This is a genomic window from Fibrobacter sp. UWB3, from assembly GCF_002210405.1.
Classification (GTDB): domain Bacteria; phylum Fibrobacterota; class Fibrobacteria; order Fibrobacterales; family Fibrobacteraceae; genus Fibrobacter.
Genome location: NZ_MWQJ01000010.1, coordinates 57672 through 148207, shown reverse-complemented (window position 1 = coordinate 148207; position 90536 = coordinate 57672). Strand labels below are relative to the sequence as shown.

At 48.2% G+C, this 90536-nt stretch carries 63 protein-coding genes (1 of these 63 only partly in view); 46 read left to right on the top strand and 17 right to left on the bottom strand.

Annotation, left to right across the window (positions count from 1 at the left end):
* The first annotated feature begins 605 nt into the window (after window positions 1-605).
* From B7991_RS11855 to B7991_RS11810, 10 genes are all read left to right on the top strand, one after another.
* Entirely contained in the window at window positions 606-4952 is a 4347-nt protein-coding gene (locus tag B7991_RS11855; RefSeq protein WP_088631017.1) for a fibro-slime domain-containing protein, read from the top strand.
* Between the two features lie 197 nt (window positions 4953-5149).
* Entirely contained in the window at window positions 5150-9412 is a 4263-nt protein-coding gene (locus B7991_RS11850; RefSeq protein ID WP_088631016.1) for a fibro-slime domain-containing protein, read from the top strand.
* A gap of 284 nt (window positions 9413-9696) precedes the next feature.
* Window positions 9697-10836: a hypothetical protein gene (locus tag B7991_RS11845; protein WP_097020775.1), complete on the top strand. Its 1140-nt coding sequence runs from the start codon at window positions 9697-9699 to the stop codon at window positions 10834-10836.
* A gap of 70 nt (window positions 10837-10906) precedes the next feature.
* Window positions 10907-12793 (top strand): ABC-F family ATP-binding cassette domain-containing protein, encoded by a 1887-nt coding sequence (locus tag B7991_RS11840; protein WP_254917960.1) that lies wholly within the window; start codon window positions 10907-10909, stop codon window positions 12791-12793.
* A 469-nt stretch (window positions 12794-13262) separates the two neighbouring features.
* Complete coding sequence (locus B7991_RS11835; RefSeq protein WP_159462301.1) at window positions 13263-16286, top strand: carbohydrate binding domain-containing protein; 3024 nt, start codon at window positions 13263-13265, stop codon at window positions 16284-16286.
* Between the two features lie 9 nt (window positions 16287-16295).
* Complete coding sequence (locus B7991_RS11830; protein ID WP_088631013.1) at window positions 16296-18161, top strand: hypothetical protein; 1866 nt, start codon at window positions 16296-16298, stop codon at window positions 18159-18161.
* Between the two features lie 10 nt (window positions 18162-18171).
* On the top strand, window positions 18172-19593 hold the full coding sequence (locus tag B7991_RS11825; RefSeq protein ID WP_088631012.1) for an SUMF1/EgtB/PvdO family nonheme iron enzyme: 1422 nt from the start codon (window positions 18172-18174) through the stop codon (window positions 19591-19593).
* A 104-nt stretch (window positions 19594-19697) separates the two neighbouring features.
* On the top strand, window positions 19698-20933 hold the full coding sequence (locus B7991_RS11820) for a hypothetical protein (protein WP_088631011.1): 1236 nt from the start codon (window positions 19698-19700) through the stop codon (window positions 20931-20933).
* Window positions 20934-21025: 92 nt separating this feature from the next.
* The gene (locus tag B7991_RS11815) at window positions 21026-21946 is read left to right on the top strand and encodes a fibrobacter succinogenes major paralogous domain-containing protein (RefSeq protein WP_141099875.1); all 921 of its coding nucleotides are present in this window, start codon (window positions 21026-21028) and stop codon (window positions 21944-21946) included.
* A 60-nt stretch (window positions 21947-22006) separates the two neighbouring features.
* Complete coding sequence (locus tag B7991_RS11810) at window positions 22007-22924, top strand: hypothetical protein (RefSeq protein WP_217898062.1); 918 nt, start codon at window positions 22007-22009, stop codon at window positions 22922-22924.
* Between the two features lies 1 nt (window position 22925).
* On the opposite strand, the gene B7991_RS11805 is transcribed toward B7991_RS11810, so the two are convergent.
* From B7991_RS11805 to aroC, 4 genes are all read right to left on the bottom strand, one after another.
* A complete protein-coding gene (locus B7991_RS11805; protein WP_088631008.1) occupies window positions 22926-23876 on the bottom strand; it encodes a hypothetical protein in 951 nt (316 codons plus the stop codon).
* A gap of 14 nt (window positions 23877-23890) precedes the next feature.
* Window positions 23891-25435, bottom strand: a complete 1545-nt coding sequence (locus B7991_RS11800; RefSeq protein ID WP_088631007.1) for a hypothetical protein — start codon at window positions 25433-25435, stop codon at window positions 23891-23893.
* Between the two features lie 63 nt (window positions 25436-25498).
* Window positions 25499-26377 carry a tetraacyldisaccharide 4'-kinase gene (locus B7991_RS11795; RefSeq protein WP_088631006.1) on the bottom strand — a complete coding sequence of 293 codons (879 nt, stop codon included), beginning with the start codon at window positions 26375-26377 and terminating at the stop codon, window positions 25499-25501.
* A gap of 69 nt (window positions 26378-26446) precedes the next feature.
* Complete coding sequence (aroC, locus tag B7991_RS11790) at window positions 26447-27529, bottom strand: chorismate synthase (protein ID WP_088631005.1); 1083 nt, start codon at window positions 27527-27529, stop codon at window positions 26447-26449.
* Between the two features lie 104 nt (window positions 27530-27633).
* Between aroC and B7991_RS11785 the strand changes: the two genes are divergently transcribed.
* From B7991_RS11785 to B7991_RS11775, 3 genes are all read left to right on the top strand, one after another.
* Complete coding sequence (locus B7991_RS11785) at window positions 27634-28215, top strand: hypothetical protein (protein ID WP_088631004.1); 582 nt, start codon at window positions 27634-27636, stop codon at window positions 28213-28215.
* A gap of 219 nt (window positions 28216-28434) precedes the next feature.
* The gene (locus B7991_RS11780) at window positions 28435-28992 is read left to right on the top strand and encodes an NADH peroxidase (RefSeq protein WP_014546175.1); all 558 of its coding nucleotides are present in this window, start codon (window positions 28435-28437) and stop codon (window positions 28990-28992) included.
* 83 nt (window positions 28993-29075) lie between these two features.
* Window positions 29076-29522: a Fur family transcriptional regulator gene (locus B7991_RS11775; RefSeq protein WP_088631003.1), complete on the top strand. Its 447-nt coding sequence runs from the start codon at window positions 29076-29078 to the stop codon at window positions 29520-29522.
* Here the strand turns inward: B7991_RS11775 and B7991_RS11770 are convergent.
* From B7991_RS11770 to B7991_RS11760, 3 genes are all read right to left on the bottom strand, one after another.
* The gene (locus tag B7991_RS11770; RefSeq protein ID WP_088631002.1) at window positions 29519-30178 is read right to left on the bottom strand and encodes a TrkA family potassium uptake protein; all 660 of its coding nucleotides are present in this window, start codon (window positions 30176-30178) and stop codon (window positions 29519-29521) included. The two genes, B7991_RS11775 and B7991_RS11770, sit on opposite strands and share 4 nt — an antisense overlap.
* A gap of 20 nt (window positions 30179-30198) precedes the next feature.
* Window positions 30199-31602, bottom strand: a complete 1404-nt coding sequence (locus B7991_RS11765; RefSeq protein ID WP_088631001.1) for a TrkH family potassium uptake protein — start codon at window positions 31600-31602, stop codon at window positions 30199-30201.
* A gap of 96 nt (window positions 31603-31698) precedes the next feature.
* Window positions 31699-32601 (bottom strand): FISUMP domain-containing protein, encoded by a 903-nt coding sequence (locus B7991_RS11760; RefSeq protein WP_088631000.1) that lies wholly within the window; start codon window positions 32599-32601, stop codon window positions 31699-31701.
* 69 nt (window positions 32602-32670) lie between these two features.
* On the opposite strand from B7991_RS11760, the gene B7991_RS11755 reads away from it, so the two are divergent.
* Window positions 32671-33063, top strand: coding sequence for an NADH-quinone oxidoreductase subunit A (locus tag B7991_RS11755; protein ID WP_088630999.1), 393 nt, complete (start codon window positions 32671-32673; stop codon window positions 33061-33063).
* Window positions 33064-33206: 143 nt separating this feature from the next.
* On the opposite strand, the gene B7991_RS11750 is transcribed toward B7991_RS11755, so the two are convergent.
* Complete coding sequence (locus B7991_RS11750; protein ID WP_088630998.1) at window positions 33207-34298, bottom strand: hypothetical protein; 1092 nt, start codon at window positions 34296-34298, stop codon at window positions 33207-33209.
* A 96-nt stretch (window positions 34299-34394) separates the two neighbouring features.
* On the opposite strand from B7991_RS11750, the gene B7991_RS11745 reads away from it, so the two are divergent.
* Together B7991_RS11745 and B7991_RS11740 are read left to right on the top strand one after the other, a co-directional pair.
* Window positions 34395-36251 (top strand): ATP-binding cassette domain-containing protein, encoded by a 1857-nt coding sequence (locus B7991_RS11745; RefSeq protein WP_088630997.1) that lies wholly within the window; start codon window positions 34395-34397, stop codon window positions 36249-36251.
* A gap of 92 nt (window positions 36252-36343) precedes the next feature.
* Window positions 36344-39442 (top strand): Ig-like domain-containing protein, encoded by a 3099-nt coding sequence (locus B7991_RS11740; RefSeq protein ID WP_088630996.1) that lies wholly within the window; start codon window positions 36344-36346, stop codon window positions 39440-39442.
* 242 nt (window positions 39443-39684) lie between these two features.
* Here B7991_RS11740 and B7991_RS11735 read toward each other — a convergent pair whose 3' ends face one another.
* On the bottom strand, window positions 39685-40866 hold the full coding sequence (locus B7991_RS11735; RefSeq protein WP_088630995.1) for an acetate/propionate family kinase: 1182 nt from the start codon (window positions 40864-40866) through the stop codon (window positions 39685-39687).
* A gap of 102 nt (window positions 40867-40968) precedes the next feature.
* On the opposite strand from B7991_RS11735, the gene B7991_RS11730 reads away from it, so the two are divergent.
* From B7991_RS11730 to B7991_RS11720, 3 genes are all read left to right on the top strand, one after another.
* On the top strand, window positions 40969-41514 hold the full coding sequence (locus B7991_RS11730) for a phosphatase PAP2 family protein (protein ID WP_088630994.1): 546 nt from the start codon (window positions 40969-40971) through the stop codon (window positions 41512-41514).
* 121 nt (window positions 41515-41635) lie between these two features.
* Window positions 41636-42313, top strand: a complete 678-nt coding sequence (locus tag B7991_RS11725) for a histidine phosphatase family protein (protein ID WP_088630993.1) — start codon at window positions 41636-41638, stop codon at window positions 42311-42313.
* A gap of 34 nt (window positions 42314-42347) precedes the next feature.
* Complete coding sequence (locus tag B7991_RS11720; protein WP_088630992.1) at window positions 42348-43334, top strand: SIR2 family protein; 987 nt, start codon at window positions 42348-42350, stop codon at window positions 43332-43334.
* A 26-nt stretch (window positions 43335-43360) separates the two neighbouring features.
* Here the strand turns inward: B7991_RS11720 and B7991_RS11715 are convergent, their stop codons facing one another.
* The 3 genes from B7991_RS11715 to B7991_RS11705 form a co-directional block, all read right to left on the bottom strand.
* Window positions 43361-44296: a hypothetical protein gene (locus tag B7991_RS11715; protein ID WP_254917957.1), complete on the bottom strand. Its 936-nt coding sequence runs from the start codon at window positions 44294-44296 to the stop codon at window positions 43361-43363.
* A gap of 187 nt (window positions 44297-44483) precedes the next feature.
* Entirely contained in the window at window positions 44484-45323 is an 840-nt protein-coding gene (gene folD / locus B7991_RS11710; protein ID WP_088630990.1) for a bifunctional methylenetetrahydrofolate dehydrogenase/methenyltetrahydrofolate cyclohydrolase FolD, read from the bottom strand.
* A 300-nt stretch (window positions 45324-45623) separates the two neighbouring features.
* Window positions 45624-45872, bottom strand: coding sequence for a hypothetical protein (locus B7991_RS11705; protein ID WP_088630989.1), 249 nt, complete (start codon window positions 45870-45872; stop codon window positions 45624-45626).
* A gap of 172 nt (window positions 45873-46044) precedes the next feature.
* Here B7991_RS11705 and B7991_RS11700 point away from each other — a divergent pair, with 172 nt between their 5' ends.
* From B7991_RS11700 to B7991_RS11645, 12 genes are all read left to right on the top strand, one after another.
* Complete coding sequence (locus tag B7991_RS11700; RefSeq protein ID WP_088630988.1) at window positions 46045-46851, top strand: FKBP-type peptidyl-prolyl cis-trans isomerase; 807 nt, start codon at window positions 46045-46047, stop codon at window positions 46849-46851.
* Window positions 46852-46952: 101 nt separating this feature from the next.
* Complete coding sequence (gene argA / locus B7991_RS11695; RefSeq protein ID WP_088630987.1) at window positions 46953-48311, top strand: amino-acid N-acetyltransferase; 1359 nt, start codon at window positions 46953-46955, stop codon at window positions 48309-48311.
* Between the two features lie 113 nt (window positions 48312-48424).
* Window positions 48425-50119, top strand: coding sequence for a hypothetical protein (locus tag B7991_RS11690; protein WP_141099874.1), 1695 nt, complete (start codon window positions 48425-48427; stop codon window positions 50117-50119).
* An 8-nt stretch (window positions 50120-50127) separates the two neighbouring features.
* Complete coding sequence (locus B7991_RS11685) at window positions 50128-51921, top strand: hypothetical protein (RefSeq protein WP_088630985.1); 1794 nt, start codon at window positions 50128-50130, stop codon at window positions 51919-51921.
* A gap of 1 nt (window position 51922) precedes the next feature.
* Window positions 51923-53533: a hypothetical protein gene (locus B7991_RS11680; RefSeq protein WP_088630984.1), complete on the top strand. Its 1611-nt coding sequence runs from the start codon at window positions 51923-51925 to the stop codon at window positions 53531-53533.
* A 2-nt stretch (window positions 53534-53535) separates the two neighbouring features.
* Complete coding sequence (locus tag B7991_RS11675) at window positions 53536-54126, top strand: nitroreductase (RefSeq protein WP_088630983.1); 591 nt, start codon at window positions 53536-53538, stop codon at window positions 54124-54126.
* A 44-nt stretch (window positions 54127-54170) separates the two neighbouring features.
* Complete coding sequence (locus tag B7991_RS11670; protein WP_088630982.1) at window positions 54171-56741, top strand: InlB B-repeat-containing protein; 2571 nt, start codon at window positions 54171-54173, stop codon at window positions 56739-56741.
* A gap of 20 nt (window positions 56742-56761) precedes the next feature.
* A complete protein-coding gene (gene folE / locus B7991_RS11665) occupies window positions 56762-57331 on the top strand; it encodes a GTP cyclohydrolase I FolE (protein ID WP_088630981.1) in 570 nt (189 codons plus the stop codon).
* 124 nt (window positions 57332-57455) lie between these two features.
* Window positions 57456-58637 carry an esterase gene (locus tag B7991_RS11660; RefSeq protein ID WP_088630980.1) on the top strand — a complete coding sequence of 394 codons (1182 nt, stop codon included), beginning with the start codon at window positions 57456-57458 and terminating at the stop codon, window positions 58635-58637.
* Window positions 58638-58949: 312 nt separating this feature from the next.
* The gene (locus tag B7991_RS11655; protein WP_088630979.1) at window positions 58950-60269 is read left to right on the top strand and encodes an esterase; all 1320 of its coding nucleotides are present in this window, start codon (window positions 58950-58952) and stop codon (window positions 60267-60269) included.
* A gap of 219 nt (window positions 60270-60488) precedes the next feature.
* On the top strand, window positions 60489-61721 hold the full coding sequence (gene glgA / locus B7991_RS11650) for a glycogen synthase (protein WP_088630978.1): 1233 nt from the start codon (window positions 60489-60491) through the stop codon (window positions 61719-61721).
* Between the two features lie 166 nt (window positions 61722-61887).
* The gene (locus tag B7991_RS11645) at window positions 61888-62442 is read left to right on the top strand and encodes a hypothetical protein (protein ID WP_217898061.1); all 555 of its coding nucleotides are present in this window, start codon (window positions 61888-61890) and stop codon (window positions 62440-62442) included.
* Between the two features lie 127 nt (window positions 62443-62569).
* Here the strand turns inward: B7991_RS11645 and B7991_RS11640 are convergent, their stop codons facing one another.
* On the bottom strand, window positions 62570-64471 hold the full coding sequence (locus B7991_RS11640) for a thioredoxin family protein (protein WP_254917956.1): 1902 nt from the start codon (window positions 64469-64471) through the stop codon (window positions 62570-62572).
* A 48-nt stretch (window positions 64472-64519) separates the two neighbouring features.
* Here B7991_RS11640 and B7991_RS11635 point away from each other — a divergent pair, with 48 nt between their 5' ends.
* Genes B7991_RS11635 through B7991_RS11620 form a run of 4 tightly spaced genes read left to right on the top strand, consistent with a single transcriptional unit; the run spans window position 64520 to window position 69187 of the window.
* Entirely contained in the window at window positions 64520-65137 is a 618-nt protein-coding gene (locus tag B7991_RS11635) for an RNA polymerase sigma factor (RefSeq protein WP_254917962.1), read from the top strand.
* A gap of 29 nt (window positions 65138-65166) precedes the next feature.
* On the top strand, window positions 65167-67479 hold the full coding sequence (locus B7991_RS11630; RefSeq protein WP_088630975.1) for a two-component regulator propeller domain-containing protein: 2313 nt from the start codon (window positions 65167-65169) through the stop codon (window positions 67477-67479).
* 20 nt (window positions 67480-67499) lie between these two features.
* Window positions 67500-67862: a hypothetical protein gene (locus tag B7991_RS11625; protein ID WP_088630974.1), complete on the top strand. Its 363-nt coding sequence runs from the start codon at window positions 67500-67502 to the stop codon at window positions 67860-67862.
* Window positions 67862-69187: a CCA tRNA nucleotidyltransferase gene (locus B7991_RS11620; RefSeq protein ID WP_088630973.1), complete on the top strand. Its 1326-nt coding sequence runs from the start codon at window positions 67862-67864 to the stop codon at window positions 69185-69187. Before B7991_RS11625 ends, B7991_RS11620 begins: the two co-directional genes overlap by 1 nt.
* 48 nt (window positions 69188-69235) lie before the next feature.
* Here the strand turns inward: B7991_RS11620 and B7991_RS11615 are convergent, their stop codons facing one another.
* Window positions 69236-70339, bottom strand: a complete 1104-nt coding sequence (locus B7991_RS11615; protein WP_088630972.1) for a glycosyltransferase — start codon at window positions 70337-70339, stop codon at window positions 69236-69238.
* A 34-nt stretch (window positions 70340-70373) separates the two neighbouring features.
* Here B7991_RS11615 and lpxA point away from each other — a divergent pair, with 34 nt between their 5' ends.
* Window positions 70374-71141 carry an acyl-ACP--UDP-N-acetylglucosamine O-acyltransferase gene (lpxA, locus tag B7991_RS11610; protein WP_088630971.1) on the top strand — a complete coding sequence of 256 codons (768 nt, stop codon included), beginning with the start codon at window positions 70374-70376 and terminating at the stop codon, window positions 71139-71141.
* Between the two features lie 32 nt (window positions 71142-71173).
* Here lpxA and B7991_RS11605 read toward each other — a convergent pair whose 3' ends face one another.
* Window positions 71174-72328, bottom strand: coding sequence for a glycoside hydrolase family 5 protein (locus B7991_RS11605; RefSeq protein ID WP_088630970.1), 1155 nt, complete (start codon window positions 72326-72328; stop codon window positions 71174-71176).
* 329 nt (window positions 72329-72657) lie between these two features.
* Here B7991_RS11605 and B7991_RS11600 point away from each other — a divergent pair, with 329 nt between their 5' ends.
* From B7991_RS11600 to B7991_RS11570, 7 genes are all read left to right on the top strand, one after another.
* The gene (locus tag B7991_RS11600; RefSeq protein WP_235002985.1) at window positions 72658-73401 is read left to right on the top strand and encodes a carbohydrate binding domain-containing protein; all 744 of its coding nucleotides are present in this window, start codon (window positions 72658-72660) and stop codon (window positions 73399-73401) included.
* A 9-nt stretch (window positions 73402-73410) separates the two neighbouring features.
* Window positions 73411-75666, top strand: a complete 2256-nt coding sequence (locus B7991_RS11595) for a hypothetical protein (protein WP_088630968.1) — start codon at window positions 73411-73413, stop codon at window positions 75664-75666.
* Window positions 75667-75693: 27 nt separating this feature from the next.
* A complete protein-coding gene (locus B7991_RS11590) occupies window positions 75694-78039 on the top strand; it encodes a hypothetical protein (protein ID WP_254917955.1) in 2346 nt (781 codons plus the stop codon).
* Between the two features lie 15 nt (window positions 78040-78054).
* On the top strand, window positions 78055-80232 hold the full coding sequence (locus tag B7991_RS11585) for a hypothetical protein (RefSeq protein WP_088630967.1): 2178 nt from the start codon (window positions 78055-78057) through the stop codon (window positions 80230-80232).
* Between the two features lie 11 nt (window positions 80233-80243).
* Entirely contained in the window at window positions 80244-80945 is a 702-nt protein-coding gene (locus B7991_RS11580; protein WP_088630966.1) for a hypothetical protein, read from the top strand.
* Window positions 80946-80961: 16 nt separating this feature from the next.
* Window positions 80962-82014 (top strand): glycoside hydrolase family 18 protein, encoded by a 1053-nt coding sequence (locus tag B7991_RS11575; protein ID WP_088630965.1) that lies wholly within the window; start codon window positions 80962-80964, stop codon window positions 82012-82014.
* A gap of 293 nt (window positions 82015-82307) precedes the next feature.
* Window positions 82308-84068: a glycoside hydrolase family 9 protein gene (locus B7991_RS11570; protein WP_088630964.1), complete on the top strand. Its 1761-nt coding sequence runs from the start codon at window positions 82308-82310 to the stop codon at window positions 84066-84068.
* A gap of 67 nt (window positions 84069-84135) precedes the next feature.
* Here B7991_RS11570 and B7991_RS11565 read toward each other — a convergent pair whose 3' ends face one another.
* The gene (locus B7991_RS11565) at window positions 84136-85731 is read right to left on the bottom strand and encodes a chorismate-binding protein (protein WP_088630963.1); all 1596 of its coding nucleotides are present in this window, start codon (window positions 85729-85731) and stop codon (window positions 84136-84138) included.
* Window positions 85732-86205: 474 nt separating this feature from the next.
* Between B7991_RS11565 and B7991_RS11560 the strand changes: the two genes are divergently transcribed.
* A complete protein-coding gene (locus B7991_RS11560; RefSeq protein WP_088630962.1) occupies window positions 86206-87690 on the top strand; it encodes a clostripain-related cysteine peptidase in 1485 nt (494 codons plus the stop codon).
* A gap of 182 nt (window positions 87691-87872) precedes the next feature.
* Here the strand turns inward: B7991_RS11560 and rpe are convergent, their stop codons facing one another.
* A complete protein-coding gene (gene rpe / locus B7991_RS11555; protein ID WP_088630961.1) occupies window positions 87873-88526 on the bottom strand; it encodes a ribulose-phosphate 3-epimerase in 654 nt (217 codons plus the stop codon).
* 69 nt (window positions 88527-88595) lie between these two features.
* Between rpe and B7991_RS11550 the strand changes: the two genes are divergently transcribed.
* On the top strand, window positions 88596-89084 hold the full coding sequence (locus B7991_RS11550) for a glycogen-binding domain-containing protein (RefSeq protein WP_088630960.1): 489 nt from the start codon (window positions 88596-88598) through the stop codon (window positions 89082-89084).
* Window positions 89085-89307: 223 nt separating this feature from the next.
* Window positions 89308-90536 carry the 5' portion of a diaminopimelate decarboxylase gene (lysA, locus tag B7991_RS11545; protein ID WP_073425305.1) on the top strand. The gene runs 31 nt beyond the window's last position, so only the first 1229 of its 1260 coding nucleotides appear in the window; the start codon lies at window positions 89308-89310; its stop codon lies beyond the right edge, outside the window.

Here is a 90536-nt window from a genome sequence, read left to right as displayed (position 1 = left end):
CGCTGGATTCACGCCCCGCCTGACGCAACACGTCGGGCGGGGCTTTTTCTTTTTTGTGCCGCCCGCCACTTCCACGAATCAGCGCTGGCGCGCTGTCATGCCGGACTTGCTCTGTCATTCCCCTAACGTGGCCTGACTTGTTCGCCTCGGATATAGAAACATGCAAGCATGTTTCTGCATCACTCGGCTCCGTTGTCATTCCCCTAACGGGGCTTGACAGCTGCGGCTCGGCAATAAGAATGAGTATACTCATTCTTGCTGCACTCGCCTTGCGTGTCATTCCCGCCCCCGAGCGGGAATCCCCTGCCCGTGCCGGATTTGTGTAGGGAAGTCTCGTTTAAAACGTTTTATACCTTGTCTAAAATGGCCTTTTTAAAGTTGATGGATTAATTTGTATTAATTCTACTTCAAATACTTTGTCTGCACTATTTGGGTGCGAATCGTTCTTTTTTCGGGGGCTTTCTTCACGTTTTTTGGGAATGTCGATTTCTATACATAATTTTGGTTCAAAAGAATTCTTTTTTTTTTAATATTTTTGTTTTTTTACAAAAAAATAGTGTAAATTTAAACTTACGGGTGTGGAATAACTAAAAGGTGAGTGTTGTATGAGACACCTGTATTTGGCTTTTTGTATTTTGGGCGCTGCTGCGTCTTCGGCTTTTGCTAGTTTGACTGTTCACTTGCAGTCTCCTTTTGGCGTTGCCGCTACTACTTATTCTCCTCACGTTGTTGAGAATGCTTCGGAACCGGTTGTTGGAGCCACTTCTTCTACTTTAATGAAGAGTGAGAGCGACAATTGGTATTCTTATACGTTCAAAAAATCCCTTTCTGATTTTAAGGGTACTGAGACGCTTAGCTTTAAGGGATGTACCGATGATGCTAAGGCAACTTGTGTTGCTTGGCCTCAGGGCACTGATATTAATATTTATGATCTTTTTGAGGGCAGTTCCGAAGTCTGGATTTATACAGATGAGGAGACTGGAGATTATACGAAGTCCTTTGCGGCTCCGGGTTCCAAGATTGTTTGGTTCAAGAGCCCGTGGGGTAACAAGGCCCTCCCTCAGATGGTGTTTGCTGAAGATACCATCGTGATGCATTTTTCTGAGGACGAGACGAAGTGCGGCTGGTTCTATGGCGCAATCTCGCCTGAAATGTTAGAAGGCCGCGTGCTCCAGATGGCTTATTTTACGCGTTTCAAGGCTCCCTGGTTAACGATTCCTGAAAGTAAGAATGCAATGATCGACTTGAGCACTGCGCTTTCGAAGAAGGATACTATATATGTTGATGGGACAGAAGCTGTTCCTTCTGCTGGCATCAAGATGGGGAAGGTCGGCGAATGCTTCGACAAGAGCCGTACATTGCATATCTATAATCCGTGGCGTAATAACAGCGTTTATCGTGAAAAAACGATTTATTTGAGCATTGATGGTGTTCGCGCAGATTCTGTTCTCGAAGATGGAAAGAATGTTGCGGGCCCTGCACAGACCGGGCTTGCTTTTGACAAGGATTATAAGTACTGGCTCTCTTTAAGTTTCTCGGATTCTATTGTGTCTTCTGCTGCATGGAAGTCTGAAGATGCCAAGGTGCAGATTACTCGTAGTTTCGATGAAAATATTTTAATTCATTACTTTAGTGAAAAGAATCGCCCGGTTGCAAGCGACTTGTTCCCGTCTGGTGTTTATGAGACATGGTTCTTTACCAGCTCTACTATGGAAGATCTTGATTTTTCGTATGCACCGCTTGAACGTAAGGTCGTCCGCTTGTTGAGCCCGTGGAAAAATACGCCGACTTCTTTCATTGTCGATGCGAACAACGATGTCGTGAGAATGTCTACGTTCTCGAAGGATACCTGCGGCTGGTTCGAAGGTACGTATTACAAGCATGCCCCGGATTGGAAGGTCTATTTCAAGCAGAGTTTTGGTCTTGAAAAGTATGCTATGGAAGGCGTTGTCAAGGCTAGTGATGATATTGAAGGCTTGATTAACCTGGACTCCTTGATGAGTGAACACGATACGGCGTGGGTCTATCCGCGTGATAGGAGCTATAGTAGCCCGGAGGCTTCTGCGAAATATCCCAACAAGCTTGGTGAATGCCCGAGCATGAAAATTTCTGCAAGGCTTATAGACTGGGCTGGCGAAACTTATCATGATAGTATAGACATTGACTTTGGTCATACACAGGGGGGGAATGCTTACACAAAGGTTGGCAACGATAGTACTTGCCAAGCTGAAATTGTAAAGGGTATGGTGCAGAGTTCACTTGTGAATGGTTATCCTGCTCGTGTTGATTCTTTGAGTTATCCATGGAGTCAGTGTGCTGCTGGTCATGAAATTGATAAGTGGTTTATTCCACAATTTATCCAGCTGGATCCGACAACAGGTGATTCTCTTTTCAATTCAGTTTGTAAAGATATTGAACTCCAGCTTGACGATGAAGGATTCTGGTATGCTGATTATACGAACGAATCGGGTGATTGCAATGATTCTGTAAGCCCAGGATTCTTCCCATTAGATGATTTTAAATATCTTGATGAAGCGCAGACGGTAAAGAATCCCAAATACGACAGCAATGTTGTGTGGTATGTTAGGTGGGCTGGCGAAAAAGATTGGAAACTTGATACCTGCAAGCACAACTATAGCTTTGCGATGTCGGTTTCTGCGAGCTTCAAGTATGTAAAGGGTCAGTACTTTGAGTTCCGTGGCGACGATGATGTGTGGGTGTTTATTAACAATAAGCTTGTCGTGGATATTGGCGGTATTCATGAAAAGGTGGAAGGTGCAGTCAACCTTGATACGATTGGCCAGGGTGACCCGAAAAACAAGCTCGTTGAAGGACGTGAATATCCGTTCCATATCTTCTATGCCGAACGTAATGCGACGGGTTCCAACTTCAAGATGCGAACCTCCATCAACTTGCAGAAGCAGAACACGTACCTCCCGATTGTCAAGGAAAACTCCAAGAGCAATATCACGGGTATCCTTAAGCTGAAGATGGATTCCAAGGCTGTTAGTTGCGATCCGCGTACAACATCTGCGGCAGATACGAGCGATGCTCCGTCTATCTTCTACCTTGCAGGTAGCAACCTCTCTGAAACCAAGGAATTGAGTGTCGGTATTAATTTTGCCGGTGGTATCGTTATCAATGCGGATAAGGCTGGCTTTGAAATCAATATCGATGAAATTGTGAAGCAGCGTTCGTTGAAACCGGGAACGTACACCTTGTACTACTTCCTCGAAGAAGACATGTCTTTGAACGATTCTTACGAATTCACAGTGCCTAAATACCCGATGCCGGAGATTGCGTTTGTTGACGTGTTCAGTGAAAAGTCTGGAGACAAGTTGACCGCATTTGACCCGAAGAACAAGAATCTGAAGGGCGAAACGATTGTGGTTGGCGAAAATGACACGTTGATGACTCATGTCCGCTATCCGGAAATCAAGTACATCGAGGTCATGGTGACCTATATGGGCAATATTTGCGAAGACTGCAATGTTATGCTGGACTTGGTTCCGAGCGACAGGAACATGCTCTTCTACGATGAGACTGAACAGCAGAAGAACACTGTGATAACGGATGACAAGGGCATTGCCCGCTTCTATGTGATTGGCAATGCCCCGATGACTGGCGCTTCGTTTAGCGTTGTCGGTGTTAGCGGTGTCCAGAACCAGCTCAAGTGGGAAAATATCAACTTCAAGGATCCTGAAATTCCTTTGGCCAAGACCGGCGAAATTTACGACCGCAATGGCGACGGTGTTCCGGACAGTATCTACGTTCCGTTTGAATTCAATGCCTTTAAGAAGCATGAGCTGGATTCCATTGCCTGGAATTTTGGCAGCAAGGACTGGCGTGAATTCTCCATGGATAAAATTTCGGATTTCGTCAAGAACGATTCGACCGTTATCATTACGGCTGACAGCTTGATTGATTCCGTGTTGACGGGTGCATCAAAGGGCATTATCGAAGGAAACTTCCTCTACCAATACATTTATGAAGACGATGCGACGATTTCGACGCAGATGTCCGATGTGATGGTGACGAAGATTCAGGAAAGAATCGGTGCAATCATGCTCGAAAAGCCGATGCTCAAGATTATGTCGGATAATGTGGTCAAGGTGACGATCAAGCTTTCTGAAGCCTGCAATTCCAGTGGACTTGGAAATACCAGGTTTATTGAACTGAAAGACAAGAACGACGAGATTGTCGATCCGGCAACATACAAGATTCTTTCGTATGATCCTTCGGGCGAAAGCGACTACTATGACCTTGTGTTCCAGAAGTCTACTGAATATATCATTCCTGAAGTTGGCTTCAAGATCCGCTTGTTGCCGGGTGTATTGCCGGATAAGCTCGGGAATACGCCGCACAAGAACAACCCGTGGCGCAGAATCGAAGGTGAACAGCCGCTCGAAACTGAACGTCCGAAGGTCGTGACGGTCAATCCGGGCATGTTTGAAGATAATCCGTGGCCGGGCGATACCAATGACGTGATTGCGGTCCGTGTGGATCCGGAACTCACTTTGAAGGAAGTTATCCAGGAAACGGGCTTGCCGGGCGTGTTGGTGAAGTTCCAGCTGAACGACTACGCTACGACACTGTTGCTGAGCAAGGCTGACAGTGCAACTAGGGATGAAATCTTGAGCAAGGTCAAGGTCCGCTGGGATATCGAATTCTTCTCTAGCCTGGGTCAGTACGTGAACTGGGTCAAGGGTGAATTCGCATGTAACGACAAGAGCGTCTATGGTACGGACTGTATCCAGAATGCCGGCAACATGTTCTTCGAATGGGATGCCATGAGTGACAAGGGCCGCATGGTTGGAACGGGCGTGTATATCGCGAAGTTCAAGTTCAAGATTTTCTCGGATACGGAAATCGTTGGCAAGGGCGAAGAGACGTTCACGTTCGGTATCCGCCGCAACGAGAAATACAAGCACGGAACAAAAAAGATCAAATAGTTTTGTACGAGAAGGCGAAGCCCGACTGTCATCCCGGACTCGTTCCGGGACGGGCATGACTGCTTCTTGTTGTAATGTTAACCCCGCCTCGAGCGGGGTTTTTCTTTTTTTACTTTTTTTTCCTTATTGCATTTTGATTTTTGAATAATTGAATATATCTTTTAGCTAAAGTGTGGGCAAAATTAAGAGGGTGTTGAATGAAACACTGTTGTTTGGGTATTTTTGCTTCATTGTCTTTAGCAGCCACTGCATGGGCAGACCTGACGGTGCATTTACAGTCGCCTTTCCGCAATGATGCAACTGCTTCAGAATATATTCCGCATGTTGTCGGTAGCGTAACGGAGTACAATCCGGGTTTTGGTGATTTGTCCAAGACCATGATGAAGAGCGAAGGCGACAACTGGTATTCGTATACATGGACGGGCAAGACGATTGCCGATTTCCAGGAATGGCAAGACTTTGAATTCAAGGCATGCCCCAATACGGACGACTATAACTACAATAATAACGCTTGCGTTTCGTGGAAGGAAGGCGGAAAGCCCAGGATTACATCGTTCTTTGGTTCTGAAACGGAAATCTGGCTTTATACGGATGTGACGGACATGTCCTACAAAAAGTCGTTCATGGCTCCGGGTTCCAAGATTGTTTGGTTCAAGAGCCCGTGGGGCAACAAGGCTCTCCCCCAGATGATTTTTGGTGCGGATTCCGTGCTGATGCGCTTTAGTGAAGATGACAAGACGAAGTGTGGCTGGTTCTATGGTGCTTTGACACCAGACAAGATGGCGGCGAACGCAATCAAGGTTGCCCATTTTATCCGCTATAAGGCTCCGTGGTATGCAGTGCCGGCGTCTAAGGATTCGCTTATTGATCTTGGTTCGCTTTTGTCGCTGAATGATACGGTTTATGTGGATGGAACTGCATCAAGCCCTACTGCATCTGCTGAAATCGGGACTCCAGGTGAATGCTTTGACCCGACTCGACGTTTGCATGTTTACCACCCGTGGCGTACGAACACGACATTCCGTGATAGCGCTTTCTATATCAAAATTGATAATAACATCTTGAATACGCCGACGCCGTTGAGCGATGAAGGCGAATATAAGTATTGGCGCCATATTGATTTTGCGGATACGGTTGTGGAGTCTTCGCAGTGGAATTCTCAAATGTCGCATGTGCAGATTCTGCGTGGCAGCAACGAATGGCCGCAACATCCTTATTTCCCGGAAGCGTCGCGCCCGCTTGCAAGTGAGTTTTTCCCGACTGGAATTTATGAAGTCTGGTTCTATACGTCAGTTTCGCTTGGAACGATGGACTTTGCTTATTATCCGCCGGAGCCCAAGGTCATTCGCCTGAAGAGCCCGTGGGACAATACTTCACCGTCGCTGGTTGTGGAATCTATGGGCGAGGTTGTCAAGATGGCTCCGCTTGCAGATACGTGTGGCTGGTATAGCGGTACGTACTACAAGCATGTCGATGATTGGCGTGTTTACTTTAGACAGACTTTTGGTATGGAGCGTTACGGTGGCAAGGGTGTTGTCGCGGAAAAGGACGAGCTCGATTCCCTGATTTCGCTGGATTCTTCCTTGGCGTCGCGTGACACGGTCTGGGTTTATCCGAACCCGAAGCAGCGCTATGAGCCGAACGATACGACGGTATATCCGGGCATTCTTGGCATTTGCCCGTCGCTCAAGATTTCGGCACTTGTTGTGGACTGGGCCGGTGAAGGCTTCCATGACAGTATTGACGTGGACTTTGGTAACATCTGGTCTGGTAACCCCTATACGACGGTCCTCTTTAATGGAGAGGAATATTCGAACTGCAAGGCGGAACATTCGGCAACGTACGATGGCGTCGCTCTTGGCATGGTCCAGGATACGCTCGTGAATGGCCTGCCTGCACGTGTCGATTCCTTGAGTTACCCTTGGAGCGAATGCTCAGCGGCTCATGAAATCGAGAAGTGGTTTGTGCCGCAGGTGGTGGCGGCGGATGCGGCTGGAAAGGAATACACAAATGCTGTTTGCCGTGACATTGACCTTGTGCTGGACGAAGAAGGGTTCTGGCTTGCAGATATTTCGGAGAATAATGAAGATGGCGGGTTCTTTCCGATTGACAATCTGGAATTCTTGGATTCGGCAAAGACGGTGCGCAACCCGAAATTTGACTGGGATGAACAGCTGACCAAGAACGGTAAAAAGCACAACTATAGCTTTGCCATGAAGATTTCTGCCCAGTTCAAGTACATCAAGGGCCAGTATTTTGAATTCCGCGGTGACGATGACGTGTGGGTCTTTATCAATAACCGCCTCGTCGTGGATATCGGTGGTTGCCATAATCCGGTAGAACGTGCTGTGGATTTGGATACGCTTGGACTTATTGAAGGCCGTGAATACCCATTCCATATTTTCTTCTCGGAACGCAATGCCAATGGTTCGAACTTCAAGATGCGTACGTCGATCAACTTGCAGACGCAAAAGACGTATTACCCGGTAGAAGAAAAGACGACGGATGGAACAATCAAGTACAACATTTTGCAGCTGTTGATGGATGAGTCGATCAGTTGCGATGTCTCTAGCACGACGAAGATTGATACGATGCCTGCTCAGTCCTCGTTTGTCTTGTTTGGCGATGACGAGAGAATCCCGTCGACGGGTATGGAGCTTTTGCCGGGAACGATTGAAGGTATCAACATCGATGCCAACATGGCTGGCTTTGTAATCGATACGGTGGAAATTGTACGCAAGCGTTCCTTGGCTCCGGGATCTTACATGTTGCAGTTCTTCTTGGCTAGTGATATGAGCCAGTCTAGCTCTGTCTACTTTACGGTGCCTGCGTACCCGCTCCCGGATATTGCTTTTATCGACGTGTTTAACGGTCCGGAAGCCTACAAGGCGTTTGATCCGACGGGCATTAGCTTGCGCGGCCTTCCGTTTGATGGATCAGCTTATGATACTCTCTTGACGCATGTGGCTTACCCGGATACGGTGCCTTTACAGGTGGGCGTGTACTACATGACGAAACTTTGTACGGACTGCTTTGCCGTTTTGGACTTGAAGACTTCATTCCCGATTTCTTTCTTGGATGAAAAGAAGCAGCGCGTGAATAAGCTGATTACCGATTCTACGGGTGTCATCAGGTTCTATGTGGTTGGCGATTCCTCGGTGACGAACGCTAGCTTTGAAGTTTCTGGAAGCGGAGTCGCGAATGTGATTTCGTGGGGCAACATCCACTTCAAGGAACCGCCTGTGCCGTTTGCAAGTCTTGGCGAAGCGTTTGACCGCAATGGTGATGGTGTGCTGGATAGTATTTCTGTTGTGTTCAACAAGCCGTTTGGCGAAACTATCCCGGATACGATTGCCTGGACGTTTGGTAGCGACGACTGGCATATGGTTGCCTCTGTGCCGAGCGTTACGGCGTTGATGCAGGGCGAACAGAGCCTCTCTATTTATGCCGACAGTTTGCTGAATGTGGCATTTACTGGTGGCTCCAAGGAACTTTATCAGGGGTCCTTCAGGTACCATTATACGTACATGGATAAGGAAACCGGACAGATGACGCAGCTCAGCTTGGATGGGCTTGCCATTGAAGACCGCATTGGCGCCATTCTTTTGGAAAAGCCCATTGTGAAGCCGATTTCTGCTACGGTGAACAAGCTGACGGTCTATATCAGCGAGGCCACGCAGGCGAACTTGCTCAATGGAATGGCGTTCCTTGAATTCAAGGACAAGGCCGGTGAATTGATAGACCCGTCGCTTTTTGCGGTGCTTTCTGTTTCGCCGACGAGGACAAGCAATTACTATGATGTGCTGTACCAGAAGACATCGGATAACGTTGTTCTCCCGGATGTGGGCTTCATGGTGCGCCTTGTTCCTGGTGTCTTGCAGGACTTGAACGGCAATGTGCCGCATGTGAACAATCCGTGGCGTCGAATTGAAGGTGAACAGCGCGTAGGCGTGGAAACTCCGGGCGTTGTCTCTGTGGATCCGATGAACTGGACTCCGGAAAAATGGCCTTACCAGGCGGATGTCGCTCCGGTCCGTGTCGATGTGTCTAAGAAGCTGGACGATGTCATTGCCGAAAGAGGGCTCCCGGGCGAACTGATTACGTTTGACTTGAGCGAAGTCGCGAAGACGCTCCTTTTGAATTCGGATGAACCTAGAGAAACGGTACTTGCAAAGGCGAAGATTAAGTGGGAAGTGGAATACTTCTCGACGCTTGGGCAGTTTGTCAATGTGCAGAATGGCTCTGTTGCCTGCAATGACAAGGCTGTGTTCGGCACGGACTGTGTCGATAATCCGGGTAACGTGTTCTTGATGTGGGATGCCCATACCGCTAAGGGACGCTGGGTTGGTACGGGTGTCTATATCGCGAAACTCAAGTTCAAGATTTTCCAGGGCGACAAGGTTGTCGGAAAGTCCGATGAAACCTTTACTTTGGGTATTCGCCGTCACGGCAAAAAATAACCACAACTTATCAACAGCTTAAGAATAGGCCTCGCGGAAAGTAACTCTTTGAAACTTAACGGGTTACACGCGGGGTTTTCTTTATGCCTGAATTTTATTTACAAAGGGTGTTGATAGATGTTGAAAGTCTATTGGAAATTTGAAGTTTTTTGTAGTAATTTCGTGATAATTTGTTGCCAAACGTATCTTTTTTATTTACATTGTCCAAAAAATTGCGCATTTCTGGCAAATGTGGGTTCGCCAGGAATGTCGTTTGTCATTTGGAACCCGTAAGGTTGAATGGAATGAAACTGATTCTCAAGACTCTTGCCGCAGGACTTTTCGCCTTCTCGATGGCGAATGCTCAGGATGATGTCCCTGCCGATGCCGCTTTGGCCCCTGCTTCTGACAAGCCGACGATGGCTAGAAGCGAACTCCCGGTGGGCGCCGATATTTCGAACCGTTACCTCGAACGCGTTTTCTACCATTGGAAGGACAACAAGGAAAAGGGCATCATCAAGGTGTTTATCCACACGGATGAACTTGCCGAAGAACGCGAACCGGACGTGTTGAACTACGACGTGCTTTATAGGGATGCCGACAGCAATGTCGTGTTCTGGAAGGACCATGTTGCAAAGTGCGTCAAGTGCTTTGGTAAGCCGGTTGTCGATGGCCCAACCCCGAATACTCCGAAGGCTCTCGTGTATGACTGGGATCCGAAGAAGATTGACGATACCACCAAGACGATGCTCGAAGGCGAATTGCCGGCTGAAGTCTACATGATCACGAAGGACAACGATATCAGAAATCTCAAGTCCCGCTGGATTGGCCCGTCTGACAAGGAACAGGGTGAAAGCGAATTCGTGCGCGCTTACCGCTTTGGCTCCATCATGAAGTATAACGACAAGAACGCTTTTGCGATGGCTTTCGTTTACAAGAAGGGCGGCAAGTTCTTCTATGTGCCGGAAGGATACGGCTATATCGACCAGGGTGTTTACAAGGGCGTCGCTTTCCCGGAAAAGTTCTACGAAGTTGAAGTGACTGACTTCAAGGAAATCGTGGGCAAGTCTCCGATCGAAGAAGTCCAGGATGCTATCAAGCGTGGCCCGACTCCGGTCAAGATGGCTGATCTCCCGAAGCAGACCTGGAAGGGGCCGAAGATTGAAAAGGAACTCAAGGCTCTCGTGAAGGGTTACAAGATCAAGAAGCTCATCATCACGAGCGACTCTTGGGAATACCGCAGAAACTTCTTCGGCTTTGTCCTTTACAGATGGGTCGGATTTGACATTGTCTATGACGGCAAGAACAAGGACGGCAAGAAGGCTACCATGTACAAGTCTGGCTTTATTGCAAAGCAGATGAGCAATGGCAGCGGCTTTGATAAGAAATTGATCATGACGGGTTCTCCGGTTTCTTGGAACCGCGAAGTTCTCGACTGGAAGTAATCTCTGGTCGCCTGATTTTAGGAGCGGCTCCCATTAGCGTGGGGGTCGCTTTTTTTTTATCTTTGATTTCGTGATTCAAATTCAGAACGTCTCTAAGTCTTTTGGCATGCAGGTCCTTTTGGACGGTGCTAGCATGCTTGTTGCCGACCATGAACGCGTCGGTCTTGTTGGTCGCAACGGTTGCGGCAAATCGACCCTTTTCAAGATGATTCTCGGGCAGGAATGTCTCGATGGCGGTAACATCGACATCCCGAAGGGCTATACGATTGGCTATTTGCAGCAGCACATCAAGTTCACGCACCCGACGGTACACGAAGAGGCGTGCAGCGTGCTCAAGGTGAATGAGGACGGCTGGCTCGAAGAACACAAGGTCGAGGCGATTCTTTTTGGTCTTGGCTTTGACGAAGAGAGTATGCAGAAGGACCCGATGCTTTTGTCGGGCGGTTTCCAGATCCGTCTGAATTTGGCGAAGGTCTTGGCGTCGGAACCGGACATGCTTTTGCTTGACGAACCGACGAACTATTTGGACATTGTTTCCATGCGCTGGCTCAGCCGCTTTTTGCGCGCATGGAAGGGCGAAGTGCTTTTGATTACGCATGACCACCACTTTATGGACGAGGTCTGCACGCACACGGTGGGGATTCACCGCCACAAGATGCGCAAGGTCAAGGGAACGGTCGAAAAGTTGCGCGAGACGATTGCCGAAGAAGAAGAAGTGGCAATGCGCACGCAAGAAAACGAGCAGCGCAAAAAGGAGCAGCTCGAAAAGGTTATTGAACGCTTCCGCTACAAGGCGGCAAAGGCTGCGATGGTGCAGTCAAAGATCAAGGCTGCAGCAAAGCTTGCGACGGGTGAACGCCTCACGCACGAACGCAACCTGGATTTCAATTTCAAGAACGCGGAATTCCCGGGCAAGCGCATGCTCCAGATTCATGGGCTCTCTTTTGCGTACAAGAACGAAAACGGCTACGGTCCGGAGCTGATTTCGGACCTCGAGTTGGAAGTGTTCAAGGGTGACCGCATTGCGATTATCGGCCCAAACGGTCGTGGTAAAACGACGCTCTTGAACTTGATTGCGAAAGAATTTGAACCGACCCAGGGTACAATCAATTACAACCCGAACCTCAAGATAAATTACTTTGGACAGACGAACATCAACCGCCTGAATCTTGAAAATACGGTCGAAGAAGAAATTGCATCGGCGATTGCGGATGTGTCGCAGAAGAGCCGTGCGCGTAGCCTTGCTGGCGTGATGATGTTCAGCGGCGACACCGCCATGAAGAAGGTCAAGGTGCTTTCGGGTGGCGAACGCAGCCGTGTGCTGTTAGGCAAGATTTTGGCGAACGAAAGCAATATGCTTTTGCTTGACGAACCGACGAACCACTTGGACATGGAAAGCATCGAGAGCTTGATTGATGCGCTTGAAGATTACGATGGCACCGCACTTGTCGTGACGCATGACGAAGAACTGCTGCACGCTTTTGCGACGCGCCTCATCGTCTTCGACGGTGGTAAGTGCCGTATCTTCGAAGGCATTTATGCGGACTTCCTTGAGAAGGTTGGCTGGGCTTCTGAAAAGAAGCCGGGCGGCTCGAACTCTGCAAACATCAAGGTCTCGAATATCGACGTCACGGACGACAAGCCTGTGAGTTCGACGCCGCGCTCCAAGGAAGACCGCAGGGCGCGAGCAGACTACATTGCCGAACGCAGCAAGGTCATTAAGCCGCTCGAAAAAGAGACCGCGCGCCTCGAAGCTGAAATTGCGAAGGCAGAAGCTCTCGGCGGCGAACTTGAAGCAAAGCTTGTGGCCGCCTCGGAATCTGGCGACGGCAATGCGATTACGTCCATTGCAAAAGACATGGACGAAAACAAGAAGCTGACCGAAGAACTTTACGCCGCCTGGGAAAAGGCGAGTGCCGAACTCGAAGCTGCGAAAGACAAGTATAAATTAGACTAGTCAATAGTCTTTAGTCATTAGTTTGGTAGAAGGGAGATGCCCGATCAAGTCGGGCATGACAATGCTATGACAGTTTCGTCATTGCGAGGAACGAAGTGACGCGGCAATCTAGTTAAGTCTACTCCACGCGTTTGCGCGGGGTAAGCGTCATCCCGTTGCTACGGTAGTATTGAATGTCCGTAAGGACTTGGCCCACCCAATAATGCTTTTGAGTTTTTTTGTTTTGAATTTTAATAACGTTTGCTAAAATGAATTTGTTTTTGATAGTTTGAATGGAAATTTGCTAGAAATTTAATTGTTATATTTTGTAAAAATAAGTTTGTAATAAATGATTTCTTGTTGACAAGATAAAATAATGTTATTATTTTATGATGTTATTAATTTGTAATGTTAAAATGAGGTTTATGAAATGAAATTGTGTGTGTTGCAATTTTCTAAATGTTGTAAATCAATTCTTAGGAATTTGATAATGCTGATGGTCTTGACGGCGATGACGAAATCTTTTGCCGTTGATTTCCCGTATTCCGAATGGTCCCTTGCTATGTATGAAGGGGCTTATGCTACTATTAGCGGTGGGACAGTCTCTGTTTCCTATGGTGGCTATGATTATTGGCATGTTCAATTGACTCGTAGAAATATTGAATTGCAAGACGGTAAGACTTATGAGCTGAAATTCTTTTTGCAGGGCGTTGGAGAAAGGAAAAATACCGAAATTCGAATTGGTAGAGATGGCGCTCCATATGATGCTTTCGCTGAATTTGGTGAAATTGCAGCAACAGTTAATGGTCGTGTTATAACCAAAACATTTAAAATGGAGTCTGGTAACGTTGATGATGCGCGGCTTGAGTTTAATCTAGGAAAGGGATCCGGCACGGTTTATTTTTCTGACGTCAGTTTAACTTGCCTTGATTGCGGCTCCAATCCTCAAAATACTATAGGAAGTGATCTTGCTGTAGGTTTCAATGATATTTTGGATTATACTGTTATAGCCGATGAAGTTGATTTTCGCCCTTATTCCATGGCTTTAGGGGATATCTTTGGAGCGAAACTTCTGTTGGGCGCAGATTCGAAAATTTATGGAAATGTAGATGCGTCGAATGAATGCGCATTGTACGAAAGAGCTTATATGGAGGGAGATTTGCAATATGGCAATCCCTGTATGGAACAGAATTATGTTGTTGTTTCGTCGAAGAAAAAGACTTCTTTGGTGAAACCGGTTGTTGCTCTTCCCGAATTTTCCGCTGGTGTAGAGCCGATTTCCGTTAATTTGGATGAATCTGTGATTCTTCCTCCAGGAAATTATGGAACGTTTTATGCCAATGCGAGATCAAAGGTGTCATTTTCGTCTGGATCCTATACCTTCCAGAGCTTTTTTACGGAACCCGATGCTCAATTCACGTTTGATATGACTTCTGGTCCTGTGTCCATTGCTGTAGCGGGAAATGTTCGTTTTGGCGATAGAAATCGCTTTGCAATTATCGGTGGCGGTCCGAATGAAATATCTTGGAAAATTGCTGGAACTTCTGTGAATTTTGGAACGGATGGCCTGTATTTTGGTTCGATAATAGCTCCGGCTGCGTATGTTAATGTTCCGTCTCGTTCTCATTTGGTGGGGGGGGTGTATGCGAATAAATTCAGGATTGAACCTCAATCAACTGTTTCGCGGCAGCCACGTATAGATGAAATTTCCCATAGCGAAGAACATTTTGGTCCATTCTTTGAATCTGGGATTTATCGTTATCGTTCTGTATTGCCTACGAACGCTGAATCTGTGGAGATGTATGTGTACTCAAAGAATTCAAATGTGAAAATTAATGGAGGCGATTCTAAAGTTATTGATCTTTCCTCGTCTAATACAACAGTGAATATATCGGTTTCTCGTGATATGATTTCGGGCTTCCCGGTTGAGGCGTTTAGCAGCAATTACAAATTTGAATTTGTGAAGAACTCAAATTATCGTGTTTATTGGAATCCGCAGACTCCGTGTAAGGATGGGTGCGATGGTTCTACTGTTGCAACAGCAATCGGCGATTTTGAAACAGTTCTTGAAATTGCAAAGACTACTGGCCGTGAAATCAATATGGCTGGTGGTACATGGAATGCTGCTGCAAAGTATAGTGATGGCGTTGTTCCTTGGAAGGTTGGCTTTGAATTGGTTGGTTATAAGGGAAATATTTGGGATTTGAATTCTGAGAGTGATTTGCCTCTTATTAATCTTGGTGAAACATCCCGTATTGAAATTGAAGGACGTTCGCCGCGTAGTTTGGTAGGCGTGCGGATTACAAACGGATTTAATGTGGGCAATGGTGGTGCTGTTAGTGCGGATAACGAAAAGCTTACGGTTAATAATGTTATAATCTCTGATGCGAAATCACATGGCGATGGCGGCGCGTTGTATGCTGCTGGTGTTTTGAACCTTGAAAATGCCAGATTCTCTGGTAATGCCGCTTTAGGCGATGGTGGTGCGGTTGTAGTTAATGGCGAAACAAATATGCTCAATGTGATTTTTACGGGAAATCTTTCTGGTAAAAATGCTGGTGCCGTTGAACTTGTTGCTGGTAATACCTATATCGGTAATGCGATATTCCATAACAACCACGCTGCTTTGGATGGCGGCGCGATAAACAACGAATCTGCGACATTAAATCTTTGGAATTCGACATTCTTTGCCAATGTTGCTATGGTTTCGAATCCCGCCATTGGTGGTAATGCAAATGGAACTATTGGGAATAGTATTTTTTGGAAGAATGCTACGCCGAGTTGCGCTCCTGGCGAATGTGCTGGTGAAGTTGTTAACGGTTATCATGTCTTGAATTCATCATTGTCTAAGACGTATTCTGGTTGGGGTGAGTTTATTTATTCAGGAGATCCGAAATTTGTTGACGAAGCAAATTTTGCGGGCGAAAATATGTTTATGGGGTATGATGCTGGAATTAACCTTTCAAATGAATCGCATTTAGTGAGTGCTGGTACGAAAAATGTGAATGTTCCTCTAGCTGATATTATTGGTTCTGATCGTGAACTTAGTAGTATTCCGTTGGGGCCGTATGGATGGACGTTAAAAGAAGGAGGGGAATCTTTTATAGGGACTCTTGGGGTTGATGGTAAAGTCCAAACTATAAAACCGGCTATTCCGTTGATTGATGAAATAACTGGTGATTGGTATAGGAATTATTTGGCAAAGTCGCCTTATGCGCGTGTAATGAAATTTTCTGTAAGAAAGCACAGTAAAACAAATCTTTCTGAGGCAAATGTGACGTTGTGGGTGAAAGATGTTAATGGCTCGAAACGAACAGATGTTAAGCCTATTCGCTTTAAAGTATATCGTGTTGGTGATGAAAATGGGAAATACGTATTCCAAACTATGACGCAAACAAAAGGAAAGCCAATTGTTTTTTCGAGACGTCCAGAAGATGCTAAAAATTATGAAAATGTAATTGTAATTTGTATGAAAGAATTATCGGATTTTTTTCATATAGAAGCTTCAAAATAAGGAGATCTTATGTTTGTTAAAATTATATTGTCTGTTATAACAGCTTTGTTGTGTATTGCTTGTTCTGATAAAAAAGTTACGAGTGATGTTGATTCAACTGAGGAGACTGCAAAATGTAGGGAAAACTATGATCCGGCAAAATGTGAAGATATTGTATTTGTAAATTGTCATGAGCTTTCTGCAGTTGATCCAGAATATTGTGATTTCGATGATTTTGAGTCTGATTATGTTCCTGGTGGAACCATGTCTAAAGAAGAATTATTTAAAGAATATCCTAATATTTTGGCGGAGTCTCATGCAGAAGGCTCTGTAATTGGCTTTACTTGGCAAAATACGCTTCCATGGTATTATAGATCCAAAGAACATAAGTATGGGTTTGATAAAGACCCAATGTCTAATTGGCCTGATTACATTGAAGCAGGAAAGGATGTTTATGTTTCGGTTGCTAAAGGGGAAGTTGCTAAAGTTAAATTAAAGGTCCCTTCTGAATATTCAAAAATATCTTTAGTGAATAAAGATGGTGTTAAAATGTGTTCAGGAAGTACATGTGATGGAGATGTGTCTTTGGATGCGGGTGATTATAAACTTATGGATGGTAATAATGATCTTGACAGAAATTTACATGTGATAGCGTATGAAAAAAAAGGACCTTATGAAATAACGTATGTTCAGTTTGATGGCGAAGATGGATCTTCGTGTTTGGGAGAGGCTGGATGTTATGAAAGAAATACACTGCAGACTAAAATGAATGAAGTTTTTTCACAAGCTGTTATGAGCGTGAATCTCAAAGAAATAAAACCATCTGAAATAGGTCTTGAAAGTTTATTAGAGTTTGATATGACTGATGGTGGAGATGATGCGATTTATAAAACATTGCGAGATAAAATATTGCTTCGAAATCCTATGTTTAAGGAATTTAATGAAGCTAGATTTAGGTATGATGAATCAAAAAATAATTGCGAAAAATATAAAGAAGAAGGAAATGCTGCCTATCAGGATGCTTGGTGTAAGCAATATGAAGAAGATAAATTGATTTATAAGAAAAAAAGTGAAGCAGCTGTAAAGAATCCGGTAAGAGCGGTTGTTGGTATAAATAGTTTTAGACTTATTTGGAAATTAAAAAATCAAAAAAATTCAAATGAGCTGAGTTTTCCGAAAAGTCAAGAAGCTTTTTATACAGCGTATAAAAATCTTTATGGGAATGGTTTTGGTAAAGGTGCTGAATTGCCTGTGTTTTTAAAAAGTTATTCGAATAAATGCTCAGGAGGTGCTGGTGAAAAACCTGTGCCTGTTGTTTTAAAATTTTTAAATGGACCTGATCCTATTGTGGTTTCGTTGCTCGGACAATCTGGTGAACCAATTTCGTTTAGTTCAGATTGTGATTATTTGTATGTTGATACTTATGCATTCCTTCCTGGTATGCAAAATAAAGCGCAAGTAACTTATCCTTATAGAAATGATGATGACGAACTTGTCGGTGCGGTATCTATAGCTCCTCGTAGGGTGGGAGAGTCATCTTTAAATACGCTTATTCATGAAGTTGGTCATCAGTTTGATTTGTCTGATTTGTATATAGATGGGGGGGATCCGTCTGTGCCTTATTGTATGGAAATGAGTGAAGATGGTAAATTTATATATAAGGAAGAACGTCAGCTTATTGGGGGACAATATTGGATGAGATATTTGTTTACAAAAGAAAAATGTAGTTTTATAACATCAGAGGCAAATCTTATGAATCATGAGGTTCCGACTGGTCCAAAATTAAGATATAGACCGATGCCAATTGTTGAAACGAGCACAAATGATCGTATTGGAACGTTTGATTCTCAGTGGGAATGTCTGCAAAATGCAAATTGCGGTAGGTATAGTGAATAAGGAGTAAAAGATGAAAAAGAATATTGTTATTAGTATTTTCCTTTTGCCAATAGTTCTTTTGGCTGCAGATTATTCCATTTTTGGTCTCGATGGGAAAAAAATTGGAAATGAGGATTGTTTAGAAAAAACAGAATGTGTTTCTTCTGCTCGATCGAAATATTCAAAAGCAATCGTTATTGTTGGTGATTCGCAAAAAAGTTTTTCATCAAAAACTTTGTCTCGATCAACACAAAACGATGACTCCTTTAAAATATCCCTACGGGATTCTATTTCGTGGGTCGAAGTAGAGAAAAATACGATGGTTTCGTTATGTGTAGATGATGCAAATGGTGGTCGTTGGTTTATTTACGATTTATCGTATAGTTCTCCGAATGATTCTTGTGTGTTATTTGATTCTGGCAAGTTTGTTAAGTCTTCGCAGATTCGTTATGTTTCAAAAACAGGAAAAAAACAGATTGTGAATATTCTTGTTGGGATGAGACGAATCGATTTGTCCAAATCTATGCATGAAATCGGTTTTTATGGCAAGGAATATTCTTTGAAGAAGAATGTTATATATACTGATGAACGAAAAAATATGAATAATAGAGAGTATCCAGATCCAGTAAGGGATACGTCTATAAAAGAAATTCTTGCTGTTGATAAATATTTGGTAACGAATTGTGAAATAATTTACGGGTTATGGGATTCAATACCAAGTTATTCCCGTGCTAAAGATAAAATTCCTTTAGAGTATCATAATTATTGGATTGGGAAAAAGAAGAACATGCAAAAAAATGGAATTTGCGATACGCATGATTCAGCGGCAGTTAGAGTATATTTGTATGATGCTTTGGTTTATGCTAATGCTCGTAGTATTCGTGATGGATTAAAGCCTGTATATAAATTAAAAAAAATAAAACAAAAAAAATATTTACCTAAGTTGTATAAAGATGGTAGTTTTGATGTTGCTACAACAAGTTTTTTCGAAACATACGAAAACTCAGATGAAGGGTGGATTCGTGTTGAAATAGATGATAATGCTGATGGTTATCGTCTTCCTTACTATAATGAATGGATGACTTTGGCTAAAGCTGGAAATAAAAAGTCAAAGTATATTTGGGGAAATAGTGAAAATTCTACTTTGGCCTCTGAATATGCGTGGTTTGGCGAAGGTGTTATGATTTCTGAAAAGTACGGTGTCTATGATCAAGAGTCTCGCCCAGTTGGAATGAAGAAGCCAAATGATTATGGACTTTATGATATGATGGGCCTTGTGTGTGAAAATGTAATGTTGCCGGGAAAGAGTATTTTTGGAAACGAAATAACTTCTTGTAAGGGTGGTTTTTTATATGATTCCTTGCAGGCTTTGAATTTTGGTGCCCATGCTAATAATTATGTTGGTGGCTATGGTAAGTATCAAGGTTTAAGGCTTGTCCGCCTATTAAAATAGACGCTTGATTAGAAAAGTTTTTCCCTCAGTTATTGCTGAGGGATTATGTTATTTCGTAAGTAATAGTATATTTGGAAAGTCCTATTATTAGGAGATGGAGTTGAATGAAATTTAGGAAAAATACATGCATATTTTTAGTGTCTCTTTTGTATTGGGCTTGTACTGAATCTGGTATTGATGCTGAAGAACGAAATCCTTCTGTTAAAGGTTATTTTTTTATCACTCCTAATGTCCATCAATTAAGTGATTCTCTTGATGAACGGATTACGAAAGAGGGGGTGAGAACGCGAATTACATCTGGCGGTAGATACTCCCTTGTTGCTTATAGTGATTCTGTTGATGTTGAACCAGTGCTTTTCGTTGATAGCATTGAATGCTGCGAAACGGGATGCTCTGGTCATCGAGAGGGGAATCGTTTCTTATTTGAATTTTCGTGTGAATTAAATGAACCTGCTCATGCTATTTTGCATTTAAAAGATGTGGGTGGAAATTTTTTGGATTATTCTTTTTATAATGTGAGTTTGGTTGGTGTGGGTGATTATTCAGATCATTTATCATTGAATTTGATTGTTGCAGGAGCTTTTGATAGCACCGCAGATGGTAAATCAGTTGATAGTCTTGCAAGGGCTATTGGACAATCTATTCATAATTATTTTGATATTCAAGTAGATACGGTTTATATTTCTTATGCGTATGAACATCCTTCTGTGGGGTATATGTTTACGAAGGATTCAGTTATGTATGTAGGCTCATCGCGTATTATAGATTCATTAAGTGAACCATGGGGTGAGTCTGGAAAAGATGGTGCGTTTGATATAGTTTTAGTCGATTATATAGATAGTGTTAGAGCGGGATATGCTTATAGATTTTTTTACCAAAGCTCTTTGAATTTGGATGTGTCGGTTGTTGCTTTTCGTGGTTCAGATGGCCTTGCTCGTGGTTCAAAAACTATTCAAAATGTGTCGGTGCATGAAATTGGCCATGTTTTGGGGCTGTCTCATACGACGCTGACTATGAAAGAGCTGTTGGCGTGGGGCGATTATTCAGTTTATGAAGATGGTTTAGAAGATACGCCCTATTGTCAGAAATATGTAGATAAATATAAAGATAGTTTGAAATTAAAAGGCTTAGGAAAGCGTTGTTTTGATATTGAAGATCCTTTGGATTGGGCTTTGTTGGATAGTACTTATAAAACAGATTCGTTAGTAGTTCTTTGGACTGGTTGTCCTGATTATTTCAACATTATGTATCCTTATGAAGGCGGTGAATATGATTATTTAGAATCTTCCCCGATGCAGCGCGAAATTTTCAAAAAAAACCTGACGCTTATTCCGCATTGATTCCGTTTTCGCTTGAAAAACTTTTTATTTGATATATCTGTAATTTTCTTAATTTTTTTTATATTTAGTACAAATGTTTTTAATGAGTATAAATGAAGCTCTTATTCTATTTTAGTTTGCTTTTTACTTTACTTTTTGTGGCTTGCGATGATGAATCTAGCAATCCATTTGTTGCGAATGAAAATTCGTCATCCTTGATCCCAATTGGGGCTCTTTCTAGCAGTAGCAATGGAAATCCCGGCTCAATGGTCGGAGGGACAAGTAGCAGCCTTATGGATTCCGCTGTTTCTTCGAGTTCATCAAAAGATAAATTGTCTTCTTCTGTTGTTAAAAGCAGTAGTTCACTTCGGATGAGTTCTGCAAGTTTATCTTCTGGCAGTAATCGCAAAGCTTCTATCAGTTCTTCGAGCGTCCAGAATGAGAAATCATCTTCATCAGAAAAGAATGATGCGGTGACAGGAACCATGACGGATGAACGTGACGGGCAGACTTACAAGATTGTGAAAATTGGACACTTGTGGTGGTTTGCACAAAATCTCAATTACGAAACAGTGGATAGTCACTGCTATAACGATTCTGCTGAGTATTGTGCGAAATATGGACGGCTTTATAAATGGGCGGCTGCTGTTGGCAAGTCGGAAGATGAGTGCGGATATAGACATGAATGTAATCTTACGTTACCGGTGCAGGGGGCTTGCCCGCCGGGATGGCGTGTTCCGTCAAATTACGATTGGAACGATTTGATTGTTGCTGCTGGTGGCGATGAGATTGCAGGCGAAGTGTTGAGAGAATCGAAAGAAGGCGGTTTTGCATTGCTTTATGCGGGGCGAATAAATTTTGCTGGTGAATTTGTTCAAGAAGGACGGAGTGCATGTATTTGGACTTCTAGCGAGACTGACGAATATGACGCATATTATGCGGACTTTTACTATTCTTATAGCAAAGTGATTTTCCCTAATGATGCCGAAAAGTATGATGGCTATTCCGTTCGCTGCGTAAAGGGAGAACTATAGGAAAAATTTTAAATTATATTCATAAATGAACGATTAAAAAGGAGGAGAGAAATGAATTTTTTGAGGATTGCGGCGACGTTAGGATGTCTTCTTTGTGTTGCTTGTTCGGACAGCGGAAAGTCAAATCCGTCAAGCAGTGTGGTGAACGATGCGGATAAATCCAATATAGTGTATTCCTACGTGAAGGTGAAAAATTATAATAGCGGGCCTTATGCTGTTGATACGTTTACGATTGCGTCGAGATATTTCAATTGCGATATTCAAGACTCGAATTTTGAATGCCGGTACATTGATTTTTGTCATGAAAAGCGCAATGAAAAATTTCCTATCGATGCGGATACGGTTCGTTTGAATTATGGTGAAAATCGGGTATCGAATTTTTCGTTCGAAGTTGAAGTTCCTAAAATTGATATGGTCGCATTGCGAAAATTTTTTGCAGAGCTTCGTTTGCCTCCATGTGCTGTGTTGAAGGATTCCGTCTTTTCGAATTACTCGTTCGAGGCGAAAGGCTTGCCTGAAAACATATCTTTGATGAGTGAAAAAATTGAAGGCTTTGATTGGATTTCAAAACATACAATGGATTCGATAAACGCTTCGTCGGAGAATAGCGTGGCTTTAATTCGTGCGGATAGATGCGCGGAGGAACGGTTCCCGCCTGATTCTATAAAGTTGTTTGCAAAATGTGAAGCGAGAAGTTCATGTAAAATGCCGGTTGTATATACTGCATCTGTGAAAGAGAATCCACCTAAGGTATGTTATACAAAGATTGATAAAAAAACAGGAATCGAAGAAGATGTTGGAACCGTCGATGGTTACTTGAAAATGACCAAAGATGTTTTGATGGGTGGGTACTATACTCTTGTGAATACTCGAACGGAACCGTTTGTTTCTGATACAACGGTCAATTGGACGTTGATTTACGTTGATCAATATGGTCGCAGGGATTCTCTAGCGATGACGACCGTATTAAAAAAATAATCTATTCCGCTCTTTTACGCGGCACGAGCGTCATTCCGTTGCTACGGTAGTATTGAATGTCCGTAAGGACTTGGCCCACCCAGTAATGCTTTTGCGGGTCCTTGCGCCAGTTCTCGAATTTGTTGCGATGCTCTGTGTCGGGGTAGAATTGTGCGACCGCGTCGGCGAGCGTGGGTGATGTCGCGAGAACTTTTTTGAGGCGGCGGGCGCCTATATCAATTTGTTCTAAGCCCTTTCCTGTATCGAGCGCTAAGAGTCCTGACGTGTTGTTTTTGCCCTGATAGTTCATCTGGAATCCGGAAGTGTGATGGATGATGGACATGAGAACGGCAGGATCCGTGCGTTCGCGGAGGCATGCTTCAAGCACAGGCAAGTTGCAAAGGTGTTCGCTGTCCCAGCGCTTTCCGTTGTATGTGATTTTCAGCGTGTGGTCCGTGTCTTCGGAAATGATTTCGATATCGTAGCGGATGCCGAGATCGCGTTGTAGCGCTTTTGTGAGGCGGATGCCTCTGTTCTTGAATTTCTTGTAGCCGATCATCTTTATCTGTAACGTGTCCTTGATGGATTCGAGAATCGGCGTTGTCGGGCGCGTGACGACGAGATTGTAATTATTGATAACGGTGGGGAGTATGTAGGCGAGTTCTGCGGCCGCGCTGTCGAGGTTGCAGTTCATGTCGATAATGAGCTCGCCTTGGTCGCAAAGCTTTTGAATCGCGGACGTGGTGTACTTCTGGTATTCGAGCTTTTCATCAATTGTTGGGCGCGGGGATTCTTCGGGGTGCGTCGCATATGCGGTTGTGATGGCCGCAATCCCCAAGGCACAAACGATGATGGTGAGTTTGACCTTGATGCTCCTCCAGAGAATGCGGATAACTGCACGACCTTTTTTAGTCATGCAGATGCATAGTAGCCAAATGAAGGCGATACCCGCCCAGAGGAGAATTAAGTTCACGCCCTCAATATACGTTATTTTTCGGCATTAGAAGGCTGTGTTGCCTGTGCCTGCGGTTTCACTTGCGGCTTGCCGACTAGATTCGGGGTCTTGAGCATGTTGCTCGGTAACGTGGCGATGACTTCGCTTGCCTTCTTGATGGTCTTGATGATATTTGCAGTGTTGTCGAACTGTTCCTTGATATCGTTTTGAACGGCGTTGAACATCTGCGTAAAGCAGAAAAGGTCATCCTTGGACTCGTTGAATAATTTATATGTATTTCGCAATGCGACGAGGTTTGCCGTTTCGCGTTCCATGGATTCCTTGATTTCGGCATTAAGCGTGTCGCGGAGGACTTTCTTTTCGTCGATGATCTCGGGAGCGTTTTCTCTCAAGATGTATGTCGGGAGCGTTCCGAATTCTTCGAACTTGACGTTAGTGGAATTGGACTGGTTGACGGAGCTGCGCAGCCCGCTGGTGCGAACTTGCGGATCGATAGAAATGGTGCAGTTTGAAGTGCCGTGGTAATTACAGACAACACGTTTTTCGATTTGACGGAGCTCGTTGTACGGATTGAAGTTGATGTCTGTTTCGATGTACTTGAGTGGCGCGTAAAGCGGTACGGATTCGCCTGCGATCGTGATGCGGTAGGCGAGGCACTTTTCACCGTTGAACGGCTTGGTTTCGTAAAGGTTGTTAGAACTGTGGACGAGGTGGTTGACGCGCATGAGCAGGTTGTTGGCGTCATAAGGCGTTTCAAGGAGGCTCGGCGTGTTCTTGTATAATTGCTCTTTGAGAATTTGCTTGTAGCTTTCGGAAATGGCGGTGTTCGATGCGCTACGGCCCCAGATTGATGTTCCGAGGAAGAACGTGTCGATGAGCTTTGTCTCGGTGCGGCCGTTGAGGAAGGCGATAGCCTTGATCATGTTTGAAAGCGCAAGCCATCTGCGGATGGGAACGTAAACGCAGTTCTTTTCGCAGGTCTCTGCAACTTTGCCAATGACGGCAAGCGTGTTCGGGGAGAGCGTTACCTTGCTGAGTGCCTGAATCCATTCTGCCTGTTCTTCGGCGCTGATAGCAATTGACGGAGGCACGATGACATTACTGTCGGTGCCGTGAATTTGTAAGAGCTTGCAAAGGGCGTCCGAGGAGATGCTGTCAGGAAGCATGATGGTCAGCGTCACTTGATCGCTTACTTCGGACCTGCTCAGAGCCGATTCCGGTTTCTGGTCGCCAGAGATGATGATGGAATTCTTTTCGTGATCGTGGATGACAATCTGGAGATTGCTCTTGCTCAGTTCATCGTTTGGCGTGAAGTTGTCAAAGATGATCAGGTTAAAATCATTGATGTTGTCGGGGAGCTGTCTTTGCTTTTTTCCGAGCTTTAAAACACGGGCGTCTTTAAATGCGCTTGAAATTCTGCGGATAAAGAGGGAGCTTCCACAGCCGGGGCGGCCATAGAGGTAGAACGGTTCCTGAATCAGTGCGGTGAGGAAACCCAACTGCACATAGTATTCTCTTTCTGGAATGTCTTTGGTGATGATCTGAAGAAGTTCGGCAAAACGCTGACGCAAATTCATATTTTCTCTCCCTAGTTCTTGTGCTTAAAAATACAATAAAAAAGGGAAAAGTTACCGAAATTTTTACGAAGAATGTAATGTTAGGTGGGCCGAAACTTCAATTTCTTGGATGGCAATGTGGAGCTTGGGGTGTTCGAGGTTTGTTTGCGGTAGACGGCAGGCGTCTTTTTGTGAAATAATAATGTCGTTGCCGCAAGAAATTTCTTTTTGAACAACTTGTGCGAAATGTTTATCGTGGTCCGGGCGCGTAATGACTTTATTTATTTGTATGCCGGTGCTTGCCGCGAATGTACCGATATCGTCAATGAATCTTTTGGGGGAACCGAGACCGCAAATGAGGGTGGCGGATAATGGCTTGCCGGGAATGTAATTTGTTATGGATTTAATGTAAAAGCGAATATCGGGCGTTTGGGAATCTGCATCGAAGCAACGGATATGGGTGATTTTGCTTTCGTCGTGGTCTTGTTTGAGACTGCGAAACGGGCCGTTAGGCAAGAGACTTTTCCAGGATGTTGGCGGTTCTTGCCAGTTGAGGCAGATGTAACGCACGCCTGTAAAACGCGTATCTTCAAAGCCATCATCGCAGAGAATGATATCGCATTTGTCCTGAATTTCCTTGGCCGTCTTGTAGCGGTTCCTGGTTGCGAAAGCTTTTATTTGAGGATGCTCGCCTGATTGGAATTCCCGCTGCATCATGATAAATTCATCCCAGGCATCACTGTGGCAAAGAACGGCTACGCGTTTACCTTGTTCTAGAAAACGTTTGGCAAGCCAGATCGTAAAAGGAGTCTTGCCGGCGCCACCTGCTAAATAACTCCCGACGATAATGACGGGAGTCTGAATGGGCGGTTGTGGCCGCAAAAATATTTTATGGTGCAGCTTGTACGCAATCCGGTAGAATGCGGCTGCTGCAAGACGGAAAGGCTTCGTTGTGTATATCATTAGCAGTGCCTCGATGCATGTCGTGCCGGACTCCGTTCCTGCATCGCCTTTTCATAAGCTAGAAATTAATTAAAGGCAATTGCGTTTCTGTTGCAGATAAAGGTCCGCGAGTACAAGGGCTGCCATGCTTTCGACAATCACGGGAGCGCGGACGGCAACACAAGGATCGTGCCTTCCCTTGGCGGCAAGTTCACCATTCTCGTAACCGCGGCCGGCGGTCTTCTGCAACTGCGAAATTGTAGCGGTCGGCTTGAAGGCCATGCGGCAGTAGATCGGTTCCCCGTTGGAGATGCCGCCAAGGCTACCACCCGCGTTGTTTGTACGCGTGTGGTAGGTATTGCCTTCAACATAAATTTCATCGTTATGCTCGCTGCCGTGCATGCGTGCTGCGGCAAAGCCACTGCCAATTTCAAAACCCTTGCATGCCGGGATGGAAAGCATCGCCTGGGCGAGGAGCGCGTCAAGTCTGTCAAACACGGGCTCGCCGAGGGCGGCTGGGACGTTTTTCACGAGGAGTGCAACTGTTCCGCCAACGCTATCGCCTTTGGACTTCGCCTCCAGGATGGCCTGTTCCATCTTGGCACTGGCGGCAGCTTCTGGGCAGCGGACGGGGGATGCTTCGACCTGTTCAAGTGTGAGCTCGCTCACGTTGAGAGGCGGGCAATCAACTTCACCAACAGAAGAAACCCAAGAAAGAAATTCTGTACCGGCGACGGTCTTGAGGAAGGCCTTTGCGACGGCGCCTGCGGCGACGCGACCGATGGTCTCGCGGGCGGAGCTTCTGCCACCACCACGGTAATCACGGAACCCGTACTTGAGGTCGTAGCAGAGGTCTGCGTGTCCTGGTCTGTACCACTTGGCGATATCGGCGTAGTCCTTGCTATGCTGGTCTTCGTTAAATACAACGAACGAGATGGGCGTTCCCGTCGTTTTTCCTTCGAAAACGCCGGAAAGGATTTTCACCGTATCTTTTTCGTTACGGGGCGTCGTCAGTTTACCCTGACCCGGGCGCCTGCGATTCAGTTCTGCCTGAATCATTTCTTCGGTGATAGGGAGACCGGCGGGGCATCCGTCGAGGACGGCTCCGACAGCAGGACCATGGGATTCACCCCATGTAGTGACAGAAAAAATCTTTCCAAACGTGCTTGACATGTGACCAAATATAAATTCTGGACCAAAAAAACTTTTTTTTATGAAAAATTTTTGCTTACTTAGAAAAAGTTTACTATCTTTTACAATATCTAGAGGAGTCTATCGTGTCCAAGTTTGGAATTGTCATCACTTTTTTGATTCTTGTGCTTTCGCTTCATGTGCAAGCACAGTCTCAGAATAATTTTGCGGGCATTCCTTTTGGCTCCACTCGCGAAACCGTTATTGAAGAAATGATGAAAAAGGGCTATGAACCCTACGGTCAGACGGGTATTGGCGAACGCGTGGTGATTCCTGTTTATATGTTCGGTGAACTGCCTGTTCAGGTCGATTTCATTTTCAACAAGAACGACAAGTTCTACGCTTTTGAAATCCGTACAGGTCGTGTCGAACGTGCTCGTTTGAGCAAAACTTTTGAAGCTGTGGGCTATATGTCAGACCAGTTTACGCTTAAGTATGGCAAGGCTTCTGGCGCTCCGGCAATCAACGAAACCTCGAACCTCAAAGAAAATGTGCATAACCTTTACCAGGAATGGTTCTCGGTGAAAGCTCTCGACGCTTATACCGCGGTGATCCAAAAAGGTAACCGCTATTATGCTGTGGGTTCTGTAACGCACCGTCAGCTGGCTACGGAAAGCGAAAGCGCTAAGCGTGCCCGCGAAAAGGCTTCCGAAGCTCCGGCGTTCTAAATTTCCCATAAAAAAGCAAGAATGCTAAATCGACCCGAACGGGTCGTTTTTTTATGCTTTTATCATGCTTTTTTTAAAATTTTAATGGATATTTATAAAAAGTGCTTGTTTTGGCTTGACAATATTTGAAATAATTGTATATTTGTAATTGTTAAAAAAACAAGAACAAATTTAAAACGAATTTTTCATTTAATTCCGCATCGCGGAAAAGGAGAAGATATGAAGGTCTGGGTTTGCAAAGTTTGCGGTTATGTTCACATGGGTCCGGAAGCTCCGGATGAATGCCCGCAGTGCCATGCTCCGAAGAGCAAGTTCTTCGAAAAGGTGGAAACGCCTGCTGCAGGGAAGATTGTCTGGGCTGACGAACACAAGGTCGGTGTCGCTCAGGGCTTGGATGCCGAAGTGGTGCAGGGCCTCCGTGAAAATTTCGCGGGTGAATGTACCGAAGTGGGCATGTACCTTGCGATGAGCCGTCAGGCGGACCGCGAAGGATTCCCGGAAGTGGCTGAAGCTTACAAGCGCATCGCTTTCGAAGAAGCTGAACATGCTGCCAAGTTTGCAGAACTCTTGGGCGAAGTCGTCTATGCCGACACCAAGAAGAACCTGGAACTTCGCGTTGCTGCCGAAGCGGGAGCAACTGAGGGTAAGCTTGCTCTTGCAAAGCGCGCCAAGGAACTCGGTTACGATGCTATCCATGACACTGTTCATGAAATGTGTAAGGACGAGGCCCGTCACGGCTCTGCTTTCCAGGGCTTGCTCGGTCGCTACTTCAAGTAAGATTGGAGTGTGGTGCGGTTCCGGACGTCTCAGGGCGTGCGGGGCCGCTTTTTTATGGAATGTTTGAGGAAAGGGGGTGTGATATGCAAGAAACGGCAAACATACTCAAAGATCATGGCATTAGGCCGTCGCTACAGAGGGTCTTTGTCTATCGCTACCTGCGGAGTGTCAAGACGCACCCGACGGTCGATGAAATTTATATGGCGCTTTTGCCAGAACACCCGTCGCTTTCGCGCACGACGGTCTACAATACATTGGAACTGTTGCTCGAAAATGACTTGGCGATTTCGCTGGATTTTGGCGACGGCTTCTTGCGCTACGATGCGGACTGCTCTCCGCATAGCCATTTCAAGTGCAGAAAATGCGGCAAGGTCTATGATATCTTTGTGGCGCCGCCGGATTGTACACAAATGATTCCCCCGGGATTTACGTTGCAGGGGACTTCGCTCTATATGTTCGGACTGTGCGACAAGTGCGCGGTCGAAGATGGAGATGCCCGCTCAGAGGCGGGCATGACAGTCGAAAATTAATCTTTTAGTTTATCGAGGGCTTCGTTCGGCCCGATGATGAACAGCACGTCGTCTTCTTGCAAGATGACGTCTGCAATGTTACCGATTTTAGGCGTCGGCTCTTGCGGGTCGCGGATGGCGATAACCTGCACGCCGTATTTGTGCGTGAGCGACAAAGTCTTCAGTGTTTTACCGACAAAGTTCTTGGGGCAGACGATTTCTACGATGGAGTAGCCTTCCATGAACGGGAGGAAGTCGACCATGTTCGGACGGTTGAGGCGTTCGGCTAGGCTTATGGCGGCGTCGCGTTCCGGGTGGAAAATGTCTGTGACGCCAAGCTTTTCCAAGATGCTCGTGTGTTCGGCACTGCTCGACTTGGCTATGATGTGCTTGACCCCGAGTTCTTTCAAGTTCAGGATGGTGAGGAGGGAAGCTTCCAGGTTGCTGCCGATGCAGACGATGACGCTATCCGCTTTGGTCAGTGCCGGGATGGAGGCAAGCTGCTTTTTGCGGGTACTGTCGGCGACAACAGCTTGCGAGACCATGCTCGCGAAGTCCTGGACCTTTTCGGGATGAGAGTCGATGACCATGATGTCATGACCCAGCGACGTCAGGTGACGTGCAAGATAGTTTGCTGAATTTCCAAGACCGATAATAACGAATTGTCTAGAAGCCATGGTTTAAATATAGTATTAAGTTAACCCACCATTATGTCTTCTTCGGCGTACCAGGCGGTGTCCTGGAGCTTGCCTGCGACTGCCGAAATGAGGAACAGCGGGCCCATACGGCCAATGAACATCACGCAGCAGATGACGATTTTTCCGACCGTGGAGAGTTCTTCGGTGAGTCCCATCGAGAGTCCGCATGTGGCATACGCGCTCACGACTTCGAATAGGATCTTGAGGAACGGGGAGCTATTGGCGGGGTAGGCTGTGCCGGTAGGTATTTCGGTGCAGAGGAGGATGAGTGTCGCCGTTGCAATCACGACTATAGCGACAACGAAAATTCGAATGGCCTTATCGACGGTGTTGTTCGGGATGGTGCGACCCATGACCTGGGTCTTTTCTCTGCCGAGAAGCCTGTTTATGCCCAAAAGCCCGATGACCGCTGCGGTCGTAATCTTGATGCCGCCGCCACAGCTACCGGGGTTTGCGCCGATGAACATGATGATGATAAAGAAGAATAGCGATGCTTGCGTGAGGTCGGGAATGTTCACGGAGTTGAGCCCCGCGGTGCGGCTCGTGAATGCCATGAACAGTACGGATTGTGCGTTTTCGCCAAAGGTGTGGCCGCTAAAGAGGTTGTGCCATTCGGTGAGCGAGAAGACGAGAATGCTTGCGAGGATGACGATGATGGTGCCGTAAGTTGCGATTCGCGTGTGCAAGGAGACGCGGCGGATTTCCTTGTGGCTGAAGTCGAAAATGTAGCGGAGCTCCGCAATGGCCAAAAATCCGAAACCGCCTGCCAGCACGAGGATGCAGGTGGTGATATTCATGACGGGATTGTACTGGAAACCTTCGAGCGAGTTGGGGAACAACGTAAATCCAACACCGCAGAAGGAGCTGACGGCCTGGAATATCGAGCACAAGATGCGGTCGTACATTTCCATGGAATCGAATTGCGTGAAGTAGACGATGCCGCCAATGAATTCAAGGAAAAACGTAAAGGGAATCACGGCTCGGAGGATGCGGCCAGCGTCGATGTTTCCTTCCTGCGTGAATTCGGAGAAGAAGACGGACTGGTGGCTAAATCCGGGGTGCATGCCGGCAAGCAAGATAAGCGTCGTAGATGCGGTCATGATGCCGAGACCACCAAGCTGCATGAGGATGATGATGAACCAGTGCCCGGTGTCGGTAAACGTCGATGAGATATCGACGATGGAAAGCCCGGTGACGCAGACGGCAGACATGGACGTGAAGAACGCTTCGATAAAATCTATGGGACGGGTTGTCGATACGGATAGACTTAAAAGCCCGGTGCCAATGGCGATAAGCAAAAGGTAGGCGAGAACCACCAGCATGATCGGGTTTGCCTGGGTCCTTGTCTTGAATATGTTCTCGGAGAGTGAATCCGTGAGCATCTGGTACTTTGAACGTAGCATAAAAGCGAATTTAGTAAAGTTGAGGGGTGGTTACCTGCAAAACAATAAAAGACCTCGCTTTCGCAAGGTCCTTTGAGGAGGAAACTATTTTGAGGATTATTCCTGAACGCAGCGGACGCTGAAGCGCTTAGTCTTGGAGTCAACCTGGAAGAACAATCTTTCTTCGCCTTCCTTGTCCTTGACGTATTCGGTAGATTTTTCCACGATAATGAGAGCTGCGCTTGTACCGCCGTTTTCGTCGAATTTCTTGTCGCCGGATTCCGGGGTGCCAGAGGTCCAGTGGAAGCCCATGTCGCCCAGGAAGTTGCAGTCGCCATCCTTGCAGCGTCCGCTATAGCTCCAAGGCATGGCTTCGCTGTTGATGGCCGCTTGGGCTTCTTCGCGATTCGGAAGGCGCCAGCCGCTGGGGCATGCCTTCTGGGCGGCGTTGTATGTATAGAGTCGACCGTTTGTCGTGCAGTTGGCGTCGGATTCGTTGTAGCATTCGCTGTTGGCGACGGAGTAATTCATATCCTGGGCCATCCAGAGCTTTGAGCCAACTTGAATAAGGGTGTAGGTCTGGTTGTCGCGCGTGTCGGTCATGGAAAGACCTTGGACAACAGGCGTCTTCTCTTCAGGATTGTCGATGGTGATACCGCCAGCGCTAGAGGACGACTTTGCGACCGGAGCCGACTTGGAAGAGGAAGAAGGCGGTTTGACCGTGCTTTCGCAACCCTTAGTCCAGCAGAACACCGGATCGCTTACGATATCCGGATACTTGATGCTTGAACCGGAGACGGTGATGATTTCCTTCTTGATAGTCGTGTCTTTCTTGTCGATAATTACTGTGTTGGAAGAGTAACGTATCTGTTGGGCGCTGGAAGACTGGCCTACATAAACGGAAGACGAGGAGTAGTTGTACGAGGTATCGGGCGCCATTGGAGCTGGCGCATCTTCGGAACAACCAAAAAACAGGGCTGTAAAGCCGATAAGGCCGAAAGAAAGTAGTGTTTTCTTCATGATTTACAAATATAGTTTACAAAAAGACATTGTTGTAGCAAAAACTTTTTTACTATCTTTGGGATCACTATGAGCAATGTTGAAATTTTCGACACCACCTTCGCCATGACGATCCTCGTGATCATGGCTCTCTGCATCCCTACAATCCTTCTTGTGGCCAACTGGGTCTTGCATCCGGGTAAGCTCAAGCAGACTATTATTAAGGGTTCTGCTTACGAATGCGGTCTGGCTCACGTTTCCGGTACGGCCAACGAACGCTATCCGGTGAAGTACTACATGGTGGCCATGCTCTTCTTGGTGTTCGACCTTGAAGTCGCCTTTATCTACCCCTGGACGATCCAGTTCCTCGCTGGTGGCTGGGAACTCTTGTTCATCCTCCTCGGATTCCTCCTGATCCTCGAAGCCGGTTACATCTACCTCCTCAAGAAGGGTGTCCTGGACTGGAACAGCGTTAAGGACTAATCTTTTTAACTGTTGATTATTCTATCTCAAAATGGCGGATGCAGACCTTGGGTTTGCGTCCGCTTTTTTTCTTGTCACCAAACCATTGCTTACTAGATATGACTGGATCCTTCGGCTTTGCCTCAGGATGACGTTCCTAGTCACTAGAATGCGTCGCGGACGTACATCGTCATGCCGATGTTCTTGAAGTCGACCCACGAAAATTCACAGCGGGCGTACAAGTTTTCTTTCTGGTTGAGCGCCAACCGCCCCCCGAAGCCCAAGCTCCTGTGCCACTTGTTACGCATAAGGTCGCTAAAGTAATCGCCGGTCTTTCCGCCTTCGAAGAAGATATCCCCGGCAAGGCGCCAGAACAGCTTTTTGCGGAATTCCATTTGCAGGAACATGGCCTGGTTCCCGTAGAAGTAGTTCTTTTCGACGCCGCGGAACCGCTTGAGGCCGTCTGAACCAGCAAGTTTATCGAAAGGGGCGTTCCCGTCTACGCGCTGCCAGAGGAGACCGACAGCCATGGATGTATTCCAGATGAATTCTGTGTAACCGCGGACGTCGAGTTCCTGATGGGTGTAGCTGTAGTCGCCCATTCCCTTGTTATAAAAGTAATGACCCCATTGGACTAGGTAGCCATGTCGTGCCCAGTTCGTGTTGTCGCGCGTGTCCATGGAGAGGTGGTAGCCGATGCCGTTCCTCCAGCCGTCCGTGTTTTCGGGGCGGTTGAGGTTTCCATGGTAATGATAACGGTTGAGGTCGATGTCGGTGTAGTTTATCTCAAAGAAAAAACCGTAACGGAAGTCTTTTAGCCACTGCTTTGTACCAAAGTTTGATTCGGTCAGCGATGTGAGGTAGAACGTCCTGCGGTCGAACTTGCGGAAATCGTCAATGTCTGGGTTGTTGCCTCTGCCAAAGTAGTTACCGACCCAGTTGTCGTAATGGAGGTCTAGCTCGCCAGAAATCTGGTCTTTCAGAAAATAGAACTTGGGTGAAATCGATCCCGTGACCTGTTTGCGCGTTGTGCCGTAGAACGAAAGGTCTAGCTCGGTTGCGTTGCCGCCTTCAAATTCGGGTCTGAAAAAGATAATTGCCATGGCCCCGAACTGGTACTTTGTCTCTTCGGTATAGCCAATGATGGGAACGGCGGAAAAACGTTGAAAGTCATCCGTCGAATCGGCTTCTACCCCTGCAAATGTAGGTGCGGCAAAGGCTGCTAATGCTAGTAGCTTTTTAGTCAAAAAACGCATTTCGCTCAAATTTAGATAAATAAATGAGAAGTACGCACGGGCACCGAGCCCGAAGCTTTAAATTTTTATTTTTGTGGAAAAGAAGCAGGTTTGTTTATGCCCATTTTGTCGGTTCAGAATATTTTGCTGCGTTTTGGCGGTCCGCCGCTTTTGGATAATGTCTCGTTCGATATCGAGGCGGGTGACCGCATTTGCCTTGTGGGCCGTAATGGCGAGGGCAAGAGCACGCTTTTGAAGGTGCTGACCGGCGAGATGGAAGCAAATTCCGGCGAAATCGTAAAGAAGACGGGGCTTAAAGTCTCCCGCATGATCCAGGAAATCCCCGCACATCTTGATGGGACTGTTCGCGACATTGTGATGGGCCGCGTGTCCGTGGTGAGCGGAGGTTCCGTGATTTCCAAGAAGATTCTGGACGATGGAGCGCACAATGCGACTGCCGAGGCGATTCTTGGTAAAACGGGTATCGATGCGGATGCGCCTTACGACAGCTTGAGCGGTGGCCAGAAGCGCCGTGTGCTTTTTGCGCGTGCCGTGGCCGAAGACCCGGACTTGCTTTTGCTCGACGAACCGACGAACCATTTGGACATTCCGGCCATTCAGTGGCTGGAAGGAATTGTGACGCGCTTGAATTGCGCGGTGATGTTCGTGAGCCATGACCGTGCTTTTGTCCGCCGTACGGCAACCCGCATTTTTGAGCTTGACCGTGGCCGTGTGCGCAGCTGGGACTTCCCGTACGACAAGTTTGTGCAGTTCAGGGACCAGGCGCTTGCCGAAGAAGAAAAGGCGAATGCACTTTTCGATAAGAAGTTGGCTGAAGAAGAAGTCTGGATCCGCAAAGGCATCCAGGCCCGCCGTACGCGCAACGAGGGGCGAGTCCGCGCCTTGATTAAAATGCGCGAAGAACGCGCGGCCCGCCGCTCCCGTACGGGCAATGTGAACATGCAGATTACGGAAGCCGACCGTTCCGGGCGCCTCGTTGCGCGTCTCAAGAACGTGAGCTATTCCTATGATGGGAGCCCGCTCATTAGCGACCTCTCGACTGAAATCAGCCGTGGCGACCGCATTGGCATTGTGGGGCCGAATGGCTCCGGCAAGACGACGCTTTTGCGCTTGATTCTTGGTGAACTCCAGCCGGAATCGGGTGAAGTCCGCCTGGGCAGCAACCTCCATATTGCCTATTTCGACCAGATGCGCACCCGCTTGCGCGAAGACAAGTCGCTCATTGAGAATATCGGCGATGGCCAGGCTTATATCACGCTGAACGGTGTCAAACGCCATGTATTAAGTTATTTGCAGGACTTCCTGTTCTCGGCAGATCGCGCCCGCGGCCCGATCAGTGCGCTTAGTGGCGGTGAACGCAACCGACTCTTGCTCGCGTGCCTTTTTAGCCACCCGAGCAACGTCTTGGTGCTTGACGAACCGACGAATGACTTGGACATGGAAACCCTCGACCTTTTGGCGGAACTTTTGGCCGACTATAATGGCACCGTCCTGACTGTCAGTCATGACCGTGCCTTCCTCGACTCCGTGGCTACCGGCATCCTCGCCATCGAAGAAAATGGCCACGTTTTTGAAGCCGTCGGCGGCTACTCCGATTACGAGGCGAATAAGAAGATTCGCGACAAGGAAGCCGCCCAGTCCGCCCGCTTGGCCGCCGAACGCGAAGCCGAAAAGCTGGCTCGCTTAAGCGCTGGCGCCGGCGCCGCCTCTGCGGCCCCCGCGCCCGCGAAAAAGAAAAAGCGCAGCTACAACGAGGAGCGCGAATACGCCGCCCTCCCCGAAAAAATCGAAAAACTCGAAAAGGAAATTGCCGACTACCAGCTGGAACTTTCCAAGCCCGAGGTCTACACGAACGCCACCCTCATCGTGGAACTCCAGAAAAAGATTGCCGATGACGAGACCCTGCTCGAACAGGCCTACGAACGCTTCGAAGCCCTTGACAATTTGGGATGAAAAATTTTTGCTCCCCTAGTGACAAAACTCATTGCATAATATAGATTTACACTGAATGGGTCTTGGTGTTGAAATCTTAGAGGAGTTTAAAAATGAAATCGCTATCATTGTCTTTTGCGATGATTTTGGCCGGGGCGGTCTCGGGTATCGCCGGCACAAGTGTTTGGAGTGTTGACAAAAAGACTGGCAACGATATGCAACCGGCTACGTGGTATGAGTATGCTCAGCCGGATACGTCTAAAGTTGTTAAAGGAGATCGTTCTGCAACGACGGAAGGCATACAGTATTCCATATTACTGGATCTCCGTGATGACAAGGTGTTCAGTACCGCTGGCTTTGGCTTTGTGTGGAAGCAAGAGAACGGTAATGATATCGATGTAGATCTTTCGGCTTATTCTGGCCTTTGCGTGACGTACAAGGCCAATCGCCAGTTCCGTCTGGACTTAAAACAGTCTACAATTGGGGACTTCAACTACTATGGCCAAGTTCTCCCGGCTCAGTCAACATTTGCACCTGTGTTTGTGGACTTCTCGAAGATTGCCCAGGAAGGTGGCTGGGGTGAAAAAGTTCCTTTGGACTTGACTAAGCAGATTGCCATCCAGATGAGCTATAAGTCGAACATGGCTGAGGGCCTTGCCGACAACGAAATTACAATTGCAGCCGTTTCTCTCGGTGATTGCTCTACTCCGGTCGTAACGGGGCTCAAGCTCCTTGAACCTTATGATGAGGAACAGACTGTTACTGTCAAGGAATCGGAAAAATTAAAGATTGACCTCAAGAAAGTCTTTTCCGCCGATGAAAATGAAGTAATTACCATCATGACTAAGGTTTCGCCGACGACTTTATTGACGTTGACGTCGCCTGAAGACGATCCTACTTTGACGGATGAACTCGTCTTCACTCCTAAGGCCGTTGATGAAGACGCTACTGGGAAAATTACGATTACGGCGATGAGCGATAAGGACAATAAGTACGTACAGGCTATATTCAATGTCACGGTTAAGGATGAATCTGCCGTTGGCCCGACATGCCCGGGTGACCCGGAATGCCCGGATGATCCTCCTGCAAATAACCCGCCTGTCGTGCTTTCGCCATATGACAAGACTGCTCCTGAGGTGGAATTGACCGAAGGCGTCGATACTTTGAAGATTGTTCTTGCAAAGCTTTTTGCTGATGAAGACAACGACCCGCTTACCTTTACTGTCGAATTGGGTGCTCCTCTGATGACGGTTTTGGATGATGTGAAAAAGCTCACTTTGAAGGATACGCTTCACATTATAACTAAGAGTGTTAAGAAGGATACGACGTTCCTTGTTACCGTCAATGCGACGGACGGCAAGATTGAAGGTGTTGTCAAGGCTCATCATCGTGTGACCATTATCGATGTTCCGAATGTGATTGTTCCGCCTGCTGTTTGCGATCTCGAATATACGGTCAATGAAGATGGTAGCTTGAGTGTCCCGTGGAATAGAGGTATTTGGGTAGAATGCGGTCAGCCGGACGGATTCGTCGTTTTTGGACCGGTTGATTCGACCAAGCACGGAGAACTTGTTAAGGCTGATGGTATTATAATTGATACCATGGGTGCATTTACCTATATGCCGAACAAGGATTTCTACGGCGAAGATACGCTCACCTATGTGTTTATTGAACGTGAAAAGCGTGAAGGTGAAGAAAGACTCACTAGTGCTAAAGGTACTATTGCTATTCACGTGAAGGCTGTCAATGATGCTCCGGTTGCAAAGGTTTCTGACAGCACGTTCATCAAGGATACGCTTGTGCTTGACATGGACTTCGATGAAGATACCGTGTCCCAGATTAAGATCCCGGTCAAGTCTCTCTCCTTTACGGACATCGAAGTTACCGATGGCTCGCAGAAGCTTACTTACGGCGCTCTCGGTGGAAAGAAGATCAAGGCCGAACTGGATAGCTTGAACAAGACGTCTTACTTCATCTCTGTGAAGTCGGTTACCGGCGCAAGTGGTTTAGATTCCATCCTCGTCTTTGCAACGGATGGTGTCGATACTACGGGTGTGCACATCTATGTCAAGCTTGTTTCTCCGAAGGATTTGGCTCAGGCTGCTGCTGATGAATACACGGCATTCAAGGATAGCACGCTTTCTGTGAGTGCCAAGGAAGGCGTCCTTGCTAATGACAAGTACCCCGAAGGTGTAACGAAGGGCATGACGGCTGAACTTGCCCAGAAGCCTGCTCATGGAACGCTTACCCTCAATAAGGACGGTAGCTTCAAGTACACGCCGGCCGAAGATTTCGAAGGTAAGGATTACTTTGGTTACTACTGCGTTGTCAACGAAACGAAGTCCAAGGCAGTTATTGTGACGATTTCTGTTGAAGAACGCAACATGCTCCCGACGGTTGTCGTAAAGTCCTCTACTCTCGATACGACTGTGACTGAAGACTTCCCGTCTTCGAGACCGATCAAGTACACGAAGGCTACTGTGACTTCTTGGTTCAAGGATCCGGAAGGAGACCCGCTGACCTATTCTGCAAAGAGCAAGGATGGCAAGCTCAAGGTTGAAATTACGGACAAGGGCGTTCTTGAAATCAACTCTGTCCCGGATTCTACTGGCAAGGCCTATGTGGTCGTGACGGCAACGGACAAGAAGTCTGGCTCCAAGAGCTTTGAATTCTGCGTGACAATCAAGCCGGTGAACGACAAGCCTGAACTTTTGCATGCCGATACGGCTTATGTGTCGAACAGCGGCTGGACGGTCAAGTGGGATCTTGATACGCTTGTCGTCGATGTCGATGGAGATGAATTGACTTACAGTCCGAATGAAACGTCTGCTTTGTCGAAGTTGGTGACAATTTCTATGAAGGGCTCCGTTATTACGGTGAAGGCCAATAGCGGTGTTAAGTTCAAGGACGACCAGAAGGTCAACGTTGGTGTGAAGGTTAGCGATCCGGACAAGGCCAATGTGACGATTCCGCTTTGCATCATCGTCGGTGAAAAGCCTGCAGGTTTGATGCCGCAGCTTGCCCAGCCGAAGAACAACTGGCAGAATGCTGTTATGGCTAAGCGCGGTGCTGTTTCGATGATGGACATGCAGGGTCGCGTCATCTGGAAGGCTAAGCTCCCGGTGAACCCGGCTGAAGTGCTCAATGCTTCTGCTAAGGTTCAGGGCCGCAAGATCCTCCGCGTCAACACTCAGACCTGGACGATTAAGTAAGGCGCTGTGCGCGTTCATCCTGAGCGGTCATGGACCGCGAAGGATCCAGTTAATGTTTATGATGTCACCCCGGACTTGTTCCGGGGTTGACTTTTTTTATATAAAAACAAAGACTCCGCAATGCGGAGCCTTTTTCTGACCGTTCGCGCTAGAATCTGCAAAACATGTGCAGGGCTGGCGCTCACTCTCGCAACCGTCCCAGCTTAACGCATGGGACTTGTTGCTCACTATTCTGCTTTGCGTTACTTCACCAGTGCTTCGGTGTCGAGAGCGATGAGCAATTCTTCGTTTGTTGCAACGACGATTGCCTTCGGCGTGCCATCCTTCGTGATGAGGTGGTTGGATTCCTTGCCGTTCTTGAGGTTGCGTTCTTCGTCGACCTGGTAGCCGAGGAGCTTCAGATTGTCGAGAGCCTGCTTGCGGACGTAGAAGCTGTTTTCACCGATGCCCCCCGTGAAGACGATAGCGTCGATGCGCGGGAGAGCCATGGCGATGCCGCCGATTTCGCGGGTGAGACGGTAGCAGAAGACGTCGAGAGCGATTTGAGCCTGCTTATTGCCTTCGCTTGCTGCCTGCGTGAGAGTACGCATGTCGTTAGAAAGACCAGAGAGGCCCAACAAGCCGGATTCCTTGTTCACGAGGTGGTCAAGCTTGTCGATGGTGCCGTATTCTTCACCGTACTTCTTAGCGATGTAGAAGAGGATTGCCGGGTCAAGGCTACCGGAACGGGTACCCATGATAAGGCCTTCGAGCGGTGTGAAGCCCATCGTGGTATCGACGCACTGGCCGTTCAAGATGGCGGAGCAGCTGGAGCCGTTGCCGAGGTGAGCTGTGATAAGGCAGGTTTCTTCGGGCTTGGTGCCGAGAACCTTGCAAGCTTCGGCAGTCACGAAGCGGTGGCTTGTGCCGTGTGCACCGTAACGGCGGATGCCGTCGTTTTCATAGAACTTGTACGGGATACCGTAGAGGTAAGCCTTCTGCGGCATGGTCTGGTGGAAAGCCGTATCGAACACGGCGACTTGCGGGAGACCCGGGAAGAACTTGGTAGCGCATTCCATACCGGTTGCGTGTGCCGGTTCGTGGAGCGGGGCAAAGAGCGTGATGCTGCGGATGTAGTCGATGACTTCCTGAGAGACCTTTTCGCTCTTGATGTACTTACCGCCATGCACGACGCGGTGGCCGATGGCTTCGATCGTGTCGGTGAGCTTCTGGGCGTCGAGGAATTTCTTGACCTGGTCTACAGCTTCGGCGTGCGTGGGGCAGTCGAAGTTGAAGTCAATCTTGCCTTCAGGACCCTTGGCCTTGGTGTGGCCGTTCACGCCGATGTTTTCGACGAGGCCGCTAGCGATGGATTCCTGGGTCTTTGTATCGATGACAGCAAATTTTACAGAGGAGCTGCCGCAGTTGAGAACGAGTACGCGCATGGTTTTTTCCTTTAGTCTGTAGCCGCGAAGCGGCGTTCTTTAGTCTGATAAAATAGGAATTTTGGCGCAGTGTGGCGAGCGTAAAAATCTACATTTAACCTGATGTTGAAGAAAATTTTTGATTTTGACAATCGTGTTTCGGTTTACTGGACCAATCGCCATTTTTCACGCAAGGTGAACGGCTGGTTGCGCTTTTACGTGCGCCTTGGCGATGGCTATATCTGGGCTCTGTTCATTGCATTTTTGATTTGGAGAACGAGCTGGCAGAGCTTTTTGCCGATTCTTTGGCAGGCACTTGTTTCGCTTGCGATGAGCCTCCTCATTTACGAAGGAGTGAAGCTCAGCACTAAGCGCCCGCGCCCGTTTGCTGCAAACCCGCAAATCAAGGCGGAGGTTCCGCCGCTCGACAAGTACAGCTTCCCGTCGGGCCATACGATGAACAATTTGGCGGTGGCAAGCACGGTGTTTTATTGCGTGCCGCAGTACGGATGGATCATGATGCTGTTGCCGCTCACGTGGGGACTTTTGCGCGTGTACTTTGGCGTGCACTGGTTCTCGGATATTATCTGCGGATTCTTGCTTGGCATCTTGAGCTTTGCGCTCGGACATGCTTTGTGGATCCCTCTCTCCGCTGCAATTGGCGCTTGATTTGTCATTCCCGCCTCCGAGCGGGACATCCTTCAAGGTGAGTGTCGCGACAGGCTGCTTGCAGACTGTCATGACCGAGCCGCTGAGGATGGGGCGAAAGCCCAATCTCCTTTACTAACCTATGACTAACGATTTTGTACAAATTTCAGACTTTTTTGCCCAGGTTGACTGGAACTCTAAAATTTATCTGCTATTGCGCCATGCCGAACGCAACCACATCACGCCGGACGATAAGGACTTTGGTGCGCATGTGGGGCTTACGGATTGTGGGCGCCGCCAGGCGGTAGCTCTTGGAAAAATGATTCCTGCGATTGGCGATGCAGTGTACTTTTCGAGCCCGGTCGGGCGTTGTATGGAAACCGCGAAGTGCATTGGCGAGGGCCGCAAGCTCGCTGGCTTTGGAGTATGCTCGGGCGCCTCGGTGAATGTCACGCCGCTGAATGAACTTGGCGATTTCTTTGTCCGAGATGTGACTGCATACGAGCAGACATTGCGAGAAGGCTTTTACGAAGGTATCTGTGAATGGCTAGACTCTGGCGAGCACGATGCGTTTTGGCCGCTTCATGAGCGTGCCGAACAGATGCGTGAGATGATGTTTGCAAAAGGCGATTCGCGTTTCAACATCTTCGTGACGCACGATGCCTGGACGGTTCCGTGTCTTTCGCATTTCTGCAATTTGAAGTTCCAGCCGAAATGCTGGATGAACTTTTTGACGGGTCTTGCTTTTGAACGCCCTGAAAAAGGCAATGTGAAAGTCACTCCCATCACTGCCATGGAAACGGGCTGGCTGCATTTTTAAGTTCTTTTCCGCTTAAAAATTATACATTAACGGTATGATGCAGTCGAATTGTTATCGCCGTATTTTTGTACTTGGTTCTGGTTTCAGCAAGTCCTTCTCGCCGCAGATGCCTACGCTCCGCGACTTGAACGAACTTATCCCTTTTGGAATCCCGGACGAGTTCCCGCATTTTCGCGATTACTGCAAGCGTTTTTTGACGCTCTGCAACGGCGATAGCGATTACCTTGGCATTGAGCCTTTGGCGACTTCCATTCTCTCGGCGCAGATTTTCCCGGGCGAGCGGGAACGCCTTTACCATGCATCGCTCCGTTTTGAACTGTTGCGTTTTATTGCAAGTGTTATCCGTCGCGATAACGATGTACTTGATGAATCTGCTGCTGCGATTCTCAAGAAATTTTTGGTGTCTTGCGAAAATGATTCGGCGTCAGGTTCCCGCGAGACGCTTTTGCTCTCGTTCAATTACGACACGCTTATTGAAACTGCAATTGCCAAGGATAAGGAACTTAGCGAACAAGTTTCTGTGGATTACGGTGTTAAAATTGACCCTGCCGACCGCTCCGCAAAACGCGGCAAGAAAACCCGGACGATTGACCTTATCAAATTGCATGGTTCGCTCAACTGGTTCCCCGTCAAGGGCGCAAGCGACGAACTCGACTTGAAAAACGTTTGCGAAGTTGAACCGCAAGACCGCAGTTTCCCCATCTACTGCGAAGACACGCCCATCTTCATTCCGATGGCGCATGCCAAGGAATCTTTCTTGCGCGGGAGTCTTTTCAACTTGCTTTGGTCCAAGGCCGATTACTACCTGAAAAATGCCGAAGAGATTTACTTTATCGGTTACGGTTTCCCGAAAACGGATCTCAACAATCTGGAATTTCTGTTGCGCCACCGCGACCGCTTCAAGAAGGTTGTTGTATTTGAACGTGAAGGCCACAATGACTTGCAACGCTTGCAAAAATTGCTAGGTGAAAGTCTCGTCGAGTCCTGCGATGCGAAGGAATTTTTGGAAAAACTGAAGTAGCTAGTAATTGTCGCTTTAACGAATTTTTAAAATTCCGGTGCTTTGAAATGCCCGTAGAGCTCGCGGCCGTCGAATACCCAGACGACTGCTTTTTTGCCTTCTAAAAAGCTCTCTTTGCCTTTGAACATTTGCGGGCCGATATTGCCGCCGCCGACTTTGCTGATGGAAAACGTCTCGACGCTTGTCGCTGCTGCGATGTATGCGCCGATTTGTGCACCGTAGGATTTGCCTTGGCCTACATTGCTGTCGCCAATGACGATGATCGGTGCTTTTTTGGAACCGCGATATTTGTAGCCATCGGTGCCCAAAACTTTTTGCTCTTTTATTTTGTATTCAATTTCTTCGCCGTGGAGCAAGTCGTAGAGATTCCCGGTGCCATCGACGATGGTATCGCGTAGTGGGTAGCGCTTACGGTTCATACCGTAGAGGAGAGGCGCGATGGAATCGGCGGCCATTTTTGCGAGTACGAGTCTCGCGGGACCTGTGCAGTGGCTTTCGTACGGTTCGAACATGGGCGTTTCAGAGCCAAGATTCTTGTGAAGTTCCTTGATCTTGTCGAGTGCGTCGATGACGGTGACGTTATGCTTGCGGAGCTTCTCGACCCACTTCTTGTACTGCGGAAGCTTGATTCCTTTTTTCGCCTTGTCGGAATACTGCTCGGGTACGACTAGGAGCTTATCTGGGACTGGTACGACAATGAGCTTGATGCCGCGTGCTTCGAGCGAGTCCTTGAAGGCAATGATTTGCGGCGTGTTGTCGTTCCAGCGCTTGGTGGCATTCAGCAGGCTTTCTTGCAAAAAGAGCCAGCCGTCCTTGCCTTCGACTGCGCATGCGACTTCTTCGTTGGTGCTGCCGCATTTCTTCATGTCGCGCACCATCTGCTTTTGGAGCTCGGATGCGGCATTCACTTGCGCAGGCCACAAAGTGCACAAAGCGAAAAGCGCCACGAGGGCGCCTTTCATTAAATCGCTGATCATCCAGAAATAACTGGATCCTGCTCCTTCGAACCTAACTCTACTAAGGCAACAAGTTGCCAAGTATCGTATATCGGCTTCGTTTTCGGAGTTTATCCCGGACTTGTTCCGGGGCTCAGGATGACACTGTATGAACATTTGATTCTTTGGCACTTCGCTCAGAATAACTTTGCTGTTACTTAATGAGGGATTCGCCGGATTCCACGCTCTGGTAGATGAGGGTGTTGATGGTCATGGGGCCTACACCGCCCGGAACCGGAGTGTATGCGGAGGCGACTTCTTCGAGACCCTTTTCGATATCTCCGACGCCACCCGGGTGGTAACCAGCGTCCACGACAACTGCACCCGGCTTGATCCAGGACTTCTTGATGAATTCCGGCTTGCCGACGGCACCCACGAGGATGTCTGCCTGCTTCACGAATTCCGGGAGGTTTTCGGTCTTGCTGTGGCAAATGGTCACGGTGCAGTTCGCGTTGAGGAGCATCATGGCCATGGGCTTGCCCAAGATGGCGCTGCGGCCAACGACCACGGCGTGCTTACCTGCGAGAGGAATGTTATAGGCCTTGAGGAGACGCATGATGCCGGCCGGCGTTGCGCAGCCGTAAGCACGCTCGCCCATGGACATGCGGCCAAAGCCGAGGCATGTCACGCCGTCTACGTCCTTGCGGGCGTCGATGGCTTCGAAAGCGGCGCGTTCGTCGATGTGGCGCGGAACCGGGTGCTGCAAGAGGATGCCATGCACGTTCGGGTTTTCGTTGAGTTCCTGAATCTTGTTGAGGAGCTCTTCGGTCGTGGTGTTCTTGTCCATCACCACGCGGATGCTTTCCATGCCGACGCGGGCACAGGCGTTGCCCTTCATCTTGACGTAAGTGGCGCTAGCCGGATCGTCGCCCACGAGGATCGTTGCAAGAATCGGAGTCTTGCCGGTCTTTTCCTTGAGCTTTGCCACGCGGGCGCTGAGTTCTTCTTCAGTAGTCTTGGCAAGGGCCTTGCCGTCTAAAATGAGTGCTGCCATAAAATCTCCGTTTTTTGCAAATTTAAAAAAAATAGGCTAACCGCCAAAGGTCTTTTTTTAAATAGTGAAAAAGTACGTCATGCGGGCGGGGCCCCAGCTCGGAGTTGCGAAGGCCGCACGGGCCCCTCCCTGCACCCTCCCCATCCTTGGCCGACGCTTTTATTCTCACAACGATAGCCTGTTATCTTTTTAGTTGATTTGCTATCGCGCGATTTGATTTGAAAAACAGCAAAGGAATATTCTTAAAAAAGCAAAGCCCGCTTGCGGCGGGCGTTTCGGAGTTAAAGTATGAACTTTAAATTACAGGTTTTCGATGATCGACGGGATGATGACGCTAACGATTGCCCAGGGGTAAGAGAGAGCTCCCCTAAGCCAGCCAGTCGAATAAACCGGTTCCGGCTTCTTAAAAAGCTGCTCATCACTATCATTACGTACAGTAGATTCCGCTACGGCTTTGATTAAGGAATCTTTAACGTTATCAATAGATTCATCGAACAGCCTCTTCTGGGCTGTTGCAGAATCGATATAACACTTAAAGCTGTTTTTCATTGTAAGTTACCTTTGCGCACAAAGATAGGAAAAATGTAAGAAGATTTAAAGGGGTAGTGTGTGTTTTTCTTTACATTTATGGCAAATTAGCGATTTTGATCACATTTACTCGTGCTTTTTTTGCATAAAAAACTATTTTAAAAAGGCTAAATTCAGGATTGGAACTGATTTTATGAAAATTTTTCGAAATTTACCGTTGATTTTTGTGGGGGGCGTCATTGCCGCATGCGGTGGTAGCAAACCCGCACCCGCTGTTGATCCGGCTCCGGCTACAGAAGCGAAGGTCGCTCCTGCGGTGCCCGACTTGACCCCCGTACCGGAACCTGCTCAGGTCGAAGAACAGAAGGTGTTTTTGGACAATGCCGTAGACCGCTACAGTTATGCGCTTGGCGTTGATTTCGGCAGGGCCGTTTCGAATATCAACGTGCCCGTAAAGCTCGATGTGCTTATAGATGCCATGCGTGATGTGATTGATTCGAGTCGCGAAATCCTCATGACGGATTCGCAGTCCGAGGCTGCCCTTCAGGACTTGCTCAACCAGATGCAGATCCAAAAGGATATCGACGAGGCTGCGGCTGCGCGCAAGGCTTTGACGGACCAGGCCGCGTTCCTAGCGAAAAACGCTCAGGATCCGAGAATCTGGGTCACGAAAAAGGGTGTGCAGTATTTGATCCTCAATGAAGGGACTGGCATTAGACCCAAGGCGACGGACAAGGTCCAGGTTCATTATGTCGGTTCATTGCTGAGCGGTGCCGAATTTGACAATAGCGTCAAGCGCGGTGCGCCGATGGAGTTTGCGATTTCGTCGGTCATCGAAGGCTGGCAGGACCTGCTTCTGGAAATGAAGGTCGGCGAGAAGGTACGGGCCTGGATTCCGAGTGCGCTTGCTTACGGCGAGGCCGGAGCTCCGCCGTCCATTCCGCCGAACTCCCTCCTGGTGTTCGAGGTGGAACTGCTGCAGGTTTTCCCATCGAAGTGAGTTAGGCGATGCGCGGGATGCATCCGCGAAAATGCCGAATTTTTGTTCAAATGGCGAAGGGCTTTCTGTCCTTCGCTTTTTCTGTTGCTACTTTTTAGCACATGAATAACGCAGCGTCCGATTTTTATTCTCAGCACTTTGAAGTTGCCGGATTCATCCGGGAAGTGTTTGGCTACATGGATAGGTTCAAGGACCAACTTTTCGTCCTGAAAATTGACGATAGCCTGATGGACCATCCGATGTTCCCCGTGCTGATGCGCGATATCGCCCTTTTGCATAAGGCGGGTATCCGAATCATTATCGTGCCGGGCACGCGAAATAGCATCGACGCTCAGCTCAAGGCCTGGGACCTTGAGACGGAATTTCATAACGGCGTAAGGCTCACGAACGAAGAAGCGCTCCCGCTTGTGGAACAGGCTTCCTTGGGTGTGGCGCAGCGCATCATGAGCCACCTCACGGCAAGCGGCCTCAGTGGCATTCAGGGCAACTGGATTTTGGCCCGCAGCATGGGTGTGATTAACGGTGTCGACTACATGCGTACCGGCCGCATCGAGCGTATCCAGCGCGACTTGCTCGAACAGCTCATGAACGAGAAGTTCGTGCCGATCATCCCGCCGATTGGCTGGAACAAGATTGGACACGCCTACAATATTTCGAGTACGGAACTTGCTACCGAACTTTGCAAGTACCTTAAAGTCGGGAAGCTGTTCTTTATCGGAAGTGAAAGCGGCATCAAGCTCGAAGGTCTTGTAACGGGCAAGAATACGAAGCACCTGGAACCGACGGACAACGGGCTCATTTCGGCAATGGACGTGGACCAGGCGAAGGAACTTTTGGAACTCAACTCCGATGTGCTTGACTTTGCGCAGATGGATTACCTGATGAATGCCATCCATGCATGCGAAGCGGGTGCGAACCGTGTTCACCTGTTGAGCGGTGAATTCCAGGGCAGCGTGCTGCAGGAAGTGTTCTCGGCCCGTGGTGATGGTACCATGGTGTACGCAAACCAGTACTCCAGTATCCGTCCGGCGACCATCGAAGACATCCCGGATATCTTGCGCATCATGCAGGACTATATCGCGAAGGGTTACCTTGTGCCGCGTACGCAGGAATCTATTTCCGAAAAATTGGACGACTACGTTGTCTATAGCATTGACAATAGCGTTCACGGTTGCGGTGCGCTCCATGCGTTTGAAAATGGAATGGCCGAAGTTGCAGGCATTGCTGTCGGTGCGAACTACCGTAAGTCGGGCATTGGCGATGCGATTGTGCGCCACCTGATTTCGCTTGGCCGCATGAAGGGCTACAAGAAGTTGTTCTTGCTTACGACCCAGGCTCTCGATTGGTTCTACCAGCTCGGATTTGAAGATGGTACGGTTGACGAGTTGCCGCCTTCCAAGCGTGACCACTACAACAAAAAGCGCAAGTCCAGAATCTTGATGCTCCCGCTGGATAAATAATTCGTGTGCATCTCGCTTCATGCATTTCATCCGGCCTTTAGGCCGGATTTTCTTTTTTATATACTCTGTTCTAAATATAGTTTGTATATTTATAAAAAATAGGGAGAAAAGAAATGAGACTGGAAAAAGCAGCTATTTTGTTGCTGTCGGCTTTAATGGGCTTTGTGGCCTGTTCCGATAGCGTTAGCGAAGACGTGCTATCTCGCGTCGATGAAAATGGCGTCCAGTATTCTCCTACAGAAATGAACGGGCAAGTGTATTTCCTGAAAACCATGATCCCTGAAAGCATGAGGGTGATAAACGTCGATGAAAAATTGAATCCTTTGGATTCTGTAGATGCGGAATTAACTCTAAGTACGTACTCGGGGAGTTATTCTTTTTGGGTGCCACGGCACGATTACCAGCAACCGTATGCAAAAATCGTAACGGTATTTCCGTTGGACTCAAAGTCGAAAATGGAGTTCCCGCAATATGTTCGCTTGCAGGAGTACAATGACCACAAGGAACTTTCTTTTGCGAATTCTATGATAACGGGCCGTGTTGAAACCTTGGTGCGTGAAAAGGGACTCGATTTTGAGCAGGCGTGGTCTCAGGCGGTGAGTGAACTGAAAAAGTCGCTTAATTATTCGCTGGATGATGTTTTTTCAACGTCGGCGGAAGCTCGTGACATGGGATACAATAGGTCCCAGCTGGGTGGTATGTCGCTGTATATTTATTGCCATCATGAAATTTCGGACAAAGAGTTCTATAGTACGTACCAGGACTTTTATAAATCGTTTGCCAAGAATGGCTATGTCGATGAATCGTTGATTGTAGATGCCGCTGATGTGTGGCTTTCGACTTTTGTTTCTTCTGATATGGATGGGAGAACGTTTTTTAAGAGTAACACAAGAGATAGTGATGTGGGTGTGAAGTACCTAAGTCCTGAATTTCTGGAACATGCTTATGGAGTGAATCTCTCAATCACTTTGGATGACTGGAATCGAAGAACCGATAAGTTTGTTACCATTGAAAATAAAAACAGCATGTATGATGGCCGTACGCTTATTTATGATGCTGCAATGGGTGGCTGGCGCCTACAATCGCTTTTGGAAGATTCCATTGGCGTATGCATGAGTAACAAGGATTCGGTTGCCCAAAATGGTGATGCTTATTATCGCTGCTTGAAGAACTCAGCCACATGGGAAAAGTTGACGGTTCGTGATACGCTCTTGGATGCGGTTTATGGAAAATGTGGCGGCTATTATATCAAGCACGGATTTATGGCTTATCTGTGGGATTCCCTGTTTGTTTGCGAATGCATGAATTCAGAGAGTTGCGCTTGGTCGGATAAGTATTTTGGCCAGTCTTTTGACGAGGGGGATTCTTTATATGCCAATTACATTAACGCCAAGGCGACGCAACAGTTTGGCCAGTGTACAAAAACCACAGTAAGCAAGAGAAAAATGGATGACCTGTTTGTGTACTGTTCTTGGGATCGCTGGCGCTTGATGGATTCTTTGGATTATTATCTGGGCAATTGCAGTGACTCTAACTATACGGGTGAACATTCAGGGAAGTATTACGCCTGCAAAAATTTTGGCGAATACGATGCGTATAACAATAAATGGGCCGAAATCCCCGCGCCGGCGTATTATGGTGACAAGTGCTTTATAAAGCAGGCCGAAGATAAAATGACCTTGGAATGTAAAGGTGATTATTTCATTTGTGATGTCGACAACGGCTATTATAAATGGCGTAAAATAAGTAAAGAAGAAATTGACGAGTCTGTAGAAGTGGGCGTCTGTTCTATAACAAGAGGAGATTAGGAGGGCGTATGAATTTCAAGAAGTTTGCTTTAACGCTGCCTGTGCTGCTTTGCTTTGCAGCATGTTCAAGTGTGAATGATGGAGATGATGACGAAGTCCTTTACCGCTACGATGACGATGGCTCGCGGTATTCTCCAGCGACATTGGGTGGTTCCATAGAATATTTGCCGACAATGAAATCTGAAAAACTTCGGGTTGTAAAGGTCGATAGTAAACTGAACCCGAAAGATTCCTTTGAAATTGCGGCGGATTCTGTTTATTCGTATAGCTATACTTCGAGAGATTACATATCGTATTATAATGATTTTTATGTAGGCTCTAACGATTACGAAGTTCCATACGTCAAGCTGGTTCTAGTCTTCCCGCTAAATAAAAAATCGAAGATGGAATTTTCGCAGTATGTACGCATATCGAACCGCAATTCCAATATAAGATTGAATTTGTATGGCGCTTTGGCGGCGGGGCGCATTGAAACCTTAATGCGTGAAAAGAACTATAGTTTTAACGATGCGGAAACGACGGCGTACGAAGAATTGAAAAAATCTTTGCGCCAGTCTTTTGACATGACTAATCGCTTTAACGCAAATACCATTAAGTACGGGATAGAAAGTTATAACGACGTATGGCCGTATTTGATTTTGAAGCACGAAATTTCGGATAGCGTTTTCTATAGGGACTTTAAGGAATACAGGGATGTCTTTGCCCGAAATGGAAAAGTCGATGCTTCTATAGAAGTGCGTGCTGCTGACGCTTTCTTCTCTACATTTGAGGTGCCATCGGATAGCGAATACGTTTATTTGTTCAAGAGTATTTCTCGCGATACCGCTGCCGGGCTGTATGCGATGAATTTGAACTTCTTTAAAGAGGTCTATGATCTTGATACTTATGGATTAGATTACGAAGTCATGAAAAAGGACAGCACGACAGATTATTCTGTGGTGATTAATGACCGATCCAGCGAATATTACGGAAGAAGCTTTGCTTATGAATATGTTCGTGGAGCCTCTGTTTATACGGGATGGCGCGTACAGTCGAAGGAAGAAGATTCTCTTGGACTATGTCGCTACCATTCTCAAAAATATACTGAACATGGTAAAGCAAGCTATTTGTGCAGGGAGAATACACGCAAGTGGGAAAAGCTGACTGAACGAGATTCCATTCTGAAGTATAAGCTAGGCGAATGTAGTTCATATTCGTTTGCTTATGTTTTAAGTTATAAGGACACGTTGCTTGTTTGCCACCACAAGGATTACAATTATTTCTGGGAAAAAGTCGAAAAGGTTAAGAAAGATAGTCTTGAAGATTTTGAGGCGGTCAGCATCGAAGGGGCGGAGCGTTTCGGAATCTGTGATGTTAACATCGGCGAAAAGAAGAAATTGGATAGCCTATATGTTCAGTGCTACGCGAAGAGATGGATGGTAATAGATTCTCTTTCGTACTACATCGGAAGTTGCACGTACAATAACCGTAACGCGATTGAAAAATTACCTAGTGGCGAATACTATAAGTGTACCAGCGACGGGTGGGCTCCGATTTCTGTTCCGTCGGGCCATGGCGACGATTGCTGGAACTGGAATGCTTCGGTCTATAAAAAGTATGACGGCAAGTATTACTATTGCGATGGGCAGGCCTGGAAAGAATCTCCTGAGGAATCGGTTTATGCTCCGGTTTTAAATGGCGATCCGTGTGATGAAAGCCATGAATCAGACGTGAAAACGTATGGCGATGAATCTTTTGTATGTCGCAAGGTTGCTAGTGATTACTACGTCTGGCTGTTGAACAAGGAATCGAAGGAAAAGTAAAATGAATTGTCAAAAAAATGCTGCAGCGTTACTTTTGGCCATGTTCGGCTTGATGGCTTGTTCTAGTACGGATAGTGACGAGGAATTCCTTTATCGAACCGATGAATATGGGAATCGGTATTCTCCTGCGCTCTTGTCCGGGGTGGTGGAATACATGCCTACCATGAAGCCCGAATCCGTTCGAATTGTCGTTGCCGATGCATCGCTGAACCCGAAGGATTCTTTTGAAGTCTCGCCGGAATCAAGGGAACGTGGCTCGTTTGCTTTTTCTATTCCTGAACAGGATTATGAATACCCGTATTTGAAGTTTGTACTTGTTTTCCCGTCTGAGAAAAAATCTAAAATGGAATTTTCTCAGTATGCCCGTTTGCGTTCCCAGGATTATAATGTGAATTTGCAATTCTATGGCGCGTTGATTTCTGGACGTATTGAAACACTGGTGCAAAAGGAAAAATACAACTTTGACGAAGCCGAAACGAAGGCTTATGAGGAACTGGAAAAAGAATTGGGTGTGCGCTTAGACGGCCCGAAATACAATCCTTTCTCGGATCGGAATTATTGGGGAGATCCGGGACTTTATGACATGTTGCCGTATGTAGTCTGTCGTCATGAAATTTCGGATAGTGCTTTCTACAGTGATTATAAGGAATTCCGGGAATCCTTTGCTAAAAAAGGTACAATCAGTGAATATATAAAAGCGCGTGCCGCTGATGCTTGGCTCTCGACGTTTAAATTGCAGTCTGATTCTACGCAGCTTTATCCTTTTGAAAGTAAAACTCGTGATACGTCAAGTTGCTTGCGCTTTATCGATACCACATTTTTTGAGTGGGCGTACGGGCTTGATGCATCGTGGGCAAATCGCGATTCTGTGCAAATAAAAAATAAATCGAGCGAGTATGATGGAAGGGTGCTTGTTTATGAAAAAGCAAACATTACCGGTACTCGTGAAGGCTGGCGATTGCGTACATTGCTTGAAGATACGATTGGAACTTGTTCGTATTCTAGATTCGAGCTGATGGAGTGGAATGCAAGCGCCTACTATTGCGGTATTGCAAAGCTTGGCTGGGAAAAGTTGGATGATATTGATACCATCATGAATCTTAAATATTACCTCACATGTCGAAGGAATAGGGATAGTTATGGCTTTGTGGGTTCTTTTAACGATTCGCTTTATGTCTGTTCTTGTAAAAGCGATGAGGCTTGTGGCTGGTCCAAGGTAAAGGAAGACTATGAAGCGACTGAAATAGATTCGCTGTCGGTAAATGTAATGGCGTCGATTCGCTTTGGGGTATGCCGTGATCATTACAATGAAAAGCAGATGCTGGATAGCATTATGCTGAGATGCGATGGAAACAAGTGGCGTATGGTGGATTCGCTCTCGTATTACATGGGAATTTGCGACAACAATTCCAATATAACGGATTATGCTAAAATGCCCAACGGCGATTATTACAAGTGCAGGACTTTTGGTGGAAAAGAATGGGAACGCTGTACACCTCTTGAGGCAAATGGTGTTCCGTGCAATAGCGACAATCGAAATACTTACAAGGAATATGAAGGCCGTAATTACTATTGCAGTAATGAAAAATGGACTGAAGTTACAGAGGAATAGATATGAATACAATTGAAGCTATCAAGACGCGTCGCAGCACGCGCAAGTTCAAGGCTCAGCCTGTTGAAATCGAAAAGTTGAAGGCCATTGCCGAAGCGGGGCAGTTTGGCCCCACGGGCGGTAATGCGCAGGGGAATCACTTTTTCGTGATTTCGGATGCGTCGGTCATCGCAAAGCTCAAGGAACTTGTGCAGTCTGCATTTGCAGCGATGGAACTCCGCGAAGACCTTTACAAGAGCCTCAAGAATTCCATCACGCTTTCGCGCAAGGGCAATTATTCTTTCTGCTATACGGCGCCTGTGCTTATCGTGGTTGCGAACAAGAAGGAATACGGCAATAACATGGCCGATGTCGCCTGCGCTGTCGAAAACATGATGCTTGCCGCCAATGAGCTCGACCTTGGCAGTTGCTATATCAATCAGCTCAAGTGGCTGAACGAAGACCCGACGCTTCTCGCGTACTTGCGTGGCCTTGGCCTTAAGGAAGATGAACGCGTTTACGCCTCTGTTGCGATTGGCTATGCCGATACGGAATCGGGACTCCCGAACCGCGCGGAAACACCCCGCACAGGCAACGAAGTCGTGTTTGTGTAAAATAAAATGTTTTGATGTATAACTCTTAATAAGGGAGGTGTCAGATGATTGCTATTTGTAGAGTGCCCGCTTTTGCCGTTGTATTGCTTGTGACGGCCATTTCGGCAAATGCCTATACCATCAAGTACAACTTGAATGGGGGAACAAATCATCCGGACAACCCGACGAGTTATGCATCGGGTTGGGAATCCAAGCTGGAATTGAAGGACCCTTCCCGCGAGGGCTATGAATTTTTAGGGTGGTATGTTGTTCCTAAATCGGATACGCTCTCTACTTTCATAGATTTTGCGAGGATCCAAGGGAATTGGACGTCTACGGTTGCTTATGGTCTCGGCAGTTTCACTGTAGAGGCGAGATGGGGGCTTGTTCCTGTAACCCCGAAACAAGATGAACGCGGCTGCTACCTTATCCATACCGCCGAAGAACTTTACGGCATTGCTTCTGTTTCCAAGCAGATTGGTGATTATTCTAGAGAACACCGTTATTATTTTGATGGTTGTATTTCGCTCCAGAATGATATTGTCGTAAATAAAAAGGTTCTGGACGAAAATGGAAATCTATCGTTAGAGGGTTATGTATCGTGGATTCCGATTGGATTCTATGGTGTATTTGAAGGTAACGGGTTCAAGATATCTGGGCTAGTTGGTGAAAACGGTTTGTTTGAATTTGTTGGCAATCGTTATTCTTGGATTCACGACATTAGTTATGTAAGGAATTTGGGCATAGAGGATTCTTACTTTACGGGCGATTTGGTGGGTGGCATTGCGGGCCGTATTGTAGGTCCGATGCAGCTGAAGAATGTTTATTCGAATGCGACGGTCCGTTCTGCAGATATGGCCGGTGGTTTGATTGGTGAAGTCAATATTTTGGGCGATGAGTGCCCGACGGCGATGATTTCCCGTGCTTCTGCATTGACGGCAAAAAATATTGATTCATCAAATGTTGTCTTTGTTGAAAATGCATACAGCACGGGGCTTGTTGAAGGTGCGCGTGCTGGTGGAATCATTTCGGAAATGGATGCCGCCATCTTGAAAAATGTCTATTTCGCAGGTGAACTGAAAAGCAAGTATCCGGATTGCATTGTGCAGAAAGAGGGCTTTGCCTGCAACGGAAGCAAACGCGTTTTTGAAGTGGAGAACGCTTTGTGCCTAGATTCCAAGGATACGACGGTCTCGAAGGCGGTATCGCTTAGCAAGGCGCAGTTTGCAGATGGAACGGCTTTGGAAAAACTTTCGGCAGGCGAAAATGGTTCTAGCTGGATTCAAGAAGTGGGCTCCGATGAGTTCCCTCGCCTTTATAACGTTCAATACGGAATACACTATGTGCTGAATGGCGGCGAGAATAGTGAGTTGAATCCGCATAGCTATACGAAAAATGACAAGGCGTTCGCATTACAAGACGCTGTGCGGGATGGCGATGAATTCGAAGGCTGGTTTACAGATGAACGCTTTACGCGAAAGGTCGATTCCATAAATACTGGCCTTTATGGCGACTGGACGCTTTACGCCAAGTGGAAAAGTTACTTTACCATCAATATCGACTTGAATGGCGGCAATCGCTATAAAGGGAATCTCGAATACGAAAATCTGATGTTCCCTTGGTCTGCGGATTCTTCGACATTTGTATTTGAGAGAGCTTCGCGCGACGGGTATGAATTTGAGGGCTGGTATACGGATACCCTCTTTACGAATAAGATTACGGAAGTTCCTGCCGGGAATACAGAAGATGTTACGGTGCATGCCAAGTGGAAAATGCTGGAATACACGATAACGTACCATTTGAACGGGGGTGTCAATGATCCAGAAAATCCAACTCGGTTTACGGTTCTTGATACTGGCTTTGTCTTTAAGGAACCGACACGAGAGGGTGCAAAATTCTTGTATTGGGGTAACAGTCCACTCGGGTATTCTGTGAATCAAAAAATAGATAAAGCAAAAAATTATACTTTGTACGCAGAATGGATTCCGGTCCCGCAACAACCGAAAAAGAATTCGAAGGGGTGCTATCTTATTACGACTAAGGAAGAACTGTATTGGCTTGCTGAACTCGTCAATGGAGGAATAGAGGGGATGAGTGGTTATGAAACATGCGCCTCCCTCCAGAACGATATTGTCGTTAATGAAAATGTGCCGAAGAAATCTGTAGATGAACTTGACAGTATGGTTTACTTTAACTGGAAACCATTTGGGATTTTTGAAGGAACGTTTGCAGGGAACGGTCATTCTATTTCGGGTTTATTGGTGGATGATTATTGTGGCAATGAAGAATATTATGGAGGATTATTTGATGAAGTGTGGGGCGAAAATACAGTAACGGGTGTTACGGTTAAGAATACGTATACTATGCGTTATGGCTATATAGACAGCCTCCGGATTACAGGGGATCGCATGGCTCTTCCGAGTGTCGCTGTAAAGAGTGGCTGGCAAATGGATGTTCACGGGAAACGCTTGGCGTTCTCCGGGCTTGTTGCAGGTCGCCCGCTCCTTGTGATGGATGTGCAGGGCCGTATTTTGCAACGCTTGACGACTGAGCCTTCGATGGCTGTGGAATTGCCGAAACTGGGTCGCTTCTTCATCCGCTACGGGAACGAGACCAGGGCTGTTACGATTCGCTGATTTTTGCTATCTTTTAACCCATGATGGATTTTAAGAAAATGGAAGACGGCTTCCGGATGATTCTGGAAGGCATGGGCGAAGACCCGAACCGTGAAGGCCTTATCGATACGCCGAAGCGTGTTGCTAAGATGTACGCTGAGCTCATGACTAGCCTTACGGGCGAAATGAAGGCCGAAGACATCCTCAAGACGCGTTTCCACGAAAAGTACGATGAGATGATCATCGTGCCGGATATCGAGTTCGCGAGCATGTGCGAACACCATTTTCTGCCGTTTACGGGCAAGGCTCATGTGGCCTACATCCCGGGTGATTGCGTGGTCGGTCTTTCGAAAATCCCGCGTGTGGTGGAATTTTACGCCCGCTTCCCGCAGATTCAGGAACGCATGACGCGCCAGATCGCGGAACTCATCCAGAAGGTGCTCCAGCCGAAGGGCGTTGCCGTGGTTCTCGAAGCCTCGCACATGTGCATGACGATGCGCGGTGTGAAAAAGCCGGGCGCCATGATGGTCACGACGCAGCTCCTCGGGCGCTTCAAGACGGACGAAAAGACCCGCGCCGAATTCATGTCCCGCATCTACGCCCCGCGTTAATCTCCTTTTCACCTTTGGACTTTTTGTCAACGAAACGTGCCCTGTGATTTTGATCACGGGGCTTTTTTGGGGGTATTTTATTGAAGGATGGGATTAAGGTCTTGGTAAAAAAGGAGTGCCTAAAATGAAATCAAAGATTTTTAAGGGTGTGATTTTGGCAAGTGCCATTGCCTTTATCAACTGCGGGGATGATTCTGCAACTTCTCCGTTATCGTCTACTGGCGATATTTCTTCATCTAGCATAGAAGCCACGGCTGAAAGTTCCAGCTCTGAAGTGGCGCCTGTCGAAAGCTCTTCTAGCGAGATTGCACCGACCTCTAGCTCCGAAATTGCGCCTGCATCGAGTTCCGACGAAGCTCCGGCTAGTTCGACAGATGCTCCGAGCAGCTCCTCTGATGTGCAGTCTAGCTCAAGCGACGTGGCCTCAAGTTCTTCCGTGGCGCAGTCGAGTTCCAGTTCCGAGAAATCTCCGGAATCTAGCTCTGCAAAGGTGGAATCCAGCTCCAGTGCCGAAGCCCCGAAGGGCATCTTCCTCGCGAGCGGCAAGGAAGAAGAAAAGGATCAGCTGAAGGTCGTTTACAAGACAAATACGGGTTGGGATAATAAGGGTATTTTAGCTTATCCGGAACAGCTTTCCAGCGATCAGAAGCACGGCGTTGTCGTGTGGGGGCCGGGCGGCGGCACGGAACCGGGCGCTTACGAAGGCATGATCCGCAGGCTCGCTTCGCACGGTTTTGTCGTGATTGCTTTGAGCGTTTCGCCGGGCGATGCAACGCAGGCTTCCAAGGCGATTGACTGGCTCGAAAACAAGAATAAGGATTCCAACGACCCGTTCTACCAGAAGCTTGAATTGACGAAGGTCGGTTGCTCTGGGCATTCGATGGGCGGCTTGGAATCGGAGCAGGCAGCCATCAAGGACAAGCGCGTGTTTACCGCATTCCTCAACAATAGCGGTGACAAGAATGGCGGCGTCATCAAGAATTTCCCGAAAGAAAAGACGGCTGCAGTGCTTTACGGCGAAGTCGGCATGGAAAAGCCGAACGCCATCAAGGATTACGAAACGGCAACGGATATCAAGTCTTGCCTGATCGAAATGACGGGCGGTCCGAAGAACAATTCCGAAGGCGGTTACGGTCATGGTTCCGGTTCATGGGACGGCATGGCGGCAACGATTGCCTGGATGCGCTGGCAGCTCGGTGGCGAAAACGAACGTCAGGCCGATTTTGTGGGTACGACCGGCAAGTATATCGATGGAAATATCATCGGTAAACAGGGCAAATGGAAAACTCAATGTAAGAATTTCTAATCATTTCCACACTCCAACAACCAAGCGTCTCGGTCATTTCGATCGAGACGTTTTTTACAGTGTCATGCCCGCGGGCTTCTCGGTTATCTATTGTATCGGCAAGCGCGAACTTTGCTGTCATGCCCGTCCCGGATCAAGTCCGGGATAAACTGGCGGGCATCTCCTTACACGTCTTGAATTACGACTGCGTTTTCTTATAGATCAAAATTTACCTTTGGATTTTTTATCCACGGGACTTTGTTCGAAACGTGAAATTTCGATGAAATTATAAGGTACTTTCTATACGGGTTATGGGAAAAATAGGAGAACAATATGAAATCTAAACTCTTAAAAACTGTGGTGTTGGCCAGTTCATTGGTCTTCCTGAATTGCGGTGACGATGCTGTCACATCTGCAATGGGTGACTACTCTAACACAATCTCGTCTAGCTCTGCTGAAGAAGTTCAGCCGGGCACGAGCTCTGATTCTCAGGGTACTGCTGGCACAGAAATTTCTAGCTCTAGTGCTGTTCAGCAGAATAACGATGCAATTCTGCCAGGTTCCAGCGCTTCTGTTGAAGCTGGCTCCAGTGCAACTGTTCCGGGTTCTAGTGCGGATGTTGGGCCGCAGGCAGGATCCAGCAGCGCAGCTGCTCCGGGCGCAGAATCTTCTGCTGATGTTGCTGCAAGCTCCAGTTCTGATGACAAGTGCTTGGCTTCTAGCTTGCCGAACGCCTGCGGTGACGCTCCGGCATCGAGCTCTGCTACCGCTCCGGCCGTAAGTTCTAGTTCTGAAAAGGCTCCCGCTGTAAGCTCCTCTAGCTCCGAAAAGAAGGTCGAATCTAGCTCGAGCGAAGCTGCAAAGCCAAAGGGTATTTTCCTTGCCGAAGGCAAGGAAGAAGAAAAGGACCTGATGAGGGTTGTCTACAAGACGAATACTGGTTGGGATGGCGCTGGCATTCTTGCCTATCCGGAACAGCTTTCCAAGGACCAGAAGCATGGTATTGTCGTATGGGGACCAGGTGGCGGTACTGCACCGAGTGCATACGAGGGCATGATTCGCAGGCTTGCGTCGCATGGCTTTGTGGTGATTGCGCTTAAGGAATCTCCGGGTAATGCATCCCAGGCGATCAATGCTCTTGACTGGATGGATCGGCAGAACAAGGACCGCAATAGCCCGCTTTACGACAAGCTTGACATGAATGTTGTCGGTTGCTCCGGGCACTCCATGGGCGGTCTCGAATCCGAACAGGCCGTTATCAAGGATAAGCGTGTGCTCACGGCGTTCCTCAACAACAGCGGTGACTGGGGTGGTGCCGGTGCAAAGAATGTTGCAACGGATCGATCGATTGCGATCCTGTTCGGTGAAGTCGGCATGGAAAAGGATAATGCCAAGAATGACTACAACAATCGCGATGTCAAGGCTCCCGCCTGCCTGATTGAAATGACGGGTGGCCCGCGTAACGGCGAAGGTGGTTATGGTCATGGTTCCGGCTCTTGGGACGGCATGGCGGCAACCGTTGCTTGGATGCGCTGGCACCTCGGTGGTGAAGACTTCCGCAAGGCGGATTTCGTAGGCAATAGTGGCAAGTATATTGATGGCAACATCATCGGTAAGCAGGGAAAATGGAAGACCCAGTGCAAGAACTTCTAATCTCTTAAACACTCCAAACACCAAGCGCCTCGATCTTCATGGTCGAGGTGTTTGTTTTATGCTTGTCATGCCTGCGGATATTCTTGTCATGCCCGCAAATATTATTGTCATGCCCGCCTCCGAGCGGGCATCTCCATATACAATTTTTTATAATTATTCACGAGAACAGTTTGCGGGCATTCACTTAACCCCTGTCCACTAAACACTGTTTGCTGTATTATGAATGCTGCTATCCTTACTAATGAGTTTCCGCCAGAAATCTATGGCGGTGCAGGTATCCACGTCAAGTTCTTGAGCCAAGAACTTTCCAAGCTCTGCCACATCGAAGCACGCTGCTTTGGTGCGCAGAATGACGATGCAGACAATATCCGAGCCATTGGTTTTAGCCAGAAGCTAGAACATAATCCGGCTGATGAACGTTTCAAGAAAATCTTGAAGCCGCTTGATATTAATTTGCAGTGGATGTCCTCGCTTAAGGATATCGATGTGATTCATTGCCATACATGGTATAGCCATTTCGGTGGCGTGGTCGCAAGTCGCCTTTTGCAGTGCCCGCTTATTTTGACAACGCACTCGCTTGAACCGCACCGTCCGTGGAAAGCGGAACAGCTCGGTGACGGCGGCTATAACATGAGCTGCTGGATTGAGCGCACTGCTTACGAAGCCGCAGACGGCGTGATTGCAGTGAGCGAGGGCATGAAGCGCGATGTGATGAAACTTTACGGCGTGCCGGAAGATCGTGTGAAGGTTATCTACAATGGTATTGATCCGGACTTTTACAAGCCGACATTCGACGAAGAAATCTTGAAGAAGTGGGGCGTGGATCCGAAGCGACCGTTCGTGCTTTTTGTTGGCCGTATCACGCGTCAGAAGGGCATCAGTCAGCTCATTCAGGCTATCCCGCAAATCGATAAGAATGCTCAGGTGGTGCTTTGCGCCGGTGCGCCGGATACGCAGGAACTTGCCGACGAATGCAAGCGTTTGATTGAAGAAGTCCAGAAAACACGCGATGGAGTCGTGTGGATTCAGGACGCTGTGCCGCATACGGAACTTCGCGTGCTCTATAGCCATGCAACTGTGTTTGCAACGCCGTCCCTTTACGAACCGTTCGGCATCATCAATCTCGAAGCCATGAGCTGCGGAACGCCTGTTGTGGGCAGCGCTGTTGGTGGCATTCCGGAAATCATCGTCGATGGCGAAACGGGTTACCTCGTGCCGCTCAAGCCGGTGTCCGAAACGATCTTTGAACCTGCTGATCCGAAGGCTTTCCAGACGGACTTTGCGAACAAGCTCAACAAGATTCTCGAGAATCCGGAACTTGCTAAGAAGATGGGCGAAGTCAGCCGCAAGCGCGCCATTGACGTGTTCAGCTGGAAGACGATTGCCAAGCAGACATTCGACTTCTATCAGGAATGCATTGAACGCTACAAGCGCGAAGGCAAACGCGTTTAATGTTGTCATGCCGGATTTATTCCGGCATCGCCAGTAAAGCGAAAAAAGGTGGCCCACAAGCCACCTTTTTTTTGCGTTATTCTAATTATTTCTATTACGCCGTCTTGTTTTTTGAGGAGCTATTCATTATATTCGTGGTGTGTTATTTGAAATAAGGTATATGGGAATGAAAACAAAGATTTTGTGCGCTTTAATCGCCGTGGCAACTAGCTTTGGCTTGTTTATGGGCTGCTCCGATAGTGACGGTAACAATGTTACCGGTTCTGATGATTCTTTGGTGACTGTACCCCCGAATACATCGTCGATAAAGGGGGAGTCATTTGATTTCAAGTATACTTCATCTTGCGGAGAGAATCCTGTTAAACTGAATCTCGCAAAATGGTCTGATGGTTCAGGCGAAGAATTTATTGATTTTTATATAAATGACGATGGAACCGCTACTACGAATATCAGGAAGGGTGTCTCGTGTGATGGAGGCTTTGTTTCGATGCTCTATGAAACAAGGAATGATACCTTGTTTGCTGAGCAAAATTATGTTCGTTTAATCAAAGAATATGATCCAATTACGAACGATTCTATTGTAGTGGGGACTGATGAGTTTATGTCTCATTGTTCTTGCCTTGTTGACCTCGAATTGCATATCCCGGCAGAATTTATTGGTACAAAGTATGTCGATTTTGAAGGCGATTGCCGCGAGATTGTTTACAAGAAGAAAAAGTAATTTGAATAATGTTTATGAAAAAAGGTGGCCTGCAAGCCACCTTTTTTTGCTGTTGAGATTTTCGAGAATTTAACTGGATCCTTCGCGGTTAATACCGCTCAGGATGACGAGTGTGCAGGCTCCGCTTCTAGTAACTAGTTACAATCTTCTCCACGATTGCGCTTGTGGTGAGGAGTTCCGGGAGTACGATTTGCTTGCTTGCATCGCCGGCGGGGTAGATCGCGTAGGCGGGCACTCCGGACTTGCCCATGCTGCGCAGGAGTGCGGTGACTTCGGGCGTTTCGCGGGTCCAGTCGGCCTTGACGCGGGCAACGTTCAAGCTGTCCATCGCGCGCTTGAAATCATCGCGGTTGAGGACGGCTGCTTCGTTTGCCTTGCAGGTGAGGCACCAGTCGGCGGTCGCGTCAATGAATACGGTACGGCCAGACTTTGCAAATTCTTCGATGAGTTCCGGCGTGTAGCGGTACCAGCCATCTTCGGTGACGAGCTGTACTGACCTTGCCTTGAAAATCGCATCGACTTCGGCTTCGAACTTTGGTGATGCAAATGCAAACCAGATGATGGCAAGGATTACAACGGCGCCTCCAACGGAGAGCACTTCGCGAAAAAACGCGACGCCCGGCGGGGCGATGTTCCCGATTGCAAAGCTCATGGCGATGCTCAAGAGCGAAATGGCGGCGAAGATGCCGACGCCGACGTTTCCGGCCTGTTCATGCACGACCCACAGGAGCCATACGACGGTACCGAGCAAAAGAACGCCCATGATTTTCTGGAGCGTGACCATCCAAGCGCCCGGCTTTGGGAAAACTTTCAGGATTTTCGGGAATGTACTCACGAGCATGTAGGGGAGCGCAAGCCCGACGCCTGCTGCTGTGAAAAACAAGAACAGCACAGGGGTCGATGCGGTAAAAGCAAAACCCATCGCCGTGCCGAGAAACGGTGCGGAGCACGGTGTGCTCAAAAGCACGAGGAGTGAGCCTGTGAAAAACGCACCCCAAAAGCCCTGCTTGCGCCCGGCTTTGTCCATCTTGGTCGTGGCACTTCCAGGAAGCCAGATTTCAAAGACTCCAAAAAAGCTCATGGCAAAAGCGCTCAGAATCACGACCATGAACGCGATGAATCCAGCGCTCTGGAATTGCATGCCCCAGCCTGCATTCCCGCCGCCGGCTTTGACGGCGGCAACAATCCCGGCGAGCGCCCAGAAGCTCGCGAGAATCCCGAGCGTTGTCGAAGTCCCGAGTACGAGCAGTCGCTTGCGGCTTTCGCCAGCCTGCTTGATCAAGCTGAAAAGCTTTAGCGAAAGCACCGGCAGCACGCACGGCATCAAGTTCAGAATTAAGCCTCCGAACAGAGCCGACAAAAGCAATATGAATGTCCCGGCAGCGCCTTCTGTCGCATTCCCTGCGGCGCTCGGCGCATTGATGACATTCCCGGTTGCGTTTCCGTTGGCGTCTGTGCTAGTGGCGCTCCCGTGCATATTCCCAGCGTCATCTCGCGAAGCTCGTTTCTTGTTAAACCCCACTGGTCCCACTCCAAATGTCACTTGCGATGGTGCAAGGCAAATGGAATTGTCGCAGGCCTGGTAATGGAATATCGCCTGTGTCGTGAGGCTGTCGTAATCGGCGTCAACATTTTCTATAGGGAGCGTAATCTGGAAATGTCCCTTGAATACAAGGTTCTCAAGGTCCAAAGCCTCGCTATATTCCTTGATGGGTTCTGGCCACTTGGGTTCTCCGAAGTGAATCCCCTGGGCTGCAATTTCGATAGACGACGGCTTCAAAAATTCATCGGCTGCGACATTTGCATTCACGTGCCAGTTGTCGGGAATGGTGATGTCAACGGTAACGCTTGAACCTTTTGTGAGTGCCCCGAGGGAATAGTGCATGCTTGCTTCCGGAGGGGGCATGTTGTTCATGTTGAATTCTTGCGCAAGGACCGACGCTGCAAACAATAGAATGCAAAATGAAGCCTTTTGCAAACGGTTGTTTGCAAAATTTCCAAATTCGATAAATTTGTTAAAAATTTTCATAAATTAATCTCGCAAAAAGAAGTAGAAAATATCGGAAATAAAACATTTATGTCATATACGGGATTCCTTTGTAACCGTCCCCCGAATTGGGTAGGGTCTGTCTGGGAAAAATATTCCTACAGAATATACAAATTGTGCCTGCAAAAGTGTGGGACTAAAGAAGATGCAGACGACTTGTTTCAGGAGGTTGCGCTTCGCTTTTGCAAAAAGGCCGGGGAGCTGAAGTACGGATCCCATCTGTTGCCATGGTTCAATACCGTGCTTTTGCATTGCCATTACAGCGAATACCGCAAAAAAGTCACTAACCGCGAAGTTCCGCTATCTTGCCTTTGCGAGCCCAAGGCCAGTTACGACGGGGATGATGATGACGATGCTTTTGCGCTACCCGATGGAAACGTAAGCGTAGATGATGTCATGACGGAGTATTCCGTTTTGCTTCAGGCACTAAATCCGATGGAGAAAATGATTGTCGAACTTTCGGTTGTCGGTGGGCTTCGTGTCTGTGATTTGAGCCAGTTGTTCGGGCTATCTAAGGGGAGCATAACCAAGCGCCGGATGGCGGCGTATCAAAAAATGCGTGAAAAAATGATGTCGCAGAAAGATCGGCTCAAGATGATAACGGGCCGGGACGCCACATTGCGGGAAATTATTGAATATGCAGGTTGAAATGTTTTTAAAATTTGTAATTTTAGAATGTGAAAGTATTAGCTAATCTTATTTGTATCCTCTCCCTTGTCACATCAGCTTTTGCTGCCGATGACTGGAACAATTTCTCAAGCCCATTCCCGATTAAGGCTATGGTCCCTTATGGCGATGGTGTGCTCTTGGCGACTAATGGGGGCATTCGCTTTAGGTCGAGTACTGTTGAGGCCTTGTACACGACGGCGCACGGTTTGGGCGACCAGTCTATAAGCGCTGTAGTGGCTGCAGGTCCGAATGTCTTTTCTGTGAGCGACAACGGCATTGTCGCAAAGATCATATCGGCGGAATCCTGGCAGGTGCTTAGCAGGTCTTATGCCGGTAGCGGTGTCCGTGTCATTCCGGGCATGGTCCGTGTGGCCGAAGATGTCATGGTGATTGCGTTTGATGACCGCCTGTCGTTCTTTAGTTTAAAATCCAATACGTCTATCCTTACGGTCGAAAGGATTGCCGATGCGAACTTGTCCATCAATCCTGTAAGCGCCATGGAAATTCAGGGGGACTCCCTGTTTGTTGCGGTCGATGGCTCGCTTTATGTCCGCAAGATGGACTGGAAAAATTTGGAATCCGATATGCAGTTGTTCAATCCGGATTCCTGGAAGGTCGTCAAGAAGGCCTCTCTCGATAAGGAACCGATCAAGTTTATAACCTGGAGTGACGGAGAACTTGTAACGTATCCGACGGAAGGCACGAGAATCTGGGATGACGATGGCGAGACTCGAGCTGTCATAGATACTTTCACGACGTTCAAGCAGACGGATAAAATGGTTACCATTCGTGGCAAGGTCTTGAAGGACTCGATCCTTTACGAGCGCGATTCCATTGTAAAGACGGTTGACAAGAAAACGGTTGTCGATCGCTATTACTTTAAGCCCAAGATTTACTGGGTGTCGCTTATCCCTTCTTCGGGTGGAGCACTCTTGGTGGGTCCGCAAAACATATTCCATTACAATGGAAAGAAATTGACAGACTTGACGGAGTATTCCAGGTTCCCGCTGAAAAGCGTCTATGAACTCCGTGCTCTTCCGGAAGGCGGCATTTTGGCGGCTTCGGATGACGGCTATTTTTCGCACTTTAACGGACGGCAATGGAGTACGCCCACAAAGGCGCTGTATGGTAACGGCAACATGACGAACGCCCGCGGTCACGATATGAAGGTTTTGTCTGTCCTCCCTGGCGGAAGGGCTTTCTACCACGTCTGGGGGCTGGGTTACGTGCTGTATTCGGATTTGGGACAGAAGCTGGATTCTGTTTTCTTGTCGACGGACGGGCATTGCATGAGTAGCTACATGGAAGATTTCCCGTATTCGATCAGCATATCGACAACTCCGGCTCCGGATGGCAAGGGCTTCTTTGCATCGGCAGCTACGACTAAGGGGTATAGCCTTGCTTATTTTGACCTCAAGGGCAATGTCTCTTGTGCAGACAATGTCGGTAGCGCTACTTTTGCAGGCCCCATGCTTACCAGTGTAGACGAAGATGGCAAGTGGAAAGTTTATGTGGGTACACGCAAGTCTCCATCGCTCGATGCTAACGGCGATTTGGACGTGTTCACGTTTACGCCGCCTAACAAGAGGGGCGGTGAAATTTCCTGGCTTGATACGACTTACAGAAAAGTTTATACGGACGCTCCGTCGACTCCATTGGATATGGTGTATGAACCGAAGACGGGCTACTACTGGATGGTCACGGGCTCTTCTCTTGTCTATTGGAACAAGGACGAAGAAAACCTCAAGACGCCGCTTTCGACAAACGGGCTTACCGGGGCTAATTTTACAAGTATCGATGTCGATAGCCGTGGCAATCTCTGGGTTGGAACTTCGAACCAGGGCGTGTACCGTTTGACTCCCCGTTCGACAAGCCCGGACACATTGTCTGTACAGCATTTTACGACCCGTCAGGGTCTCCTTAGCGACCGTGTTCAGGATGTGGCTGTTGATTCTGGGCTTGGTGCGGTCTGGTTTGCTCACGAAAATGGCGTATCGTATTACATGAGAAACGATTTGCGTGGTACAGACGGCAATATGACGGATGATGCCGGCAAGGATGTCAGGGTGTATCCCAATCCGTTCCGCCCGGATCGCCATGAATATATTGTGTTTGACAATGTTTCTGATGATGCTGTCATCAATATCTACAACAGGGGTGGCAAGCTCGTGGCTTCGTTGACTGGCGAAGAAGTTGCCGGTGGCCGTGCCGAATGGAGAGGCCGCATGAAAAACGGAAACCTGGTGGCACCTGGGGTTTACCAGTATGTCATCCGCGGTGCATCCAAGGTCCGAAAAGGAAAGCTCTTGATTGTCCACTGATTTGCAGTGAGGTGTGTGTTATGAATAAAGTTGTTGGATTTGTGGTTCTGTTTGCTGCCCTTTGGATTGGCGGTTGCGCTGGTGAACGCCAAGGGCTTGTGTGCGAAGAAATCGAATATCGCTTGAACACGTTGACTTATTCGCCGGATCAGCGAGCTTATATGGAAAACGAGCTGAATACGTGCCGTGCCGAAGAAGCCAAAAAGAAAAACGAGTCTGCCTCTAACGGAAGCATTTACGAACGTTACGCCAATACGGAAAGTGTAACGACTGGGGATTCGTCCAAGGTTGAAATCCCGGTTTCTACGTTGTTGCAGGATTCCTCCGAAGAAAAGACGACTAGCATTTACGACCGTTACAAGTCAGTCGAGGCGGACAAGTAATGCCGAGTATTGTGACTCTTGCAGGCAAGGCGTTTGAACCGGACTTGCCTAAGCGCTTGCTTTCTATCGCAGGCGAAATCCGTGAAGCGGGTGGCCGCGCCTTCTTGGTCGGCGGCTGGGTGCGCGATGCTCTCCTTGGCAAGGATTGCCGTGATTACGATGTCGAAGTTTACGACCTCACGCAAGATGAACTTGTCCCGATTTTAAAGAAGTACGGCCGCACAAATCTTGTGGGTAAGGCGTTTGGCGTGATCCATTTGGCGATGAAAGGCCTTTCGCTCGATTTCTCGTTCCCGCGTACCGAAAGCAAGGTTGGCTATGGTCATCGCGGTTTCGTAGTGCATACGGATGAAAAACTCTCGTTCAAGGAAGCGGCACTCCGTCGTGACTTTACCATCAATGCGATGGGCATGGAACTTCCGGAACTCACGCTTTGTGACCCGTACGGCGGCATTGATGACTTGAAGAAAGGCCTGTTGCGCCATGTGGGCCCTGCCTTTGTCGAAGATTCGCTGCGCATTTTGCGTGGCGTGCAGTTTGCAAGCCGTTTTGCGCTTAGACTTGCGCCCGAGACGATTGAACTTTGCCAGACGCTTTCGCTCGAAGACCTTTCTATCGAACGTTTGTTCGAAGAATTCAAGAAGTGGCTCTTGAAGCCGGGCAAGCCATCGCTTGGTTTGCGTGCTTTCTTGGATATCAAGCTGAATGAATTTTTCCCGGAAGTTTCGCCACTGCGTGGCTCCTGGGAAGACCTAGGCGAAATGCTCGACAACATGGAGAGCTTGCGCAGGAACTTTGCGAATGCTGAAGCTGTTGGTGACGCCAAGTGCGCACCGCTTTCGGACGATCTGGTAATGGAATTTGCGTTTGCCGCGTTCCTCAGCGGGAGTCCCGAAACCTCTCTTAAGTTCCTCGAACGTATCACGAATGAATCGCACTTGGTGAAGAATGTCCCATTGCTTTTGAATGCTTATAGCGAGCTCGATTTTGCAATTGTAAGTGATGCGCCGGCGCTTCGCCGCATGGCGGTGAAGCTGGGTGGCTTAAAGCTGTTGTGCCTGCTTGTGAAGGCCACCCCGCGTAAATATTACGCCGCCGCCGGCGCCCCGGAATTCCCGGAACAGCTTTGGCAAGCTGCTGCAGATCTCGATTTGCTCAATGCAGCTCCGCAGCCATTCCTCATGGGCAAAATGCTTATGGATTTGGGATTCAAGCCGGGCAAGCAGATGGGCGAAACTATCAAGCAAAGCTTTGAGCTCCAGCTCGACGGTAAAATCAAGAACGCCGAAGAAGCCATTGCGTGGGTTCGCCGCTTGTCATCCTGACGCCAACGAATCTCGTCATCCTGAGGGGCATCGCCCCGAAGGATCCAGTTATTTCCATCTAAACATTCCCGAGATTCCTGCGGGGACGCAGAACACAATCATCGGGATCTGGATAAGCTCTACAGGCAAGAACGCGAGCATGCGGCGCTTGGACTTGAGCTTCCAAGAGGCGATGCTTAAGAATACAAAGTCCACGACAATCTTGGGCAGAATGCTGAACACGCACCATTGCCACGGAAAGTCGAGGAATATAGCGCACCATGGACTCACGAACATCCAGATGTAGTACGTGTAAATGAGCGTGAGCAAAAGGATGTACGATTTGCTTTCGTAGTTTGTGCCGTTGCTGCTCCAGCGGGCGCGCTGGTTGAAGAGCTGCTTCCACGTGTGCACCGGGGCGGTCTCGATCACTGCATCCTTGTCGAGATTGTAGCAGACCTTCGTTCCCGGGATTTTCATCATCTTGTGGATGAGCATGTCGTCGTCGCCGCTCGAGAGGTTGATGAGATCTCCGAATCCGCCGACTTTAAAGAACAAGTCCTTCTTGTACGCGAGGCAAGCCGCACTGGCGACAATCGGGCGTCCAAGGCTAAAACCTGCCGCTTCCATCGCGGTGTAACCGAGCGTTTCGAGTTTCTGGTAGAGGTGCGGCATCGAACGTGTGCCGTTGTTCTGTTTTGGCCCTTGTACAATGCAGATGCCATCGACAAATCGCCCGGCCATGGCGGTAATCCAGCTCTTGCGCGGGATGCAGTCGGCGTCCATCGTCAGGAGCACTTCGTTTTTCGCAATTTTGAAGGCGCTTTCGAGCGCACGCTTCTTGGGGCTTGCAATTTGCGGTAAATCCTGTGGGAGGCTCAAAACACGGAAACGCGGGTGCGTGGCGGCGAACTTTTCTAGAATCTCGCGCGTGCGGTCGGTAGAACGGTCATCGACGCAAATCACTTCCCATTCGCCAACGTAGTCCTGGGCGGCGACCGCTTCGAGTGTGCGTTCGGCAAATTCCTCTTCATTTCGCATCGGGATCACGACCGAAACACTCGGGGTTGCTTTGGGGCCTTTATAGCGATGCGTCTTTAACAGTCCTACTATGAAGAATAGGAACAGTAGCGCATAGAGCGCAGTCAGGCATGCGAGAATAATGCCACCCATGTGGGGAAATATAGGAAATTACTAAATTACGGGTATGCTCCATCCATCCGCTTTTGTTCATCCGAATGCCAACGTCCACGAGTCTGCCGTTATCGGCCCCTGGTGCGTTGTCGATGAAAATGCGGAAATTGGCGAAAATGTGGTGCTTGAATCGCGCGTACGCGTTTACGGCGGTGTGACCATCAAATCAAATACGCACGTTTACGATGGGGCTATCCTCGGTGCGCCTCCGCAAGACCTCAAGTACGCAGGGGAGCCGACTCGCCTTGAAATTGGCGAAAATTGCATCATTCGTGAATACACGACGCTCAATCGCGGCACAGTTCAGGGCGGTGGTTGCACTTGCATTGCGCCACACGTACTTATCATGGCTTACGCCCATGTGGGGCACGACTGCCAAATCGGCGAAGGGGCGGTCATCGCGAACGGATGCCAGCTCGGCGGCCACGTGCGCATCGGCAAGTTTGCGACCCTCGGCGGCACCACTGCTGTGCAGCAGAGGAACCAGGTGGGCGCCTACGCTTTCGTGGGCGGTACGCTCAAGGTCGATTACGACGTTCCACCTTGCAGCCGTGCCTTCGGGAATCCGCTCCGCTTTGCTTCCCTCAACCTCCATGCGCTCCGCTTGCATGCTGATGAATTCCCACCTGAACGTATCGCATTTTTTGAACGTGCTTTCCGCGAACTTTACCGCGGCAAACGCCCGGCTGCCGAAGTCATCGAGGAACTGAAAAAAGGCCCGGAACCTCTGTTCCAAGCCTTCTTTGATGATCACTGGGGCGGTTCTCTCGTTCGCCCGTGATCATTCGCGCTTTTGCGCATGTTTTTAAGATTCTAGAAAATGAGTGCCTGCGGGAATCCCGTGTGCCACTTTTCGGAACCTGGGTCGTAAGCGTCAAATCCGCCTGTGTAGCCAAATCCCCAGTAGTGGAACGACATATCGTTCAGGATGGCGGCCTTTGCAGCTGCTTTTGCCCATTCTGCCTTGCCGGCTTCACTCGGACCTGTTCCGCCTTGCCAGTCGCAGGGGCTTACGTCACCACCTGCAATGCCAAATTCGCCCATGTTCATAGGAACGTGGTGGACTCCGTCAATGTCCGGATAGAGCGTTAGAGCCGTCTTGGCGTAGCTAGCGAGGTCACGTGATGCGGAGATGTCCTTCGCGTTATCGCCAACGCAGTTGTAACCGTGTCCCTGATGGCTATACTGGTAGGGTTCGTAGTAGTGACCACTATATATGATGTTTCCGTCTTTTGGTAAATGCAGTATGGAAAGGTCTGCAAATTTTGCCGCATGGTAAGATTCGAACATAATCGTCTTGCCCGGAGCGTATGTGCGGATGACACTGTAGGCGTCATTCATCAGCTTGTCCACGACGTCCTCATAAGGAATCGTTGGTTCGTTCAGGATTTCGAGTACCACCTGGTTGTCCTGAAATTCGCCCATGGCTGCTGCCACTTGTGCCCACATGCCGAGGAAGTGTGTCTTTTCGGCTTGGAACTTTGCGGCGTCATATTGGCATTTGGTGCCGTCGCTTTCGTTTCCGCCACCACCGGCGCAATTCAATTGGGTATAGTGATGGAAGTTCACGACTACGGCAAGGCCGTTCGCGATGGCGAGTCGGATATCTTCCAAAACACCTGCAAGGCGTTGCGGGTCGACCGTGTGGCTTGTGTAGTCAGAGCCGTTCTGCCAGCGGACCGGAATTCGCACGGAATTAAAGCCTGCTGCTTTGATAATGGCGAAATCTGTATCGCGGATGGGGTTACTCCAGGCGCCATCATCGTAACCGTCGGATTCCCAGGAGTTGCCCAGATTGATGCCTCGTCCGAGAATGGCGTTCATCGTTCTACCCAGGGTGTAGTCCACAGGGACTGCTGCGTTTTGGCTTGCGTCTTTGCTTGGGTCGTATTCTGGTGGTGCATCCGTGGTACCGCATGCCCAGAATGTGCAGCCGATAGCCATTGCAGAAAGAAGTTTTTTAAACATGGTTACCCCCAAAAATTGGTGTCATCCTCAAAGTATTGTTCTCAAAATCTATATAAATAAAAAATCTAAAAAATAAAAACAAGCTTATCTTATGTTTACGCTTGAGTCCATTGTGACGGGTGTCAAAAATTTTAGTTTGTAAACATTCTGAAACGTTACGTGCGTAAAAATTTCCGTTTACGCTTGAGTCCAGCGTTTATGTGGCTTAACAAGCGGTATTCCGTTGATACATCTAGCTTTGCAAAGCCTTTTTTGCAAAATACCGGATCGAAAATTCCCAAAAACAAGCTATATTGTAGATGATCCGAATTTGGAGAATTGTACCTATTATGAATGGAAACTTTAAAAAAGCCATTTGGAAGTCCGCTCTAGCGGCGATGCTTCTTGCTTCATCTTCTTTCGCTGGCTACGGTTTTAGCGATTATCGCGACCGCGACCAGTCCCACTTTGTCATGAAGGATCCTAAGCCGTTCCGTCCTGATAAGGAAGTTGTCACCGTTGTCATGCGCGAAGCAATTCCGCGTGGTGGTGGCTATACCTACCAGTATCCGCGTGAAAACCCCGAACCGGTACTCACGGATAAGTACGCTATGGAAGGTGCACTCTCCATGGAAATCGAACTTATCGCGAGCGACTATTCCGGTGTCGCTATTTGTATTGCGGGTTCCGTGGATTTGACGCCTTACCTCGAAGAAGGTGTTCTCGAATTTTGGCTTAAAGGTGCCCAGGGTGGTGAAAACGCATTGTTCGTGCTCGTCGATGACGGCGTGAAGAGCAACGGCGAATCCCTCCAGGTGAAGCTCCGCTCCAAGAGCCTTGGTGAAATTACGACTGAATGGAAGCACTTCAGCATTCCTCTGAAGCTCTTCGGCAATACCGGTGTTTACTGGGATGCCAAGAACACGCGCGAAGTGATGCTCCCGTTCGCATGGTCCAACTTCAAGGGTTTCCGTCTCGAAGTCCGCAAGGATGAAAACGAATCCTTCAAGGTTTGGATTGACGATATTGTGATTAAGAAGCATGGCAAGCCGTACGAAGGCCCGGCTCATTATCCGTTCCGTAACGAGATTTAAGAGGATTTTATGCGCAAAACAGTTTCTTCCCTTTTACTAGCGTCTAGCCTCGGTGCTGCGTGGGCTCTTCCTCCGCAGTTGCAGCTTGATTCCCTTCACGCTTCGTTGGATACTCTTTCCGGCAACATGGAATCCACGCTCCTCGGCAAGGACGATCTGCCACTGGCAGTCTCCGGTTACATGGCTTTCCGTTTGAAGAATTTCCACTATTCTGAACAGAGCCCCTGGGTTCGCGATGACCAGGCCCGCACAAGCGTTGACGCTCTCTTGAACGTGAACGTTGTCGCCATGCCGAACTCCTACATTACGTTGTTCACGAACCTCATGTTCCCGTTTGACATGAGCGGTCTCTTTACGAACAGCTATGCAAAGAACCCGACTCAGATTCCGAACAATCACGATGAACGCGTCTTGTTCGACCACTCTACCGACTATTATTCTTCGACTATCAACGAAGAAATGAATGCCGGTGTCGATATCCGTGCCGGTGTGTTCGGCGCCTACATCACCGCAGGTGGTGTTATCTGGGCAAACGCTTCCCCGCTTACCATGTGGGAACGTGAAACGAACCCGCGTTTCGTTTGGCAGTATGAACTTTTCGAAGACGAAAAGACCGTTTCTACCTATTATAAGGAAAAGGCTTTCAAGCCGGTCAAGGAAGGTGGTCGTGCATTCTGGACGAATCGCTCCTTTGGTGGTGTTTTTGCTAACATCTATCAGCTCCCGTATGATTTGAAGGCTCAGTTCCTCGTTTCTCAGCCGGTCGATGCTGACATGGCTACCCGTGACGGTCTCCGCATGTACGGTGGTCAGCCGGGCGAACTCGAAATGATGGGTGGTTACGACTTCCGCGGTACAGTCCTCCATGGCCGTATCGCCAAGGAAAAGATCGCTGACAACCTTACTCTCGGTGTGAACTACATGGGCATCACTTATGACGAAGGTGCCATTTATGAAGGCGAATTCCGTGGTCAGTGGACTGATCTCGGACTGAATCCGACACTCCTCAATACCCATATAGCATCTATCGATGTCAAGGGTAACATCACTCCGAAGCTCTTCTTGATGGCTGATCTTGGCTTGAGCTTTACCGATTCCACGATTTTCTACCAGTCCGAAACGGCTGATAACTTCGTCGCAGGTGATGCTTCCAAGGGCTACATCAGCGATGCTCACAGGTCCAGTATGGCATCCCCGAAGCTTGGTCTTTATATCAAGGCCCAGAGCAAGTATGTTGAAGGCTGGCCGATGACTGCCGAAATCGTGTTCTTCCAGCCGGGCTTCTACTCTCCGTATTCTCTTTCCAACCCGTCCCGTTTCCCGGGCTGGCGCAAGGATGAATTCTACCTCAACGCCGGTGCTCTCCGCTATTCCCCGAACATGGCCGGTATCAACTTCAAGTTGGAACCGAGCTTCAACCGCGGTTACTTTGACTTCCAGTATGCTCAGCATCGTCAGATCGACGCTGGTCAGGATGTGGTTGCATTCAACTACCGCTTGAACGGCCGCAACATGTGGGAAAGCACCAATTCCTGGACCAAGCACAAGCCACTCTTCGTGGCTGACTCCGGTAACACCAGAGGTGCTTCTTATATTTCCCGTGTCGGTGTCCAGAGAGATGCTGGCGAAGGTGTCAAGATGACTCGCCAGCGCGGTGGTCTCTATGGTGGTACCTGGGAAATGTGGGAATCCTTTGCTGCATTCGAAAATGGCAAGCAGGTTATTGAACAGAAGGTTCCGATGCATGCCAAGTGGTCTACTTACCTCTCCTTCATGGGTGGTTACGATATCGGTCACTGGTTCGGTACCGACCGCAACATCATGATGACTGGCTTCGTTGCCCTTTCTGGTGTTTCTACTTCCTTTGCTCCGATTGCCGTCTCCGAAAAGCAGTCCGGCATGCTCATGACGAGCTTCTTCGGCCAGTTTGAACCGACCGTCGCCGTGACTCCGACCTTCCACATGGTGGGTATCCTCGGCCTTGAAACCTTCAGGTCTGACAAGGCTTACATGATTACTGCACTCAAGAATGTCGCTAAGCCGACCGGTGCTGCAAACTACTATTACGAAGTGGACCCGAATATGTATGAAAAGGCTCCGATCAACTACAAGGACTTCGCAATTGGCCTTGGCTTTGACTGGGACTTCTCTGATCGCGTAGGTCTCCATTTCCGCTACAAGTTCATGACGCACTCTGATGAAACCGTTCCTGACAATGATTGGCATTCCCATTACATTGCTGCCGAAACCAAGGCATGGTTCTAAGGGAGGATGCTAAAGATGAATATGAAAATGAAAAATATTTTAATCGCCCTTCTTACTGCATCGGTTGCCGCATCGGCTTCTGCTGTTGCTGATAATCAAAAGGCCCTGCAGGCCAAGGCTGATAGCGCCAATGCAAAGCGCGGTGTTGAAATTGGCGGTAGCATTCGTGCTGTTGCCCAGCGTTCTAGCTTCTCGACTGATCAAGACAAGACTGGTATCAACTCGATGCCGGATGTGGAACGCAATGAATTTGTCACTGCTGACTTGAACTTTGGCTTCCGTCCGTACGAAAGTGTCCGTGCCAACGTCTTGATGCGCCTTGGCGGCGGTATGCAGGAATACTTCGCTGCTGCTTCCAAGACTATCGAAGCCAAGTGGCTCAATGTCGAAGGCAATGTCGGCAAGAACTTCTACTGGGTTGTCGGTGATTTCCGTTCTGCGATTTCTCCGCTCTCCATTTACAGACCCGGTATCGACATCATGTACGAACCGACGATTTTCGCCCGTAAGCGCCACATGGCCGAAAAGGAACAGCTCCTCGAAGGCAACCAGCGCAACCTCCAGGGTGTGAATCTCCAGTTCCGTCAGGAAATCGATCCGATGATTGGCGAAGTCCGTGCCGAAGCTATCTTTGCACGCCTGAACCGTGTCTCGGTCCTCGACTTTAGCGGTGCCGAAGGCAATATCCTTCCGAATGACTCCATTGCAGGTACTTCACTTTCTTCCGCAACGGACAAGTGGGTTATCGGTGGTAACTTCGAACTCCTTCCGATGCAGAAGAATGTGTTCGTCGGTGTGACCCCGATGTACGTCTTTGACAACGAAAATTCGAAGTCTTACACCTACCGTCACCCGGATCCGAAATCTTTCAACCCGGATGACCCTGAAGGAACGGGTGCCTATGAGCTTCAGGATATCAACCCGTTCGTTTCCTTCCCGCAGAAGACTTTCGTCTTGAGCATCCGCGCTGGCGTCGATGCCGGTGCTCTCATCAAGGTTCCGGGCTTGAGCCTCGACCTTGTGGCTGAATACGCTTTGTCTTCGAACAAGGTTCCGAGCTATGCAGAAGACCCGGCTACAGGTGATGCTATTGAAGGCCCGGAAGAAAGCGTGAGCGGTTCTGCCTTGCTCGTCAACTTGAATGCTGGCTACAAGGTTGAAAACTCCTGGAGCGCAGGCCTTTCCTTGGACTTCATCCGCAACGACGAAAAGTGGTTTAACAACCTCGCTCAGTCTCCGAGCTTCTTTGCTCAGCGCATCTTGAATTCCGATAAGGATGGCAACACGGTCAAGTATGGCGTGAACTCTCCGCTCTACTCCACTTTCGATGCTCTCTATAACTACTCTCCGAAGTTCACTCCGGTTGCCCGTTCTCTCGGTACGGATGACAACGCTTTCATTGAAGGTCAGAGCAATAGCTACAACATTGCTCCGTATAACAAGAACTCTTGGGGTAACAATGTCTACTCTGCCGAACAGCTTGCTCTCATCAACATGATGGCTGACCCGGCTCTCCAGCTTGCTTTGCCGAACGGTCTTGCAACTGCAAACCGCATGGGTGTCCGCGCTCTTATCAAGGGCGACTGGCAAGAAAAGGTCGAAGCCCAGGCTCTCGTGACCATCATGAACCAGGTGAAGAGCGAATTCGAAGCTGTTGACAAGGTTTCCTACATGGAATTTGGCGGTGGTGCAAAGGTTGATATCGCAAAGATTGCTGGCCTCAGCAAGTCTGCTGAACTTGCAGGTTCCTTCAAGCATTCTGAAAGCAAGACGACTCTTGTTGCTGGCTCTGCTATGGCAACGGAACTTGGCGTTTCCGAAGGCAAGGTTTCTAGCGACTTCATCAACGTTGGCGCCTCCTTCCAGTTCTTGCCGCGTCTCGGTGTTACGGCTGGCTTCCAGATGATCAATACCGATTACGGCGTGTTTGCAAATCCGTATGGTGAATTTGTTGGTGTGGATGTTCCTCTTATGAAGAGCAAGCAGATGCATGTGATGGGCGGCTTCGATTACTCTGTTGCTCAGAATGCATGGCTTTCCTTGAATATTGGCCTCATTACCGTTCAGAATGATTACAATACCTCCTCGCTGGCTGATGCTTATGATGCTGCTTATCCTGCTGAACTTGAAAAATCTTTGAAATCCGCCAAGAACCAGAAGAGTAAAACTGGTGATGTCGAGCTCGATGCAAACGAAGTTGCTACGGTGACTAAGAATGTCAAGAAGAAGCTCTATAGGGAAAAGATTAAACAGCAGTACAGGGTAGCAAATATGCCTGATTACTATAACATTGAAGATTTGGGAGCGCCGAAAACATATACGCATAAGTTCTCCCAGATGATTTTTGAAGCTTCCATTAATGTGGAATTTTAATGGGAGGAAGCGAATATGATGTTCAATAAGAAAATTTCTGCTTTTGGTCTTTCTTCTGCGATTCTGCTCTCGGCTGCGACAGCATTTGCTGCTGAAAATCAGACGGAAGTCGTTACGCAACAGAAGTCCCTTTTGGAAAAGCTGGATTCTCTCAATGCAGCGGTGCTTGGACTTAAGATTAACGGTACGGCAAAGGCCGGTGTCCTTGCTTCCTTTGCTTCTTCTGACCAGTTTGCTGACAACTCTCCGACTCAGGAAAACCAGGCTTTCACGGATGTGAACCTGCGCTTGACCGCTCGTCCGAGCTCCGAGACGATGATCGATGTCCAGTTGCGTTTGCACAAGGATTGGCAGAGTGCCTATGACGAAAACAACAACCCGGTTATTGGTCACTGGTTCAGCTACGATGGTACGATCCTGAACAAGCATGTGGACTTCAACTTGGGTTACATGCGTGTCGGTTACACCCCGCTCACCATCAACACTCCGCAGACAGAAGTTCTTCAGGAACCGGAAATCTTTGCAGAAAAGCGTCGTGAAGCCCTTGCCCAGCGCAACCTCGATACTACGAGCCGTCGCCTGTTGCATGGTCTCAATGTCGCTTACCAGAGTGGCAGCGTTGGCGCGGTCGATAACATTACCGCCCAGCTCACGGGTGCTCGTCTTCGCAATACGGCCAAGAAGGCAGACCAGTTGTTCTTCGACTTCGACTTCTCTGACCGCTACCTCCTTGGTGCTCGCGCCGGTGTCGAAGCCTACGGTGCTCATGTTGGCTTGAACTATGTCAATGCCTTTGACCGTAAGCAGACTCGCCGTTCTAAGGACCTCGATGATCTTGATACTATCTACTATGAAAAGAATCAGGTCTTTTCTGCAGATATTGCATTCGATTCCAAGAAGGTGCTTCCGCAGTTGCCTATCACGTTCGGCTTGAATGGCGAATTTGCCATGTCCAACTGGAAGGTTGACCGTGATTACAACTATACGGGAAAGAAGGTCTCTTATAGGGTTAACCAGGCTACAGATGCTAACGACAAGCAGTTTGCTTACGTGAAGTCTTCTCTGGAAAAAGATCCGCACTATGTGAACGAAGAATACCTCGATCTGGATGGCAAGAGCTTCTATGCCGATGTCTTTGCTAAGGGTAACGTCAGTGATGTTGACTTCAAGGTCAGCGCCGGTTACTTCCAGACGGATTCCAACTTCTGGTCTGAAATGGCATCTTCTCCGGTCTATCAGGGTCGTTCCACGATTCTTAACACTGGCGCCCTTTATACCGATTCTTCTTATGCAGACTTGATCTTGGGGACCTTCGGTGCTTCTAGCCTCGAAAACCTCTACTTCAGTGTCTACAACTCTACGACGTTGCAGGCTGGCAACTTGATGTCTTCGGGTAAGAAGAACATCCTCAGTGAATTTGGCAGCTTGGAAAGCCCGAACCTCTTCTACCGTTTGGACAACAACTACAAGAATGGCCACTTCTACCGTAACGGTTATACTTCGAACATTGCTAAGAAGCGCGAACTTGATCCTTTGACGGTTCTTGATCCGTCTGTGGGTCTTGCATTGCCGCTCGGCATGGCTACGCCTGATCGCAAGGGCATTACTGCCAAGGCCGACGTGAACTGGGCTGACAAGGTGTTCTTCAACGCCCGTGTCAACTTGGTTACTCAGGGCAATCTGCCGAGCTTCGACGCTGAAGGCAATCCGATTACGATCGAAAACAAGTTCACCGAATTTGCTGTGGGTCTCGGTGTCGATGCTGGCGCTCTTGCTGGTCTTGACCGTAAGATCCTTGTTCAGGGCTCTTTCTCCAATGGCTCTGAAGACTCCTACCTGAACCGTAAGGTTACTCGCATCGTTGCCGGTGTGACCGCCGATGTCTGGGGCCCGATCTCTGTGCTCGCCGGTTTCCAGATGTACGAAAAGAAGTTTGGTGACAATGGCTATACCGTTGCTTCTACAGACGAGAACGGAGCTATTATTGCAGCGGCTGCTGTGACCAAGGCTAGCGAACAGTTGATCATGGGCGGTGTCCGTGTGAAGCTTGCGCCGATCTCTTACTTGACCGTCCAGTATGGCATGCTCAAGAACGACCTCGACTTCAACGTTGCTGGTCTGACTGGCCTGGTTGCTAAACAAATTTCCATCAGCAAGAATGTTATCCTTGCCGATGTAACGGTGAATTTCTAAGAGGTGCTAAAATGAAAAAATTTCACCAGTACATGATGATTCTCTTGGCAGGTGTTTTGGGCGCCTGCTCCTCGATGAGTGTTGACGACCCTTATGAAGAAAACTTTCCTGAGGGTTTCGATGCTAACGTCTATGTGGAATTGCATCCTGAACTCCGCATCGCAGAAATTAGAGACTATGTGGCTTACCGCAATGAAGTGGTTTCTGATTCCATGAAGAAAGCTGGTGTGGATGATGCTACTTTGGCTGCATTTACCACCAATGACGAAACGGCGTTCCTTGCCAATTCTGTTTTAACCCAGTATGTCTATACGGGTTTGATTGGACATTCTGCTGAAAGTTGGACTGCCTATCTGACGCAAAAAGCCGTGTTGGCAGCGGATCCTTCGGACAAGGATGCTAAGCAGGCTGTTTCGAAGGTTGAAAAGGAATTGAAGGAATTCAATTTCATCAACGTTACGGAAGACCAGAATACCTGGAATAACGTTCCGAAAGACCTGACCGCATATTCAATGCAGTATACTCTGTATGGTCAGTCTCATGGTTGGGCTTATCGCTACTGCAACGATAATGAAAAGGTCGCAAATCCGCTCGTCCCGGAAAAAGATCTGGATGACGGTAAGCCTGCAGGAACGAATCCGACGGATTTTAGTCCTATAACATACCTTGTCTGCTATGACAATGTCAGCTTGGTCAACCGTGTGATTCAATAGGATAAGAGGTAATCAAATGAACTTTAAAGTTATTACATTGGCTCTTGCCATGGGCGCTGCAATGGCCCAGGCTGCCGCTGACAAAGTGATTGGCTTCTATCCGTATTGGAGTCAGTATTCTCAGTTCTATGCCAAGGATATCCGCTACAATCTCGTGACCGACATCCACTACATGTCTATCACCCCGACTGCAGAAGGTACGGTTGCTTTTGCTGACGAATACGATGCCGACAACTTCAAGAACCTTGCAAGCATGTCCAAGGAAAACGGCGTGAAGCTGATTGTTTCCGTGGGCGGCATGGAAGCTGAATCTAGCCTCAAGGCTATCGCTTCTTCTGACGAGACTCTTTCCACGTTTGTTTCGAATGTGAAGGAATGGCTCTCCACGAATGGTGGCGATGGCGTTGAACTCGACTGGCAGAACCTCACGTCGGATGATTCCGAAGATTACGCCAAGATGCTGAACGCCTTGGTCGATGGTCTTTCGGGCTCTACTGTGACGGCTGTGATTTACCCGGCTTTGGGCTTGGACGCCTACAAGGCCGAAGCCTTGAACCGCGCTGCTTACGTGGATGTGTTCATGGCTGACCTTATGAACGAAAGCGAAAGCAGCCTCGTTCCGAACCAGAGTGCAAACTCTGTGCAAGAAACGCTTGATGCTGTTGCCGCTGCCGGCGTGAACAAGGATCTCCTTGCTCCGGTGGTGTTCCTTTACGGTAAGTCCTTTGCTGGTGCCAAGGGCCTCGGCTCTAGCCACACAGGCGTTGGAAGTGGCAATGAAGGCTACCTCCCGTACGCAGAACTCATGAACCGCTTCGATACTCCGGATTACACGGTGACATTCGATGAAGCTTCCAAGTCCGAAGTGGCTGTGAGCGAAACTGAATCTATCGTGTTCATGGGTATCCCGTCTGTGAAGGCTGTGGCTCAGCACGTGAAGAGCGAAGGCATGGCAGGCGTTGCCGTGTACGACCTCTCCCAGGACCACTACGAACCGATCGTCTCGCTCCTCGTGACGGTTGGCCTCGAACTCCGCCCGGGCGTGAACTACAAGGCTTCCAAGAAGTAATTCTCGGAGTTCGCGGGAATCGCGAGATTGACAAAATCCGCGAGACTTACAAACGCTTTTAAAAATCCTCGACGCAATAAGCGCCGAGGATTTTTTTACATCTGCACGTGTCACCCCGGACTGTCATCCCGGATTTATTCCGGGACGGGGTCGCCATTATCGCTATGAAAACAGGCGAAGCCATCCGCTACACTCGATACACTTGGCGTTGCCTATAGTAAACATTAAAGTGGGTGGTGCAGGTACACTTTTATAAAAGAAAAGGTATTTTTTAAACAAAAATGAGGTTTTGTATGCGTAAACATCTAGTAGCTGCGTTAGCGTTTGCTGTGCCGACAATGGCTATCCCCCTGGTGAACCAGCTTGGCTTTGCCCCCGAATCCGAAAAGACGGTCGTCATCCCCGGTAACGACGCGAATCCGCTCGAAGTCCGCGACATGGCTGGGAACACGGTGCTTACGCTCGAAGCCCCGATGGTCTATGACTGGGATTATAGCGGCGAAGAAGTCCAGACGTACGATATTTCTTCGATTAAGAAGCCGGGCACGTACCGTTTGTATAGAGACGGCTATATCGGCAATCCGGTCGTGATTGGCGAGAATGTCTATGAAGATTTGACGAAGGCTGCCCTCAAGTGGTTCTACTACCAGCGTGCAGGCATGGCTCTCGATACGCGCTATGCAGGCAAGTGGGCTCGTGCCGCTGGCCACATTGACGATAGCGTGACGGTTTACGGTACGGATTTGCCGACGGCGACAGTTGTGGCACAGTCCAAGGGCAAGCCTGCTCCCAAGAAGGCTGACCCGAAGATTATCAAGTCGCAGCGTGGCTGGTACGATGCCGGTGACTACGGCAAGTACATTGTGAACTCGGGTATTACCGTGTTTACGCTTTTGGAACTTTATGAACACTTCCCGGCATTCATGGATACGCTGCAGTGGAACATCCCGCGTGAATTCCCGAAGATGCCTTCGCTCCTCGAAGAAATCCGCTGGAATCTGGACTGGATGCTTTCGATGCAGGACAAGGACGGTGGTGTTTACCACAAGCTCACATCGCTCAAGTTCGGCTCCAGCACGATGCCTGAAATTGATGGCGCCAAGCGTTACGCCATTGAAAAGAGCTTGACTGCAACGCTTGACTTTGCAGCAGTGATGGCTCAGGCTTCTCGCGTGTATGCTCCGTTCGACAAGGCTTTTGCTGACCGCATGCTCAAGGCTTCTGGCGCTGCCTATTATTGGGCCAAGCACAATCCGAAGGCTTTGTACAAGCAGCCCTCCGATGTACAGACTGGCGATTATACGTATGGCGGCGAAGACGGCAAGGATGAATTTGCCTTTGCTGCAACGGAACTTTTCCGTGCCACAAAGAAGAAGAATTATCTCAACGACTTGAGCGCTTACAAGCTCAGAAGCGATGGACCGTGGTGGGGCGATGTGAACATGCTCGCCGTTTACCATGTGGCTCTTGATTCTGCTGATTTTGGCGCAAAGCTCGGTGGTGCCGCTCGCAAGGCTTTGCTTGCCGCTGCAAATGAACTTCGTGCAATTGGCGATACGAGCGCTTACAGACTCCCTGCAACTCCGTCGAGCTGGAACTGGGGCAGTAACAGTGCCATGGCAAACAACGGAATCGTGTTACTCCACGCTTATTATGTCACGGGTGACAAGAGCTATTTGGATGGCGCACAGCAGTGCCTTGATTACCTCTTGGGCAAGAACCCGATTGAAATGACGTACGTGACTGGCTTTGGCTACAGAAGCCCGCGCAACCCGCACCATCGCGTGAGCGAATCTGACTTTGTCGATGATCCGGTCCCGGGCATGCTCGTGGGCGGTCCGCACTTGGGCAAGCAGGACATCAACCTCGATGGCAAGGAACTTTGGAAGTGCCCGAACTACGCTGTTGCAGACAAGCCGGCACTTGCTTACATCGATAACCGTTGCAGCTATGCGACAAACGAAGTGGCCATCAACTGGAACGCTCCGCTTGCATATCTCGCTGGCGCCTTGCAGGCCATTTACGTAGGCCACGCCAATGCGGTTGTGAAGTAAGTTTGCGCTAGGTTGTGTGTTTAGGGTTAGGCGGGCTTTGGCCCGCCTTTTTACTGTCATGCCGGATTTATTCGTCGAGCGTCACTTCCACAATGCCGCGGACGGAATTGAAGCAGTAGATTTTCTCGGCGGTCTTGAGGTCTCTCGGGTACAGGATTTTTTCTTTGGCCTTGCCTTCGTTCAAAAGTTTTTGCCTCGTAATCCCATTTAAAAGCCCGCACTCGATAGGCGGCGTGTAGATGATGCCATCTTTTAGAATGCCGATGTTTGTGAATGTGCCTTCGGTGATTTCGCCCTTCTCGTTTACACAGATTTCATCAAAGACATCTTTCGGGAATGGCAGACGAATGCTCGTTTTGTGGTACAGGAACGGATTGGACGAATTTACTTTGTGTACGATTTTGATTTTTGGATCTTGCTTGGGTGCGGGAATCGGTCTTGTCGTGAGTTCAAAGTGACCGTCTTTGAAAAGCTCAATCCTGTTCACAACAGAACTATCGAACTTGATTTTTTCAAGGTCGCTGTTCCAGGTGAAGCCGAGGGTGTTCGCTGAATTTTTCAAACGTTCAAGATGCATCTCGAAATCGGTGATGCCTGTTTCAATCAGCGAAAAATCGGTATTCAAAAAACTTGCCTTGGTCATTGTTTCATTCCATTCGTCGTCTGCGGTAGAGGCCCATGTGATGGCGCCGCCGGCATCGTATCTGTATTCCGATTCGCCTTGCTTTTTCTGCAAGATTCTGATGGGCACGGAGAAAATCATTTCGTCGCCGTGGATGTAGCCGATGGCGCCGCAGTACACTTCTCGTGGGAACGGTTCTGCATTGGCGATGACTTCCATTGTAGAAATTTTGGGCGCGCCCGTGATGGAACCGCACGGATAAATTGCATTGATGATGTCGTAAAGCGTTGTGCCGTCTTTCAGTTCCGATGAAATCTCAGAGGTCATCTGGAAAACGGTTTTGTGCTTTTCGACTTCGAATAGCTTGTCGGCGCGGACGGTTCCCGGCTTTGAAATTCTCCCGAGATCGTTTCGCAGCAAGTCTACGATCATGACGTTTTCAGTGCGGTTCTTTAAGTCGTTGTGCAAGAATTCTTGCAAGGCATCATCTTCTTCGGAAGTATTGCCGCGCTTGAGCGTTCCCTTCATGGGCTTTGTCAAAATCTTGTTGCCGCGCTTCAAGAAAAACAGTTCCGGCGAGAATGACAAAATCGTCTCGTACTTGTTTTGCAAGAAGGCGTTGTATGGAGTCTTCTGGTTTTGCAATAGGAACTGGTACAAGTCTAATCCAATTGCGTTTGTTCTTAATGTTGAAGGATATGTGTAATTGACTTCGTATGTGATCCCGTTCTTGATTTGCTCTTTGATGTAGTCAATCTTTTGTGTGTATTCTTCTTTGGATAGGCGCGGTTTTACGATGGTGCCGATTTTGTAGTTGGGGATTTTTTCTTCGAACGGCTGGAACGAATCGAAAGCTTCAAAGTAGATAAGGGGTGCTTCGCTTGTTGCGTTTTTGAGGTCGTAGCGCATGTAGCCGAGAAGGTAATAGCCTTGGCGTTGCAAAGATTCAATTCTGTTGAGTGCGGACTGGACCTTTTGCGGGTCGAAAATTTCAATCGTTTCGATCGGATTATTAAATACTTTATTGGTGTATATTTGCATAATCACAGGACTCGTTTTTGACGGCGCAAATATAAATATTGCTATACAAGAAAGTCGTTCTAATGTTAATAGTCTGTTACAATTACGGTTACTTTGTAGCAAGTTTGTAACATTTTTGAAAACAAGCGATTTCTTGCAAGTTTTCAGTATATATTACTGGCATGCAAAATTGGTACTTTCTTATTGTTGTCTCTATAATCTTTGTGTCGGCTCTCTTTGCTTCTGCAGCATCGGCCCCGATGTAATGCAAAGACGCGCTCGATTATAATTGCTGGTCCCCGATTGAATTGGGGATTTTCTTTTTTTTAAGAAGGCGAAATAGGACTATTGGGGTTAGTGGTCAAAAAGTCAAAATTATATGCAATTTTTTCTATGAAATTCTTGATAAAATGTGATGAAATTGTTATAATTTTATCACATTTTTTTTAACCGTCTTCGGCAAATTATGTGTGGTCGAAGAATAAGGGATTGAATATGAGAAATAAACTACTGTTTGCGCTTGCTTTGGTTTGCGCTTATTTTGTCGGTTGTGCTGATTACGACGATTCTTCGGATAATCATTCTGTCGGCCCAAACGAAAAGGAAGCTGTGATTGACACTGCCCGCTATACCGTTATTATTTATGGCAATGCTGGCGGTGATATGGATTCCATCATTGAAGGTGTTTATGAACAAATGCCGTCACTGATGAAGAGCAAGGATGTTCGTGTATTTTTTACCTATAAATACGGAACCGATTCTTCTGTTGTAGGTTATGATGAAGATGATAACCTCATAAAAACGCCTTTTAATGGAAAATATGCTGAGCCTGGGCAATTGGTCGCTTTTGAAATGACCAAGGATTTGGATTTGGATACGATTAAGGATCATGCCCGCATGGCTGGTGAGTCTATAATGATGCATGATCCGGGCAGACTCTCGAGCGTGTTGGATTATGTTGCGGATAGTCTCCCTGCTAAAGACTACGTGCTTGTTTTTTGGGGACATGGCCAAGGCTTTGACTTTGATGTTGATTTTCCTGAATTGCACGCGAATCGGACTGCTTTGGCTAAATCACAGGATTTGGCTGCCGTTATGCTCGATGAGTGGACTCTTGACTTGGAAACGGGTTTGAAAGATGGCATGAATATATACGAAATTAAGGAAGAAATTGAAAATTCGAAAATCAAACATCTCGCAGGACTTTATTTCCACAACTGCTTTATGGGCAATTTCGAAACTTTGAGTGAAGTTTACACTGTTGCCGATTATATGGTTGCTTCGGAACATGTGCTGGAGTCTGATGGAACCTTGATTTTGAACCTGGTCAAGGAACTGTATAAGAAAGACAGTTTCCAAGAAGCTGTTAAAGCCTCGTTTAAAGATTCGAAGGATCACTGGAGAAAAGAAAACAAGAAGATGAAACAGAATGGCGACCTCAGCTTGTTGAAATCTTCTGAAATTAGTTCGTTCTTCCCGATTTTCAAGGATATCGCTAAACGTTTGAATACTCTTTACGAAGATCCAAAGCAAAAGGATATCATAGATAACGCGGTCTTGGGTTCGTATTATACAGGCGAATGGGATTCTGAAATATTCTTTAACGATGTTATTTTCTTCGCTAATGTTTTGGCTTCTTTTACAGAAGATAGTTCTCTTATTGCGTCCACGAAAGAACTTAAAAAGGCGTATGAAAGGTTGGTTGTCGACTATATTGATGCCCATTACAGTGATGGAAATGACATTCTTTCGTTCTCGTTGTCCGTTTTGTTGACTCCTCAATCTTTCTATAACGATGAAACCGTATGGGGTTATACACGTAAAGAAGCCTACGAAAATACAACATTCCATAAAAAGACGGGCTGGGGCAATTTGCTTAGCGTTCTTGACGGACTTGACGTCCTTTACGAAAAACTCGCAAATCTCGGAGATGGAGACGAAGGCGATTCTGAAGAGGAAGGCGATTCCGAAGAGGAATAATAAACTACTTTAGTTTCGGATAAGTTTTGGGGTTATAATCAGGTGGCGTTATTGCTGCCTGATTTTTTTAGTATAAAATAAAAACGCTCCCTTTGATTTGGGGAGCGTAATGATGCGGATAGTGCTGGGATTGTCATTCCCGCCACTGAGCGGGAATCTCCTTCTGTCCTTTCTTGCGTCTGCTATTTGCTTTCTACTAAATTCACAAATTCCTTGCAGACTGTTTCGGGATCGGGCTTGCCGAAAATGGCGCTTCCGACGACGAAGATGTTTGCTCCCGCTTCCTTGCAGGCGAGGATGTTGTCTAACTTAACGCCGCCATCGATCTGGATGTTGAGTTCCGGCTTGAGGGCGCGGAGTTCACGAATCTTGTCGAGGCAGTAAGGAATGAGGCTCTGACCGCCGAAACCCGGGTTCACAGACATGATGAGTACCATGTCCACGATGTCGAGCACGTATTTGATGCTTTCTAGCGGAGTAGCCGGATTGATGGCGACTGCGGGCTTGACGCCGAGTTCTGCAATCTGGTGCAGCAAACGGTCGAGATGGTTTGTGGTTTCGGCATGTACGCTGATGATGCTTGCACCAGCTTTAGCAAATTCGCCCACGTAGTTTTCCGGATTTTCGATCATCAAATGGCAATCGAGCGGGAGCTTGGTTCCCTTCTTGACGCAGGCAGAAATGCCCGGGCCAAAGCTGATGTTTGGGACAAAGTGCCCATCCATGATGTCCAAGTGAACGAGGCCTGCGCCTCCGTTTTCGATGGCCTTGAGGCCGTTGCCGAGTTCGAGGAAGTTTGCGTTCAAGACGCTGGGAGCGATGATTTGTTTAAGCATATTTCAAATATAGCAAAATAAAATTTTTTTTACTAAATTTAGGACACTAAGAAATAAGAGGAGATTATTATGTCCAAGAATTCTAAAACTGTGGTTGCAAAACCCGTAAAGAAAGTTGCGACGAAGGCTGCGGCAAAACCCGCTGCAGAAAAGTCCGCCGCAAAAACCGTGAAGGCTCCAGCTAAGAAGGCTCTCCCGAAGGCTGAAAAGCCGGCTAAGGCTCCTGCCAAGGTCGTGAAGGCTGCAAAAGTTGAAGCCCCGAAAGCTGAAGTGAAGGTCGCCAAGGCCCCGGCAAAGAAAGCTGCAACAAAAGCTCCGAAGGCTGCTGCCCCGAAGAAGGTTGCTGTCGAATTCGTTGCCGATTGCCCGCTTGCTACGACTGTCTCTGTTGCTGGTACGTTCAACAACTGGACTGTCGATGCCGACATGCTCAAGAAGGACAAGAAGACGGGTCTTTGGGTTGCCAAAATTTCCCTCGTTCCGGGCGATTACGAATACAAGTTTGTCTGTGATGGCAAGAACTGGGACGCAGGCGACAATAAAATCAAGCACGTATAATTACTCTGATTGAAAAACTATTGAAAATGCGCCGGGCATAACGCTCGGCGTTTTTCATTTTTTGTAAAACTGGTTTTATGTCTTGGCGCGCTCCTCGTGCATTCTTGCACTCGCGCATCGCCTGCTATTTGACGCTTTCAGCGTCCGTAGCTTCGGCTCAAAAATGCGAAAACAAGTTTTCGCGCTTTGTTCGCCTTGCACACTTTTTCTAAATTTGCGCCGTATGAAATATTCCATCCCTGATTCAGTGCTTTTGAAAGCGGCCAGTGAATACGGCACCCCGCTTTGGATTTATGACCGTGCGACGATTGAACGTGCTGTAAAGGACGTGCAGGTTTTTGACACTGTGCGCTTTGCTCAGAAGGCATGCCCGAACCTCTCTGTGGTTTCGCTCATCCGCAAGCTTGGCTGCGTTGTCGATGCCGTCTCCGCTGGCGAAATTGTGCGCGCCCTCAAGGCTGGCTTCAAGGGTGGACAGCAGAAGGGCAAGGTCCCTGAAATTGTTTACACTGCCGATATCTTTGACCGCGATGCACTCGAACTCGTGAAGAAGTACGACATCGCCGTGAACGTGGGCTCTCCGGACATGATTCAGCAGCTTGCTGATTTTGGCGTGAAGTCTGAACTCACCATCCGCGTGAATCCGGGCTTTGGCCATGGTCACTCCCGCAAGACGAATACCGGTGGCGACCTTTCCAAGCACGGCATTTGGCACGAACAGATTAAGGACTGCATCAAGCTCGCCCAGAGCAACGGCATGTGGATTACCGGTTTGCACATGCACATCGGTTCCGGCACGGATTTTGAACACTTGGCCCAGGTTTGCGATGCCATGGTGGACGCTAGCCGTCACCTCGGTTCTCACCTCCGCACGATTAGCGCTGGTGGTGGCCTCCCGATTCCGTATCACGAAGAAGAAAAGGGCAACCGCATTGACGTGAAGGCTTACTATGATTTGTGGGATAACGCCCGCAAGCGTATCCAGCAGAGCATTGGTCATGATGTCCATCTCGAAGTGGAACCGGGCCGTTATCTTGTTGCAGAAAGCGGCTACCTCGTTGCGGAAATCCGCGCTGTGAAGAAGCAGGGAAATAATTTGTTCTACTTGCTCGACGCGGGCTTTACTGATCTCGTTCGCCCGAGTTTTTACGGTAGCTACCATGCTATTTCTGTGGTTGCCCGTGACGGTCGTGAACTGAACGAAACTGTTGACGCTGTTGTCGCTGGCCCGCTTTGCGAATCCGGTGACGTGTTCACGCAGGAAGAAGGTGGCTTTGTCGTGACTCGCAAGCTCCCGAAGGCTCAGGTGGGTGACCTCTTGATTCTCCATGATGCCGGTGCTTACGGTGCCGCCATGAGCAGCAACTACAACAGCCGTCGCTACGCTGCTGAAACGATGTACACGAAGGGTGAAATCAAGCTCGTTCGTGAACGCCAGACTTTTGAACAGCT

Coding starts and splice junctions, on each gene's coding strand:
- B7991_RS11850 (WP_088631016.1), top strand. CDS start 5,150: ATGAAACACTGTTGTTTGGGTATTTTTGCTTCATTGTCTTTAGCAGCC.
- B7991_RS11800 (WP_088631007.1), bottom strand. CDS start 25,435: ATGAATTTGCGTCAGCGTTTTGCCGAACTTCTTCAGATCATCACCAAA.
- B7991_RS11675 (WP_088630983.1), top strand. CDS start 53,536: ATGAATACAATTGAAGCTATCAAGACGCGTCGCAGCACGCGCAAGTTC.
- B7991_RS11660 (WP_088630980.1), top strand. CDS start 57,456: ATGAAATCAAAGATTTTTAAGGGTGTGATTTTGGCAAGTGCCATTGCC.
- B7991_RS11750 (WP_088630998.1), bottom strand. CDS start 34,298: ATGCGTTTTTTGACTAAAAAGCTACTAGCATTAGCAGCCTTTGCCGCA.
- B7991_RS11580 (WP_088630966.1), top strand. CDS start 80,244: ATGAAAAAATTTCACCAGTACATGATGATTCTCTTGGCAGGTGTTTTG.
- B7991_RS11550 (WP_088630960.1), top strand. CDS start 88,596: ATGTCCAAGAATTCTAAAACTGTGGTTGCAAAACCCGTAAAGAAAGTT.
- B7991_RS11560 (WP_088630962.1), top strand. CDS start 86,206: ATGAGAAATAAACTACTGTTTGCGCTTGCTTTGGTTTGCGCTTATTTT.
- B7991_RS11825 (WP_088631012.1), top strand. CDS start 18,172: ATGAAAAAGAATATTGTTATTAGTATTTTCCTTTTGCCAATAGTTCTT.
- B7991_RS11745 (WP_088630997.1), top strand. CDS start 34,395: ATGCCCATTTTGTCGGTTCAGAATATTTTGCTGCGTTTTGGCGGTCCG.
- B7991_RS11625 (WP_088630974.1), top strand. CDS start 67,500: ATGAATAAAGTTGTTGGATTTGTGGTTCTGTTTGCTGCCCTTTGGATT.
- B7991_RS11615 (WP_088630972.1), bottom strand. CDS start 70,339: ATGGGTGGCATTATTCTCGCATGCCTGACTGCGCTCTATGCGCTACTG.
- B7991_RS11585 (WP_088630967.1), top strand. CDS start 78,055: ATGATGTTCAATAAGAAAATTTCTGCTTTTGGTCTTTCTTCTGCGATT.
- B7991_RS11725 (WP_088630993.1), top strand. CDS start 41,636: ATGACTAACGATTTTGTACAAATTTCAGACTTTTTTGCCCAGGTTGAC.
- B7991_RS11645 (WP_217898061.1), top strand. CDS start 61,888: ATGAAAACAAAGATTTTGTGCGCTTTAATCGCCGTGGCAACTAGCTTT.
- B7991_RS11655 (WP_088630979.1), top strand. CDS start 58,950: ATGAAATCTAAACTCTTAAAAACTGTGGTGTTGGCCAGTTCATTGGTC.
- B7991_RS11780 (WP_014546175.1), top strand. CDS start 28,435: ATGAAGGTCTGGGTTTGCAAAGTTTGCGGTTATGTTCACATGGGTCCG.
- B7991_RS11680 (WP_088630984.1), top strand. CDS start 51,923: ATGAATTGTCAAAAAAATGCTGCAGCGTTACTTTTGGCCATGTTCGGC.
- argA (WP_088630987.1), top strand. CDS start 46,953: ATGAATAACGCAGCGTCCGATTTTTATTCTCAGCACTTTGAAGTTGCC.
- B7991_RS11835 (WP_159462301.1), top strand. CDS start 13,263: ATGCTGATGGTCTTGACGGCGATGACGAAATCTTTTGCCGTTGATTTC.
- B7991_RS11565 (WP_088630963.1), bottom strand. CDS start 85,731: ATGCAAATATACACCAATAAAGTATTTAATAATCCGATCGAAACGATT.
- B7991_RS11575 (WP_088630965.1), top strand. CDS start 80,962: ATGAACTTTAAAGTTATTACATTGGCTCTTGCCATGGGCGCTGCAATG.
- B7991_RS11755 (WP_088630999.1), top strand. CDS start 32,671: ATGAGCAATGTTGAAATTTTCGACACCACCTTCGCCATGACGATCCTC.
- rpe (WP_088630961.1), bottom strand. CDS start 88,526: ATGCTTAAACAAATCATCGCTCCCAGCGTCTTGAACGCAAACTTCCTC.
- B7991_RS11700 (WP_088630988.1), top strand. CDS start 46,045: ATGAAAATTTTTCGAAATTTACCGTTGATTTTTGTGGGGGGCGTCATT.
- B7991_RS11845 (WP_097020775.1), top strand. CDS start 9,697: ATGAAACTGATTCTCAAGACTCTTGCCGCAGGACTTTTCGCCTTCTCG.
- B7991_RS11765 (WP_088631001.1), bottom strand. CDS start 31,602: ATGCTACGTTCAAAGTACCAGATGCTCACGGATTCACTCTCCGAGAAC.
- B7991_RS11640 (WP_254917956.1), bottom strand. CDS start 64,471: ATGAAAATTTTTAACAAATTTATCGAATTTGGAAATTTTGCAAACAAC.
- B7991_RS11620 (WP_088630973.1), top strand. CDS start 67,862: ATGCCGAGTATTGTGACTCTTGCAGGCAAGGCGTTTGAACCGGACTTG.
- folE (WP_088630981.1), top strand. CDS start 56,762: ATGATGGATTTTAAGAAAATGGAAGACGGCTTCCGGATGATTCTGGAA.
- B7991_RS11740 (WP_088630996.1), top strand. CDS start 36,344: ATGAAATCGCTATCATTGTCTTTTGCGATGATTTTGGCCGGGGCGGTC.
- B7991_RS11720 (WP_088630992.1), top strand. CDS start 42,348: ATGATGCAGTCGAATTGTTATCGCCGTATTTTTGTACTTGGTTCTGGT.
- B7991_RS11600 (WP_235002985.1), top strand. CDS start 72,658: ATGAATGGAAACTTTAAAAAAGCCATTTGGAAGTCCGCTCTAGCGGCG.
- B7991_RS11855 (WP_088631017.1), top strand. CDS start 606: ATGAGACACCTGTATTTGGCTTTTTGTATTTTGGGCGCTGCTGCGTCT.
- B7991_RS11690 (WP_141099874.1), top strand. CDS start 48,425: ATGAGACTGGAAAAAGCAGCTATTTTGTTGCTGTCGGCTTTAATGGGC.
- B7991_RS11590 (WP_254917955.1), top strand. CDS start 75,694: ATGAAAAATATTTTAATCGCCCTTCTTACTGCATCGGTTGCCGCATCG.
- glgA (WP_088630978.1), top strand. CDS start 60,489: ATGAATGCTGCTATCCTTACTAATGAGTTTCCGCCAGAAATCTATGGC.
- B7991_RS11670 (WP_088630982.1), top strand. CDS start 54,171: ATGATTGCTATTTGTAGAGTGCCCGCTTTTGCCGTTGTATTGCTTGTG.
- B7991_RS11705 (WP_088630989.1), bottom strand. CDS start 45,872: ATGAAAAACAGCTTTAAGTGTTATATCGATTCTGCAACAGCCCAGAAG.
- B7991_RS11685 (WP_088630985.1), top strand. CDS start 50,128: ATGAATTTCAAGAAGTTTGCTTTAACGCTGCCTGTGCTGCTTTGCTTT.
- B7991_RS11715 (WP_254917957.1), bottom strand. CDS start 44,296: ATGAAAGGCGCCCTCGTGGCGCTTTTCGCTTTGTGCACTTTGTGGCCT.
- B7991_RS11830 (WP_088631013.1), top strand. CDS start 16,296: ATGTTTGTTAAAATTATATTGTCTGTTATAACAGCTTTGTTGTGTATT.
- B7991_RS11735 (WP_088630995.1), bottom strand. CDS start 40,866: ATGCGCGTACTCGTTCTCAACTGCGGCAGCTCCTCTGTAAAATTTGCT.
- B7991_RS11730 (WP_088630994.1), top strand. CDS start 40,969: ATGTTGAAGAAAATTTTTGATTTTGACAATCGTGTTTCGGTTTACTGG.
- B7991_RS11815 (WP_141099875.1), top strand. CDS start 21,026: ATGAAGCTCTTATTCTATTTTAGTTTGCTTTTTACTTTACTTTTTGTG.
- B7991_RS11635 (WP_254917962.1), top strand. CDS start 64,520: ATGTCATATACGGGATTCCTTTGTAACCGTCCCCCGAATTGGGTAGGG.
- lpxA (WP_088630971.1), top strand. CDS start 70,374: ATGCTCCATCCATCCGCTTTTGTTCATCCGAATGCCAACGTCCACGAG.
- aroC (WP_088631005.1), bottom strand. CDS start 27,529: ATGTCAAGCACGTTTGGAAAGATTTTTTCTGTCACTACATGGGGTGAA.
- B7991_RS11820 (WP_088631011.1), top strand. CDS start 19,698: ATGAAATTTAGGAAAAATACATGCATATTTTTAGTGTCTCTTTTGTAT.
- B7991_RS11795 (WP_088631006.1), bottom strand. CDS start 26,377: ATGATATACACAACGAAGCCTTTCCGTCTTGCAGCAGCCGCATTCTAC.
- B7991_RS11595 (WP_088630968.1), top strand. CDS start 73,411: ATGCGCAAAACAGTTTCTTCCCTTTTACTAGCGTCTAGCCTCGGTGCT.
- B7991_RS11570 (WP_088630964.1), top strand. CDS start 82,308: ATGCGTAAACATCTAGTAGCTGCGTTAGCGTTTGCTGTGCCGACAATG.
- B7991_RS11775 (WP_088631003.1), top strand. CDS start 29,076: ATGCAAGAAACGGCAAACATACTCAAAGATCATGGCATTAGGCCGTCG.
- folD (WP_088630990.1), bottom strand. CDS start 45,323: ATGGCAGCACTCATTTTAGACGGCAAGGCCCTTGCCAAGACTACTGAA.
- B7991_RS11770 (WP_088631002.1), bottom strand. CDS start 30,178: ATGGCTTCTAGACAATTCGTTATTATCGGTCTTGGAAATTCAGCAAAC.
- B7991_RS11605 (WP_088630970.1), bottom strand. CDS start 72,328: ATGTTTAAAAAACTTCTTTCTGCAATGGCTATCGGCTGCACATTCTGG.
- B7991_RS11760 (WP_088631000.1), bottom strand. CDS start 32,601: ATGAAGAAAACACTACTTTCTTTCGGCCTTATCGGCTTTACAGCCCTG.